Source organism: Paraburkholderia sp. SEWSISQ10-3 4, from assembly GCF_030464785.1.
Classification (GTDB): domain Bacteria; phylum Pseudomonadota; class Gammaproteobacteria; order Burkholderiales; family Burkholderiaceae; genus Paraburkholderia; species Paraburkholderia aspalathi.
Genome location: NZ_JALPRI010000001.1, coordinates 630,705 through 745,640 on the forward strand (window position 1 = coordinate 630,705; position 114,936 = coordinate 745,640).

Here is a 114,936-nt window from a genome sequence, read left to right on the forward strand (position 1 = left end):
GCATGCCGAATTGATCGTCCGTGCGGGCGCGTATCGCCGCCTGATGGGACCGCAGGTCGCCGCGGCAGGCGAACGCCCGGCGGTAATCGAACCGGCGCGCACCGCGGCGGTGTCGTCGGGACCGCAAGTGCGGCCGCTCTCCGAAGACGCCGCCGCGATCGGCTGGGGCGATACATTGCGCACCTTGTTGCGCTTCGTCAGGCCATGGCGAATGAAGCTGACGCTGACCGTGCTGTGCGGCATCGGCCGGGTGCTGAGCTTCATCGGAGTCGGCGTGCTGGGCGCGCTCATCGTTGCCGGCGTCGCCTCGGGACGGCCGGTCCTGGGGTTGATCGTCGGGCTGTTGTGCGCGGCCCCGGTCGCGGCAACGCTGCACTGGCTGGAATGCTGGCTCGCCCATGACATGGCTTACCGCCTGCTGGCGGAAATGCGCATCGCCCTGTTCGCCAAGCTCGAGCGTCTCGCGCCTGCCTATCTGCTGCGCCGCCGTTCCGGCGACCTGGTGGCGCTGGCCACCCAGGACGTGGAGACGGTCGAGTATTTCTACGCGCATACCGTGGCCCCGGCTTTCGTCGCGGTGCTGATTCCCGCCAGCGTGCTGGCGCTGCTGGCATGGGCGGCCTGGCCGCTCGCGCTGGTGCTGCTGCCCTTCCTCGCCTGGGCCGGTCTGACGCCGGTGTTCGCACGCAGCAAGATCGACCGTCTCGGCGGCCTCGCACGCGCTGCATTGGGGCAGCTTGGCGCGCATCTCACGGAGACGATCCAGGGCCTCGCCGAACTCGCCGCCTTCCAGGCAACGGGGCGACGCCGCGCCGTATTCCTCGCCGATATAGCGGCTTACCAGAAGCAGCGCTCGGCGCTGCTGGACGACCTGTCGCGGCAGAGCGCCGCCCTCGAGGTGGCGACCGGCCTGGGGGGGCTTGCGGTCGCCTTACTGGGCGCGGTGCTCGCCTCGCGCGGCTGGTTTGCCCACGAATGGCTGCCGTTGCTGGTGCTGGTCGCCGTCGCCGCCTTCATGCCCGTTGCGGAGATTGGCCAGGTGGCGCGCCAGTTGGCCGATACGATCGCCTCCACGCGCCGGTTGCATGTCGTCGAAGCGGAGGCCGAGCCGGTGACCGATGGCGACCTGCCGGTGCCCGCGAATCCGCAAGTGCAGCTCCATTCGGTGAGCTTCGCCTACCCGGGCCGCAGCGCCCCGGCGTTGGACCGGGTGAGCTTTGCCGTGCGTCCCGGCAGCACCGTGGCGCTGGTCGGCGCCTCGGGCGCGGGCAAGTCGACGGTCGCCAATCTGCTGCTGCGCTTCTGGGATCCGCAGCAAGGCGCGATCAAGCTGGGCGGCATCGATTTGCGCAGACTGCGCCTCGCCGACCTGCGCAACCATATCGCGCTGGTCGCGCAGGATACCTACCTATTCAACGACACGCTGGAGGCAAACATCCGCCTCGCCGGGCGCGACGTGTCCGATGCAGATGTCCGCCGCGCCCTGGACCGGGCCGCGCTGAGCGAGTTCGTCGACCGTTTGCCGGACGGCCTCGCCACTCGGGTGGGCGAGCGTGGCGTGCAGTTGTCAGGCGGGCAGCGTCAGCGGGTGGCGATTGCACGCGCTTTCCTCAAGGATGCGCCGATCCTGATCATGGATGAAGCGACCTCGCATCTCGACACGATCAGCGAGCAACAGATCCGCTCTGCCCTCGACGAATTGATGGCGGAGCGCACCTCGATCATCATCGCGCACCGTCTTTCAACGATTCAGAACGCCGACACGATTCTGGTCATGGATGCCGGGCGAGTCATCGAGGCGGGCTCGCATGACGCGTTGCTGAGTGCCGGAGGAGTCTATGCGCGCCTCATTGCGCATCAGTCCGGCGTGGTTGCCGCGTAGCGGATCTCATGCTCCCTTCTTATAGAGGGCTTTCAACTGCGACAACTCTTCCATAAATCTATTCTTAAGTTCCTGCGGCCCTACGATTTTCAAATTTGAACCGTATTCCAGCAGCTTCCGCGCGCCGTGCTCGATGGATTCGATGGGCATTAAAAACTCTTTCCATCCTGATGGCACCTCCGCACTACCTGCACCCTGCAAAACTGGAGCGGTTTTAATACGTGCGTTGACCAACCAGTTCTCGCCGCGCGGCGACACGGCGATATGTGCCGTCAGCCGATAAAGATCAGTCTCGTACCGGTTCATGGCGTCACGCCAGTGCTTCGCCAGATCAAATCGCGCAGGACGCTTGAAACGACGGCGGGAGGTCTTGAGTTCACTAATATTCGCTAGCCGAAAAGTCAGTGCGCCGGGCCTGCCTACCATCTTGGCTATCAGATACCAAGCACCTCCCTTGACAACCAAACCAAGCGGTTCAAGTTCGCGGCTGGATAAACCTTGCCAACTCTCGTACTTCACTTCGATACGGTACGAGCCCCAAACGGCATCGGCGACTTCACGCAGAAATAACGGCGTTTCTTGCGCACGGTACCAATCCACCGTGTCAATGTGCAGTCGGCTGGCGACACGATCAGCCTGCTCGCGCGAGTCTGGAGACAGGCTGGCAATCATCTTTAGCCGCGCCGAGCTTGCCATGCCGTCCAAGCCCAGTTCTGTCGCAGGCCCAGGCAAACCTGCCAGAAACAGCGCGTGCGCTTCGTGCTCCGTGAGCCCTGTGAGATCGGTACTCCAACCCTCGCGCAATTGAAATCCTCCATTGCGACCTCGATCCCCCCAAATGGGCACGCCAGCAGTGGAGAGCTGATCGATATCGCGCAAGATCGTGCGCTCGGAAACCTCCAGTGCTTCAGCCAAAGCCGGTGCGGTCATACGCCCGCGCGCTTGCAGCATCATCATGATCGACAAAAGGCGGCTGGCTTTCATAAACGACACCTACCTAAAAATACATGACATAAGATGTCATGTTATCGGACTTATTATCTGCCACACCCCTAATCTGCTCGATCATCAAATCAATTGAAGAGAGACAAATGAAAATAATTTCCGGACCCCTGAGCATGTTCGGCGCCAAGGCCGAGATCGCGGCGCATGAGAAGGGCATCGACTTCGAGCTGGTGATGGCGCCGTTTGACCAGCTGCGAGGTTACAACCCCAAACACCCAGATGTATTGCGCGTCAATCCGAAGCATCAGGTGCCGGTACTGATAGACGGCAACCTGGAGATTTTCGATTCCACGCAAATATTTGAATATCTTGAGGACCTGAAGCCCAATCCCGCCTTATGGCCGGCGCATCTAAAGGCGCGCGCCATCGCGCGTCAGCTCGAACACTGCAGCGATGAAATCTATTTCCCTCACATTGTCCGACTGATGGGTCTTGAAGATGCGCCGGATGATCCTGCGGCGCAGACCGCGCGCAACGAAGCGTTGCAATATTATCGACGCATGGAACGAGTTCTCGCGAATCGAGAATTTCTGGCCGAGACCTATTCCTATGCCGACATTGCGTTTTACATGGCGCAGTTGTTCGGCGCGCGCAAGGGCGCGCCGATAACAGGAGAAACGCCCAACCTGCTGGCTTGGCGTGAACGGATGACCGCACGTCCTGCCGTGCGAAAAGTTGCCGGTGCTATGGCGGGATATCTTGCCTCGATTGAAAACGCGGTCCCCGATTTCCTTCAAGGACTTAACTAGCAGCCTGTTGAAAAACCTCGTGCTATTCAGGGCGTCCACCTATAAACAGTAATACTGGACCCCTTAACGTTGTTCTTCGTCACCACGTACTCACCCGTCGATCGAAGGTATGCCCTGACGCCGTACATCGAGTCGATAGCACTGCTGGCGTCGACTTTAGCGGTATTGGTGTTGACCAACGTAGTGTCGAGGTTACCCGTAGCGAGATTGAACGTGTCAATGTTCGGCAAGGCTTGCCCAGTACCGAACCAGTAGCCGACGAAGAGATAGCTGCCGGCCGCGTCAATCGACTTGGCGCCGACATGGGGGAGCTTGATCACCGGATTAGGCGTCGTGGTGTTGCCCGCGCTCCAGCCGTGATACACCTCGATCCGCGTGCCTATCGCCGTCCAGTCCGTCCCCCCAACAACGCCCTGTCCGAGAATCATCGTGTCGCTGTCCGCGAGGTAGACGATTCGCGTCAACGGCTTGATGCTATCGGGAATGCGAATAGGGACACCGGGTCCCCATGTTGGCTTGCCGCTAGCGTCGAAGCCGATCAACGGGTAGTGGTAGATGTAACCAGTCTTGTCGAGGCCAGCCCACGCGCCTCCTTTGCTGTCGATGCAGAATCCGTCCCTGACCGATGCAGTCGTCTTGAACGCCGAACCGGGAAGCGTGGCGTCCGGTATTGCAATGTAGCCATTCGCAGCATTGAAGTGGAAGAAGTAGTAGGTATCGGGATTCTGGCCGGACGCTACAAGGATACGGTTGGCTCCGACGGAGGCAAGTTGACCGAAGTGCTCATCCCGTGAGCGATCGTTGATGTTGATACGTGGATCGGATGGATAGGCGATCGGATCGACCGTGTTCGCTACGAAGGTTCCCCCGGCAGTGCCGGTGTAGATGTTAGTGCCGCCATAAAAGTAGACACCGTCGGTACCCGGGTCCGGAGCGGCGATCCCCTCAAAGTTGAGAGACTGAAGCTTCCACTGCAGACGACCAGAACCGTTGTAGGAGTGAATGTCGGTGCCGCCGTCGCGGCCGAGGTCCCAGCTTCCGCCCCACGGGTTGTTGAGCACATAGAGGTTGCCTGCTGTGTCCTTGCCGATGCCAACGACACGCGTGAAGCGCTTGTCGCCAACCTGCCCTTTGATTCCCGTCGTGGTGTCGAGATAACCGCCCTGAATGCCGAATGTGCCGGCCAGCGTCGGCGTGCCCGAGACCTTGTAGCGCTTGATGTTCATGTCGGGACCTTCGTCTCCGACCATGAGCTGCCCCGACGACGCATCGAAATAGAGCGCCGATGGCAGCGACCCACTTGGCATCCGGATGGTGTTCAACAGGGCACCGGTCGGACTGAACCCGACAATCGAGCCCTCACTTTTCTGCGCAACCCAAACATTGCCTGCGCCATCCAGTGCGAGAGCACCCGGGCCCGTGATGTTGATGTCCCGCTGCCAGACACCGCCGGTAGTGAAGATCCGGACGCGGTTGCCATAGAAGTCGCTCGCATAGAGGAGCGAGCCCGCCGTGGCGAGTCCAGTGACGACGTCGACCCGAGGCTGATTGTTCGACGCGCTGATCTGAATCAATAGATCACGAGCCTTGGTGGTGCGGTTGTATCGTCCCACCGCACCGCTTCCGTACGTCCCGCCGGGCTGCAGCGCCACAAAGATCGACGTCGCGTTGCCCGTGATCGCGCTGCCCTGAAACTCGCCATGCGCGCCCATCGAGCCGAGGCTCTTGCCAGCCTGGTAGATAGCGACGCCACCCTCGTACTCATCCCACATGGAGGCCGTATAGATCACGCCTTCCGGCGCGACCCACATGGAACGCGCCGTGTTACCCACGTGGGCTGCGAGGGTGCCATAGGTGTTCGCCAGCCAGTCGGTGGTGTTTTCCGCCTGACACGCCGGCGCAATCGTCGCAATCGTGGTGATCGCTGCGGCGAGTAGCACAGCATGAATTCGTTTTTTCTCAATCATGACTGATGCTCTCCAGAACGTAGTGATCATTCACGTGAATAGTCGGCCAGTCGGATTTCAAATTCGTGATCGGTGACCCACGTATGACCATACGCAACGCATTGCGCCTTTACAAGCCGCACTGCGACTTTGCATGCGGACGTGAATTGATCTCCCCTCTCCTTCTCGCGCAACAGGTAATATTTCGCCTTGTCCTGGCGTATCGCTATGCATAGCGAATGAATCAGGGCGTTTTGACCGTTACCAAAAAACATAGGGGTGGAGTCAATGAATCGAAAAGAAATCAAAGCTCAGGTCGTGCAGCTTCTATCGAATGGGGTTGCGAAATCCGAAGTGTTCACCAGGTTGACGGGACAAGGCGTCAAGGATCGTCTGCTTGCCTATTTCATCGCAGCGCACGCAGATCCTGAACGATGCCGTGCAAACCGCGGCCATCTGATTGCCGTTCGGGTCATCGCGTGGTTGCAGGTCATTGTTGGCTTGTTGGCGGGATACGCCGTTGGCAGCGAGATATCTGCCGTGGCGGGGTTGATCGTCGCGGCGGTGGCTGTGGCGATTTCCCTGTTGTTCGTCTGGGGTTTTACGAAGAACAATGTCGGCGCCTACAACGCCTATCTGATTTTGGCGATTACGCAATTGCCAAGGCAGTTCACGGACTTTGCGGAACATCCCATGTCAACCTTGATTGGTTGTCTGATCGGGGTGGGGTTGTTCGCCTACATCTGGTACGTCAGAACCCGGATCTTTCCTGATTTCAATTTCATTGCACCTAAAAAATTGAATGGGAAGTACGTCTTCTCGGAGTAACCCATCGGGTAGTGACAGTAACCGCGAGACGCCGTCTTTTTGGACGGCGAAATTTCTACCGATATGTGACGCGTTTCATTCGTCTCGGAACGGTCGATTTTGCAAATGGTCGAATTCGATTCGCGCCTGTTCAACCCGAATCCGTCAACATGAGGGGTAGACATGAAAGCAATCGAAAGCAAGCGCTCTTCCATGCGTATTGGCTCGCGGGCGGTCGCGTGCCTGCTGGCGGCGGGGTTTGCCGCTTCAACCACTTCGGCGGCCAGCGCGGCCGATTCCGTCCTTCTGCCTCAGGATGCGCCGCACTACAGGACCGGAGACAACTGGACCTATGTGTGGTCCGACTTGCTGTCAGGAAAGAGTAGGACCATCACGCAAACCGTGACGTCCGTCAATGCGGATGGGAGTGCATCTCTTCAGATAGGGTCCGGAAGCGGGCATGTAGAGCTGACCTCTGAAGCAAACGTGATTCCCAACGCGGCCGCCCAGCACGCCTGCGGTATCGCGCTTCATTTTCCGCTGCGGGCCGGAACGCGCTACGAAGCGGACTGCCAGGCCGCCGGCGAAGCGAGCACGACTGTGCTGCGGCGCGCCCAGTGCGAAGTGCAAGGTGTGGAAGAGATCAAGACAAGGGCCGGCTCGTTCTCCGCGATCAAGATCAGGATGACGGGAGTCTGGACGCCGCAATCTGGCTTTGGGGGTGGACCGATGGAGGAGACACTGTGGTATGCCCCAACCGTCAAGCGCATTGTCCGTGAGGAGTTTCAAAGCCGCATGGCGGGAAAGGGCGTACCCGCGACGACCTCAACTGAGTTGGTGCGTTACGCGGTGAGACAGTAGCGCGTCGTCGGCTGTGTCAACCATCGAAATTGGAGCGTCAGCGCGCGGGTGAACGGACTTTGCCGTCCACCACTAATGTGCGTTTGTCTGGTGTGACGTCGTATTCGACCGTTTGCGCCGGTGTAACGGCACCATAGGAAACACCGTTCACATAGACGATCCCGCCCTTCAGTTCAATCGTGTCGCCGCCGACCCGCGCGGTGCCCTGTTCGCCCTGTAAAACCGCGCCGGCGCAACCCTGACTTGTAAAACTGCGGACTGACGTAGTCGGCTTCACAGGATTCCCTTGCTGGTCCGGAGAGAAAAAATGCGGGACAAAAGGACCATGTAGCGCAGCATTTGCCGCGCTGCATGGCGGTGCATCCTTGCTGTCGGCGCCGTGGACAGTTCCGAAACTGATCATGCACCCGGCAAGCGTGGCAATCGTCGGGGGCAACAGTTTGTTCATGCTGATATCCGTTATGTCGTGAGTCCCTTAGACCGGAAATCGATTTCCGAATAGCGCGGTGTCCGCGTCTGGCTGAAGCATGACGCCTCAGCATGGGGCGCGCCGCTAGTCATCGGCCGCCTCGTCTTCCTCCATTGTGTCGATCGTGTCGTCATCCTCGGAACGCGTCAGGACAAACTCAGCAATCGCATCCCAGTGCCGCAACGCCTTGACGCGATCACCGTCCATTACAAACTCGAACGTCGTCTCCGGGCTCAGGTAACTGCGGAACTGCAGGTCTTTGAACGGCACCAGAACTTCAGTAGGCCCGTTTGGAAAGCGCAGAGTGAGCTTCTGTTCACGGTTCAGTCGCACCGCGGCTTTGATCCCAATCGCCGTTACGTAGGTGCCCGTGATTTTGTCGATGACGGACTGGGGCACCGTATCGGGTGTCCGCTTGAATATCGCCTCGGCCTGATCAAGCCACAGCACCGCCCGGTCGATGTCACCCAGCGAACTCGTCTGGAACAGGACGGACCATGCGCCGTCGACTTCGTCATCGGGGGTGTCGAAACGGTCGTAATGGAAATGGTTCAGCGGAAGACAGGTCTGGCGGAATGCCAACTGCAACTGATTATTCTCGAGCGAGATCGTCAATGGCCCATACGCCGGGTGTTCGTATCGACCGACATAGCCGGCCAGATCATGCGACGGGCATGTATTCGGTACGGGGTTCGGCACAACCCTTTGGCGAGCTTCCCTAAGGCTGTTCCTCGCCCGCCTGGTGAAATCGAAAAGCCGCTGAGTCCAGTCCGTTGGCGGCAGACCCAGCAGACGGTCATAGATTTCGTAGCCCACGGCGTTGCGCAGGATCGCGCAATGGTCGCCGATAACAAAGACGTTTACGCCGATCTTCTCGTTCGGCAAATACGAAACTTGCGAATGGAACGCGCGAAGATCTCCACCGTGACTTGCCAACAGGTGCCCTCTGTACGACGCCGTTTGTCGACCCATGCCATAGATGCCATTCAGTTCCGGCGTGAATCCCAGAACTTCATTCATCACGTCAGGAAGTGCAACGCCTGGTGCCAGCGTTGCCTTGAGAATACGCTCGGGAATCACCTGCTTGCCGGCCACCCGGCCTTTATTCATCAGCATCAGTAACCAGCGGGACATGTCATCCATTGTGGCGACAATGCTGCCGGCGGGGCTCGACTCGTCGGCGTCCATGTACGGCGGCTGCCACAGTTCATCGCTGTCGCGCTTCTCCAGAAACGGCACCGCAGGTTCTGCTCGCGTGAGCATGTCGGCTATGGTGAATGCCGTGTCAGTCATGCCAAGCGGCGTAAGTATCTCGTCCCGCACGAAGTGGTCCCAGCGCTTCCCGCTCAACAATTCTATGATGTGGCCAACCGCCTCATACATCATGTTGTTGTAGATGAATTTCGAGCGCAGCGGCGCAGTCGGCTTCATGAAACGAATTCGCTCGAACAATTCCGCCAGCGAGAGGCGTGCCTCGTACCAGATCATGTCGTGCCGCGGTACGCCCGTCCGATGACTCAGCATATCGCGCAGCGTGACGGCCTCGTCGAGCGCCTTGTCATAAAAGCGCAGGCTGGGGACGAATTCGCGGATCGGCCGATCAAAACTGAGCAGGCCGCGATCGACGAGGAGGCCCGCCGCCACAGCCGTAAACAACTTCGTATTCGATGCAATTGGGAACCACGTTGCCGCGGTGTACGGCAGCTTGCTGGCATGGTCGCGATACCCATAGCCCTTCGAGAGCACGACCTCGTCGTCCTTGGCAATGCTTACGCCGATGCCCGGCACGTTCCAGTCGCTTATCAATTTCTCCATGAAACCGTCAAAATCACCCAGTTCTCTCAGCATCGAATTTGTCCTTTAACGGCAAGTTGATCGTCGGAAAACGTTTATTGCGGCTTTCTAAGGCATTCGGGATGAAACCGATGGAGATCGTAAAGCAGAAAGGGGAAGTAAAGCAGAGTTGCCTGACACATGACTTTCATATGTCAAAGCAGGCGGGCAGTCACTCAAATTGTTGAACTGGTAGGTCGTTCGGAGGATGACGCGCCGTTCATTTCAGAGTTTTTTAGCGCTTTAGATGCGTTCGGCATAACCCCGATGCCGCTCGGCAGGTGGTTTCGTCAAGCCCTTTCACATCCTGTGAGCTGATGAAGTCTGAGCGGTTGATTTCTTTCAGCGCGGCCACCGTTTGCGAGAGACGATGGCGAAGCTCACGGCGATCGCGCCCGTCTGGACCTGGCGATCGTCTGCCGAAGATACCCCGGCGAAGCGAGGGCGACGCGGGCCGCGCTTCCTACCAATCAAAGGATCCTGCGCAGGTTCAGGATCGCTGGCGTGCTCGTCAACCGATACCGCTATGCGTCCCAGCTGGTGTGGATGACACTTGGGGCTCGTTGAGGCCATGGGTAATCTCGTGTGAAAGGACATACCCGTATTGAACAACTCGATCATCGATTAGTAAAATGAATGATTTGATCGATACGATAACGAACCAGAATGGAACTCAAACTGCTGAGGACGTTTTTGTCGGTCGTCGAACTGCGTCATTTCGGGCGGGCGGCGGACGCTCTGCACATGAGTCAGCCGGCGTTGAGCAAACAGGTCGGCGCGCTAGAGGCTAGCCTAGGCGCGAAGCTGTTCGAGCGGGGTCGACATGGCGCGGAGCTGACGCGGTTCGGGGAAATTTTCCTGCCCGATGCGCAAGCGCTCGTCCACGATGCGGACGAGATTCTCGCGCGTGCGCGGGAGGCCGGCAGCGGCAGGCGTGGGCATTTGCGGATCGGCATTTGTTTGTCCGTGCTGACGATCGCGCCGCAAATCATTGCCGACTTCCGTCAGCAGTATCCGGGCATTGCCGTCGCGTTGAGCGACCTGTCTTCCGCTGAGCAGACGCGCCGCCTTCTGGCGGGGAAGCTGGATGTGGGCTTTATGCGGGCACCCTCGGTCGACGGCCTCTCATCGCTTCGTGTGATGGAGGAGACACTGGCGCTGGCGTTGCCCCCACGTCTTGAGCACGTGCGTATTCCGTCCGATTTTGGCAAGCTAAATGAAATAGGTTTTCTGGCCTTGCGGCGTGCGCGCGGACCTGGCCTCGCTGCTCAAGTCGAAAGCTGGTGTCGCGAACAGGGCTTCGTACCAAACGTGACGCAACAGGCTGATGATGTGCAGTCTGTCCTGGCATCTGTCGCTGCTGGAGTCGGCGTCGCGTTCGTTCCCTCGCGTGCGCAACATCTTCTTCGGGACGCTACCGTCCTGCCACTTCGCGGAAAACACGCGAAGTGGCGTGTAGGACTTGTGTGGGCGGATGCGCAGAAAAATCCGGTTACGTCACGGTTTGTCTCGTTTGTGCGCGCTGCGCTGAAAGGCGTCTGATTCTTCTTTTCGGCGACAACTTACCTGAGGGACGAGTCGTAGTCGGCGTGCCAACGATTCGGACGCACCACGCTACTACTCGCCCGCCCTTCTTGATCGCCTAGTGTTGCGCGACGACCGGTTGCTGATCCGTGTCGGTTCTTAACGCTGCGGCAGTTTTCTCTGCCGGGCTTTGGCGTTGCGGCTCATTTGCGGTGGCCATCGGTTCGCCTGCTCGCTGCGCCACCTCTTCCGCAAGCAGGTTCGCTGCGTGGCGTGCTGTGATGCGACTTTGCGGAACGCCCTTCGCATCGAGCGCAATCACCTTGTACAACTCGCGGTCGCATTCGAGTTCCTGCTGATATTGCTCAGCCTTGTCCACCAGCAATTCAAGAAGCGTCTGACGACGCCTTCTTTCCTCCAGCGTGATGGAAGGATTCCTACATATCTAGGACGCAAGTGTGATCAAGGTATCGAGTTGAGCCAGGTGCCGGTCGCATAAATCGAAGGCCGACAGGGCAAGCTTTTCGTATTGGATTGCGTCGACAGCCGGACGTGATGCGGGTTGATTTTTGCTGGGCTTGCTCATGGTGACGATCTCCCTGTTACTTCTTGGATCGCCCGACACTCGCTTGGGAAGGGGGTGAGCGGGCACGTAGCAGGTTAGCAGACCGGGTCGAAAACAAACCGGCGAGCCTTGCGGCTCCCCACCACGGCCCGCCCATAGAAATATAGACGTGCAGAGGTAGACGCACGACCCGCCTGAGCGGGTGTGCGGTTTTCGACTACAGGCTGCTAAACCCGGCCGCCGGGTGTTTCCCAACGACCTGGCAATTATAAATCAGGTGGCGTGGAATGCCTTCAACCTTGTAGGCCAAATGTTTGATTTTGGCCAAACGGATAAGGGATGCTAGGACGAAGGGGCGTGTGTTTGGCCGGTGCTTCGATTCGCCGCACGAATACCCGATCCCAACTTCAGCGAATGCGCATTTTCGATCCGCTTGAGTCACTCAGAATTCGCTTCCCGCTGTCCGTTTTCGCAGCGGCATGAGACTTCCGCCGAAGACTCATCGGCTCCGCGCAGCGTCACAGGGACTTTGGGAACAACGTCCACCGCATGGGAGGTGAGTTCTGCTTCGACAGGTTCGATGATCGCAACGAGACCAGTCTCCAATCTGACATGGCGTTCGAACAAGGCGAGAAGTTCAGGGCGCAGTCCGTCGCCGCGTTGTGCTGCAAGAGCGTGAAGCGAGAGAAAGGGCAACATGGTCAAACTCCAGTCGATGAAAGACAGGCGAGCGCGATGACGATGAAAGAATTGACATGTCGGACGCCTGCGAGATCAGTGTGGTTCGGACGCGCCGCGCGTCGTCCGCCGACCTCGGCAATGCGGGATCGAATGCTCAAACTAGCGCAGCAGACCGGTACGGGCACTCCGTTTCTTGCTGTTCAATTGAGATGAAGGTCTTCGAGTATTGCAGCAAGAAACGGGGGGCCGCTGACCGCTCGCGCCAATATTGTTCAGGCAGAGAGGAGCGATCGTGCATCTCTCTTTCAACCGCAGTCAATGAGGAATTCACCATGTCCAAGGAAGATGACAACAAGGCCATCGTAGGCCGCTGGTTCACCGATTTCTGGGGCAAGACCTGCAACCTCGAAGTCGTCGACGAGCTTGCCGCTCCCGACATGCTTCTGCGCTACTCGCTGCACGAGCCGCGCCGTGGACGCGAGGACATCAAGGCATTCATGAGCGATTTCCGCGAAGCATTCCCGGATCTCAACTTCTGGGGTGCCGCCGATCTCATCGCCGAGGGGGACTACGTAGTCGGTCGTTGGGAAGGTGGCGGCACACATACCGGTCCGGCATTCAGCGATTTCCTCGTTGGATCGTTGCCGGCTGCGACCGGACGGAAAATGCGCTTCACTGGCACGACTGTGCTCCAGCTAAAAGACGGCAGGATCATTGAAGAAATCGGCCTGGACGACGGCGTGACCGCTCTGCAGCAACTCGGACTCATCAAAACAGCGTGATCGAAGGCACGATGCGTCCGATATGTTTGCGTGACGCCATGTGCATCTAACGCTACAACGGGTCGGGTGTACCCCTGCTCGTTGTAGCCCGTGACGCCAACCGTGAAGGTCAAGCCTGTGGCCAGCAACAGTTATTCGAAGCGGCAGCGTCGGCCGTCGTTTCCTGGCCGGTTGCTGCCTGACGCGGTCGGCTCACTTCGACCCAAAACGGCCGGTCAACTCTATCGACAGCGGACACTCATTGGATGGCTGCACACGCACGTTCGGCGGCACTGACGGTTTGGGCGATAAGCGTTGAAATTGTCATCGGCCCCACACCTCCCGGAACCGGCGTCACCGCTGCGCATCGGCCCATCAGATCATCGGGATGGATGTCGCCTATGCCGCCGGGATGGTAGCCGGCATCGATAACAATTGCTCCGTCGCTGATCCAGTTGCTACGAATGAAGTTCGGCTTTCCTACTGCGCCGACGATGATTTCGGCACGTCGAATTTCCGCTTCAAGATTTGATGTCTTCGAATGGCATAGAGTGACCGTCGCGTTCGCATTCGATAGCATAAGCGCCATCGGTTTTCCAAGAATGGGACTGCGCCCCACGACCACGGCCCGCTTGCCAGAGACATCGATCTTGTAATGAGCCAGCAAGCGCATGATTCCGGCGGGCGTTGCGGACCCGAAGGCGGGTTCGCCTAACGCCATCAAACCAAAGCCGTGGCTGGTGACGCCATCAACATCCTTGGAGATGGATATTCTGTCGAAGCACCGGCGTTCGTTCACATGTGCCGGCACCGGGTGCTGAAGCAGAATGCCATGCACCGTCTTGTCAGCGTTGAGCTTGTCAATCGCGGAAAGCACGTCATCCGTCGCCGCGCTCGCAGGCAACTTGATCACAATCGAGTCCATACCAACTCTCCGGCATGCACTGCCCTTCATGCTGACGTACGTCGCTGACGAAGGATCATTTCCTACAAGGATCGTAGCCAGTATGGGTGTCTGGCCGCCATTTCTTGCCTTGAGGGCCGCAACGTGTTCGGATAGTTTCCGCTCGTGCAACGCCGCTACTGCTTTACCGTCGAGAAGTGTGCTCATGCGTTTCCCCCTTGCATGACCAATCTGGAACCGGCATGGCTCAAATACTGAACAGGGCAAAGCGGGAGTGAATGGGAGCGCGATTGATTAAGCGCGAGCCGCGTGGACAGAGAAGGGATTTTGGCAATGATCATGGGCAGTCTCAAAGAGATTAATCAAGATGCCCAGGCGAACGGCGTTCGACCGTCTACGCTTCCCGATGGTGACCCATCTATTGCTCGCCAGTTAGGTAGACACGTTATTTTAGTCGGCTTTTTTGTGGCTACGCAAGGTCAGTCGCAGAAAGCAAAGACATGGATTGCCAACGATTCAGGTGTCTGCGTCGCTTGGCCGTTTCTGGCCGACCGTCGCCCAACGCGACAGGCTGCGCCTGCGCCTGAGCTTGGGCGGCCCTTTGGTGTCCTCTGAGTGGAATCTACACTGTAGGCGTTACACGCTAATTTGTTTGGCCGATAACGCCGTCTCTATGACCGTGCCGCCTTTGCAATAGGTTTGATACGCGGTCGATCCCGTTCGCCACGAAACCACGGTGTTGATCGATGTGCCCACGTACATAACGGCCGCAAAGTCATCGATGGCAATCGAAGATGGGATCGACCGGGTTTGTTGTGCTGCATGTAACGTCTCGCGTCTCTTCGAATCGCTGCTGTAATGAACGGCACAGCCACCAGGCAGTAATCCCAGACAGTCGAGCGGACGATACGCTGAGCCCCAGAACGAATCGGTGAGCCCGGCCTCGAACCAGCACATTGCGCCTGCACTCATGCCCGCGAGCAGCACACCGCTCCCCCACGCCTCTTTCAAAACCGTATCAAGCCCCCACTCGCGCCAGACGGCAAGTGCAGACTTGGTGTTACCGCCACCGACAAAAATGGCGTCCTGCTCAAGTAGCCTTGCACGGAAGTCGGAGACAAGAATCGACCTCGCGTCGGGTTGCCGAAAGAATGCAAGATGAGACGTTTCACAACCCAAATCACCGTACGCGGCGTGGAACTTGTCGAGATGCGCGGGCAAGTCACCGCTGGGCGTGGCCAGATAGCAGATACGCGGTCGCGCCTTTCCTGTGAGACCAGTGATATGCCTGTCGATGGGCGATGGCGTGTCCTCCATCATGAAGCCTCCGCCGCCTACTGCAAGGATACGTTGCATGGATGCCCCCGGCGTTGATCGTGGGTTGTCGCGCGAACTGGAAGCCGCTTGGTTTCGCGATTGTCGACGATTTGGGGGGCCGAGTCGACCGTCTGAAAGTGGCCGGACTGAGCCCTCCGGCACCCGACTCAGATCGACCCGTACCGGTCTCTCGACATACCCAAAAGCGGCCATTGGTCCGTACATCACCAATTACTCGCCCTATGCATTCGACCGTTTCGTTTGGATCCGCGATTGTGGCCTCGCAGTCGCGTGCATCGCATCCTCACGCGCGTTGTGGGCCTTGGCAATCCACTGTCCGCGCTGCTTTAGATGGAATTGGCGGCTAGCGAGCACGTCGATTGCAGCCACTCATGCAGGAACCCGAAGATCCCAAGAGAGGGCGACACGCTTGGTAACGCGTCTGTGGACACCCGCTCAGAGCGGATCATCTCTTCCGCTGCGGGCCGTTCGAAACACGTCTGCGCTTGCGTGCGCAGCGGCCCCGAATCATCTTCGACAGCGTCAATCAATCCGTGAGGGCGAGTAGCAGCTTGAACCACAGGATCATATTCCAAGCCCAAAAAAGCAGCGACTGACGGGTTTGCTATTGCTCCCGAAGTGGTTACCGCCAAAGCAATAAGTACGCATACTTTCCGCATTGGAGCCTTATGGTTGCCGTATGGCTAGATCCTTCAAACTTCCCCGTCGTCGTCGACGTATCGCCGTAGATTGCTGACGATTTAGCTATGCGCGCCGACGGTCCCTTCATGGCCGCAAGCTGACAGCTAGGCTATGGAGGCTACCGCCCGTCGTGTTCGTCTGCCTCGCCGTCGCGGAGTATCCGCAGCATGGCGTTTGCTGATTGTTGCCCTTCACGACAATCACTTAACGAAGGAAGCAATTCGGGTGAGGTCGAAGAAGCGGCCGCGCCCGCCGCCGTATTGGCAGGCTGATCGCCGTTACTCAGCGATTGAAAAGCGCGCCGGGCGGCGTTGCGGCGATTTGGTGGTCCGCTCAACGCGCGGGCTGGCGCCACGGATGAAGAGGATCGCGCAGATTGCTACCATCGTCCAGATGCTGAGAATTACGGTCAAGGCACTCATTTCAGTCTTCGGAAGTTCGACACTGCGATTAGTTCTGTCTGGCCTGACGGCCAATCAATGTGTCGTAGGTTAGTCGGTACCTTTGAGCAATAGCTCATCGATCAGGCACGTGGTCAGTGCCAGCTGCTTTTCGAGCGATACGCGCGCTACTTCCGCACCCACCGTGTCGCCACGTGCGACGGCGTTGTGAGTCTGCGTCGCTAGGCGCAACACGGACTCCGACGCGAGGTGCAGGCCGCGCATCATGCCCGCGTCGGAGTAGGCGAAGGACCGTTCCAATCGGACATAGATACGTCCGGCAGGCCAACTTCGAACTGGTAACTTTTGTCGTGGCGGAAAGACATCTCAGGCTCCCTGCGCGATTGGCACGATGTCAGTGTGCGCCGACGATGGGGAGTCCAATCCGTTAAAAAGAAGCCAATTTTGGAGTTAATCCGTCGCCCCGCATAGGGAGCCAGGAGTTCGGCCTTATGGAAAGCTTCGCATAAGACCGATGAAGGGGCGTTGAAGCAGGCAAGCGCGATCGTCAGTCCCAATACATCCACGTCGTCCACCGCCCTCTTACGCCCGCCTGCCGTGCTGGGTTCCCCGACGCACCACAACCAGGGCAATACCTCCGAGGATTGCTGCCGAGGCCAACACGATTCGGATGGTCACGCTCTCTCCAAGAAATACGACTGCGCCAAGCGTCGCGATGACCGGCACGCTCAACTGCACCGTGGCCGCATTGCCGGCTTTCAGACCGGGCAACGCCGTGTACCAGATGGCGTAGCCAATGCCGGAGGCCACCGCGCCGGAACCCGTTGCGTACCAGAAACCGGCGCAATCAATCGAAGCGTGGGCGGACATGGCGGCGCTGAGCGCAGCGGCGAGTGGAACTGCTCGCAGGAAGTTGCCGGCCGTCACCGCGGTGGGATTTCCTGCGCCCTTGCCGCGCAGCGAATAGATGCCCCAAGCGACGCCGGCGCCGAGCATAAGGACAGCGCCTCCGAGCGGTGGCGCCGAGAGGCCGGGAAGCAGCAGCCCGGCAAGGCCTGCCAACGCGCATGTCAATCCGATCCATTGCTGACTTTCGAAGCGTTCACCCTTTCGGATGCCGTAGCCGATCATGGTCGTTTGCACAGCGCCGAACAGAAGTAGGGCTCCAGTGGACGCCGGCAGGCTCAGGTATGCGAACGAGAAGGCGGCAGCATAGGCGAACAGCGCCAGCGCCGACAGCCAGTTTCCGGCGCCGCTCACCCTGCAGCCCCGGAGCCGCACTATCAGCGAGAGCGAGAGGGCGCCCGACGCGATACGGATCGACGTAAAGGTCGCTGCATCGATCCCGGTGCCTTTGAGGGCTAGCCGGCATAGCAATGAATTCGCTGCAAACGCGACCATTGCAAGCAGCGTCAGCACAGTGACACGCACGGGTGACACGGAAATCCCCCAAAAAACCTGAATCTTCCGCCAGTATCCGGCCATTGCGCTGCCAGTACGAGCGATGATGGTGGCGGAGCGATCCACATCGACGGTTGGAGCGACTGATTGTGTTTAGAAAGGCGGCACTAAATGCGCGTTGATCGACCAGCGGTCATTGATGGGCGTCAGTGACCAGTCGTCTCTGGCCCGAACGCGGCCTTTTGCAATCGGCTCATGCCGACCCAAAGGAACGCAATCCACCCGAAGCCGTACATCTGTTTAAAACGCGCTGGTCCCCGGGGCGACAGAAATCCGCTTTTGACCAATACATCAGGGGGTGGATTTCGCCCTGTACGTTAGCTATGCTGAACAACACCAGCTCACCCACCGTGGCACCTGGCCCTTCACCACACGTCCGCTCTGGGAGTAGTTTATGCAAAGCACACCAAACGCGGGTCGGCAGGAATCAGGCGCTAACGGCGCGTCCCAGCCCGAACTCACGCCTGAGCGATTACTCCAACTGGGCATGGGATTCTGGGCGTCCAAGACATTGCTTTCCGCTGTCGAACTCGGCGTGTTCACGCGCCTGGCGAGCGGTCCTCACAACGCGGCGGAACTCACTGAAGCGCTCGGACTGCATCCGAGATCGGTTCTCGATTTCCTCGACGCGCTGGTCGCATTGAATTTGCTGGAACGTGAAAACGGGACCTACCGCAATACGCCGGACTCTGACCTGTTTCTCGACATGGCCAAGCCAAGCTATGTGGGTGGACTACTGGAAATGGCCAACGCCCGGCTATATCCATTCTGGGGCTCGCTGACCGAAGCGCTTCGCACCGGACAGCCACAGAACGAGGCGAAACAGGGTGGTAACCTCTTCGACTCGATTTATCACGACGAACACACGCTGCGAAGTTTCCTGCGAGCGATGAGCGGGGTCAGTCTGGGTGCAGCCAAGGCGATTGCGCAAAAATTCCCCTGGCAGAATTACGGCACCTTCATCGACATCGGCACGGCACAAGGTGCCTTACCCGTGCAGGTCGCGCTCGCCCATCCCCACCTACGCGGCGGTGGCTTCGATCTGCCGGTGGTGGGCCCCGTGTTTGACGAGTACGTGACGTCGCACGGCCTGCAGGAGCGACTCCTTTTTCATCCGGGCGACTTTTTCAAGGATTCCTGCCCCTCGGCCGACGTGCTCGTTATGGGACACATCCTCCATGACTGGGACCTTGAACAGAAGCTAGTACTCCTGGCGAAGTGCTACGCGGCACTGCCTCCTGGAGGTTGCCTGATCGTCTACGATGCGGTGATTGACGATGACCGCAGGCGGAATGCCTTCGGCCTTCTGATGAGCCTGAACATGCTTATTGAGACGTCCGGTGGCTTCGACTATACCGGCGCGCAGTGCTGCACATGGATGAAGGAAGTCGGCTTCACGCAGATACGTGTCGAGCCTCTTGCCGGCCCGGACTCGATGGTGATAGGAATCAGATAGAAGCGGGGCGGCAGCCCCTCAGCATCCTCCGCTGCGGACGTCGACGCCACGCTGTCAACGAGCCATTGCGCGCATTCCGTGACCGTCCGCAACGGCCGGCGAGTGTAGTTGTCGAACGAAGGTCGGCTTGCCGGACGGGAAGCCGACGTTTGAATGTCCATCCGAGAGCGCCGGCCAGCGGCCGTAGATGGCCGAACTCAGCCGGATGATGAGAGACTCAGTTCGACCCCGAGCAACTCTCTCCGAGCGACTCGAACATGCCCGCTTCAGTGGCGATAACAGCCCCATGTTCACCGCAAGGCCAATGTTGCCAACCGATAAAGCAGCCCGCCAAACCACACGCCATATCGTCGCGGTTACCTGCAACTTCTCGTTGACTATGTCGACGCCCAAGGATGCGATGGATCAATCAGCCACGAAGTGCACGTGGACTGAAGCGGACCTGCTGGCCGGCGCGGCGTGCAGCATCTATCAGGGCCATGCTGGCGGGCGAGTCTGAGCGAGGAAACGCGTAGAAACGTGCAACCGGCAACTTGGGTAATCCTTGTTCGCGACCCAATACGCACAGGCCTTCCACTCGCTGACTTTCGGCGATGACCGTAACAGCAAAACCCGAGCGCGCCGCCGACAGGCAGCCCGCCATGCTGCTGCTCTCGAACACCAACCGCCACGCCCGGCCCGCCTTGTTCAGTGCTGTAATCGCAGACTCCCGATAGATGCATGGATCGGGAAAGACGGCCAGCGGCAGCGGCTGGTCAGGATCCAGTGGTTGATCCTCCGAGAACACCCAGATTAGCGGCTCTTCCCACAGCAGTTCGCCGCCTTTTTCGACGCGGTTGCATTGCTTGCCGAACACAAGATCCAGACGACCGCGCTCTTGCTGGCGCAATAGATCGGCCGTGACGCCGACTTTCAGATCGATCGTCGCCTCAGGGTGCCATTGGCGAAAACGCTGCAATACTTTGGGCAGCCACGTTCCCGCAAAGTCTTCCGATGCACCGACCCGCAGCAGCCCGCGCAACGGCGCGCCGCGCAGTTTCGCGCGGACCTCGCGCTCCAGATCCAGGATATTGCGGCCGTAGGCGTACAAGGTGTCGCCGCCCTGCGTCAACTCAAGGCGGCGAGTCGTGCGTGTCAGCAGGCCAACCCCGACGATCAGCTCCAGACGCTTGATATGTCCGCTTACGGCCGACGGCGTCAGCGCCAGACGCTCGGCGGCCATGGCAAAGCTGCCGCTGTCCACGACTTCGAGAAAGGTGCGCAGCAACACGGTATCGAGCGGAACACCGTCGGCGGCAGTCAGAATGTCCATCAAATCATTCGACACGAAAAATTATCAATGGTGAATGATTATTCAGCAATCGACACGATAAGTCGAGCTATCGTGGCACATCCCTGATTGCACGAGGAACACCATGCACACCTATCGCCACGCCGCTACTGAGCGGCTCGACATCGCTTATCTCGAATGGAACCCACAGGGGCCGCGCACAGCAGTGTTGGTGCATGGCTGGCCGGACAGCCCGCAGTGCTGGAAGAGCGTAGCGCCGATACTGGCCAGCTCGGGTTACCGTGTGCTCGCGCCGGCGCTGCGAGGCTTCGCGCCCACCCGGTTCCTCGATACGGCCACGCCTCGAAGCGGCCAGTTGTCCGCGCTGGGCCGCGATCTGCTGGATTTCCTGGACGTGCTGGGTGTGGAGCGGCCGGTTTTAGTCGGTCATGATTGGGGCGCACGCGCGGTCGCAAATGCTTGCGGCTTGCGAGACGGCGTGGCTTCACATCTGGCGATGCTATCTGTGGGATACGGTACCAACGCCCCGGACCAGTTGTTGACCCTGCAGCAGGCGCGCAATTACTGGTACCACTGGTTTATGGCCACGCCGCGCGGCGCGCGTGTAGTGCGGGACGAACGTAAGGCCTTCGCCCGACAGATGTGGGACACCTGGGCACCGGCCGGCTGGTATGCGGAGGCCGACTTCGACGAGGCAGCGCAGGCATTCGAGGGCGACGATTGGGCCGAGATCGTGCTCCATTCTTACCGTCACCGTTGGGGTTTTGTCGACGGCGATCCGGCCTATGCCGAGGACGAGACACGTCTGAATCCCGCGCCGGGGCTATCGGTTGCAACGCTCGTGCTGCACGGAGGGGCGGACACCTGCAACCATCCCGATAGTTCCAAGGGACGGGAGGCTTTCTTCCTCGGGCGCTATGAGCGAAAGGTGCTCGATGGAGTGGGACACTTCCCGCAGCGCGAAGCGCCGCAGGAAGTTGCCGATGCCATTCTGCAGTTCTGTCGATAGGAGACGGCGAACGTCCGCATGCAATCTGCTGAGAGGACATTCGCGGCGATTGCGGCACTCGAGGTCTGGATTCAGGACGCGACCTATCACGCGAAAAGTCTCACGAAATCAGCCGGGTAAGTTCGTCGTGGAGTTCCTTTGAGAGCGACACGCCGTGCTCGATGCTACGCTGTCGCGCATCGAATCGTCGCTGGGAGGGCAGACGTGCGCCCTGACCCACGATTCCTTCAAACAGAGTTTCAGCGCGCTGCAGGTTGTCTGTAGGAGCAGCGCCAGCGAAGACCGCAGGGTCGAACGCGATGACAATTTCACCATGACAAGGGGCCGCTCCTACGCCTTCGTCAAAAGCCAGCGACTCCGGGCTGAGCATATCGCTGATCAACGGCCCAGCCAGCAATTCAACCATCGCTGAAAGCGCGGAACCCTTATAGCCTCCGAATGTAAGCATGGCCCCCCTCAATGCTTTATCGGGGTCGTCGGTAGCTTGACCGTTTTCGTCGATCGCCCAATCGCTCGGAATCCTGGAGCCGGACCGCTTGTGCAGTTCGATGTCGCCACGGGCGATTCTGCTTGTAGCCATGTCGAACACAAACGGAAAGGCGCCTGGGCGTGGCCAGGCAAACGCGATCGGGTTGGTTCCAAAGAGCGGCTTGTTTCCGCCAGCAGGTGCTACACAGCTATGGGTAGGCGTCATGGCCAGTGCGGCTACGCCTTCAGCAGCGATAGCCTCGACCTCCGGCCACAAAGCGCTGAAGTGAAAGCAGTTGTTGATTGCCAGAGCGGCGATACCCGATTTTTTCGCCTTTTCAACGAGTACCCGACTCCCCAATTCAAACGCAAGCGGAGAGAATCCGAACCGCGCGTCGACCTTAACAAGCGAAGGCGAGACATCGTTTATCTGCGGTTCAGCATCAGCATTGATTTTGCCCAACTTCAGTGTTTTTACGCACCCAATAAGGCGCCATACACCGTGTGAGTGGCAATCGTCCCGCTGGCCCGCAACGAGCACCTTCGCCATCGCGTCCGACTGACGGGCACTTAGACCATTGGATGCCAATACGTCAAAGGCCAACTTGTGCAAGTGATCAAGTGAAAGAACTATTTCTGCCATATCTTCTGAAGTCCGTCTCTCAATAGTAGCCGCGCGGCCATGCGCGTTCGATTTGTATCCAGAGTCTGGTGATGATCGGCGGGGACATCGCCGCGGCGATCGCTTTGTCGACGATGGTGGAGTGTTCGCGGCCAGCTAATTGATCAAGCCGGCTCTACTTGGGCGCAATATCTCGCCGCACCCGCTTGATATGCTGCTCCACGTAGAACCCTGCTGCGTCAGCATCACCGCTCACGATCGACTCGTAAATAAGCCGATGCTCGGACGCATACAGACGTATCCGTAAGGGATCGAAGATTCCGTCGTCTTTGAGCCTTTTCCACAACGGTTGATCCATTGTTTTCGCTACTTCGTCTGCGATCTTGACGAGCAAAGCGTCACCGGTCATTACCGCTAGTTGGCGGTGGAACATTCTGTCGCTGTTGTTCCAAAGTGCGCGCTGCTCAGGATTGTCAATGTCCTGGATCGTCTCCATCTCCGCAAGGTATTGCTCAGCGAGGCGGTCGCGCTTGCCTCGTGCGGCGGCTCGTCGTGCGATTGCCGGTTCGAGGATGAATCGCGTTTCGAGCGTTCCCGTTGGACTAAAATCTGGTTCCGCGTTCTGAGCGCCATGATTGCCGTCGTCATTAAGTAAACGCTCAGAGGCCGCAGAGGACACGTAGGTACCAGAATTCCGTTTCGTCACAACGAGGCCTTCATTCTGAAGAGCCCCTATTGCCTCTCGAACAGCAGGTCGGCCGACACCATAGAGCGCCGCAAGTTCGCGTTCCGATGGCAGGCGGGACTCGGCCGCGAACCGTCCCGTGCGGATTTCCTCCTTGATCTTCTCTTCGACCTGCTCATAAATCTGCAGTGGTCTGAAATTCGATTCGAGATCCTGCCGTGTCGTACCCATCTCACTTCCTTTCATTTCCTGACGCCCGATGCGAGGGAGTTCACCTGTCATTGACGGATAATTATCATACGTCGTGGCGACATGATGCCACCTCCTGATGCGGCCACGCGCGAAGTGTTCCCCGTGGCTCACACAAGGCAAAAAGCGCGGCGGCATCCCATTTCAGAATGCGCCGCGAAGGCACCAAGGAGATGGGCCAAAGGATGTCACGTCAGTGCGGCAGTTGCCGTCGAAGTGAGCCTGGAATCTGCCCTCTCTACCGCACCAGGAACCCGTAGGTCAAAGGATCGCGCTCGTCGATCAACCACGTCCCGTAGCCACAGATAAACGCATTCCCTTCGATCTCTGGAATCACTGCGTCGAATTCACCGCATTTCGTCTCACCAAGCACGCGGCCCCTGAAGATCGTTCCGATGATCGACTCGTTCACGAGCGTTCCATCCGAGGGTAGCTTGCCACGCTGGTAGAGCTGAGCGACGCGTCCTGCCGTGCCGGACCCTGTTGGCGATCGGTCAACCTCGCGATCGGCGAAGATACAGCAGTTCGCCTGAGTCGATCCCGGATGACGGGGCGTATTCGAAATGATCGTGCCGTAGAGCCCTCTGATTTCCGGAATCTCTGGATGAACGATGTCAAACGCTGCGTTGGTTGCCTGTGTGATCTCGTCGCCGAACTGCTTCAGTCGATCAACGTTGCTTTCGCCTACCGCCATATCGTACTGCGCGCCGTCGACGTAGAAATAGAACGCGCCTCCGTAAGCGATGTCTCCGGACACGGGGCCGAACGTTGGCGTATTGACGGTGACGTCCTTTTTCCAGACGAACGACGGCACGTTCACAAAACGCACATTCCCTGCATTTTCGCCGTCCCACTGGACGAAAGCTTCGAGGAATCCGCAAGGCGCGTCGATGCCGACGCGCGTTTCCGGCGACGTGCGCTCAATCCACCCCAATTCAACCGCTGCGGTGGCCAGCGCAATCGTCCCGTGGCCGCAATGGGGACTGTAGTCTTTATTCTGCGTAAAGATGATGCCGAAGTCCGCGCCTTCGGTTACCGGCTCAGTGAGGAAGCCTCCGTACATATCGGCATGGCCCCGAGGCTCCAGCATCATGGCGCTCCGCAACTCATCCGCATGCTTCTGGATCCACTCCCGCCGCTCCACGATGGTTTTCCCCGCGAGACGCGGGAAACCATTAGTGATGATGCGAAACGGCTCTCCACCGGTGTGCATTTCGATCGTGTTAAGTGTCCTGGTAATTCGCATAGATACTCCGTCTTGCTTACTATTTTCGTTGAGACCTTAGTTGCCGTAAGTTACGACAGCGCCGTCCTTGAATGTGTACACGGTCGTCGCCGAGCTTTTCAGATCATGATGTACGTCGAACGAGTACTCGCCGGCCACGCCGGTGTAAGTGGACTTGGCGAGTTGCGCACCAATTTTGGCGCGGTCGGATGTCGTGCCAGCCTTCACCATCGCGTCGGCCAACAGCTTCATGCCGTCGTAATAGCTCACGCCGTACACCTGCGTATCGACGTTGAAGGTTGTCTTGTACTTTTTCAGGAACGCGCTACCTGCCGGCGTCTTGTCCAGCGAGACCCCACCTTGTGAACAATACGCATTCGTCGCTGCGGGACCTGCGATTTTGGCCATATCAGACGTACAGATTCCGTCGCCGCCCAGCAGCTTCGCCCGCAATCCGAGCTGACGCATCTGTTTGACTAGCGGGCCGCTTTGCGACGCGTAACCACCATAGAAGATGACGTCGGGATTCGTCGCCTTGATCTGGGAGAGGACGCCCTTGAAATCGACGGCCTGACCATTCGTGTATTGCTGGTCGATAATCTTCAGCCCGCGTGCCTTGGCCACGCTCATGAACTCCTCAGCCACGCCCTGTCCGTAGGCCGACCGGTCGTCCATGACTGCCGCTGTTTTCGCTTTAAGCTTATCGATGGCGAAATTAGCCATCGCTCCGCCGAGTTGCCCGTCACTAGCGCCGATACGAAATACCTCGTTGAAACCTTGAAGAGTCAGCGCCGGGTTCGACGCAACCGAAAGCATCGGGATGCCGGCGTTCTGGTAGAGCCGCGAGGCTGGGATTGCGACTCCAGAATTGTATGGACCAAGAACGGCAGCCACCTTGGCGTCGACCAGTTTTTGCGCGACCTGCACGCCAATCCGGGGATCCGCCTGGTCATCTTGCGATACCAATTTGAATGTTATGTTTTTACCGGCGATCGTCGTCCCGGCGCTATTTAGCTCGTCAACCGCCATGCGTGCACCATTTTCGTTGTCTTTCCCTTCTGACGCTTGGGGACCGGTCAACGGCCCAGAAACCCCAACAAGAACAACCTCTTGAGCGCTCGCACTACCTAAGGCGAGAAGTGCAGCAACCGCCATTACCGAAGAGACAAATTTTTTCATCGCACACCCCAGTGGTTAAAGTACACTGGATTCGATAGTGACCACTTTTGGTTCTATTTGCAACCATTGCAAAATAAAATCTCACAGGGGGTTTCCCTGGGCGTAGGTGGTCGCAGAACAGCGTCTGGGATCACCACCAAGAATGATTGATCATTTGACTATGACTACTTCAGACTCCCAAATTCCCGCGATCATCGGCTATGTAACCCCGTGGAGCGCACACGCTGGTCAGGAACTGGCGTTCAAAATCAGTTCGCGCGGCGATCGCGCTTTTACGGCAACGGTTGAGCGCATAGATTGTTGTGACCCAAACCCTGACGGGCCCGGGATGAAACTGGTCCCGATTGATGTCCAGTTGGAAAGCACCTACCCAGGAGAGGAGCAGCCAGTGTTTCCCGGCTCCTGCGCCTACGGCCCAATGCCGGTTCTGGAGGGCATTCAGCACGTCAAGCTTGACCTGACGGTTCAGCCCACACTTGAGGACGCCACCCTTCAGACATTGGTCGCTCTCCAGAACCATGATGGGACGCATGGTGTAGCGATTGCTCTCAATCGCGGCGAACTCGTTTTCCAGAGCCTCGCAGCAGGGGAACAGATCACAACTGGCTTAGCCGTCGCCGCCGATTTATGGACAAACTTGCAGATATCCATCGACCGTGACGGGCATGTTCAAGCAATCAGCTCAGGCACGAACGCGCGCGAAGAGGTGTTCAGGAACGTGGCAGACTTTGAAGTACCGTTCTCTGCTGCCGCGTTCGAAGGTTCGACGGTGTGCTTTGCGGCGATCTGGAGAGGACACCCGGAGCATGCCTTCAACGGCTTCATCGAAAGCCCGGCATTGCGTGCGCCCGGCAGCGATGCACGCGGCGATCAGCGCGAGGACAACGTGTTGGCACATTGGGACTTCACGCCAACGCTCGTCCACACGAATGTACCGAACAGGCTTGATAGCGACGCCCCGTTGACGCTTGTGAACGCTCCAATGAGGGCAGTTCGGTCGTCAGGGTGGACCGGACATGAGCTGGACTGGAAGCATGCGCCAGAGGAATACGCCGCGATTCGATTCCACGCCGACGACCTGTCGGACTGTGGCTGGCAAACGTCCATACATCTAAAAATTCCGGCCGACATGGCATCGGGTGTCTATGGACTGCGCGTGGACAATGGCGAAGGCGTCGATACGATCCCGTTTTACGTCACGGTTGCGTCGGGAGGGGAGCACGCGCGCATTGCGTACCTTGCGCCCACACTGACTTACCTGGCCTACGCCAACAACGCCCGTGGAAATTTTTCGGGGGCGCTTGCTGCTCGCGTTGAAGCATGGGGGGCGTATCCGCACAATTCGGACGTCGTCACTTCATTCGGCACATCAACGTACAACTATCACAGCGATGGTTCGGGCATAAGCCTCTCCTCCCGCTTGCGCCCGGTTCTCACCATGCGTCCAGGCTATCTGACGTTCATTGACGAGCATGGCTCGGGTCTGCGCCACTTTTCCGCGGACTCTCATCTGACCAACTGGTTAAGGGAAAAGGGATTTGAATTTGACGTCGTTACCGACGAGGATCTTGATGAGCAAGGCGTCGACGCGTTGAAGCACTACGACGTTGTCCTGACCGGATCGCACCCGGAATACCATACACGCCGAATGCTGGACGCGCTTCTGGCCTATCGGTCTGCGGGCGGAAGCCTGATGTATCTTGGTGGAAACGGTTTCTACTGGAAAATCGGGCGCACCGTATCAGCGCCACATCTGCTTGAGATTCGTCGAGCCGAGGCGGGCATGCGGGTATGGGAAAGTCAGCCCGGTGAGTACTACAACCAGTTGGATGGCGAGTATGGGGGGATGTGGCGTCGAAACGGGTTGCCGCCGCAAAAAGTTGCGGGAATCGGGTTTACAGCGGAGGGAGACTTTCGGGGCACATTCTATCGGCGCACGCCGGCCTCGTTTACCACCGAACATGCCTGGCTGTTCGCGGGGGTTAAAGCAGGAGCAGGAGAGCCACTTGGAAACTTCGGGTTGTCGGGCGGCGGCGCTGCAGGCTTCGAAATTGACCAAACTGCTGCCGATCTCGGCACGCCCGCCTACGTGACAGTGGTCGCGTACTCCGACAATCACGACGCCAGTTTCGTGACCGTTCCCGAGGAGCTACTCTTCAATCGAATGGTCGGCAAACCGAGAGTGCATAGCGGCATTCGAGCCCACATGATCTGCGGCTTCAGCCCGAGCGGTGGCGGACTATTCGCAGTCGGCTCAATCTCCTTTCTCGGAAGTCTTTACTACGCCGGTTATGACAACGACATTTCAAAAATTGTCGAAAACTGTTTGCGCCGCTTTCTAGCCGTCTCCCTCACCTCCAACTCGAGCAAGTTGCCCGTATAGGAAGTGTGCTCGGAGGCGAGATCATCAATGAAGGTCATTCCGTAACGCGGGCGTGCACAAGGTCTGGGGATCATCGATTCATAGACAGCGCGCAATCGGAAATAGGCATTACACGCCCGCAACGGCTGTTGCGCGCCGAGCGCCAGACATCCTGGCGTCGGTCACGAAGGTCACTAAATGGCCGACGGCCGTCTTATGCCCGACGGACGAGAGCAGGATCAATTGAGATCCGGCGCTGCTTGAATCAGAGTCCTTGCCACGTAAAGGACTCTCCCGATTGAACGTCGACGCCTATCGGGCCGGCCTGGGAGTGGTGACTGAACACGATCGCGCGTGAGTGTGCCCCAGACAACCTTAAGAACGTAAGAATTGCATCGCGCTGCTGCTTGCCACGATAAGGAGAAATCTTCATCTTCTGTTCGTCTGATCGCACGATTACCACGTCGTTATGCTTAACAAGTCTCTCGATTTCATCGAATCTGAACGATGCCACGTTGACCCTCCATTAGCTGCAATCAGCCACATGAATGATCGCTATATCGGTCACCGCTCCAATCAGCTTGAGCAGCCGAAAGTTGCCGTAATGATGTTCTCCGGAGGAATATTCGGACGATCGCGATGGCTTTCTCGCGTCCGCGATACCGGGACGCGGGTGATCCGCAGACCGAGGTTGAAATCCTGATCAAGGTTGCAAGCTACGGCAGCCATACTAGATCGAATTATTCTCGGGGTCGTCGCTCCCCAACTTCCCGATTCTCCGTCACGACTCGGCGAACGGCTTCCAAAAAGTCGGGGCGCGCCTCGGGGTCAGGGACTTCGATCAGCTTACGCGGAGCCTTGGCTTGGGGCTTCAGTGTCACACCGTAAAGTTTTTGCGGCGCAGTCATAGTTCGTCTCCGGCTTCGATCACAGCTAATTCGGACGGCAGGCTCGATCTTGCTTCTGGTTTCCGAAAATCAGGCTTTCGGAACTTTACTGAGTTGGGAACTGTGGACTCCGTGCGTCGTACGTCTCCAGGCTTCGTCGGCACGTTGCTGGGCTGATTTGACGGTATATGCGACCCCTTGCTTGCCCTTCGGACCTGGCGAAAACGCCGAAGTCAGACCGGAAAATGTCCGGCGGACGGTCTTGGTGACCATGGCGCACTCCGCGTTTGTGTCGGAGTTACAAGTCTAGGTCTTTACGTGCAACCCGCGATACTGTACGTTTACACAGTACTTTGGCGAGCCCACCATCGGCGCGAGACGACGTCTCGAGCGAAACGGCGCCCGTACGATCACTCCGCGCCAGGTGACTCAGCGCCAATCCACTACGCCCTTAAGAGAGTGCTAATGGAAATCAGAGAAGCGCGCCGGATTATCCGCAGCCTTTGGCATCGGCAACGAGTGCCAAGGCGCACCGGAGTCGCTGGAGCGAGTCCAGTACGAACAGGATGCGTTCGTCCGTCAGGAGGATTGAAATGACAGATGACCTGCGGCGACAACTCTGCGAAGTTGAGCAAGCCTTGGTGGCACTTGAGGGCGTGATTGCAGTGCGACGGGAGTACATCTCGCTGCTTCAGCGTTTGGGAACTCGTGACAAGGAGCTAGCGTCTCTCGACGCGCTTATAACTGCCTGGTCACGTCTGCAGTCGCAGCGAGACCGCCTCGCCGCGGCTATCGCCAACGGGGCGCAATGATAGCGGTGGAGAATGAGGCGATCTACCGACGTTTGTGGAAGAGTTCGCGCCCCGCGTAGACGGCAGAAAACAGGCCGACGATGACGGCTGCTACGGCCAACGATTCATCTTGTCGTCCAGAGGGGGCCGACAACGTCGCATGAAACCAGAGGCCCATTCCGATTGCCGTCATGAACATGCCAAAGACAAGCCCCCACACCGGCCCCGCCGTATCGGGGCTTCCTAATCTATGAGACATTTTCATCGCTATACTCCCCGTCCCGCACCGACATTTGCTGATTGCCGCAGCCTGCGAGTTCCGCATTGGCAAGATTTTACGGTAGCGTACGCGATCAAAAAGACGTCATCAACAAGCTAAATAATGATTGAGGTCTTTCAAAGTCTTGCGATCAAACGGACAGACATCCATATTAGCCGCCGCCCAAGGCCTCGGATTGGAGTCGACCGTTATCGTTCGGATACCTACTGATTAAATTCGCAAGCCACATTACGCTGGGCTTTGACCGGTTCAGGTGAAATGCGAATGAAGACCATGGCGCTTCGACCGCCGCTCCGTCGTGCTACTCGATGTATTGGTGCCGGATGACGCGCAGGCAAAGCATCTGGAGGCGTATAGCGCGGTGCCGCTATTCAGCAGTGGCATAAATCAGATGTTTGTAGCGATCGGCAAATCAGCGAAAAGAGGCCAGAAAAAAGGCCTGTTCGCGATGCGGACCCACGCATATGACCGATAGAATTTCATCCTATACACACGTGACGCAATGTCGCGCGTTCGAGATCTGTCGGATCGCTTTCTCACATCGGATTTCCGGTAATTCAGCATGGCACGGCTTGCACGGCATTACGTCCCAGAACAACCTCAGCACGTTATCTTGCAGGGGCTCACGGGGCCCGCATTCCTGGACGAAGGAGACTACCTGTACTTCCTCGCCTGCCTGGCAGACGCAGCGCGCGTCGCCGATCTGGCAGTCCACGCATGGGTGCTCATGCCTGACGCGATACAGTTCCTCGTCACGCCTTCATACGAGTCGAGCGTGCCCGTGGCGATGCAGGCGGTCGGCCGTCGCTATGTCGAGACCTTCAACCGCCGCCATGGACGCCGCGGCGCGGTGTGGCGTGGCGAGTACCGGGCAACAGTGATTGAGCCCGATCGATATTTCCTGCTCGCGAGCCAGGTCATCGATCATGCGCCGGTGCGCAACCGCCTTGTAGCCGAGGCTGGAAACTATCAATGGTCTAGCTACACGCACCACATCGGGCTGCGTGTCGATAACTTCATCAAGGACCATCCACTCTACCGAGCGCTCGGCAATACGCCGTTCGAGCGCCAGCAGGCTTACCGCGATTTGGGCGCACAGCTTCTTGATGAACGCGAGGTCAATGACCTGATGCAGTCGACGCTCAAGGGCTGGGTGCTCGGCAGCGCCGCGTATTGCGAGTGGGCGGCCCAGACAGCCAACCGGCGTTTGATGCCCCTGCTGCTGCGCGACCGGCCGCCCCAAGGTTTGCACGACACGCCCCCTCGCACACGTGGGCTAACCAAAAGATAAACAAGCAAGGGAACCTTGCTCGGATGCCAGATCGCAGCATTGGGAAGAAGTGGACATTCGGATGGGCTACAAGATCGTCGCATTCTCGTCGCCCCGGCGACGTTGAGTCGGTGGTCGGCTAAGCGCTTGGACAGATTTTCTCGCCCAGCAAAGCTCGTGGCGCCAGAGTGAGTTAGCCGGGACGCTTCTCAAGCACATCCCTCACAACTGGAAGCGCCGTAAAAACATTCGGCCAACCCGCATAGAACGCCAGTTGCGTCATGACTTCGGACGCCTGTGCCTTGGACAGTCCGTTATCCATTGCCCGGTTCAGGTGATAGGTCAGTTGCGCGACCTGTCCAGTGGCGACCAACGCGCTGACCGTGACGAGACTACGATCGCGAGGCGCAAGACCAGGCCGCAGCCACAGGTCGTTGAACAGCGCATCTCGGGTGAATTGAACAACCCCGGGCGAAACGGCGCCGAAGTTTTGCTGAACTGTGCTTTCGCGCTGGGCTTCGGCCGCCTTGTCGAGCGGCAAAAGGTCAACTGCTGCTGGCGGGAGTTGCGTCGCCATAATCCCATGTCTCTCGAAAACGGCATTCGTCACCTTCACAGCCGCGGTCGCGTTGGCCCAACCGGAGTAGAAAGCCAGATGCGTGATGATTTCCGAAATCTCGCCGGGCTTGAGGCCACTCTTGAGCGCGAGATCGAGATAGAACGGCAACTCCGTGCTCTGATTGCGCGCAATCAATACTGAGAGCGTGACCACGCTGCGATCCCGTGCGGACAACTGCGGACGTTTCCACAGGTCGCCCAGCACCACATCGTTCGTATAGCGCTCAAGCGCTGGTGAAACGGTGTCCATTCCGGTGAGCAAGTTGCTGGAGGACGCGCGATCCAGGCTTTCCATATCAGTTTTCCTTTTGAACTGCGAACAGGCCGCGGTACCGAGCGCAAGCGACATCATCGCGACAATGAATATCCTCATCGGCAGTTTCCTCGATAGCGCCTGACCGCATTGAAATGAGTCGATATCTGAAATTTAACGTGCGCACTCATGCGCGACTAGGCGCTAGAATCGGCAAACACCTATGAAATGAGTTCATCAATGCGTCGCGAGAGCTACAACGACCTGCTTGCACTGATCGCCGTCGCGCGCGAGCGCAGCTTCACCCGCGCCGCCGCGCAACTCGGCGTATCGCAATCAGCCTTGAGCCATACCATCCGGGCACTCGAAACCCGGCTCGGAATGCGACTCCTGACCCGAACCACGCGCAGCGTCGCGCCGACGGAGGCTGGCGAGCGCCTCATTCGGACCATCACACCCCGTTTTGAAGAGATCGATTCCGAACTGGCGGCCGTGACGGAGTTTCGGGACAAACCTGCGGGCACGATCCGCATCACAGCGACCGATTACGCGACCGAAACGGTTCTGTGGCCCAGGTTATCGCCGGTTCTGCATCAATATCCGGACCTCAAGGTGGAGATCATCACCGACTACGGTCTCTCAGATATCGTGGCAGATCGGTACGATATCGGCGTTCGCCACGGCGATCAGGTAGCCAGGGACATGATTGCGGTCCGCCTCGCGCCCGAAATGCGCATGGCGATCGTTGGGACACCGGAGTACCTGAAGACGCGTGCGTTGCCAAGGAAGCCCCAGGATCTGACCGCGCACAACTGCATCAATCTTCGTTTGCCGACGTTGGGCGGCTTTTATCCATGGGAGTTAAAGAAGGGCAGTCGGGAGGTGCAGGTCCGTGTCGACGGACAACTCGCTTTCAACGGGACCTACCCGATGCTGGCTGCCGCGTTGTCGGGATACGGCCTGGCTTACATTCCGGCTGACCTCGCCCAGTCTCATGTCGAGGCGGGTCGCCTCGTGAAGGTATTGGAAGAATGGTGCCCCACCTTTCCAGGGCTGCACGCCTGCTATGCGACTCGACGTGAGTTCTCGCGGGCGATGACCGTGGTGATCGATGCAATCCGTTATCGCAAGGAATAGCCCCGGAACTGGAATGAGATTCATGAATACAGTTCATGAGGGTTTGCCGTTTTACTGGCTTTATCACTAGATACCATCAACCTATCATCCTCCATACAGACGGCGATCAAAGCGCCCGCTGATGCGCCTTTCCGGCGTGCACGTTCTGTTAACCGCAGGCGCGGCCTGCATGGAGATGATGAGAGTGGACTATGGATATCTGGGGCGCAGCGCCCTCAAGGTTTCGCCCCTGTGCCTGGGTGCAATGATGTTTGGCGGCGAAACGGATGAAGCGACCTCGCGCCGGATTATCGACAAGGCTTTCGACCAGGGCATCAATTTCCTCGACACTGCCGATGTGTACCACGCTGGCCGATCTGAAGAAATCGTCGGCCGGGCAATTGCGGATCGACGGGATGACTGGGTCGTGGCAACCAAGTTCGGCTATCCGGCTTCAGTTAGCGCCCGCCCGAACGAACAGGGCCAGTCACGCAAATGGATCTACCAGACGGTCGACGCCAGCCTGAAGCGCCTCGGCACCGACTACATCGACATTCTCTACTTCCACCGGTCGCTTGTTGACGCGCCGCTCGAGGAAGGGGTTCGCGCCATCGGCGACCTCATTCGCCAGGGTAAGGTGCGCTACTTCGGTCTGTCCAACTTCCGCGCCTGGCGTATTGCGGAGATCGTGCGCCTTGCCGATCAGTTGGGCATCGATCGTCCCATTGCAATCGAACCGGTCTACAACATGGTCGACCGTACCGCCGAGGTCGAGCTGATGCCCGCGGCGGGGCACTACGGCATTGGCGTCGTGCCGTACAGCCCGCTCGCCAGAGGTGTATTGACCGGCAAATATGCACCCAATGGTGCGCCTCCTGCCGACTCCCGTGTTGCGCGCGGTGACAAGCGCATCCAGCAGACCGAGTGGCGTCCGGAATCTCTCGCCATCGCACAGAAGGTCGCGGCATACGCCACTGAACGCGGCACCACCTCGGTAGCGTTCGCCATTGCGTGGGTGCTCAGGAACAAGCTTGTGAGTTCCGCTATCGCTGGGCCACGCACGGAAGCGCACTGGGACAGCTACATCGACGCATTGACGCTGCAACTGGGACCGGACGACGAAAAGTTTGTCGACAGTCTCGTGCCTGCCGGGCATGCATCGACGGCCGGCTATACGGACCCGAACTATCCGATTGAAGGCCGCCGCGTGACCGGTTGATCCGGCGGCAGAGAGCACTGCTGAATACCTTACCTGTACGAATTGAGGGAATTGATTGTGAATATAACTTTTGAGAACAAGGTTGCACTCGTCACGGGTGCGGGCTCCGGCCTTGGTTTGGCGACGGCGAAAGCATTTGCCTTGTCAGGGGCTTCCGTCGTGCTGGCAGACTGGGATAGAGAGAGCGTGGAGTCGGCAGCCGACGAACTGAAGGACCAAGGTTGTGCGGTCCTCGCTGTGCAGTGCGACGTGGCCGACGATGCACAGGTAGAGGCAATGGTCGCGCAAACCGTGTCGACCTTTGGAAGATTGGATATCGCCTACAACAACGCTGGCGTCCAGAATGTCCTTGCTGAAACAGCCGATTCGACTCGAGACGACTACGACCGCGTGATGTCGGTCAATCTGGACGGTGTCTGGAGTTGCATGAAATTCGAACTGCAACAGATGCGCCGGCAGGGCAACGGCGCGATCGTCAACTGCTCGTCTTTGGGCGGCCTCGTCGGCGGCGCGGAGCGTGGCACCTATCACGCTGCGAAGCATGGTGTACTGGGGCTGACCAAGAGTGCTGCCCTTGAGTATGCGGCACGAGGTATCCGGATCAACGCGATCTGCCCGGGTCTGTTCTGGACGCCGATGTCTGAGCAGATGGCGGCCTCCGGCCAGAGCGAAGCGCTTGATGCACTGCTGAAGGCGGTTCCAATGGGCAGATATGGGAAACCGGAAGAGATCGCCGACGTCGTTCTCTGGCTTTGCAGCGATGCTTCGAGCTATGTCACCGGTCAGTCCATTTCCGTCGACGGTGGCTTCATCATGCGATGAGCGAGGGGCAGCGCTTCAAAGCGCGTACCTTGAAGGTGATCGGCAGCACGCGTCCCTGAGGAGATGGCCGTGCTGCCAGGGAAGTCGGTTACTTTACTTCGGCGGCGGCAGCGAAGGATCGAGCTTCGCCGATTCCTTGACGAGCTGTTCCGTCATCGCGGCCGCAACCGGATTCGAGCCCTTGCCAGGCTTCGTGCTACTTTGGTCCGTGGCGACGCGAGCGGCCGACATATTCGGCGGAGGCAACGATGGATCGAGCTTCGCCGATTCCCTGACCAGTTCGTCCGTTTCCGGTGTCGCGCCTCGAGTCGTTATCGCGCGATGGTCCACACTGTCTTGCCCACGCAGGGTGCGCTGCGCCGGAGTCACCTTCGGCGCACCCGAGTCCTGTACGTTCACCGACGCGACTGCCGTCGATGGCGCCTGCTTCGGTTGTGCCTCAGGTTTCGGTTGCGCGGTGACTTGTGCGGCGGCCGGGCCGGATGCGGGTGCTACTGCCAAAGCAGAAGCAGGAGCGGGAACCACCGGCTCCTGCGCATTGGCAGTGCTTTTTGTGATCGAACCGGACGGCTGCGATTGGTCGATGCTGCCGGCCGTCACATGATCGCCTGGGCGCGAATCGACGACGGCAGGGGGTGCGGACTCATGCATGGCGCCCGTGAGTTCTGCCATTGAGCGGCGGTCCGCCTGAAGGAGCATCAGGTACGTGACCCCTACTGCTACGAGCAGGAGCCCTCCAACGATCATCAAAATCTTTCGGGTATTCATCATACTTACTGACCGAGCCTGCAAACGACGTGAGATGGTCATGGTAAACCATTGATCGCGGCATTTGTCAGACGAATCAACGTACGAGGAATCCATACTTGAGCGGATCGCGCTCGTCGATGATCCAGTTGGCGAATCCACAAACGTAGGCTGAGCCTTCGATCTCGGGGATCACGGCGGGGAATTCACCGAGCTGCGTTTCGCCGACAACACGCGCACGAAACACCGTGCCGATGATCGATTCATTCACGAGTACGTCGTCTCGCCCAATCTCGCCACGCAGATACAGTTGCGCCACGCGGCCTGCGCTGCCCGAACCCGTAGGAGAACGGTCCACTTCCCGGTCCGCGAAAATGCAACAGTTCGCCTGAGTGGACTCGGGAAATCTCGGCGCGCCGTGAATGATGGTGCCGTAGATATGATTGATTTCCGGAATCTGCGGATGCACAAGTGGAAACGCGCGATTAGCGGCGATCTTCACTTCCGCACCGAATTGCTTGAGCGCTTCGACCGACGACTCACGAATCGCGAGGCCGTGCGGTGTGCCGTCCGTGTAGAAATAGAATGCCCCACCGAACGCGATGTCGCCTGTCACCGTCCCGTAGGTCGGCGTCTCGACGCTCACGTCGCGCTTGTAAATGAACGATGGCACGTTAATGAATCGCACGCCGTTGGCGTGCATGCCGTCCCACTTGACGAATGCTTCGATAAAACCACACGGTGCGTCGATGCCGACGCGCGTCTCGGGTGATTCGCGCTGCACCCAGCCGAGCTCCACCGCAGCCGTTGCCAGTGCCATCACACCATGTCCGCAGTGGTCGCTATATCCTTCGTTGTGCAGGAAGATGACGCCGAAATCAGCTGTGGGTGAAACGGGCGGCGTCAGATAGCCCCCGTACATATCCGCGTGTCCGCGGGGTTCGAACATAAGGGCCTGGCGAATATTGTCCGCATGTTCGCGTACCCAGGCACGGCGCTCCACGATCGAGTTGCCCTGCAGGCGGGGAAGACCCGAGGTGACGATCCGGAACGGCTCTCCGCCGGTATGGACTTCGACGGTACTAATTGTGCGAGTGACCTGCATATCCTTTATCCTCCACGTGATGTCTGCGCGCCGCTACGAACGCCATGCGGCGTACGTTATGCTGCCACGGGCTCAAGCAGTTGTCCTGCCTGTTTGACGCAGACTCCGGCCTTGATCACCATCGGGAATCCCAGTGGTGGCGGCGAGGTTAGTGCCATGAGTCGTGGTCCTCGGCCGGGCGGATGGTAGCGGGAGTATGCACTTCCTGATCCACGAAGCTGGAACCGCATGGAATCTGCAGAAAGTGTTCGTTTCGTGGTCGCGTGTCGAAGATCGCAACGCTGCACGTAATAGCGAGGTGAACGTGCAGGAACTAAAGGTCGATTACCAGTTCGTCAGATTTTGCGCGCGACACGCAGATCATCAGCGATTTGCTGGACCTCTGCTCGTGTTCACTCAACACGTAGTCGCGATGCTCGACTTCGCCCGACAACACCCCCACCTCGCAACTACGGCACAGTCCTTCCCGGCAGGAAAACGGCGGGCAGACGCTGTGACGTTCAAGGCTCTCCAGAATCGACTCGCTGGGTTCGACCGCGCATCGCATTCCGAGTCTTGCAAGCACGATCGTGAATGCCCGCTCGCTCCCATCGGCGACTTGCACAGGCGATGCGGTAAACCGCTCGAAATGCAGATTCTCGCGCGGTATACCGGACTGCTGGCCGTGATGCGATACGGCGTCCATCAGTCCACCCGGTCCGCAACAATAGACGTGCTCGCCATGTTTTATGTCACCGATCAAGGTCTGAATGTCAGGCGTCCCACTGGCCGATTCGTCGTTGGCGTGCACATGAACCTTGCCACCGAAAGCGCGCAATTCGTCGAGGTACGCCGCACACATCCGCGACCGCACGCAATAGTGCAAGTGCCAGGGTACGGCTTGGCGCACGCACCATCGGATCATGCTGAGGATAGGCGTGATGCCTATACCGCCTGCAATGAAACGATGAGATGTCGCCTCGCGCGACAGACCGAACAACGTGCGAGGCTCACTGATCGTGAGCAAGTCGCCTTCGCGAAGCGATGTGTGCAGATAACTCGACCCACCGCGCGATGTCGCGGAAAGCCCGACGCCCAGACGATAACGATCTGTTTCTGACGCATCGTTGCAGAGCGAATATTGCCGCGTGAGGCCACTAGCCAAATGGACATCGATATGTGCGCCGGGCTCAAAAGGAACAAGCGCCGTGCCGTCTTCTGCCCGCAGCTCGATGCCTAGTATTCCTTCTGCTTCGCGCGTCAGCTGCGTTACTTTCACCTGAATCATCTCAGGCTCCTCGCACTGCTTCCGGCATCTGCCGTTTCTCTTCTTCAAGCCGTTGATTGACTGTCCAGCGGAACTGGGACAGTGCAGCGTCGATGCCAAACGGCATCATCCTGAAGCCAGGATCCAGTGCAAGATTCTTCTGCTGCGCAGTGATGATGTCGCGGTCCTCGTCGAATGCATCGACAACCGCCTGATGGATCGCTCGCGTGACCTCGGGCTGATCAATTGCAAAGTTGTGTGGATGGCCGAAGAAGTAGTGTGTGGAGTCTTCCGTTTCGGGCGTGAGTGCCTGGCAACCACGGAATTCTGCCGCGTCGACACGTGCACCTTCTTGCGCGCCGGTACCGACCGGCGCCATGCCGGAATCCATTCGCAGAATCGCTGGAATCGTGAAGTCGTAGAAATTCCAACGGTCGACCTTGCCAGGCCAGTTCTTGACGGCCGCGGCGAACGGAGGCGCATCCGTATTCAACGTCCAGCGCGTGATGCGAACGCCGCCGTCGATGCGCTCAACTTTGGGCTGTACCTTGGCATAGTCTTCGGGGCCGCCTAGCGTGGTTGGATGCACGAACGGCAAATGCGAGAAGTCCAGCAGGTTGTCGCAGATCAGCAGGTAGTTCACGTTGTAGTGAATGTAGCCGGGCAAGCTGCGCCACTGCGGATCGTCGAGCCAATGGGTGTCGGGAATGGTCTCTGGGTCGGCAAGCAAAGGATCGCCCATCCAGATCCAGATCCAGCGGTGCCGCTCGACAACCGGAAATGTTCGAACCTTCGCCTGCGGCGGAATGCGCTGTTGGGCAGGCGCTTCAACACAGGTTCCAGTGCTGTCGAACTTCAGACCGTGATACATGCAGCGGACGCAATCGCCTTCGCGCCGGCCAACCGACAGCGGCGCGCCGCGATGGCAGCAACGATCCTCGAGCGCAACGACACCGCCGCCTTCCTCGCGATACAGCAGAACCGGGACACCGGTAATGACGCGAGCGAACAGCGCTTCGCTTTCCACCTCATGCGACCAGGCGGCTACGTACCACGTGTTTCTGATAAACATCCTTGTCTCCATCATGTGGGTGCGGCCTATCGTTGGCACGCTTGACCTCAAGATAGATTCGCCACCATCATGCGTCAAGCCAATGGGACTAATGCAAGGAATGCACACCGTGCATATACGTGATCTCGACCTGAATCTGCTCGTGGTGTTCGACGCGCTGCTTCGCGAACGCAGCGTGACTCGAGCGGCATCCGAAGTGGGGCTGTCACAGGGCGCTATGAGCCATGCGTTGAATCGCTTGCGAGCGTTTTTTTGAGGACCCTCTGTTCGTCAAGACGCCATCGGGCATGGAGCCGACGCCGAAAGCAACCATGCTTGGCGTTTCGATCGTTGAAGTCATGACGACCTTGCGTCAGGACGTCGTCTCGCAAGCACGCTTTGATCCTTCGACGGCGCGGCGCACCTTCGTTCTTTGCATGACGGACATGGGCGAACTGGTATTTCTGCCACCGCTCATCCGAAGGTTGCGAGAGGAGGCGCCAAACTGCACGCTGCGATCCGTGCAAGTCCCGATCGAACAGATCGAGGGGCTGCTTGCGTCTGGAGAAGTGGATCTCGCGCTGGGGTCGATCCGTGCCGCGCCTGATAATCTCTACCAGCAACAACTCTTCCTGCACTCTTTCGTGACGATGGTAAGCGTGCGAAACAAGCTAATCGGCGAATCGATTACGCGTGAACAGTTCGAAACGATGCCGCAGATTGTCGTTTCCCTGACTGGGCGCGCGGGTGCGGCTTATGACAGCGCGTTCGACGAGTACGGCATCCATCGAAATGTTTATCTGACCACACCGCACTTCCTGGTCGTGCCACTACTGATCGACGAACATCCCGAACTGATCGCCACGGTGCCGCTGGAGCTTGGAAATGTCTTCGCCAAACTCGGGACCGTCAAGATTGTTCCGCCGCCGGTGCCGCTTCCACCGTTTGCGCTTCGCCAGCTCTGGCATCCTCGATTTCACGACGAACCAGCGAACATCTGGCTTCGACAACTTATCAAGCGCACGTTTGAGCACTATCCGGACTTACCGGCGAGATAGTGACTGGCTGGGGACGCGGGTATTCATGGTTATTGTTGATACCGGATTGCATGGACGGAACGCTCTTGGTCCATCGACGCGATGTCAGCGGCTGTCAACAGTTCACGCGGGTTATTCATCGTCTTTTCACGCCGCCTTCATACTTTTTCCAGTATTGAAACTCTTCTTCGTGCACCTCAAAATCCAGCTCCGAGACGCGCTGAAGGAGCCGCTCCTGCGCGTCAGCCACGGCGTTGTTGTAGATACTCGGGCCAATTTCTTCCAGGAAGAAACCGAGAAGCGCGCCAGCAGCGATGTTGCCGATAGGCTCCTCCATATTCTTCTCGAAGTACCGTTGAATGGATGCAATCGCATCGGCTCGAACTTCCTTGGTCAATTCAATTGTCATGGAGGTTATGTCCGGTGAAATTTCAGTGAAAAAGGCGTGCCAAGCACCGCGATACGCGCTGAGTCTTCCGGCCTAGCTGTACTTATCGAACGCGTAGTTTCCATCTTGTTCTTATTTCAGATCCCGTTGGAAAAGGCGGGTTTAACGTGCCGACAAGCGCCGATTGTCGGCGATGTAGGCCACATGGTCGAGCCTCCCTTCATGGCCGCGCACTGCCCTGCAAACCGCTCTGCGGCGCGATCTCCCTCGGTCCCGATCGACAACACATACGCGCCCCCCGCTCTAGTCACGCGACAATCTACGTGATTTGTCTCGATTCGGGCACTCTAGGTGCTTCGAATGCATGGGGATATTCGTGACGAAACCAGTCTTTCACCTGATCGTGATTGAGCGCAAAGAATTCGCGCGATCGCGGTATCAAAACGAAACCGAAAGCGAGCAGACAGGTAGCGAGACCGAAGCATGTATAAACCTGGCCCACCGCCCAGTGCGTGAGTGCCGTACCTGCGATCATCGGTCCAAGAATGCCGGCGATCTGCGTAGTCATCATGCTGGCAGCGAGAATGCGTACGCGGAAATTCTGCGGGATGGCCAATGAACGATGAGTCGCGCCAACGAGCCCCATCGATGCATTGGCGAAACCCACACAGGTAAGCGTCAACACGAGAACGATAGGTGAATGGGCCCAGCCGGAAGCAGCAAGTGCCAGCCCTTCACACATCGCAGCCCCCACCCGGACATTGAACCGGCCGAACCGGCTTACCAATGCGTCAGAACCGCGAAAGCTGCCGAGTAGTAAACCCGTAGATAAGGCCGCTTCGCAACCACCGAGCCAGAGCCCCGACAGCCCCAGTGATTGAACTTTGAGCGGAATCAGCATGCCGACTGCAGGACCCTGGAATATCCACACGAGGAAATTGACAAGTGTCCAGCCGCGCTCCAACGGGACGATCCATTTAGCATGCAGTCCGGCGCGCAGGTCTTCCCACCAACGGGCCAAACCGCGAGGATGTTCACGATGCTGAGACCGGGATGGAAGCTGCAAGGTCACGTACGCAGCAACGCCAAGCAGAATGCCGTTCATCCAGAAGGTTGCAGGAATACCGCCCAAAGCCAATGCCGCACCAGCCAGTGCCGGCCCCAAGGCACGTCCAGCCGCTTGCGTCGATTTACGAAGACGAAGCGCTTCGGCCAAACAATTCGCAGGAACAAGTTCGGCCGAAATGGTGGAACTGGCCGGATCGATGAAAGCTTTCGCAATAACAGTGACTACGCCTATGCAGATGATGAGCGTAAGCCGGTAGTCGGACAGCGAGGCGAGCGTAGCGAGGGTAAAGGCGACGACCATTAAGGCGCAGATACCCCATACAATCTGCGGTCTCTTTGCGTACCGATCCCCGAGTGGCGAAAGCAGCGGCATTGCGAAGATCGTGGTGACGGCAATGCTTACGCCGTAGATCGCAAGGTGATGTGCGCCGCCCTGATGAACGATCCACCAAGGGAGCGTGATATAGCCAACCATGTCTGCCAGGATCGTAAAAAGATCGCTGAGAAGCAGACAGGCAAGAGAGGGGGCGATTGCGTTTATGCGAGATTTGATTCCCCAAAGCACCGGTTTCCCCCTGTTGAGTTCGATGATGCTACCTCAACATTTCTCCCACAACTTAGGTGAATGTTTCCAGACATCGTCGTTTTATTAATGGGGCGATGAACGGCGCGATTCACAAGAGGATCCCGACTGAACGAAAGTAGCCGATCAGTGACGGTCGTCGCTCCGATTCCGTTGGGCCCCACAAGAAGCAGGCGCGAGCACTCAGGGTGCCTTGGATTCGGCGCGCAGCTTGACCGCAGTATTCATCGCCTGAAAACTTTGCCGAGTGTCTTCGACTACGTCTTTCGTCAACCGCCCGACAAGTAATCCAGAGAAACGCTCAGTTTGCTCAAGATGGGTGCCACCGGGCACAGCCGTCAGGTGAATGCAATGTTTGCCGTCGAAGACGCCGCGAATCCACACGCTGCCACGCCAGCAAAGGTCCTGCCCTGGACGAACGAGTAGGACGGTCGGCTTGAATACCATCGAATCCGATCCGCTGCCTAGCACAATGCGAACTGTCGCGCCCTCCCTGAAGTCGCCGTCAACTCGAGTAATGAAGGGATTCCAATCGGGATACGCGGCACTATCCGATATAACGTTCCAGACATCGGAAGGCGGCCGAGCGATGAGAACATCCGCACGCACACTACTATCTTCGTGCATGATGAAAAGGACTCCAACTATGCCGACCACACTGGCGATGACGCTTTTCAACCACCACTTCGGCAAGCTCATATTCGCCCCGTAATCCGTTGCAGTTCTTTTTCTGCTGCCGGCCATGCACCGACTTATCAATCAATCGCATCGACGAATCGACGCAACAACCTTCGTCATGTGATCAGTTTCCGCAGCCTCGCAAGCGGCAATTTCCATCGGCAAGATGGAGCCCCCTCCGTATTTTGCCTCAGCGGACTTCTTGCAACTCGCATCGCGTCGCTTCTTCCACCCCGCGATTTTCTTCTCCAAGCGCGCTTTGCAGCTAGGGAATTTTGCGGACTTATCTTCGACGACATTCTGCAGCTTCTGTTCGGCAACCACCCTGTCGCGCCATGCACAGAAGTTCAGGCTCATCTGGTTCGCATCGCAGTTCGCGAGCATGCCTTGCACCTCGCTCGCAGGCAGTCCGCTCTGCTGCGAGATGACGTCAGCGGGATCCGGGGCGCCAGCAAATGCGGGCGAGCACGCGAGTGCAAGAAGTACGAGGAGAGCGCGGTGGATGAAGTGCACCCGGCAAATTGGTTTGAATGCAGATCGCATAGTGATCCCCTTTCGCGGGAGCAAGGCAACGTACCGGCTCCACTTTCATGCGAGCGCGCCACGGTTCGACCGCCGCCCGCAAGCGCGTCACCACGCGCAGTCTAACTCCGTCGGCGCACCAATCCGTAAATGATCAACAGAACGATAGCGCCAATCACCGACGCAATCCAACCTGCCGCCTGGCCTGGTTGATACCAGCCCAGCGCACGCCCCACATAGCCCGCAATCAGCGAGCCGGCAACGCCGAGGACGATGGTCATAATGAGCCCCATGCTGTCGTCCCCGGGCTTCACCGCCCGCGCAATCAATCCGATGACCAGCCCTACAACTACCGTACCGATGAATGAAAGCATGCTGACCTCCCGAGAGTGTGAGTGCTACGGTTTTCTTTTTCTGCTGGCTACTGCTCTACTGCGACGCTTTTCGAAGCATACGCGCTAAATGTGGCAGTCGGCCAGTCCCGCACTAGCTGCGCCAGATATCCAGATGCGCATGAATATAGACTTGTTGCAGTACTTCTTTCGTGGCCAGATAGTCCTGCAAAGCCCAATCTGAATAGAGCGCTGCCGCAATACTCGATCTGCCTGGATGCTTCGATACCTCTGCGGCAAGTGTCCCCGCACGTATGCCGGATTCGATCGCGAACCGAAGGCCATCGCCTGAGGCGGGATCGAGATATCCCGCAGCATCACCGCATACGAAATAGCCGGGACCGGCGGCCTGATGAAGATGCCGCCAGCGCCGGCATTGTTGCCACACAGTTCCAATGACAGATATGCCTGAACGCAAGCCGATATGCGTGTTCCGTTGCACGGACAACGAAGTCCACATGTATTGCGCTGATGTCGGCCGTAGCCAGAGCCAGCCGTCCCGCGCGATCTGCCAATAGGTGTCGCTCTGCGACGAACATCCGCTCGCGAAACCGCGACGAAGCCAGATGGGTGACGAGTCGACGGTTTCGTCGAGTGAAAGTGCGCGACGCAGACAGCCGGCGATTCCCGTCGCGTCTATGACGATGCTCGCCCTGCACTCATCGCTTCCGCACGTCACACCGACGACATGTCCGCTTTCAATGCGAGGCAAAAGCGGATACAGACACTTGCGCGTATAGGCTACCCCAGCCGCGGACGCATCGACGCGCAAACAATCGTCGAGTCGATTGCGCACAACCGCGCGGCCCGGACTAGATTCGGAATCGACATCGAGCCATACATCCGACTGCGCGATCACTGCGGGAGCCAACAACGCGAGTAACTTCAATGCGTTGTTCGATACACACTCCGGCGCCGCATGCGACAGGCCGCGACCCAACATCGTGACATCGCATCCTGCGTTGGCGGCGACAATTGCCGCCGCGCACCCGGCAGGACCATCGCCAATAACCAGAACGTCACACGGACTCATGCCTTGAGTAAAGCCGAAGTGCCTCAGGTCCGGGTGGGCATCGTTGAACGGGCCCTTTCAGCATCGAATCGGTCACGTCACAACTGATGGCCTCGCCATATCGAATGCGCAAGCGTCCAGGCACATGCTGCACCGGTTTCGCACCGTCTTCGGGAAGAACGAACAGGAAGTGATAGGCCTTGGTCGCGCCTGCCGGTTGATCGAGTTCCGTTGCCGATACAAGCCACAATTGGGTCTTTGCGGGAGTCTGCGTTGGATCGCACGCTGCCACGGCGAGGCGCAACGCCTTGATCCTGCGAATGAGTTCGGCTGCGTCGACATGTTCGAAGGCGCCATACAGCATATTGCCGCCCAGCGCGTTCGCGACGTAATCCGATCGCTCGATATCCGCGTAATCAACCGTGCCCGCGGCCGTAAGAAAAGGACCGTACTCGCCGTCCCATCCGGCGCGCGTGTTATGTACAAGGCCGCCTTGCACCAAAGGATGTTGCGGGTGAAATCCAAGTTCGCTGTCCAGCATTGGAATGGCCGTTGGCGCATCGCTCCGGTTGAAGGTTCGCGATGCATCCGGACTGACGGCAGGCCAGAAACTGTTTGACGCTGCGCACAACTTGATGTCTTCCGCGAATGGACTGCCCAGGCCAAACGTTGCGAGATAGATCCCTTTACGATGTCCCCCCGCATAGGTCACGTCCCAGCCCGGCGCAAAAACACTCGATGATGCATCGGATAGAAACGACACCATGCGAGGCAAATGCGCCTTCTCGTGAGACTCTTTTGATGCGCGTGGTGCAAGACTGAATGAAACGGAAATCGTATCTTCGCTGGTCGAAAACGCCTCTTTCTCGCTGAACGAATCGACGTGATGCGGATTGACGGGAAGCCGCTCAGCGCTGAGCGATATAGGTGAGCCGTTTCTAAACTGAGTCTTGGGATCGATGTGATCTTCTTTGAACCAGCGCTGCAATTCGGACTGGTCCGCATAAGGGAAAAAATCCGGCGCCGCCACGATCGAATAAGCGGGCAACACGCGTCGATTCACCAGCTCCTTGATTCTGATCGTGACTGCGCCTTCGACACAGTGATCAAGAAACAGTTGTGCATCGTAACCGCCTTTGATCACCTTCTCGACGAATGCCGATTGGCGGATCGGATGCGTACGCATGTCCGCATACGTACCGTTCTTGTCCCTCATATGGCGGATATTCATGTATTCCGGCGAGTTGCGCGGTTCCGGAAAACGCAGCCAGAACCAGTTCTTTGCGATCGTTGGGAAAAACATTTCATGTATCTGCGCAACGAACGCAAGAAACAACCTGTATAGATCAGTGAACAGACGCATAGTCGTATAGCGCCGATTGACGATGTGTATGAGGCGCCATCGCGCCGGCACTGAGAACCCGCCAACGTTATAGTTCGCCGACGTCACGGGTTCAATCAGAGGCCGCGCCGCCGGCATCAACAGTACGCTTCCGCCACAATGCTTGAGCACGATTGATGGAACGCCCGTCGCGGCCGGCTGCGCCAAGTCCGGATACCGGCATACGATCGAATACGGTGGACGGTCGAGATCTCCCAATGGGACCGGAGAAATGCCCCATCGTGCCTTGACGGCGCGCTTCAGTTTTTCGCCGATATGCCAATGGCCGTAGTCCAGATTCAACGTCATGTTTGGCAGGCATTCGGCGGAAAACAGCTTGCGCACCGGCTGAATGAATGCACGATGTCCGTCGTCGCGTTGTTTTCCCTCGATCAACGCAAGTCCGTCTGGTCCGGATACACGCCGCACAAGAAACGCTCCATACCGCGCCGGCAACACCCGCACATGCTCGATTTCGTTCTCGACGTGCGGAACGTAGCTCCGTGTCCGCGCGTCGTAGAGTGCTTCCGTGTCGCCATTTCGCGCGATGCCGAGCCGCGAGAAAACCATGTCCGCGTGCTGCTGATGTCCGGTACGACGCACGGGACGATACTGGTAGGCCAGCACGGCAATATCGAGTGTCGACCAGTCGGAAGGCAAAGCTGCAAGCGAGTAGATATAGTTTTCGAGTAGATCTATATCTTCCAGGCTTATTCCGCCATCGGGCGATGGACACTCGGATAGCGCAAGCATGTGATAAAGCAGGCTCCGCGCGGGGTCGCCCGGTTCTATCGCGCGTTCGGTGCTTCGGCAAAGATCTTGAACGCGCCGATCTTGCCAGTCTATTTTCAGTCCTTCACTCAGCAAAACTGCAGTACGTTGCGGCGAATCCGAAGACGAGAGATCGAGACCATGTCGGTTCAGCACGTCCTTCCACGGCGTCGACAATTTGCCAACCAACGTGTGGATTTCATCGATCAGCATCTACCACCTCCCAATGAGTGGCTCACCCAAGGCTGCGCGGAAATGACTTGTCTGCTGCTTGCGTGCTTTCCCTGGGTCTACTGGCGATTGCTGTGTTTTCAGCGATCGCTCCACTTGCCTGTTGCATTTCGGGTTCGCAATCGCCAAATCCAGTGACTAATATAGGTGATTCGAGAAGAAGAAAAGCGTTCGTTTTGTTTGAAGCAACTCACATCTCTATCGTGAGCAACACAAGATCCCGGCTTCGGCCTTCGCCGACCTCAATACGCTGTAAGAACATACGGTGGACGATGTCATGCTGGCGCGGCGAACCTTTCTTCTGGGTGGTGCCAGTGTGGCGGGCTTGGGTGTGCTCGCGATCGGATGGTCAGTATCTCCGTCAGACGACAGGCTCGTCCCCAAGACTCCACTCGATGCGCCTGGCAGCAATGCAGCGCTCAACGGCTGGCTGATGATCGATACCGGCAACAACGTCACGATCGTCATGAGCAAAGCTGAAATGGGCCAGGGCATCCACACCGGCGCTGCGATGTTGCTGGCGGAGGAACTCGGCGCGGACTGGTCGCAAGTCCGCATCGTCGATTCCCCTATCGATGCGATCTACACAAACCGCGAAAATCTGCCGCGCTCGCTTGCTATCCGTCCTGACGATCACAGCTGGGAAGCGACGACTAAAGAAGATTTCGCGCGGTTGATTGCCCGCCTGCTAGGCACCATGGTGACAGGCGGATCGACAAGCATCGTCGATCTCTGGAAGCCGATGCGCGAAGCCGGCGCATCGGCGCGCATGATGCTATGCAGCGCGGCGGCAAAGCAGTGGAAAGTATCGGTCAGTCAATGCAAAGCACGCTCGGGCCGCATTATTTGTGGTCCCGAACAGTCGGTGACGTTCGGCGAACTTGTCGATGCGGCGAAGCTCGAACCGCGCCCCACCCATGTCACGCTCAAAGACAAATCCAGCTTCACCATTATTGGTCAGCGATTCAAGCGCATCGAGGCACAATCGAAGATCAATGGGAAAGCGATGTTCGGAATCGATGCACAGCCGCGCGACCTGCTATATGCGAGCGTCACGATGTGCCCGACGCTCGGAGGCACCGCGACCGGCTACGATTCTTCGAACGTGAAGAATAAAGAAGGCGTGCACGCTATTTTCAAAGTCGATCCATACAACGGCGGTACCGGCGGAGTCGCAGTCATTGCAGAGAACCCCTTCATCGCAATGCGCACGCTCTGCCAGTTGTCGTACACATGGGACCACGGGCCGGCGGCGAAAGTAAGCGATGCAGACATTAGCGCCACCTTGATCAAAGCGCTCGATGACAACACCCACCCCCGGTCTTTCTACAAGACAGGTAGCGTCGATGAGGTTTTGAAGAAATCGAAACCTCTAGAAAGGCAGTACAAGGTGCCATATCTCGCGCACGGGACGCTCGAACCCGTCAACTGCACGGCTCAGGTCAGGGATGGCGAAGCGACGATCTGGGTATCCACACAAATTCCAATGGCCGCCCGCAAGGCGGTGGCCAAGTTCCTGAATCTGAACGAGGACAAAGTACAGGTGCATCAGTACCTGTTAGGCGGCGGCTTCGGCCGACGGCTTGAAGTCGACTATATCGTGCAGGCGGTTGCGATCGCTGGTCATGCAAAAGGACATCCTGTGCAGAACATCTGGTCACGCGCACAGGATATGACACACGACTTCTACCGCCCCGCGTGTGTGTCGCGATTCAAAGGTGCGCTCGATTCCGACGGCAACCTGATCGCCTGGAAGAACGAGTCGGCCAGCCAGTCGATCAACGTGGAAGCGCTGCCCCGTGCATTCGGCTCCCCAAAGATTGTCTTCGAGGTTCTCAAGGACATCACGACCGCGGAGGGTGCGTTCGATCAGCCATACGAATGCAAAAATATTTCCGTCACGCACAATACGGTCTCACTACCTATCCCGGTTGGTAACTGGCGCTCGGTTGGGCATTCCTACCATGCGTTTTTTGTCGAAAGCTTTATCGACGAAATGGCGACGGCCGCTCACAAAGACCCCTTCCAGTTCCGGCTCGACATGCTGAAGAAGCCGGAACATCAACGGCATGCCGAAGTACTCCGGCAACTCATCGATTTTTCCGGCTGGCATACGCCACTGAAGCGAGACGGGAAGACCGCGAGAGGCGTAGCGATGCACGAATCATTCGGCAGCATCGTCGCGCAGGTTGCGGAAGTGCAGAAGCATGGTGACAGTTTCCGCGTCACGCGCGTGTTCTGCGTGATTGATTGTGGCATTGCAATCAATCCAAATCTCGTAGAACAGCAGATGGAAAGCGGCATTATTTTCGGCCTCTCGGCCGCATTGCAGCAACAGATCACGATCGTGCAAGGTCAGGTTCAGCAGAAGTACTTCTCTGACTTCCCTCTCGTCGATATGTCGACCTGTCCTGAGATTTTCACACGAGTGATCCAGAGCGGCACTGAACCTCAAGGTGTCGGCGAAGCCGGTACGCCGCCCATTGCGCCTGCTCTGGCGAATGCGCTTTTCGCGCTCACGGGAACCCGGTTTCGCAGCCTTCCACTCATGCAGCCGCCTGTGCCTTGCGGAGGTGACATATGGTGTCAATCAGTGTTAACGGGAAAACCGTCGTCATGCATTCCGCCCCCGACACGCCCCTGCTCTGGGTACTCCGGTGCGAACACCAACTGACGGGTACCAAATTCGGTTGCGGTATCGGCGTTTGCGGCGCCTGCACTGTCCTGCTCGATAACACCGCCAGGCCGGCTTGCCAGATACCGATATCCACGATTCTCAAATCGCGTGTCGTCACCATCGAGGGACTGGACAGCACAGAGGCTCGCGCGTTGAAAAAGGCCTGGATCGAATGCGATGTCGTGCAGTGCGGCTACTGTCAAAGCGCTCAACTGATCGCGGCAACAGCGTTGCTTTATTGCCATCGTCATCCAACCGATTCCGATATCGACGAGGCCATGAGGGACATCGCATGCCGCTGCGGCACTTTTCCCCGCATCCGCAAAGCCATTCACCAGGCGGCCCGGTCGCTGCGCCCATAAACAAAGGCTGAGCAGCACGCCCAGCGATTGATCCGCACGCTCGCGGACTCGCAGGCTCTCGGGCAGGAAAAACCGGAAAAAACAATTTTCTCGGATTAAACAAAACTCATCGCTTATAAAAGCAAACTAAAAAAGCGAGGTAAAAAATCCGGCTTTAGTAAAACTAAACCCGGAACTCAAATCAAATCGTTTGTGCGTCACCCCCGTCGCCGCTACTCTGCCCAGCAATGATCTCAGGCAAACATCGCGCTTTGAAGCGGATTTTGCCTCCCACTTCATTTCATGCATTCGACAGAGGACATTCAGAATGAGTCTGGCGCACACCGAATCTCGACCCAGCAAGATATCCGACGTTCAGCTCGGGGAATCCGATATTTCAATCGAGCAATTCATTGCCGTAGCCCGACATGGCGCACAGATAAAGTTTTCTTCCGTGTATCGCGAGCGCGTGTTGAATTCGCGCCGCCTGGTCGACCTGTTTCTGAGCCAGAACCGGCTCGTCTATGGGGTGACGTCTGGCTTCGGCGCTAATTCGACACGCGTTATCAGCCCGGACGACGCCGAGCAGCTTCAGCGAAATATCGTGCGCTCACATGCTGTCTCGGTCGGCGAACCGCTACCGCGTGAAGTGGTTCGAGCCACGCTGCTAATGATGCTGATCAGCCTCGGCAAAGGTTATTCCGGCGTCAGCCTCGAATTGCTGCAGCAAATCGCCGGGCTACTGAACAACGACATCACGCCGTTCGCGCCGGGCGATGGCTCGGTCGGTTATCTCGCGCCCGAGGCACATATGGCGCTCGTGCTGATCGGCGAGGGAGAAGCGTTCTACCAAGGTGAACGCATGCGCGGCGCCGAAGCATTGGAGCGAGCAGGGCTGAAGCCACACTCGCTGCGCTGCAAGGAGGGGCTTTCGCTCACCAACGGCACCACCTCGGTAACCGCGATCGGGATGTTGGCGCTTTACAACGCGCTCGAGCTTTCGAAGGTTGCCGACATTGCCGCATCGATGTCTCTACAGCCGCTTAAGGCCACCACGCGCTCACTGGACGCCCGGTATCACTCCGTCAAGAAACATGTCGATCAGAGGAACACGGCCGATAACCTGCGGCGGCTGCTGGCCGGCAGTGCGCTATGCGAGCGCTTTGTCGATTACAGACTGCAGGACGCTTACAGCCTTCGCGGCATTGCCCAGGTACATGGGGCATCCAAGCGGGCGATCAAGAACGCGTACGACTCGATTCTCGATGAAGTGGGATCGTCCGGCGACAACCCCATCATCCATCCCGAAGGCGAGGACGGTATCGCGATATCCGGTGCCAACTTCGACGGTACGTTCGTCGGCATCGGGTGCGATCTCCTCTGCATCGCCATGACCACGCTCGCGAAAATCTCGGAGCGCCGGACAGACCGCCTCGTCAACCCGTACCTCAGCGAACTGCCCGCGTTCCTCGCAAAGGATCCCGGGCTGAACAGCGGTTACATGATCATTCAGTACACGGCGGCCGGATTGCTGGGCGAGATGCGCACCCTTGCTCAACCCGCGAGCGTCGATAGCGTGCCGACGAGCGGCAACCAGGAAGACCCCGTGAGCTTCGCCTATCACGCAGCGCGAAAAGCCTACACAACTTCACAGAAGTTGCAGCACGTGCTGGCGATCGAGCTGCTCACCGCCGCTCAGGCGCTGGACTTCTTCGATCCCGCCGACGCATCACCCGCAACCGCTGCGGTGTATGCGCGGATTCGGCAGGTTGCCCCGACAGCAGAAGGCGATCGGTTCTTCTATCCGGACATGATGGGTGTCCACCGCCTCGTCGAACAGGGCGACCTGCTGAGCATCGTAGAGAACATCGCCGGCACATTGCACAGCTGAAGCAGTAGCGCCAGCAATGCAGCGAACTGTGGCAATCCGAGTATTTCCAATCCAAGCACAACCTTGCTTCGACACTTTAGAGGTGTAATGTGAATGCGATTTCAACAAGAGTCCTGAAGACTTCTCTCGTCACTTTTCTCGGCATGCTGGCACTGGCGGGAACCGGAGCTCAAGCAAAGGAATGGAAGACCGTAAAGGTCGCCCTGGAAGGCAGTTACGCGCCATGGAATCTGACCTTGCCGAGCGGCAAAATCTCGGGATTCGAACCGGAATTACTCGACAATCTGTGCAAGCGAGTCAACCTGCAATGCGAGCCAGTCGCACAGGACTTTGACGGCCTCATTACCGGCCTGCAGGCCGGCAAATTCGATGCTGTGATGGATGCCCTTGCAATCACACCCGAACGTCAACAGGCCATTGCGTTCTCCAAGCCCTATGCTGCAACGCCGGCCGCGTTCGCGACGGTAGATGGGCATGGACTGGCGAACACGACAGGAAAACCCTCTTCCCTCAAGCTGACTGGCGACCCGAAAACCGACGGCCCTTTGATCGCCCCGCTGCGCGATCAACTGAAAGGGAAATCGATCGGCATTCAATCCGGCACGGTGTACACCAAGTTCATCAACGACAACTTCAAGGACATCACGTCCGTACGCCTCTACAAGACCTCGGCCGAACGTGACCTCGACCTGGTCAACGGACGCGTCGACATCGCCTTCGACGACGTCACCTACTACGCTGGAATCGCCGACAACAAAGACACCGCCCGAATCCGGGTCGCCGGACCCACCATCGGCGGCGCAGTTTGGGGGCCGGGAGAAGGTCTTGGCTTTCGCAAACAGGATGCGGATCTGAAAGCAAAATTTGACGCCGCTATCACGGCAGCACTCGCGGACGGTACCGTGACGCGCTTGTCGGAAAAGTGGTTCAAGACCGACGTGAAGCCGTAAGCGTGCGGCATTGCATGACGCCGTTGCGCGTCGAGGCGGAGATCAGTCTTTGCTAGACTGGCTTCACGATGGCATTTGCCAGGTCAACGACATGAACCGCCTTCCTCCTCTTCGAGCCTTGCAGATATTCGACGCCGTCATTCGTTACGGGGGCGTCGTAGCCGCTGCCGAGGCGCTTTACGTAACGCCCGGTGCGATTAGTCAGCAGATTCGCGTCCTTGAGGAGTTTCTCGGGGTCACGCTTTTCGAGCGGGAGAACACGGGCCTGCGACCGACCCCGCTTTGCGAGTTGTACCACTCGCACATCTCCCGGGGGTTCGAGTGCTTTCATAGCGCTCAGGCGGCGCTCAAGGCGCAGACGGGCCCCCGGCTCACGTTGATGACGTTCCCGTCAGTCGCGACTCATTGGCTCGCCGCAAGATTGGACAAGTGGCACACCATCTGCCCTCACGTGCAGGTCCATGTCGAAGTCGTCGATCACGAAACCAGCATCGCCGCGCGAAGTGCCGACGTCCGCCTAACGTATGGGGCACTACCGAGTGACGGAACGCCCTATCACGTCGTCTTTACGGACAAGGTTGCGCCCGTGTTCGCACCCTCGCTGTTGCAGGCGGAGAAGCCGATCTCGCAACCGGCGGATATCTTGCGGTACCCGCTGATTCACGTCGAATGGGGATGGGCAAACTTGTCACCGCCGACGTGGGGACACTGGTTGCATGCGGTTGGCGTGCCTCTGCCCGAAGGCCTGGCGCCACTCACCTACTCCGTTTCCGGCATGGCAATCGACGCGGCAATTCGGGGAAGAGGCATTTCGTTGGGACAGGGCTTTTTTGCCATCGATAGCATCAAGCGACACGAACTCATCGCGCCGTTCAAGGTCGCCCTACCCATGCCGTTCCCCTACTTCATTTGCTGGAAGCGAACGGCGGCAGACTCCCCTGCCACCAGGCAATTTCTCGATTGGCTAATTGAGGAAGCCGAGCAGACGGGACGCGACATTAAAGCCATGTTTGGTGAGTGAGGTGTCGGTCCTCACTGGGGCAACGCCAGCACCGCTCAGCTAACCGGCGATGAGTCGCGACTCATAACCAGAGCGAGCGATTCGGAGAGAATCGATTTCGCCAGTTTGTCGTCGTCAACGGCGCGCGCAAGCGTAATGGCCCCCACGATGGTCGCGACGATACCCAAGCCAGCCTCTTTGCTATCACTGGATATAGCGTGCGCTATTCGTGACGCCAGTTTGCGCACGTAATCCGTGAGCTGTTCCCTGACATCCGGATTTGCATGCCGCGCCTCCCCGGCGAGCGCACACAGAGCACATCCATTGCCGGGATTCTTCACGTGACGCTCATTGAGGAAAGCTTCGGCAATAGCCTGTAGAGGCGTTTCCCCACGCTTTGCCGCACCGCTTGCGATAGAAGCCATGCGCTTCTCGCTCTGACTCACCGCGTGCTCGAGCGCCTCCAGGATCAACGCATCACGCGACGAAAAATGGCCATAAAACGCACCGTGCGTCAGCCCCGCGCTGCGCATGCACTCGGCGACGCCGAGCGCCTCGATGCCGTTTTCGCGAATCTGCCGTGACGCGTTCTCCAGAACCCGCTGCCTGCTCTCAGCCTTTTGTGCCTGCGAATAACCCATTTTTCCGCCTCATCACGCTTGACAAACTGCATGATGAGCATAATACTGAATTTCTGCATGATGATCAACATACAGAATGAGATGTTGAGGACGTTCATGCCAGCTTGGATGCAGCGGCAATCCTGCGCTGCTTAACAGAGATTTTGCGAAGTTTTTGCTCCGCCAGCACGTGCGACTTGGAACGTGATCTCGCGGCGCAATACATAGGAGAAGGAAATGCGTTTTACTGGAAAGACAGCGCTCGTCACTGGCGGCAATAGCGGCATTGGCTTTACGACAGCGAAGCTTTTGATCGCCGAAGGCGCCCGCGTTGCCATCACCGGCCGCGATCGCGCCAAACTGGATCAGGCAGTATCCGAGCTCGGCGAAAACGCGCTTGGCATTCAGGCCAATCTCGACGATGAAAGCGCGATCGAGTCGACCTTCAAGCAGATCCAGGCAGCCTTCGGGTCGCTCGACATCGTGTTCGCCAACGCTGGCATCTCCGGTCCGACACCGCTCGGCGGCACGACCGCTGCTGCATTCGAGGCGATTCTTCGTACCAATCTCACCGGTGTTTTTCTCACGGTTCAAGCGGCCCTGCCGTTGATGAGCGCCGGAGGCTCGATCGTATTGAACGGCTCCGTGATGCGCGAACTGGGCTCGCCCGGGTCGGCCGCTTATTCCGCAACGAAGGCGGGCGTCACCGGCATGGCGAAGGTGTTTGCGTCCGAACTCGTGCGGCGTGGCATTCGCGTCAACACCGTGATTCCCGGCGGCACACGCACACCGATCTGGACGCGCGGCGCACGGGCCGGCGCAACGCTCGACGCGACCGAAGAAGCGTTGGCACCGGGCATTCCGATGGCTCGCCTCGCGGAACCTGAAGAAGTTGCCAAGGCCGTGTTGTTCCTCGCGTCCGATGACGCTTCGGGAATCACGGCGGCTGAGATCGTTGTCGACGGCGGCACGATCGGTGCGCCGTGGGGAGCGCCGATATTCCGCAAGGGGTGAAGGCACTCGAGTTTCCGGTAGCGGGTCGACCAGCTTAGGGCCGCAACGCGCAGTCCTAAGCTGCCGGCAAGTTCGCTACTGCCAGATCGAAGGCTCGTTCCGGCGGACCTCCTTTGGGCGCCCCTTTCCAAAGGCTACACGGACGGACGAGCGCCCTCCCAGGCACGCTGTAGCAGTGCTCTAAGCGGCTCCTCCTCAATCGGCCGCGGATTCCAGTATGGATTCGACAATGCCACCTTGCATGCGTGATCAAGGTCGGCTTCGCCCAACCCAATCTCGCGAAGCCCTCGCGGAACGCCAAGTTCCTCGTTGAGCTGGTAAAGACCATCTGGCGCTGAGTCAACGTTCAACGCCCTGGCGATTCGGCCCATCGCCTCATCCGCAACGGTACTGTTATAAGCGAGAGAATGCGGCAGAACGATTGCGTGCGTCTCAGCATGAGGGAGATTAAATGTTCCACCCAAGGTGTGGCACAGCTTGTGATGAAGCGCCATGCCAACATTGCCGAGCACCATTCCGCACAGCCACGCACCATAGAGGCACTCGCTGCGCGCCGCTTTGTCCTTGCTGTTCTTCTTCACGCCACGCAGGCCGTTGGCAAGTGAGCGAATACCCTCCTCCGCCATGAGCGACATGACGGGGTTTCCGTCCTGTGCGTACAGCCCCTCGGCAGCATGAGCGATAGCGTTGAGGCCGCTGACAATCGAGAGACGGACCGGGAGCCCGATGGTCAACTCCGGGTCGTACAGGACCGTCTTGGGGATGACTTTGACATCGCGACCGGTTTTCTTCAGGCCGTTTTCAGTTATGCCGTAGATGGGAGTCATCTCCGACCCGGCATACGTCGTAGGTATTGCGATAATCGGCAACGAAGATTCGAGCGCAATCGCCTTGCCGAGTCCAATCGTCGAACCGCCGCCAATAGCCACTGCGCAGTCTGCGTCGACTGACTTCGCGTGTTCGCGCGCGCGGCGAGCGTTCTCGATAGGAACATGCATCTGGGCGCCGTCGAACACGCCTGCGCTCGCAGGTCCAAGAAGCGACGAAACCACTTCAGCCTGGGCCTTTTGCTCGGGCGTGCAAAGAACAAGCGCCCGGCGAGCACCCAACGTCTCCACTTCCTGTTGAATCAGCTTCATGCTTCCAGCGCCGAATACGACTCTCGACGCCTGCGTGGTATAGGTAAACTCATACATGAGATTAGCTCCCTGTGTCGTCAAACGGTACAGCTCGCTTAGATGTAGTCGACCTGGTGGCGAGCGATACGAATGTCACCCACGATCTGCTTCACTCGCAGATGCTCAGGATGCGACGCATACGCATCGAGCGACTCCTGGCTTTCGAACTCTGTGTACAAGACCACATCGCAGGCATAATCCACGGCGCTTACATCCAGCCCGACCTCCAGCCTGGTAAGTCCGGGAATCTTTCCGCTCAGACTCTCGAACGCAGTCTTTACGAGCACAGCGGATTCCTTCTTTTGCTCGGGAGTCTCACCGCGAACGTTCCACATCACGATATGCTTGACCATATTCGATTCCATTAGTGTTGCTTATTACCAGGCCAAATGTTCGAGATGCAATCTCATGACTCAAGTATGCATGTCAGTGGGGCCTCGCCACGCACCAGGCCCCGCTGAGTTCTAAATCCGGTCTGCCATAGGAAAGTAGTTACGCTTTGTTCTTGTTGTACACGTCGACGAACACGGCCGCGAGCAGAACGATGCCTTTGATAACCTGCTGATAATCCACGCCGATGCCCATAATGGACATGCCGTTGTTCATCACGCCCATGATGAAGGCGCCCACAACCGCTCCGACCACCTTTCCGACACCGCCGGAGGCGGAAGCGCCGCCGATGAAACACGCTGCGATGACGTCGAGCTCGAATCCCGTGCCGGCCTTCGGCGTTCCACTATTCAGACGTGCGGCGAAAATCAGACCTGCCAGCGCAGCAAGGACACCCATGTTCACAAAGGTCAGGAAGCTCACTGCAGGAACGCTGACACCCGACAATCTCGCTGCCTTTGCATTGCCGCCAACCGCATAGATACGTCGACCGATCGTGGTGCGATTCATGATGAACGTGTACACACCAATCAGCACAGCCATGATGACGAGCACGGTAGGCAGGCCACGATAGGATGCAAGCAGGTAGCAGAAGAACACAATTAGTGCCGTCAGGACGAGATTCTTCGCCACGAACATCGAGAACGAGCCACTCTCGACACCATGTTTCGCCGCGCCGGCGCGATGCCGAAGCTCAATCGCGAAGAAAAGCGCACCGACAAACGCGCCGAGGACAATCGAAGTGATGTGAAGTGTCTGTCCGTGAAAAAGGTCAGGGATAAAACCCGAGCTCACGGCGCCGAATGCATCAGGGAACGGGCCGATGGACTGGCCTTGCAGAACGAGGTTTGTCATGCCACGGAAAACCAGCATGCCGGCCAGCGTCACGATGAACGAAGGCATCCGCCAGAACGCAATCCAGTAGCCTTGCAAGGCGCCAATCAGCGCGCCGGCCAGGATACAGATGATGGTTGCCCAGATGTAGTTGACCTCGAACTGCACCATCAAAACTGCTGCCAACGCGCCCACCAAACCGGCCGTTGAACCGACAGACAAGTCGATGTGGCCTGAAACAATCACCATCAGCATGCCAAGGGCCATGATGACAATGTAGCTGTTCTGAAGCACCAGATTGGTCAGATTGAGCGGTTGCATCAGTACGCCGCTCGTCGAGACCTGGAAGAAGGCCATGATGATGACGAGCGAAATGAGCAGTCCGTACTCGCTGCCAATACGCTTCACCACACCCAAAACTTCGCTTTTCTTAACCTCGGCGCCTTCGGCGACCACTGGAGAGAGTGCCTTACGCATTTTCGATGCCTCCATTTCGCATAATCGCCCGCATAATCTTTTCCTGCGAGACTTCTTCTGCGGTGAATTCGCCGACAAACCGGCCTTCGTTCATGACGTACACGCGGTCGCACATACCAAGCAGTTCGGGCATTTCCGAGGAAATCATGACCACACACTTACCTGCCGCAACCACCTGATTGATGATGTTGTAAATCTCGTACTTCGCTCCCACATCGATACCTCGCGTGGGCTCGTCGAGAATCAGTACCTCGGGTTCAGAAAACAGCCACTTGCTCAGCACCACCTTCTGCTGGTTGCCACCCGACAGGTTGCCAACGACGTGGGTAACGCCTTGAGCACGGATCCGGAGCTTCTTTAGAAAATCGGTCGCAACCTTTATCTCCTCGTGCTCGTCGACGACGCCAAATCTGGAGACCCCAATCAGGTTCGCCAGCGTGATGTTTCGCTTGATGTTGTCGTCCAGGAGCAGACCGTTGCCTTTCCGGTCTTCTGTCACATAGGCGATGCCCGCCTTGATGGCCTTCTGTACCGATGAAACGTCGACCTGCTTTCCGTGCATCAGCACCTGGCCCGTGATGTCCTGACCATAGGTGCCGCCGAAGACGCTCATGGCGAGCTCCGTACGCCCAGAACCCATCAGCCCTGCGATGCCAACGATTTCGCCCTTGCGCGCTTCCAGATTGACGCCTTTGATGACGGCACGGTCCCTCTGCGTGGGATGCTGGACACGCCAATCCCTCACTTCAAAAATGACTTCGCCGATGTCCGGCGTACGTGGCGGGTACCGGTCGGACATCTCCCGGCCGACCATCGCCTTGATGATGCGGTCTTCGCTCACGCTCTCGGCTTTGCAGTCGAGGGAATCGACCGTCGAGCCGTCACGGATCACGGTGATTCCATCCGCGACACGTGAAATCTCATTCAGCTTGTGCGAAATGATGATTGACGTCACACCGCGCGACTTGAGTTCGAGCAGAAGACTAAGCAGTGTGTCGCTGTCTTTTTCATTCAGGCTTGCGGTAGGCTCGTCGAGAATCAACAGGCGAACCTCTTTAGACAATGCCTTTGCAATCTCGATGAGTTGCTGCTTGCCGATCCCAAGCGTGCCGACCGGTGAATCTGGCGAGTCAGAGAGGCCGACTTTCGCCAGCAACGCCTTTGCCTTCGCACGCGACACTTGCCAATCGATGACGCCGCGCTTCGACTGCTCGTTACCCAGATAGATGTTCTCGGTAATCGAGAGCATCGGTACGAGGGCTAGCTCCTGGTGGATGATGATGATTCCGACTGCCTCGCTATCGGAAATATCGGAGAATGCCCGCTCCTGACCGTCGTAAAGGACGTCGCCAGAATAAGAGCCGTGCGGATAGACGCCACTGAGGATCTTCATCAGGGTCGATTTTCCCGCGCCGTTTTCTCCACAAATGGCGTGAATCTCGCCCTGACGGACCTTCAGATTGACATTATTCAGAGCCTTGACAGCGCCAAAGCTTTTCTGAATTCCGCGCATCTCCAGAATGGTATCCATGGTCAAATTCCTCTGATTGGTCACGCTCGCGAGCGTGTCTGCGTGAAGCGAGGCGCTGGTGGGCGCCCCGCCACGCGGACGTTCAGATGCCTTACTTGATTTGGGCCTGCGTGTAGTAACCGCTGGTCACCAACTCCGACTGGTAATTGGCCTTGTCGACGAGGATTGGCTTCACGAGATAAGTCGGAACGATCTTCGTTCCGTTGTTATAGCTCTTCGTGTCGTTGACAGGCACCTGCTTGCCGCTCAGCGCGTTGTCGACCATTTCGGCGGTCACGCCGGCAAGCTTGCGAGTGTCCTTGAACACGGTCGAGGTCTGGTCGCCGCGAACAATGTTCTTGACGTTCTGGATGTCCGCGTCCTGTCCCGTGACAATGGGCATGGTTTGCTGGGCCGAACCGTATCCAATGCCCTTAAGCGATGAGATAACGCCAACTGCGATTGCGTCATTGGGCGTCCAGACCGCGTCGAGGTGGTCCTTGCCGTAGAAAGCGCTCAGCAGGTTGTCCATCCGGGCCTGAGCCGTCGCGCCATCCCAATTGCGCGTCGCGACTTTATCGAAGGCAATCTGTTTGCTCCGAACCACGAATTTACCGCTGTCAATGTACGGTTTGATAACTGACATGCCGCCCGCGTAGACCATATGGGCGTTGTTATCGTCCGATGAACCACCGAACACTTCGATGTTGAACGGGGTTTTGCTGCCGGCCTTCTGCCAAGCGCTGACGATGCTCTGCCCTTGAAGAACGCCCACGCCATAGTTGTCGAAGGTTGCGTAGTAGTCGACATCCTTGGTCTGGCTAATCAGACGGTCGTATGAAATGACCTTGATGCCTTTCTTCTGCGCGAGCGCCAGAGCGTCAGAAAAGGTCTTGCCGTCGATCGGTGCGATGACCAGTGCTTTGACACCCTTCGCAAGCATGTTCTCGACCTGGTTCACCTGCGTCGGAACGTCGTAGTTTGCGTACTGCAGGTCGGCCGAATAGCCTTTCGCCTTCAGTGCATCGACCATGCTTTTACCGTCGGTAATCCAGCGGGATTCCGTCTTGTCGGGCAGCGAAATGCCAATAACACCCTTATCCTGGGCGAAAGCAGCGCCAGACATGGCCGAGAAAGCTACCGAAGCAGCCAGGATGACCGCGACACTCTTCAGAATTTTCATGACTTCGTCTCCTATTTAGGAATGCGTATTTGTGTTGCCGGTTTATGAAGTACGGAATCCCAGGCCGACGCCCGAAGACGTCAGCCATTCAAACGCTTAACCGATAAAGACCTCTGCACCCGCTTCTTTGGACGAAGCGAACATGGCCTCGATGACACGGCTAATGTTGTACGCCTGCGTAGCCGGCACAACCGACTGCGTGCCGTTGCGCAACGCGTCGAAGAACGCGTTCGACTCCCGGTCGAAGTACACCGGGTTGCCGATTTCGGCGATATCGGGCGAATACTCCGTCTTTTTTGTTGCCCAGATTTCCGGGAAGCTGGTCTCTTGCCACTCGGTCCAGCCCTCCGGATGGTCACCCTTGCCCGCGTCATAAATCTTGTAACTCGCGGGCAGCGAGCGGGAAGACATAATGCCTTCCGTTCCGTAGGCGGTGATGTCCCAGCTCTCGGTCCACGGCAGGACGTCCCACGACATGAAGTCGACCGTGACAATCTTGTCTTCGTAGTTCAGCACCGCGCCTGCTGCGTCTTCACGCGATTCGTCACCATGGAAGTTCGGAAACTTCGTGATACGCGCGTTGACCGAGCGGGGCAAGCCGAAGTGCAGAAGGATGCGATCCACCAGGTGACATCCAATAACGAATACGGCGCCGCCAATATCGCCTGGCTGGGTCATGTGCGGCGTTCCGGCCTCATCGTGCGAGCAGCCGCCGTGGGCGCGCACCTGAACGACTTTGCCGAGGCGTCCGCTCTTGAGTGCCGCCTGCATGGCATCGACCGATGGTGCGAAGCGCCAGCAATAGCCGACTTGCACGAGTCCGCCGGTGCGCTCCACAGCCTCGACGATGCGCTTGGCGTCGACGGAACTGCGGCCAGCAGGTTTCTCGCACAACACTGCCTTGCCCGCCTCGAGCGCTTCAATGGTCAGATCGGCCATCTTCTCGCTCTTGGAGTGGACGAGCACGACATGAACATTCTCGTCCGCCAGGATGTCTTCCTTCGAGCGCGCCTCGAGACCGAGCGCGTCGACGAACGGTGTGAGCAGCGGGCTTTTGTCCCACGCGCCGAGCATCTTTGCGTCGGTGCGACGCTGGATTGCCTTGACCCGCCCCGACGTATGGGGGTGAGTGATGCCAAGACATGCTACGCCGAGCGTTTCGTTGGGACCGATCTTTCGCGTCATGACTTATCTCCTCCAGATTTCCCGTTACACCTTGACGGCTTTGCCCGACAACGCCGACTCGAGCGCGCAGTCCGCCAGACGCAGCGCCTTCAGCCCATCCTGAACGGAGGTCGGCAAAGGCGAGTTCGCGTTCAGTGCGTCGACGAAGGCTTCGAGTTCGGCCTTGTATGCAGCCTCGTAGCGCTCCAGGAAGAAGTTGAGCAGCGGCTCGCGGACATCAGTCGCGTCCTTGGACCAGCGTCGAATCGTCGAAGGACGCAGGTTTTCTTGCAGGAGCATTCCCTTCGAACCCGACACTTCCATGCGCTGGTCGTAGCCGTACACCGCTTCGCGACAGCAGTTGATGTGGCATTGCTTGCCCGAAGCTGTTCGCAACTGCACCATCACCGTATCGAAGTCAGTCAGCTTCTCAAGCGACTCGTCGACGAGACGGCTGGCCATGGCCATTACCTCGACCGGTTCTTCGCCGAGCAGCCAGCGAGCCATGTCCAGGTCGTGGATCACCATGTCGCGGAAGATGCCGCCCGAGTGTTCGACATAGTCACGCGGAGGCATGCCCGGGTCACGGCTCGAAATGATGACCTGGCGCACTTCGCCGACGTCGCCTGCGTCGATCGCTTTGCGGAAGGCTTGCGATGTCGGGTCGAAACGTCGATTGAACGCGAGCATGACGCGACCGCCCAGTCGCTCGACTTCGTTTGCCGCGGCTAGCGACTTCTCCATGTCGAGATCGATGGGCTTCTCGCACAGAACAGCCTTGCCGCGCTTGACGGCTTCGAGCATGAACGTGATGTGCGTATCCGTCGGCGTACCGATGACCACTGCGTCGATGTCGTTGCGCTCGAGGACTGCTGCAGCGTCCGTCGAGGCCTCGCAGCCCAAACGGCTAGCCAGCGACTTAGCCGCACTTTCAACAGGGTCTGCCACCACGACCAGCTTTGCGTTCGGGCTCGCGGCGACGTTGCCGGCGTGAATGCGACCAATGCGGCCGGCGCCGAGTACGGCGATTCGAATCATGTGAGTCTCCAGAAATACGTTGTCGGTTAAGGTCGAAAGCTTCAGGCAGAAGTCGCGGCTTTTGCCGAGAACTGGGCGATGGTGGTGTCGTAAGCGCGCTTTGCCATCTCGTCGAGCGGAAATTTCCGGTGCACCTCAGAGATGAGCTCCACGCCGTAGTACGGCAGCGTGCAACCTGCTTGCTCAAGGGCGTCGACGAAGGCCGGGCAGTCACCTGCACCTTCGCCACAAAGCTGGCGATTAAAGGTCGAGTCGTCGAACAACGATCCCTTGACCTGCGCGCCGACGTCATCCATCTCCACGCCCTTGATGAAGCGCGCGGGGATCTGGGCGACTTCGCTATAGGGGCTACCACCGCGTGCGACGTGCCAGTGGTCAACCATCAGGCCGCCATTGGGTTGGTTGGCGCCTTGAGCAACCTGCAGCGCTTCCGCGATGTTTCGAATGGGAGAGAAAGGCATGAACTCGATTGCAACCGTGGCGTCAACCATCGCCACGTCCTGGCAAAGCTTCCCGAATTCGTCGGTCATGCGGGGGAAGTCGGCCGGATTCTTGTCGAACGGACTCGCGCCGATTTTCAGATTGCGCATGCCCAGTTCGCCACCCAGTTCGATGAAACGGCGACGGCAATCGTCCGACTTGGCACGCGCCTCGCCGTCGAAGTACCAGTCCATGAGGATCTCGAGCTCGAAGTACTTCATGCCCGTGTCGTCCAGAATCTTCTTGACGCCGGACACGCCGTACTTCCCGATGCTGTACTCGAGGTCATCGAGAATGAGGCCGATACCGCTCCAGCCGGCACGCGAAGCTGCTTCGCAGCGATCGCGCAGCGGGAACGGGCTGATTTCGTTCGGTGCACACGGATAGACGTCGCCAGCGAGTGTCCAGTACGCAGCCAGCAGTTCTTTCTTCGCACTCATAGGTAGTACTCCTGTATCTCTCAATGTCATCAGTTTTTCGACGGCACGCTCCCGCGCACCAAACGATTACGGGATTGCCCGCGTGGGCTTCGTGGACGTCGCGAGGGTGAAGTCCCACGAAACAGACCAAAACGGTGATAAGACCCCGACGCGCTTAGCAGCTTCCGCGTCGTCAATCTTGTTGAATTCAGCGATGAGCTCACGCTTCACGCCGAAGACCGCGTCTTCGGGGAGGTACGGACTGTCGGGCGTAAAAATGTGAGTGATGACCGGGTCAAAGCCAGGCGCGGTGACGATGAAGTGCAGATGAGCCGCTCGGTTCGGATGTCGGCCTATTGCGGCGAGGAGCTTGCCAACCGGACCGTCCGAAGGAATCGGATAGTGACGCGGCTTGACAGACTTGAACCAGTAGCGGCCTTCAGCATCCGACGTAAAAACGCCGCGAAGATTTGAGTCAGGCTGAATGCCTTTCTGCTGCACGTCATAGAAGCCGTCGTCGTTCGTCTGCCAGACCTCGAGCTTCGCGTCAGGAATCGGGTTTCCCTTGATATCGGCAACCCGGCCTTCAACAACCATGGGCTCGCCCTTTCCATCCAGGCAGATGTTCGCGCCGTTCGGATATTCAGGTGCATTGGCGACGTAGAAGGGACCCAGAATCGTGTTCGGCGTAGCACCGCTCGGACGACGATGATTGATTGCATCAACGAGCATCGAGACGCCCAGGACGTCGGAGAGCAGGATGTACTCTTGCCGCCAGTCCGTGCACATTTGCCCCGTCTCGGTCAGGAAGCGAATGGCGGTGAACCACTCTTCATGCGTCGGCTCAATTTCCTTGACCGCAGCATGAAGATGCTTGACCAGAACCGACATCACCTGGCGCGGGCGAGCGTCGGCATCTTCGCTCATACGGGCGTTGACGACTTCGGCCGAGCGAGCCTCATCGAAATAAGGCGATGCGGGCGGAACTGCAGAGGTTGCGCTTTGCATTGCGTGTCTCCATCAATCTCTTCTGTAGCTTTGAGACGAGTCTATATTCGTCGTGACTGGCAAAACAGAGCTAGAAAGGGAAAGTCTTTCGCGCTGGGCGGGAAGAAACCCCGAATGCGATGAGCGCAAGCTCACGCTGTCCAATGACGTTCGTATTCGTTCTGGTGGAACCGCGCCACAAGCGCGTCAATGAACAGTCGCACCTTTACAGGTAGGTGAGAGCGAGTCTGAAACGCGATGTTCATCGTCAGGCGGGGAAGGTCCCAGTCGTCGAGCACCGGGACAAGACGGCCTGCCTTGAGGTCGTCGTAGATGATGTATTTGGGCTGCACCAGAATGCCCATGCCGTCTAGCGCGGCGATACGCAATATCTGGCCGTCATTCGATTCCACTAACGGCTTCACTCTGACAACGACGTTCTCACCACCCCGTGTGAATGAAAGCTCGCGTGGATTGTCGGCGAGTTGATAGTTCAGCAGCCTGTGCTTCGCGAGCTCCGCCGGGAAGCGAGGGCGTCCGTTCGCCTCGATGTAGCCGGGCGATGCGGCCAATATGCGGCGTGTCGACGCCAATCTTCTAATGGTTATGTTGCTATCTGGCTCGAGGACTTTCGTACGAATTGCTACGTCGATGCCGTTCTCGATGATGTCGCAGTAACGGTTAGCCGCTACCACGTCCACTGTAATGTCGGGGTAGCGCGCCGTGAAATCAGGAAGCATCGGCGCGATGTGAAGCATGCAGAACGATAACGAGGCGGTGACGCGAAGGACACCGCTTGGACGCACAACCGCTTCCTTGGTGACAGCCTCTGCTTCGCCAAGATCGGCGAGGATGGATTTGCAGCGTCGGTGAAACTCAGCGCCAGCCTCAGTCAGGTAAAGGTTGCGAGTCGTCCTGCGCACCAGTTGGACGCCAAGTCTCGCCTCCAACGAAATCAAATACCGACTTGCTGCCGAGATTGACAGCTCGACAGCCTCCGCAGCACGGCTGATGCTGCCCGTCTCGGCCACTTCGACGAATAGTTGTAGTTCCTTGAACTGATCCATGCCCTTGCACCATTACGCCTCGTTCGCCCACATCCGAGCCGGATACGGGAGCACGCGCGACTTCGCTGAGTCATTTCGTGTGTCGCGTCGGCATCATGATAGTGCTGTAGCTCTATCTTTTAGTCACAAAAACACATCAATAATCTATCAGTTCAGTGGATTCGCCATGCCCTTGACGCCAGGCATGCTTCGCGAGGGCTCGCGCAAACTCGGCCGGCTCCCAGTCCTCCCGAAGCGCTCTGAGCATCATCTGGCCTTGGCTCTCTGGCGCGAGCCCCCCGGCGGGCGGATCCCTGTCAAGGTTTGTCGGGAACGCATAGCCTTCGGCGCACGAGGCAATCACCGACAGCGCCTCGAGCCCGCTTATCTTGCCGGTCTTAAATCCGTCCCGAAGGACTGGGTAGAGAGTCTCGGACATGCGCGTTCGATCCACGGCTTCCATCGCCCGACCATAAGCCGACGAGATTTGAAGCAGGTTTGCCATGCGCTGAACGTGGCTCGTTCGATTCGACCCGGCTGCGTGAAATAGCGCCGGATTGAAGAAGATGGCATCGCCCTTGGCAAGCGGCACCTGAACGAAGTTGTTCTCGAAATACTCGCGGAAATCAGATCTACGCCAAGCCACATAGCCTTGAGCGTATCGCTGCGAGTAAGGCAGGAGTTTGGTCGGACCGCTCTCGACTGGCATGTCGCTGTGCGCAACAGCCCCTTGCAGCGTGAGAAAAGGCGACATCCTATGCACGTGCGCTGGAAAAGACGACGCCATCTCAGCCGTCTGGAAGCCCAGATGGTAGTCACGATGGGCTTGCTGTGCCTCGCCGCCGGGTCTGACAACATTGACCTGCGACGTAACCTGAAAGCACGGGCCAAGCCATGCCTCGGCGGCCGCCGGCAGCCAAGGGTTCGAAAAGTATCTGGCGAAGACATCAGGTGCCGCAAGGCAGAGTTTTTCCTGCGCGTTCCAGATACGATCGTTTGCGCCTGCTTTCGCGAAATGGTCAGCCTTCGAGCCCGATTTCTTCTCGGCTTCAATAATCGATTCGAAGATGGCCGTCGCCTCATCCACGCACCCGGTGTCGGCAAAAGCGCGCTTGAGCACAAAGACGCCCGCTCCATCTCGCAGGACTTCGGCCCACTCCGACAGTAGCTGAAGCCTTTCCGTTTCAGACGAGCGCACTTCTTCCAGCTCGCGGCATTCGTATACAGGAATCGCTTGAACCGACGTTGTCGCGTAGCGTAGCCCGCGCTCCCCTGTCGCGTTGAGCGCTCTCACGAAATCGCTCAAGCTGCAGTCGCTTTCGCGATACCAGTTGGTTCGCTCAGCGAGATAGTCTCCGCGTCGGTCGTCCATACGTGCCTCCTATATTCGATGTAGGATAGCTCGCAAAGCACAGATCGAATTATCAGAAACACATCAAAAAACTATCAAAGATGGAGGGTCGGATTGGCTCACCGCTTCTTGATCAAGGAAATTGCCCTTCAGGCAGGGCTTGGAGTGGCAACTGTTGATAGGGTGCTGAACGGACGCGCGAACGTCCGGGAGCACACTCGCAATCGGGTTGAGCAGGCGATAAAAGAACTTGAGAAACAGGAGCTAAACCTGGCGACCACGGGGCGCAAGCTCATGGTCGACGTGGTAGTGGAAGCACCGGCGCGGTTCAGCGACGAGATAAAGAATGCGCTCGAAGCGGAACTCGCGTTGATGCACCCGGCGGTTGTTCGTCCGCGCTTCCTGTTGCGGGAGACGATGACGACGCCCGAAGTCGTGGATGCTCTTCGATCTATCGCCCGAAGAGGCAGCCATGGTGTTTTTCTGAAAGCCCGCGACGTTCCCGAGATTGCCGAGGTGGTCCGCGAACTCCAGCATCACGGTATTCCCGTCGTCACCGTCTTCACCGACATACCGCTGTCGGGACGCATCGCCTACGCCGGGCTCGACAATCGCGTCGCTGGGGCCACGGCGGCCTACCTTCTGGGCCTTTTGCTGGGCCCCCAGGCGGCTAATGTGTTGATAACGATGAGCGACGAGCATTTTCGGGGCGAGGAGGAGCGCGAGATAAGCTTTCGTCGAGCATTGCGCAAGCACCACCCCCAACTCAGGCTGATCGATGCAAGCGGCGGACATGGTCTTGATTTACCGACTGAAGAGCGAGTCCGAAGCGTTCTCAACGATGGTACTTGTATCGCTGCCGTGTACTCCATGGGCGGGGGTAATGTCGCGATTCTTCGCGCGCTGGAAGCGCAGCAGCAAGCTCCGGTCTGTTTCATCGGTCACGATCTGGACAAGGATAATGTGCAGCTTCTACGCACTGGAAGGATTCAGGCAATCCTGCATCATGATCTCCGACAGGACATGCGCTCCGCGTGTCATCACGTCATGCACTTCCACAAGCTCCTGCCAGCATCCTCTGTCGCGTCATCTTCTTCGGTCGTGGTCGTGACGCCAGAAAACATTCCGGACCACATCGCCAGTCGTTTCCGCGATTGAATCGACCACTCGTGTTCCTGAGAGGTCCGGGAATCAATCGTCACCCGGACCTCTCGACAGCATCAGAACTTCGTCGCCAACCCTGCAATAACGCCAAACTGGCTTTTGCCATAGTTGGGGTTGGTGCTCGAGGTGCTCCCGTTGACGGGGTCGTTGTTGATATTCGCGCCATACAGACCACTGTCGAGGCCGATGTTAGACGACGAGCTGTTTCTCACATACGCCAGTTCCGTGTACAGGAGCGTCCGTTTGGATAGCGAATAGTTCGCCCCCAACGTGTAGAGGGTTGCGTTCCCGTTCCCATTGTTTGCATTCGCGTGATAGACGGCGCCGGTGATAGCAAGTGCGGGCGTCGTCTGCCAGATCGCGCCAATCCACTCATGATTAACGGCTGTCGGGAGGCTCGTTCCTGCCGGCAACGCTGACGGGGTCGCCGTGCCGAAATAGCCCGCATTCGATGCGTTCGGAGCGCTCAGATGCTGGTAGCCAATGTATCCAGTCACAGGACCGAATGCGTACGTCAAGCCCGTGAGAATCGAGCGGGAAGCAAGGTACACGTTGCTGAATTGGCCGTTTCCGTCGCGAACCTCGTCATAGGTCGCCTGCCAGAAAAGGCCCTTGTTCGCGTAAGAGAGTTTGATACCATCCGAGCGCCCCTGCGAGCTTCCGAGTCCGCTAGAAGTACCGAGTTGACCAGGTGCGCTTCCAGGATTTCCCGCGTTCCACGTCGACGAATTCGTCAAATCATACTGGCCTTGCAGGGTAAAGCCGCCAATCGTCGGCGACAGGTACTCCGCGCCGTTCGCCGCCTGCGAAAAGATGCGGCCGCGTACCAGCGTTCCAATCGCATACTTCTTCGTTTGCTGGGGGTCGACGTCGCCCGAGTATTGACTTATCTCAGCCGAACCCATGTTGCCGAACTTGATTTGCCCCCAGGTGTCATTCTGCAGGCCTACGGTCGCCTGCCCCTCGAAGAAACTTCCGTTCGCGAAAGCCCCGGTCATGGTATTCAGTCGGGACTCGAGCGTGAAAATTGCATGGGTGCCGCCGCCGAGGTCCTCACTGCCTTTGAGACCAAATCTCGATTGCGCCCAGCCTCCACTTTGCGCACCGAATACATGCCCCTTCGGTTGATTGGTCTCGTATGCGATACCGTTGTCCACGATGCCGTATAACGTGACGCTGCTCTGAGCCATCGCGGTTGCCGTCGCAGACAATGCGAACATGCCGAACAGAAGTTTCTTCATCGCTATCTCCGTTAATATAGTTGTACTACGTACGTCTCCTGATACAGCAGGAGCTCACATCTTTCCCGGCGCCCGTCAATCGTTGATCAAATGCGACACGCTTGAAGGACGTGGAGTCTCAGAGACGCTCGCAAGGAAGGAAATGAGAAGAAAAAACAAGCACTGGAGTAAGGCTTAGGCGGAGGGTAATAACTTCCGTGGGGCACGTCTCCTGAACTGCGCTTGTATTTTTGCCCGAGTGTATATTCCCCATCCACTCGAACAAAGAGCAGAAAGGGGAATCTCTTTCGTGAAATCAGGGAAAATCCGCGTTAGAGCAAGTGCGCAAAAGCCTTTCAGCGTTATGCCTCCTCGCCTCCTCGCGGTTAACCCCTGTATCCCTGTCGACGTCTCATCGATTACGGTTCGAGCGTTGCCCATGCGAAGAGACACGTTCTTCTCAGGAACCAACCCAAATGGACCGTGAGCAGTCTCACGCCGCCTAACGCACCCATACGGAGATACGTATGAAGTTCAAGCAACTGTCTGTTTTTGTTGTTTCAGCAGGTATGGCTTTGAGTCTCCTCTCACTTCCGACGTTGCGAGCTCATGCAGCGACAAGCGATGCCGGCGCCTCCGATAGTGCTATGTCGAAGCAGGAGATGAAGGCGCAAAAGAAGGCCGACCGCAAGGCGCGCCGCGCGAAGAAAAATGCCGAGCTCAGTAAGCTGGAAAAGAACGGGTATAACCCGGCGGGAGATCAAACGAACTATCCGCAGAATCTGCAGAATGCCCAGCAGAAGGCGAATGGTCAAAAGCCTACCAACGCTCCTGCGGTCGCACCTTGACGCTTTACGCGTACTGAATCGCACGCGTGGTCAAGCTGATGATGGCTCGAGTCGCGCGGGCGATCGAACACGATCGTGGGTAGCCTGCCGTCGTGTGACAGCCGCCACCTCTGCCCACAAAAAGAAGGCTACGTAAGCGCCATCCCTCCTTCGGCCTCACTCCACTTCGCAACCCATCCTGGCAACTCTGGCGACGGCTGCGTAATCTCCGACAGTTCCAGCAACTCGGCAGTCGTCACAACACCACCACTTCGCTTCAGGAACCGTGCTCGCACAACGGCCAATGCGACCCGCACGTCATCACGCACGAACCCTTGCTCGATGAAAATGTGCTTCTCATCCCAACCGATAACGCGAGTCTGGACGTTATAGCGGTCGCCAAGCTCGAGCGACCGATGAAAACGCATCGTTTCCAGCGTGACGACCGGGTACCAGCCTTGTGCCTTCAATTGCCGCCACAGACCACTACGCATCATCAGATCGACGCGCGCCAGATCGAGGATCGTAAAGTAGCGGCCGTTGTTCATATGGAGCAAGACGTCGAGGTCATTGAGCCACACTCGAAATGGCGTGACACACGTGTCGAGCACGTGCAGCCGGCTCCGGCCACGACTGGTGATTAACAAAAGCAGCAAACGAATTAGTAGGCTCATGCGAAAACCCGGTGATAGGAACGCGCCGCGCGCGGCACAAAAGCGTGAATGGTAGTCGCGCAGATAAAATCCGGGATGCAGAGGGCGAGGCAAATCTGTAGAACATTCCCTCGAAAAGATGCGGCATGCAGTGGTGAATCACGACGTAGGGATATGTTGCCGGCGCACGCGCTTCGCCAAATGCCCGGATAATATCGCTCTGGCACGCTAATCAAGGGCACCCCAAGATGACAAAGCCTTCAATCGCAAAACGCCGTAGCGGCATGGTCAAAACATTGGCGGCCTTAATGGCGTCAAGTGCGGTCTTGTCCGTACCCGTTCCCACGCCAGCGGTCGCGCAAACGAAAGACGCGGGCGCATCGATGGCAAGCGTGTTCGCGCCGAGCGGCACGCTGCGCGCGTCGATCAATCTCGGCAATCCGATTCTGGCAAATCTTGATCCGGCAACGGGCAAACCGGTCGGCGTGTCTGTCGATCTCGCTACCGAGCTCGCCAAACGACTGGGCGTACCGCTGCAACTGATCGCGGTCAAGTCGGCGGGTGAATCGGTTGACAACGTGAATCAGGACAAGGCAGACATCGGGTTCTTCGCCGTCGATCCGAAGCGCGGACAGGAAATCGCCTTCACCAAACCGTACGTGCTGATCGAGGGCTTTTATCTCGTGCGCGACACCTCGCCGATCACGACTAACGAGGGTGTCGATCAACCCGGCGTGACCGTCGCAGTTGGCAAGGGTAGCGCCTACGATCTGTTTCTGACGCGCGAACTCCATCACGCGACAATCGTCCGGATTCCAACTTCACCGGCGGTTGTGCAGGGATTTCTGGATCAGCATCTGGACGTGGCTGCAGGCGTCAAGCAACAGCTCGAAAAAGACGCCGCCAAAGCGGGCGGATTGCGGTTACTGGACCAGCGCTTCATGGTGATCCGTCAGGCGTTGGGTGTGCCAAAAGCCAAGGGCGATGAAGCGGCCATGTATCTGTCGAAGTTCGTTGAAGATATGAAGACGTCGGGCTTCGTCGCGGCGTCATTGGCGCGGCATCACATCGCCGGTGCGGAAGTCGCAGGCAACGACGAGTAGCGCCCCCCATCCTATTCGTTCGCGACGTCCGGCATGACCTGTCCCATCTCCATCGCCTGACTGGCCGGTACGTCCTGAATGCCGATGACAATCTGGTCATCGGGCGCTCCCGTCGCGGTCTGAAACAGTTTCCAAAGACGCTGTATCAACTCGCGCTTGTACTCAGGTGGCCGCCCGGCCCGCATCAAAAGCGTGAGCGCGGCGGTTGCCGCCGGTTCTCCGGCGGTGAACCCGCTGCCCGGCGCATAGTCCTGAAACACAATATGCACCCAGTTTTTTGGCACGCCCGCGAATTCGGAATGCAGGTTAGTCAGCTCCATCGCGAGCTTGGCCTTGGCGTCACTGCTTAGTGCGCCGTTCTGAGTAGTCAAGGTGTAGAGCGGCATGAGAGCGACTCCTGGACTGATGTTTCACGGGCGCTCGCATCGAAGAAAGCGCCTCTCGTAACCGGACCCTCTGCCAACGCATAGGGGCACCCAGACGATCACTCGACGTAGTTCTTCAGAATGCGCAGGTCAGTCACGGAGTACGCCATACCGAGCCGATAGCCCCGGCCGACGCGCACGGGCGCAATCAGGTTCATGTCCTCACCGGCGACTTCGGGAATCTTCAGTTCCGCCGACCCGGCCCAGACATCCACGATCGCAAGATTATCCGTGAGCGACATAGTCAATTCGTCGACCGGCGGCTTCTCCTGAAGTCCCGCGGCGAGTTGAGGAAAGTAACGGCGCATTGTTGTTGGCCGGTTGAACACGGTCGTCGGGTCAGCAACAGGTTCCTCGAGCTGGATGCGGGCGGTCGCCAGCCGCTCTCCATGCGCGGACACACTCGCGCCGAAGCGGCTTCCTTTTGCAAGCGGCGCCGCTGCCAGACTGGGCGCGGAGAAACTGCGAGTCTGGTAGACGCTGGCGAGCTTCTTTGGAAAGCCCTGCGCCCATCCGCGGGCGATGGCGGCGTCGTTATCGACGAAGATGTAGGGGCAGTAGTTGACCGGAACACCGTCGAAGACCGCCTCGACCAGAACGAAAGCCTCGCGGTATTGATAGCGGGCCGGGTCCGTCACCTCGTCATTGGAACCCGTGAACTGCCAATCCAGAAACCAGAAGAAGGCCCGGCCGCCGGATTTCTCGTCCACCGTGACGCCCGGCGGGAGGAGCGCCGCGATCGCTTTCTGATCGGCCCAGTATTCGATGGCGAGACAGTCGCTGGAATAGTGCCACGGCGGCAGCGTCGCCAGTGCGGACTTTCCTTGCGGAGTGATAGGGACCGAAAACGCTTTATGCATCTCGCTTCTCCTTGATCGGCGCGACGAAAGTCGCTATACGTGGAATCCATGCGTGTCCTCCGGACACCGCGTAGCAGTGGACGCAGACCGTTCGAGGACACAACGCGCGGCCAGAATGCGATCCGCCGTAGCGGTCGATCCGGCGCGCCGCGCGAGAGCTAATAGTGCCGTGTCCCGCCTGCTACCGCTTTCGAAATCGCACGGCCGCGCAGCAGTTGTGCCCGCTCTCAGGATCAGTTCACGTCGTGCTCGACAAGGAATATCGACATTGCCTCACGCAAAGTCCGCGCTTTCTCCCGCAAACTGGCCGACGCCGAAGCGACGCCCTTCACGTGTTCGACATCGCGCACCAGCATCGCGTCCATTTCGCCCATGCCTTGACTGAACCGATCGACATCGTGGCTCTGGGCATCACTCGACGCGCTGATGTGCTCGATCAACTTGGCCACGTCTCCTACATTGCCGACAACGTGTTGCATGGCCGTGCCGGCGCGTGTCGCGAGCGTCGAGCCGTGCTCGACACGCTGTAAAGAATCGCCAATCAGGCCTTTGATTTCACGCGCAGCGCTCGCGCTCCGATGCGCAAGCGTACGAACCTCCTCGGCCACCACCGAGAAACCCCGCCCGTGGCTGCCCGCACGGGCCGCTTCGACCGACGCATTGAGCGCGAGAAGATTCGTCTGAAACGCGATGCTCTCGATCATCGTGATCATGTCGCCCATTCGATGCACGGCGTCATTAATCTCAGTCATCTTATCGACGACTTCGCTGACAACCTGTTCGCTTTGCTGTGCCGCGGCTGAAGTTTGCCGCGCGAGGCTGTTTGCCGATGCCGCATGTTCCGCGCTTTCCCTCACCCGTTGCGCGATCTGCTCCATCGCCGTGTTGGTCGCGTTGAGCGTTTCAGCTTGCGTGCTGAATTACTGCGACAAGGTGTGGTTTTCGGAAGCGATGTCGTCCGATGAAACAGCCATCTGGTCGATCGTCGTGGTGATGCCTCGCATCGCGTCGTGGATGGCGTTGAGTGTGTCCTTGAAGGTGCGGCTGCTGGCGCCGTTGAGCTTCATCGGCGGAAGACGCAGGTCGAATTTGCCCTCTTGCTGTGAAAGGTTTTCGCCAAGAACGGCCAGCTCCCGGCCCGTCTGTGCATCGGCTTTCATATGCCATGCAATGAAAATCAGCAACCCGGCCTGGACGACTACATAGGCTGCATGCGTCAGCACGGTCGACCACGCGGGCTCGGTGAAGCAATAGACGTCCAATCCGGCAAGCTGGAGATAGTTGAACGAGAAGTGGTGCACCGCGATGACGCCGGCGGCGCAGAGAATCGGTCGCCAGTCCCGATAGGCCAGCAGGAACGACATCAGCACAAAGACGCCAAAGTGCAATTCAGTCAGACCGTGCACCTGATGAATCTGCAACGCAGCGAATGTCATCAGACTGGCCGCGAGGAAGAGACGCGTCACGAGTGCGCCTGCGCGCCAGTAAGTTAGCGTCGAGGCGATCACGACGGTAGGCAATCCGACCCACAGTACGGCGCGCAAGTTGTAGTCGCGTATCGCCAACAAGCAGGAGATCGCGAACAGGGCCCATACGACAACGAGCATGAGCCTGTCGGCCTTCACGTAAACCGTGTGCAACAACTCGTCTGGCTGTTTCATGCGGGTCTCTCAGTATCTATTTTTATTGGCCTGGTGCGGCCGCGCGCTCGCCGAATATTCTGCGGACAACGGCTTGAGCGCGCGATTGTTGACGTGGGGCCTCGTCCACGCACAATGCACCTGCATAACGGCATGCGTGACCGATTCTTTAGATCAATGGAAACCGTACTCTGGGTTACGTCGGTCGAAAATCGAATCGCTCCAGTGGTGAGGGACGACGTCTTCGAAACGGATCATCTCCACCTGGTCGCCGCGTTCGTTCCATGCAGCTTCACCACTGGGCCAGGAGTGCTGCAGATCGAATAGCAGTCTCACGCGCTGCGCATAATGCGCTGGCGGCCCCGACGGTGCCGTCCATGTCCATGCAAGCAAGCGCGCGCCGTGCACGTTCATGAGTTCGATACGGGTCGGTTTTTCAGTCAGGCCTTCTTCATGAAAGCTATGGGCATCGTGCTCGATGGTGCGCGCAATGTACTGCAGGCCGAGATCGCGGACACTATGGCGGGACTGGGTGTGCGCGAACGCGCCGTCGACGGCGACCTTGCCCGAGACGATACGCAGCGCGCCGCCTAGATGGGCGACGATGCTATCAGGATCGCTTGTTTCGTCGTAGAGAATCTCCTGTCCTGCATGGGCGCCGTCGGGTAGCCATTTTGCGTAGACTTTTCGAGGGGTGTCCTGGTAGCGGACAACCATGTGATCGGGCCGATCGGACCATCTTCCGGATATCCGCTCCTGGCGGAACATCCTGTATTCGCAGGCGTCGCCGGGAACCATGTCGGACCTCGCGTACTCGACGAAGGCATCCGGCTTCATTGCATCCATCAGCGAAAGGATCTGAGCGTCGGTGAGGGGCAGAAGCGAGCGGCTTTCAATCCACGTTCGCAACGAAGCCGCCTGATCGCGAGCTGCGAGACACCGGAACCGGTTGACGTCCATACTCACGGTATCCGGCGTGGCAACATCGGCGCATCCCGCCGACGCGCGGGATGAAGCCAGTGAAATCGGGCTATTAGATTGGGCGTGAATGTCCGTTGAGACAAACAGGCATGTCAACGCGAACGCGCACAGCAAGGTCCGCACGGTTGCCTGCCAACCTGCGGCAAGCACCGAGCTTCGGCTTGCTGGGTGGTCTGAAATACGCGCTCCGCAAAACATCATGGGTTCAAACCGCCGCTGGTTTCCCGGCTTCTGAACGCCCGCCCGAGCATGCTGCATGCGTCGACCGCCATGGATCGCAATTGCACCTCTGAGACGAGGCCAGTCAGCGCGCATCCCGTCCCCTGACTCTCCCAGTAGAACGTGCTGCGATTACCGTCACGAAACAGGCGGAACGCCGTCGCGTCCTTTGGAACCCCTGCAACGTACATCGTGAGCCGGGCGCCTGCCGTGTTCTGATACATGAACTGCGCGGCAGGGCCGGATTCGCCGGGCAGCAAACGGCCGCCAATCAGCGAAAAGCCATATTCCCGAAGCGAAGGCACCGACAAGCGCTGACCGAGGCGCCGTGACAGCCAGTCGACCAGTTGATCGCGTTGCGGCGCCGCTACTTCTACGGGGTGGCGTTGCTCAGGCGCGTACACCGCGAAAGCGATGTCGGCGCGCTTCGCGAACACGGGTGAATCAGCCGCGATATTCGTCGACATCCAGCCTGGTACTGAGCCGAGCGCCACGCCCATCGCCACGCACGATGCCGCCACGCCGGCCTGCTGCCACCATGACGTACGGTGGCGCACGACGATACAGCGCGCATCGTCGTGCGGTTCTCCGAACAGTGCTGTCAGCGCGGCTTTTTGCGCGCGGTAGTTCGCCACGCGCTCGGCCGCCCGAGGGTTGGTCGTCAGTCGAACGAGCGTGGTCTCGTGCTCCCTGGCGGACAGTTCATCGTCGGCAAACGCCGATAGCGGCCGCAAATCCGGGTCGCCCAGGCCTCGCCTCGTTCGGTCTCCATGGTCGTTCATGGTTCGTTTCAAACTTCCCCCAAGCGGATGCCGCGTGATGATGGAATGTCGCGCAGAGCGCCATGCATCATTTCTAGCGTCGACACCCCGAATAAACGTACGGCGGGGCCGCTATATTCCATCAGGAACTGCGCGCAAGGTGGAATAGACGCCCCTGCAAAATCGTTTAGACGACATACGAACCACCGGCAGACTTCGATGAGCACTCGACAACAGCACGTCATCCGTTCTGTCAGCGCAGGGCTGCTAATTGCATCCGTTGCGTTGTTCGCTGGCTGCGGCGGCGGAGGCGGTGGAAGTAGCGCAAGCAGCGTGTCGATGGTTTCGATCGCCGGTACGGCGGCAACCGGCAAGGCGCTCGCGAACGCGACGATCAGCATCAACTGCGCGCGGGGCTCGATGTCGGTCACAGCAGATGCGAGCGGAAACTACCATGCGGCATTCAGCGCAGCGATGCCGTGCATGATCGCTGCGACTTCGGGCGGGACGACGCTGCACTCCGCAACGTTCGCCGGCGGCACGTTCAACGTCACGCCGGAGACGGATCTGATGTTGTCGTATCTGGCGGCGCAACTCGGTACGAATGAAAGCGGGCTGATCGCCGGCTTCGCGACTAACACGCAATTTCAGCAGACGCTGCAGAATCAGACGAACGTTCTGACTGCGCAGGCCGCTGTCGTCCAGAACCTGCAGCAAAAGTACAGTGTTACGCTTTCCACCGCCAATTTTCTGACCACCGCATTCACTGTCGGTCAGCCAGGCGAGGACAGCGATCTCGAAGCGCTCCTCTCTCTTGGCGCAATCGACGCCAACGGAGAACCGGACGCAGCCGCCGTCTCACTTATCGCGACGGCGGGGGCCGCACATCCGATTGCCACATCGCCAAATACCGGCACAAACGGGACCGGTGGAACCGGGGTAGGCGGCACGGGAAGCATGGGCGGCATGATGTGAGGCAACACGACACACGCTCAACCGACACCACTCACGCATAGGTCAGGTCAATTCCACGGTGAAGTCACCCGCAGAATGGCTGCGGCTGGAACCGGGCGAACTCGAGCGAAACAGCGCGGTGAACTCCTCCGCAGGCAGAGGTCGTGAGAAAAGATAGCCCTGTCCCGCCTGGCACGACCATTCCCGAAGCAGTCTTGCCTGCTCACTCGTTTCAATCCCCTCGGCCGTGACGGACAGTCCAAGAGACTGCGCCATGGAAATCACAGCACGAACGATCGCATCGTCTTCCGCACTCGTGCCAATGCCCTGAACAAAGGATCGATCGATTTTCAGCACATCCAGCGGCAGCCTGCGAAGATAACTGAGCGATGAATAGCCCGTACCAAAGTCGTCGATTGCGATTGTGACGCCAAAGTCTTTCAGCTTCTGGAGCGTCTCGATACTCTTTTCGGTATCCCGCATGATCAGACCCTCCGTGACCTCCAGTTTCAGCGAGGCTGCCTCGATGTGAGCGTTGGAGAGCGCCGCAGCCACGTCGGCAACGAGGTGGGGATCATCGAACTGCCGAGGCGAGAGATTGACGCTAATCTGCAGCGGCGGTTCTGTTGGGAACTCCCGTTGCCAGCGGGCGACTTGCAGGCACGCCTCTTCCAGTACGTATCGTCCGAGCGGAATAATCAGGCCGCTCTCTTCTGCAATCGCAATGAACTCGGACGGCGGCAACAAACCTCGCGTGGGGTGCTGCCACCGCACGAGCGCTTCCATTTCCCGGAACCCTGCCTCCTGAAGCTGCATGATGGGCTGGAAATACACGCGTAGATCGCGATGCTCGATCGCGTAACGCAGGTCCGTTTCAATCTCCAGCTTCTTGACTGCTTCAGCGTGCATGTTCTCTTCGAAAACGACATAACGGCCCTTTCCGCCGTTCTTGGCCCGGTACATGGCAACGTCGGCGTCCCGCAACAATGTGTCGGCATCGCCGCGGCCGCGACCCGCGTGCGCGAATGCCAAGCCGACGCTCGCGCTGACGATGTACTGCTTGTTGTCGAGATCGAACGGCTGACTGAATTGCGCAAGAATGTTGTCCGCGACCAGGGTGCCTTCGCTCGTCGCTTCGCTGCCCAAGTGTTCCAGCAGGATGACGAACTCGTCTCCGCCCAGTCGCGCGACTGTGTCAGTCGGACGAACACATCCTTCGAGACGCTTGGCCGCTGCGATCAGCAGCCGGTCTCCCACGTGATGTCCGAGACTGTCGTTCACCCGCTTGAAGTTGTCCAGGTCGATGAAAACGACGCCGATCATCGCGTTACGCTCACGCGCGCGAGCTTCGGCCTGGCTAATACGATCCAGCAGCAGTGCGCGGTTCGGTAACGAGGTGAGCGTGTCGTAGAACGCCCGTCGCGCGAGCTGCTCCTCGAAGTTCTTTCTTTCGGTGGTGTCGCTCGCGGTCGCCACGATTGCGCCGACGGCCGGTTCGTCCAAAAGGTTCGTCAAGGTAAGCTGAATATAGCGCCACGCGTCGCCTTCGCCTCGAGTACGGATCTCGATGGATTTCGTGGATCGAGCCGTCGACGATACGGTCTCCAACAGGCCCTGCAGCGTGGGACGGTCGATGGGATGAATCGGATCGAGCAGACTGGTGCCGACGAGCTGGCCCATGTTCTTCAAGGGGTCCGGTCGTCGCGTCGGCGCCTCGTAAGTCACAGTCCCGTTGACGTCGGAAACGAGTATCGCATCCGACGTGTTGGCGACAAGTGCCTGCAACCTCTGTTCGCTCGTGCGCAGCGCGTTCTGAGCCGCCGCGTCCACGTTCTTGCGAATGCGCCGCAGCATCTGAAGAAACAGCAGCGCGAGCCCCACGCCGATCGCCAGCACTACAGGGGTCGATATCAGGACGACCCGTTGTACGGCAACGAGCCGTTCGAGTTGCTTCGTCGCATCGTCGCGGTGCTGTGCTGCTGCTGCGAGAACCTTTTGCTCGATATCGTCGAAGAGCGGATCGGCCGAGTCCTCGTCGATCTCGTTGGCTCTGGCGATATCGTGATCGTCGACGGCCTTGAACATCGGCTTGGCGAACGATCGATACTTCGCGTGCTTCTCCAGCAGGCCGCGCAGCATCGCGCTGCTGTCAGGCTCAAGGGTCATTGCCTTCTTTAGCGCCGCGTCGAGTGCTTCACCGGCCTCGCGGTGCTCGCGAAGAACCTCCGGGCGTGGGTCCTGGAAGTACTTGCGCTCGGCCGATTCCTCCCATGCAACGCTATAGCGGGCTTCCTCGAAAGCGTTATCCGCCTCGTTGGCGGCTTGCGCGGCGAAACCGGCACTCAAACTTTCATACGCGCCCCAGAAGGCCAGGAGCGGCACACTCAACAGAACGAGGACGAGACCAAATACTGCCGTGCGGCGCGCGGGGGGCACGTTCGACGACGTCTGCTCAACTTGGTCTTCTGCTGCGTTGCGTCGCCACAGATATCGACGCCTTTGGGTGCCCTTCTGTCTGATCACGATTGCTCCGATGTGGAACGGCACGTCGACCAGGTGACCTGTTCGAGCAGGTTGGGCGGAAGGAAACTGAAAGTGTCAGTCCGCCCGTAGACGACGTGCGCATCCGGAAGTCGTGATCCGACGCATCGCTCGGTTCGTTCGTTGACTCCGAACCGAGCAAATGACGGACGACTCCGATCCCGGTCCACGTTATGTCGGACCACCGCTTATTAACGGCACGCTCCGGTTTTTTCTAAAGGTCTCGCGTGGGTGGACTGCAGTGCAGTGCGCGCGTCAGCCGCGAACTAGAACAGCGGATGCGCTTGCGGATACAGCGCGGTCCTGAGGGCGAGGCCACCGAGCACAACGAAGATGATCGCGGCCAGAATGTGGACCGCCTTTGTTGGCAGGCGATCCGCAAATTTGTGTCCCAGGTAGATGACGGGCACATTGGCCAACATCATGCCGAGCGTCGTACCAGCAACCACACCGAAAAACTCGTGAAAGCGCGCCGCCAAGGCAATCGTGACGATTTGGGTTTTATCGCCCATCTCGGCGAGAAAGAATGTGAGTGCGGTTGTGCCGAACACGCCCATCGAGTTTTTCGTCAGAACCGCGTCGGCGTCGTCCAGCTTGTCCGGAACGAGAATCCACACCGCCATCACGGCGAACGACGCGACAACCGCCCAATTCAGAATGCCTGGACTCAGAACGCTCGCAAGCCACGCGCCGAGTGCGCCAGATGCACCATGGTTGATGAGCGTAGCGGCAAAAACACCAAGGATGATGGGGATGGGCTTGCGATATCGCGCTGCCAGAACCAGGGACAGAAGCTGAGTCTTGTCGCCGATTTCAGCAAGGCCGACCACACTGGTCGAAATGAGGAAGGATTGCATGGGGGTTGTTGTATCCGGGCCGCGCAGAAAAAACGCGATGACGCGCATTCCGGCGACCCGGTTAGGTCGGAATGCGAGTCATCGGTCTTGCCAGGCATTTAGCTGCGCACGCCATAGCGGGTCTTTCGACTCGCCAAGTATGTTGACGTGCGCCCTCGAACATGGCGTTCGAGGCGGCTACTCCCCAATGAGCAGGCGCGATTCTATCGCGCCATGTGTCGCAGAAGCAAGTCGCCACAATAGCGCTTTTCGCAGTCGAGCATTGCTGCGTGCGCCAATTATTACGAATGCCTTTCGCGCGCGATATGTTCGCCTCTTTCTTTGGGGAGTCGTCCGCTCCTACCCAGAAGCGCCCGCGTCCACATCGAAGCGCGTGGCCGCTGTCACGTCGTCGTGAGGCGCCGCTATTTGAACTTGACGAGGTCCTTGAAGATCAGTTGACCCCAGGTATTCCCTCTGCCTTGGACAAGCAAGCCGCCATCCTTGAGCGGTCCTAGCGCAATCGGCGCGAAACCGAGTTGTTCGGCCAAAGCAGCGACCGGTGCCACCGCATTTTCGTCATCGCTCGACAAAAACACGACGCGGCTGCCGCCATTCACGCTCGGATCAGCGGCCAGAACGGCAGCGGGCAGGTGGTTAAAGCCCTTTACGAACCTGGCACCGGTAAACGCTTTGGCGACAACCGCGGCCGACGGCTGACCTTCCAGATCTTCAACGGGAACACCGAAACCATTTGTCGTGTCGATGATCGTCTTGCCCTGCCAGGTTGGGATCTGCTTCGCGACTTCGCGATGTTCCCAAAACGGAACCGCGAGGAAGATCGTGTCGGACGCGATTGCATCCTGCAGCGTCGCGGGGACAACGGTGGGGCCGATCGCTCGTGCCTGTTGCATCAACGCCTCGGGAGGGCGCCGGCTGGCGACGGTCACATCGATGTTCTTTCTTGCAAACGCTCGGGCGAGTGCCTGGCCTATCGCGCCAAAGCCAATAATCGAATAGTTCATGCGGACTCTCCATTCAGTACTGTAAGGAATCCAAATTTATCGACACAAATCAGATCATCTTTGTCGAGTTGAAAGGTCCTTCTACGCGCCTTTCGGCGCGATTTCAGATGGCCGAGAAGCCGCCGTCGACAGACAACTCCGCCCCATTCACGAAGCTCGAATCGTCTGACGCAAGAAACAGCGCGACCGTCGCAATTTCCTCAGGACGCCCCATCTTTCCCCGCGGGATCAGGGATTCGAACATGCGCTTCGCCTCCTCGGTGAGAACCTGGTCCTGCATCGGTGTGGCGATCGGCCCCGGGCTCAGCACGTTCACCCGGATATTCCTGGCCCTCAGTTCGTTAAGCCAAGTGCGTGCGAATGAGCGCAACGCCGCCTTGCTCGCCGCATACACGCCATAACCAGGGAAACCTTTCACCGAAGCAACTGACCCGGTCATGAAGATCGACCCGCCATCGTTGAACAGCGGCAACGCCTTCTGAACCGCAAACAGCGTTCCGCGCGTATTCAGACCGAAGGTCGCATCGAAGTGCTGCTCGGTAATCTCGCCCAGTGGGACGGCTTCTCCCGTGCCTGCGCTCGCGAACAGGATGTCGATCTTGCCCTTTTCCCGCTTGACTGTATCGAACAGGCGATCGAGGTCGTCCAGATTGGCCCCGTCGCCGCGCACGCCGGTCACGTTCCGGCCAATCAGTTTGACGGCCTCGTCGAGCGCCTCCTGCCTCCGGCCCGTGATGAAGACATAGGCGCCTTCTTCAACGAACCGCTTGGCGCTCGCCAGCGCCATGCCGCTTGATCCACCCGTGATGACTGCAACCTTACCCTCGAGCTTTCCCATGACATCTCCTTTCGTGGTGTCGTACTGCGCGTCTGTTCCCATCTGCACGAATGTGCTGTATCTTGTGGATCACTGATCCGGATACAGGTTCATTATATTCGGATCACTGATCCGTTTGTCAAGGCAATTTATGCGAGCTGACGCCAGAAAGAATTACGACCATCTCATTGCAGTCGCGCGTGACGTCGTCACCGAGCATGGTGCCGATGCATCCATGCGAGATATCGCCCGCCGGGCCGACGTCGGGTTGGCGACACTATTTCGCCATTTCCCGACACGAGAAGCCTTGTTCGAAGCGTTGCTGCGCATGAAAGTGGACGAACTGATACAGCAGGCAGCCGAACTCGAAACGTCGAATCCACCTGACGAAGCGCTGGTGTCCTGGTTTCGCGAAGGGGTTGCATTCGTTCGTACCTATAACGGTATCTGCGCCTTGTTTGCGACCGCGCACGCGGACCCGGACTCCGCGCTTCATGCTTCGAGCACAGCGCTGCGTTCAGCGGGCGCGCGACTACTGGTCCGCGCTCAAGCCGAGGGAACGGCGCGCGCCGATATCGATGGAGTCGACCTGTTCGCCCTGATGTCGGCGTTCGGCTGGCTCGTCGGCCAGCCTGGATTCGCGCCACGGGGGGATCATCTCTTTCACGTTATTACGGGCGCCATCCTGGCAAATCGGCCTGGCAACGATATCAAGAAGGCAGCGTTCTAGCGGCCCTCCTGTCACGCTGGTGACTTAAGGTCCGCTTACATTCGTGGCTCACATTTAATCCCAAAGAGGACACAATCCGTGAACCACTCCTACCGCACTACGGCGGTAGGCTGCTGTCTGGCCGTCTGCGCCAGCCTGTCTGCCTACGCACATGCCGACGAATCACCCGCCATTTCCGGCTCGTCTGTCACGCTCTACGGTATCGTCGATACCGGTCTTGAATATCTCACCAGCGCATCGTCGTCGAAAGGCGAGACGCATAGCGTCACCCGTCTGACGTCCGGCGATATGTCCGGCTCGCGCTGGGGCATCACCGGCACCGAGGATCTCGGCGGCGGCTCACGCACCTTCTTCCTGCTCGAAAGCGGCATCAACGTCGATAGCGGCGCCCTGCTGCAAGGCGGCCGCGAGTTCGGCCGGCTCGCCTATGTAGGCATCGCGAACGACACCTGGGGTTCGTTCTCGCTGGGCCGCCAGGGCGGCCTGTTCCTCGACTGGGTCAGCGAATACAACCCGCTGAAGAACGCGGTCTATGCCATCAAGATGCAAGACCCGGCATTCTCGGACCGGCTCGACAACACCGTTCGCTATGAAAAACGCTTCGGCGAACTGACTGCGATCGTGCAATACAGCTTCGGCTACGACGCGGTCACGTATGGCCCGCAGCCGGCCGGCGACACGCGTTTTGCCCGGGTGATCGAAGGCGGCCTGCGTTATAAGCACGGCCCGTTCAGCGCGACGCTCGTGTACGACCAGAAAAATGGCGGCAGCACGAGTCCCACAGCCGCGCATACCTCGAAGGTCGGCGGCTACGAAGGCGATACGGATCGCCGCGTATCGTTCGCAGCAAGCTACAAAATTTCCACGGTCACGACTTACGCCGGCTACCGATACCTCGATTCGCATGCGGTGCACCTGAGCACGCTGAGCACATCGCCCGTTGAAGCAACCAGCCTCTACTGGCTCGGTGCGACCTGGCTCGCGCAGCCGAACCTCGCGCTCTCCAGCACGGCGATGTACCAGAACTTCTATGGCACGTCGCGCGACCCGTGGTCGTTCCAGGTTGATGCGGACTACTTCCTGTCCAAGCGCACCGATCTGTATCTGAACCTCGCGTACGCGCTGAACCGCAACGGCTCGAACCTGGGTCTGAACGGCTTCGGCACGGACGTCGTGGCCGGCAAGAACCAGTTCGGTCTGATGGCCGGCATCCGCCACAAGTTCTAAGCATGCAAATGAACGACGCGAGCGTATCGATCCACTTGCGCGGACTTCGTCAGCGTTTCGGTGAGCAGACCGTGCTCGACGGCATCGATCTCGACGTGCCGGCGGGCACGACGCTCGCGCTGCTTGGGCCGTCCGGCTGCGGCAAGAGCACCCTGCTCAAGCTGTTGGCCGGGCTGCTGCGTCCGGACGAGGGCTGTGTGATGTTCGGCGGCGAGACCGTGGCCGATCCATCGCACTGTGTGCCGCCGGAAGCACGCGACCTCGGCATGGTGTTCCAGGACTACGCGCTCTGGCCGCACATGACGGTAGCGGGCAACGTGTCGTTTCCGCTGGAAATGCGTGGCGTGCCGCGCGCCGAGCGGATTGCTGCGGTCGCACAAGCGCTGGCGCGCGTCGGTCTCGAACAGATGGCCGCGCGCCGCCCGTCGGCGCTCTCCGGTGGCCAGCAGCAGCGCGTCGCGCTGGCACGCGCGATCGTCGCGCGTCCACGCGTGCTGCTGTTCGACGAACCGCTCTCGAATCTCGACACGCAATTACGCGCCACCCTCTGCGACGACATTCGCACCGTCCTCGCGCAACTCGGCACGACCGCCGTGTACGTGACCCACGATCGCAGCGAAGCCGATGCGCTCGCGCACACGATCGTGACGCTTGCGCAAGGACGTGTAGCGCAGACTGTCCATCGATAACGGAATCGCTACAATGTATAAGCTACTTTCTTCTATCGTTTGTTCCCTTTCCCTTGCCTTCGGGCCGATTACTTCCGTGCAAGCGCTTACTGTCTACACTGCCGGTCCCGGCAATCTCAGCAAAAAACTCGTGCAAGGTTTCGAGCGCAAAACCGGCGTCAAAGTCGACCTGTTTCAGGCCACGACCGGCAAGGTGATGGCGCGCATCGAGGCGGAATCGAGCAACCCGCACGCTGACGTCCTGATTTCCGCATCTTGGGATACGGCCCAGGATCTCGAGCGGCGCGGCTGGCTCGCCCCCTACACGAGCCCGAATGCGGCACACGTGCCGCCCATGTTCAAGGCGCCGTCTTACGTCGCGCAAGGTATCTCGGCGCTTGGCATCGTCTGGAATACACGCGCGGGCAAGCCCGAGCCGCACGACTGGCGCGATCTCGCCGCGCCCGAATATCGCAATCAGGTGACCACGCCGAATCCTGCGCTGTCAGGTGCCTCGCTCGATCTGCTATTGGGCCTGCAGGACCGGCTCGGCGAAGCCGCATGGACACTATTCGACAGCCTGCACAAGAACGGCATGCTCGTGCTCGGGCCGAATGCGCAGGCGATCAATCCGGTGCTTCAAGGGGCAAAATCAGCCGTGTTCGGCGCGGTCGATTACGTCGCGTACGGCGCGGCGGCCAGCGGCGAATCGGTCAAGGTGATTTTCCCGAGCAGCGGCACGGTGATCGCGCCGCGGCCGATGATGATCCTCAAATCGTCGCATGCTCAGGCGGACGCCCGGGCATTTGTCGACTACGTGCTGTCCGACGAGGGTCAGCAACTGGTCGCCGCCGCCTACCTGATTCCCGCGCGCGAAGACATCGATTCGCCGCGGCCGCGCCTGAAAGACCTGAAGCTGCTGCCGCAGGACGATGGCAGCAATACGAAGTCGCGAGCCGAGGTTCTGTCACGCTTTAACGCGCTGTTCGGCGAACACTGATGGCCAGCGTGATCGCGCAACGCGGCCTCACGCGACGCGGGTGGCGGTTGGGGCGCGTCGGGCGCACCACCGCGCTTGGCACGCTGTTCGTCACATTGGGGCTGCTGGTTGCGTTGCCCATCGCATTCGTAGCGTTGCAGGCGATCTTTCCGCAGTTGAATCACGGCTCCTTTGCGCATCCCTTTGCGGCGATCCGTTCGACGCTTACGCAATCCGACACGTGGCCGCTGCTCGGCAACACATTGCGTTTCGGCGTCGCTGTCGCGCTGGCGAGCATCGCTTTAGGCGTGCCGCTCGGCGCGCTGCGTGGCTTGACGCGATTGCCGGCCGCGCGACTATGGGATTTGCTGTTTCTCGCGCCGTTTCTGATTCCGCCGTATCTCGCGGCACTGGGCTGGATGTTGCTTCTGCAGCCGCACGGGTATCTCCAGCAACTGGCCGGCTTCGATCTCGGCGGTTATCTGTTTTCGTTCGCAGGCATTGCGCTCACGATGACACTGAGCGTGTTTCCAGTGGTGTATTTCGCGGTCTCGCGCGCGTTGATGTCGACCGGCGGCCGGCTCGCACAGGTCGCTCGGGTGTGCGGCGCCACGCCACGGCGTGCGTTCGTGCGCATCACGCTGCCGCTCGCCGCGCCGGCGATTGCCGCCAGCACCTTACTCGCCTTCACCATGGCGATCGAAGAATTCGGCATTCCGTCCGCACTTGGCGCGCGTGCCGGCTTCAGTTTGCTCGTGACATCGATTGAAGCGCGTTTCTCCGATTGGCCGATCGATCTGTCCGGCGCAGCGGTGCTCTCTGCGTTGCTCGCGCTCACCGCGCTTGCGGCCTTCATGGCGCAACGGCGTCTGCTCGCCGGCCGCGACTTCGATACGCAAACGGGCAAGCCGGTTGCCAGCGATCCGTTCGAGCTCGGTCGCTGGCGGTGGCCGGTTTTGTTGCTGTTCGGCGCGGCGGCGTTCTGTACGACGATTGCGCCGCTCGGCGCGATCGTGGCGACGTCTTTCGTGCGTACGTTGTCGGGCGGCTTGAGCGTGTCCAACCTGACGCTCGCGCATTTCGCAGCGATCGCCTCGATGGGCGAAGGCGCCGGCGCCTTGTTCACGAGTCTTGGTCTGGCCGCAGCGACCGCCGTGTTGACGGGGACAATGGGGTTTCTGGCTGCGTGGATCATCATCAAAACACGCACGCCTGGACGCGCTGCGCTCGACGGTCTCACCTTGCTGCCCCATGCAATGCCCGGCATCGTGATCGGCGTCGGTTTGATCCTCGCGTGGAATCTGCCGTTCTGGCCCATCACGCCGTACAACACGTGGGCCATTCTTCTGCTGTCGTATAGCTGCCTGCTGCTGCCCTATCCGGTGCGTTATGCGAGTGCGGCGCTGCGGCAGATCGGCGGCAGCCTCGAGGCCGCGGCACGCGTGCATGGCGCAACTGAAGCCCGCGTGCTGTGGCGCATCGTCTTGCCGCTGGTGGCCCCGCCGCTCGCGGCGTCGATGATGATCGTCTTCGCGGTGGCATCGCGCGAACTCGTGACATCGCTGCTGCTCTCGCCAAGCGGCGTGCAAACCGCGTCCGTATTCATCTGGCAGCAGTTCGAGCAGGGTTCGATCGGGGACGGTATGGCGATGGGCACGTTGATGCTGGTGATCAGCGGCGCCGTGCTTGCGCTGGCGTCGTTTTGGACACGGCGTCTAGACGTGCTGCCTTGAATCGCGCCGCGCCGACGACCGAGGTTCGTCGGCGCGGCAGAACTGCGATTGTTACTGGCTACAGAAAGTCGGCTGATACTTGTAGACCCACGCGGTCTTCGTCGAACTCGGCGATTGCACCCAGTTCGTCATGCCCTGGATCGTATTGAAGATCAGTTGCGAGCGCGAAGTGACCTTGTCGGTGAAAACGCCGTTGTCGTTAACGTCGACTTCGAAGGAGATTTCCGCGAGCGCCGGCGTGCTCGAACCGTTGGCGTACCAGACGGTCATCGTGAAGTCAGCGTCTTCCTGACCGAGATCGCTGGTCGGGCCGTCAAAGGTCAGCTCATGAATCGACAGACCGCTCACCGGCGCGAGCGACTGGCTGCTGATGCTGTCGAATACGTGGGTGGTAGGGAACAGGTCGTTGATGTCGCTCAGGTGGTTGATGTTCTTGGAGTTGGAGAGCGGTTCGTTCGTCGAATGCGAGTACGTTTGATTCGAGGGCGGTGTGATGTCGTCTTCGAGCTTGCTGCTGGCCTTGGACGAACTGCCGCTGACATCCGTATTCGCCGAGGTGGTTTCGTTTGCTGAGCCGAACTTCAACTCGATATTGCGACCGCTGCTGTCATCGCGTTCGCGCATCGAGTAGCCGGCCTGCTTAACGGCGCAGGTTCCCGGCGAGTCGTAGTACAGCACGGTGCGATCGTTGTCGGCGCTAAAAGTCTTCTTGACCGTGCTATCGAAGCCATTTGCCGCGAGACTCGCCTGAAGATCCGTCAAAAAACGATTGGCTGTATCGACGGGCGAACTGTCGAACGCAACGGGATTGAGCAACACTTTGTATTCGCGGCTGCCTACGCTCGGCGTGCCAGCGTGAGCCACTTGGGACGCCGCGAAAAACGCGAGCGCTGCTGCATGATTCCATTTGATCTTTGTCATTTCGGTTCTCATGGTTGAAGGGGTACTGCAACCGTGACATTAGTTATCCGAAGTGACGTTGATGTGAAGTTTCTGAAAAATAGCGGCAGTGAGCGCGACGTCACAGACTCGTCGCGCAATCACGCCTTATTCAAGTTGCTAATCGGCGACCGCTCCTTTGAAACAGCGGAGCGGAACCGGTCAGTGATTGTTCACGCAGCGACTTTCCGTTCCGCTCCGAGGGGCAGTTCTGGCATGTCACGATCGGACTGCGGCACAGCGCCAGGCCGGCGATGCACGTCATGCGTCACGAAACCCTGTTCGCGGCTCGGCACATCGAACCACTCCCGATGCGCAAACGAATCGCGAATGTCTTCAAGGCCACTTTCCCAATGCTCGTGCATTGTGTCGACGCTGAACTCGTAGTCCTTGTAATGCCCTTCATACGGCTTGTTCTTGTAGATCAGGTGGACCACATTGATCGCGCTCCCATCGGCTGCTTCTTCAGCGAGACGGAATAGCGGATCGGTCCTGCGCAGATCCGGTGGAACATGCGCGAGCAACTCCTTGATGAAACGTGCATGCTTCTGACGATCTGCCAGCATGCTGGTTACCGCTCGCGTGCGGCTGGAGTACTGGATATCTTTGGCGCGCTCGGACACGTCGAGAAAATCTCCCGGCGCATTACCTCGCGCGCTCCACAGATCGACCTGGAAAACCAACGTATCTTTGTGGTCCGCATCGCGAAGCACTTCGGTCAGCGGCGTGTTGGAAACCAGCCCGCCGTCCCAGTAGTACTCGCCGTCGATCTCCACCGCCGGAAAGCCTGGCGGCAACGCCCCTGACGCCATGAAATGCTCCGGCTCCAGACGCATTTTCGTGTTGTCGAAGTACACCAGGTTGCCGGTCCGCACGTTCACCGCCCCCACTGAAACGCGAATGTCGCCATCGTTGATTCGATCGAAATCGGCGAACTTCAACAACGTTTCCCTCAAGGCGGCCGTGTCGTAATAGCTGACCGCGTTGGGGTTTTGCTTGCCGAAACCTGCCATTGGCAACGGGTTGCGCGGCGAGAAGAAACCTGGCTGCCCCTCTGTCAACGCGCGGCTGGCTGCCCACAAACTCGCCCACTTGCGCGACAGGTCCTGCGCGCCGAAGCCGGGCAGCATCCATGCACCCAGACCGCCAACCCAGTCGAGCGGATGGCAGATCGAATCCCAGAAACCTCGTAACGCTTCCACGCGGTTTTCCGGCGCATTGCCGGCAATGATGGCGGTGTTAAGCGCGCCGATCGAGACACCGGCAATCCAGTTCGGTTGCACACCGGTCTCGGCCAGGCCTTCGTAGACGCCGGCCTGGTAAGACCCCAGCGCGCCGCCACCTTGAAGCACCAGGGCGATCTCGTCATAGCGCGGCAGCACAAACGCATCCGGCTGCCCGTTGATTTTTTTTGTGCTGCTGCGCATACGCGACCCCTTATTGCATTGACCAGCCGTGGCTAACGATCACCGACTGCCCGGTGAGCGCAGACGATTCGAAGCCTGCAAGGAACGCGACCGTATTGGCGACGTCCTCAACGGTGGTGAATTCACCGTCGACGGTTTCCTTGAGCATCACGTTCTTCACCACTTCGGCCTCGGAGATACCGAGCGCCTTGGCCTGCTCGGGAATCTGCTTGTCGACGAGCGGAGTACGCACAAAACCCGGACACACGACATTCGCCCGCACGCCGCGCGGTCCACCTTCCTTCGCAACCACTCGGGCCAGACCCAGCAAGCCGTGCTTGGCGGTCACATAGGCGGACTTCAGCTTCGACGCCTCGTGTGAATGCACCGAACCCATGTAGACGATCGAGCCGCCTTTGCCGCCCGCGTACATGTGCTTGATTGCCGCCTTAGTGGTGAGGAAGGCGCCGTCCAGATGGATGGCCAGCATTTTCTTCCAGTCGGAAAACGCATACTCCTCGATTGGAGCGACGATCTGGATACCCGCGTTCGACACGAGCACATCAATGCTGCCGAGCTCCTGCACCGCACGTTCGATGCCGCTATTGACTGCTTCTTCATTCGTCACATCCATTGCGACCGCCAGCGCCTTGCCGCCCGCGGCGACGATGCTGTTGGCCACTTTCTGCGCGTTCTCGAGATTCAGGTCGGCAATCACCACTGCAGCACCGAGGCTAGCGAGTTTGCGTGCGCACTGCTCACCAATACCGCTTGCTGCACCCGTCACAAGCGCGACTTTATTGTTCAACGACATGTTGCGTTCCTTATCGGTTCACGGACCGTTATTGATTGACTGCGAGCTTCACGCTCTCGGTTGTGGCGAGATAATCGAGCGCAACCTCGCCGATATCCAGTGTGAGATTGGCGATCACATGCCGCGCGCCGACCACCCGCTTCACCGGCAGATCGGCGACGGGCGCCAATGCGTGCGGATGCAGTTCGAGCGCGGCGGGACCGGACCACGCACCCAGCACGCTCACGTCACGCAGATAGAAACGCACGAGCTCGCACACGCGGGCCGAACCGTCAACGTGCGGGATCACTTTCAGCAGGTAATTCGGTGTGTCCGCAAGCTTCTTGCGTTCAACCTCGATGTCGAGCGGCACATGCTTGAAGCCCATCGTGCCGGTTGCGATACGTTGTGTGCCGTAGTCGAGTGTGCCGAGCAGTGTGTCGTTGCCGTCTACGCTCAAGGTCGGCTTAGCCAGCTTCTTCGGAAAGCCCCAGATCTCGCGGCCGCCGGCGATCGGGCCTTCGTCGTCGAGGTACATCGAATGGGTGTAGTTGCCGAGGCGACCTTGCTGGTCTCGCACCGAGATGACCTGGCCGCTTTCGGTGTAGTCACCGAAGCCCGACGAATCCGGCATGCGAATGAATTCGTAATGCACGAGGTCGTTTTCCGGATGCAACGGCTCCGGCACGATGGCGCGCAGCGCATCGAAATCGGTCTCATACGAAATGATGAAGTATTCCCGATTGATGAAGCGGTACGGCGGCCGGGGGTAGGCTGGATTGTGAACGGGCATCGCAAAGGCGTCTTTGCGGATCGAAGCGAGGTTCATGAGACTCCTTTATGACTGGCACATGCAGCACCGGTGCAATGGTAGAGGCAAACTTCACGCGATAAGACCCATCATTCGTCAATAGACCGTTTACCACACTGCAACACTGCCGCTGGAACTTTGGCCGCGTCATGCAAATCAGTGCATGTCTAAACACGCCAGAAAGGAGCGAAGCACACCGGCCCCAAAAAAATCGCGCGAGCGCGATCCGATGCATAGCACCGGGCGCCCACCTCATTTTGAGGTCAGTGAGAAGCAGAGAACGCGTCGAACGTCGCAGCCGGAGATAGCGCGAACGATGCCCGCATATCTCGAGCCTCATCGACCGGTGAGCGTCCGAAGAAACGCTTGAACTCGCGACTGAACTGCGAGGGACTTTCATAACCGACACGTGCCGATGCAGAGGCTGCCGTCAAACCGTCGCGAATCATCAGCAGCCTCGCCTGATGCAAACGCGTCGACTTGATGTATTGGATCGGCGAGGTGAGCGTGACGGTTTTGAAGTTGACATGAAACGCGGGAACGCTCATCCCCGCTTCTTCCGCGAGACGACTGACATCCAACGGCTGCGCGTAGTCAGTGTGAATTCGCCGCAGCGCTTTCGCGACCCTGCCGAAGCGGCCCTGATGCGCGAGCGCAGCCCTCATCGCTGCGCCTCGCTCCCCGATCAATACCCGGTAGCAGATTTCCCGCACGATTGCGGGCCCCAGTACCTCCGCGTCCAGAGGTGACGTCAGGGCTTGCAGCAGGCGCAGGGCCGCTTCGGCGAGATCTCCCTCGAGCGGTGTCGATACGATCCCTAGCGGCGTGCCTTCCTGATGGCTTCCGCTGCGATCGATCGCAAGTATCAGATCCGTCAATTCGATCAGATCGAGGCGCAGCGTCACAGCCAGCATTGGCTCGGCCTCGCTCGCTTCGGTTTCAGTCGAGAACGGTAGCGGCACGGACAGGATCAGATAGTGCTGGGCGTCGTAGACATACACCTCCTCGCCCAGAAACCCCAGCTTGCGCCCCTGGCACACGATCACGATGCTGGGCTCGTACAGCACGGGCGTGCGCCCCAGCGGCCGGTCCGACCGCATGAACCGCACGCCCTCCAGCGCGGACTGCGTGTACCCCTCATTCGGAGCCAGACGCTCGAGCAGGCTCACCATCTTTGCGGAAACCGGGTTGTCGGCAACTGTCACGAAGACTCCTCTTTCGCCAGATCGGGTGAATAAATTCTACCGGATACGCTCGGCGGCCCGCATCCACTTCAATAGGAATAGGCAATACCGCGATTGTCACGTGTATTCGCGTGCGGGTGCTCGGCTCATAAGATGGGTCATCGGCTGCACGGTGTGGCCGAAGCGCCCGGGAGACCGCGCCGCGATTGCCTTGCCGCCTCGTGCGCAGACTTCGTAGCCTCTCCCTCTGACAAACCTGCACAGCTTATTGGCACGGAGAACGCAACATGACAACGCAAACCCATCAACCCAAAGTCATCCTCATCACCGGGGCAAGCAGCGGTATCGGTGAAGCAACAGTTCGGCTGCTCGCCGCCCAAGGTCACCAGCTCGTGATCGGCGCGCGGCGCACGGAACGACTCGCGGCGCTGGCCGAAGAAATTCAAGCAAGCGGCGGCTCGGTTCGTTACAAGGCACTCGACGTCACGTCCGCCGACGACGTCAACGCATTCGCCCAGTCCGCACTGGACGCCTTCGGCCGCATCGACGTGATCGTCAACAACGCCGGCGTGATGCCTTTGTCGCCCTTGAGCGCGACAAAGGTGGACGAATGGAATCGCATGATCGACGTGAATATTCGCGGCGTGCTGCACGGCATCGCTGCGGTCCTGCCGACCATGGAGCGCCAGGGGTTTGGCCAGGTCATCAATATCTCCTCGATCGGCGGCCTCTCTGTCTCGCCGACGGCCGCCGTGTATTGCGCCACCAAGTTCGCCGTGCGCGCTATCTCGGACGGTCTGCGTCAGGAAACCGACAAGATTCGCGTGACCGTGATCTGCCCGGGCGTCGTGGAATCGGAGTTGGCCGATTCGATCTCCGACGACACCGCGCGTGCAGCGATGCGTGACTTCCGCCGCGTGGCGCTGACGTCGGACGCCATTGCGCGTTCGATCGCCTACGCAGTCGAGCAGCCGGCGGACGTGGATGTCAGCGAAATCGTTGTGCGCCCGACGGCGAGCCCTTTCTAACAAGTCTCATCTCTTGATCCTCATTTCTTTGGAGCAATTCATCATGACTTCACAAGCATCCACCCACCAACCGTTCGCCGGCAAGGTTGCCATCGTCACGGGTGCGGCAAGCGGCATCGGACTCGCCACCACCGAACTGTTGCACTCGCAGGGCGCCAACGTGATCGCCGTTGGACGCGGCAGCAACGTCGAAGCATTGGCCCGGCCCGGGATCGTTCCGCTCATCGCCGACGTCGCGCATGAGGAAAGTGCAGTGCGCGCGGTGGCCGCTGCGATGGAACACTTCGGCAAGCTGGACATTCTGGTCAACAACGCCGCGATCATCATCAACAAGCCGGTCATCGAGATGACGCTCGACGACTGGAACGGTATCCAGGCGGTCAACTCCACCGGCGCATTCCTGTTCTCGCGTGAAGCCATGCGCGCGATGATGCCGGCGAAGACCGGCGCAATCGTCAACGTGGGTTCATACGCGTGCTATCAGGCGTTTCCGCTGATCGCCGCCTATGCGGCCTCGAAAGGCGCACTCGCTCAGTTGACGCGCGCCATGTCGCTCGAGGCGATCGATCACGGCATTCGCGTCAATGCGGTGGGATCCGGCGATGCCGTGACGAACATCACAAACCATCTTCACGACGACGGCCCGGCCTTCCTCGCCGAGCACGGCAAGAACGCGCCGATCAAGCGTGCGGCCGATCCGCGTGAAATTGCTGAAGTGATCGCCTTTCTGGCTTCTGAGAAAGCGAGCTACATCGTCGGCGCAGTCGTAATGGCTGACGGTGGAATGAGCGTGGCACTCAAGTAAGACTCTGACCACATTCTTTTGAAACGTCGCTGAAATTTTATTTCGTATTCCATATCTCTCAAGGAAATTATCATGAACAAGTCTGCAAAAATCTGGTTTGTCACTGGCGCATCGAAAGGCGTCGGCCAACGGCTCGTACGGCAACTCCTCGCGCGTGGCGATTACGTCGCCGCGACTTCGCGAACCGTGGCGTCGCTGACGGAAGCGATCGGCCCCGCTTCGGAGCAGTTTCTTCCTCTCCAAGTGGATCTGACCAACGATCAGAGCGTGCGCTCCGCCATCGCGCAAACGGTCAAGACGTTCGGCAAGGTCGACGTGATCGTCAATAACGCCGGCTACGCACAACAGGGCACCGTCGAGGCGCTTTCGGACGAGGAGCTTCGGCAGAATTTCGAAGTCAACCTGTTCGCACCGCTGTTGGTACTCCGGCACGCGCTCCCGCATTTGCGCGAGCAGCGGGGTGGGCATGTTATCAACCTCTCCTCGATTGTCGGCTATCAAGGAGGCTACGCTGGTTGGGGCAGCTATGTGGCGAGCAAGTTCGCGCTTGCGGGCCTGACTGAGTCGCTCGCGGCCGAGGTAGCCGAGTTCGGCATCAAGGCGACTGTGGTCTACCCTGGACCGGTGCGCACGGAGTTTTTGTCGAGTGGCGCGCTAGCGGTGGCCAAACGACAGATCGATGAATACACCGAAGCCAAGGCATCGCTCGATCTGCACCTGGGCACGCTGCATGGGCATCAGGCCGGTGATCCGGACAAGTTGGCCATGCTGATCATGCAGGCTGTTGATGTCGCCGAACCGCCATTGCACCTGTTCGCCGGCAAGATCGCCAATGAACTGGCGGCGCAAAAGGCGGCGGCGGTTCAACGCGATCTTGAAGCGTGGAAGGGCTCATCCGAAGCGACGGATTTTGTTGAGTAACTTTGGAATCAGGCAGCGTCCAATGATGGGCGCTGCCTGGCGGGAATTCCAATGTTGGCGATCGGTTGAATCACTTCTTCCCGTCTGATCGCCCCCCACCCAGCGCCTCAAGCAGCGGCCGCAGCGCATCCAGTTCCACACCAAACCCACTCCAGTCCCCCGCCTTCAATCGCTCAATCGCACGGTCATAGTGCGCCAGCGCCTCACGAGCACGCGCATCCGCTGTCCCCTGAGGCTGCGACGCGAGCGGACCACTTTCCTTGAAAAGTGCCGCCAACGCTTCACCCAACGTTTCCCTCATCACCACCCGACCCCCATACGCGGCAATCACCCGCTTCAACTCAGGTAACTGCCCCGACTCAGCCCGCAAGTACAGCGGCGAAATGTAGAGGATCGAGTTCTCAATCGGCACAACAAGAAGATGGCCACGAATAACACGCGAGCCCATCTGATTCCACAGCGAAATTTGCTGCGAAATCTCAGTGTTCTGCTGGATGCGCGCCTCAATCTGGAACGGCCCATAGACGAGCTTATCCTTCGGGAACGAGTAGACGACAAGCTTGCCGTAGTTAGGCGGATCGCAACGCGCGGCGAGCCACGCGATCATATTGTCGCGCTGGCTGGGCACCATCGGCAGCATCAGGACGAACTCCTCGCGCGGTTCCCCCGGCAGCCGCATGATCATGTAGTAAGGCGCCATCGGCGTGCCGGGACTATTCCCGCCATCAACGCCGATCAATTCCCGTGGGAACTGCCAAAGATCCTCGCGATTGTAGAAAACCTCCGGCGCATCCATGTGGTAAGCCCGATAGAGTTGCGCCTGGATCTGAAACAGCTCTTCCGGATAGCGGATATGTTGCTGCAGATCTTGCGGCATCGTCGCGAGCGGCTTGAACAGACTCGGAAAAATGCGCTGATAAGTCCGCATGATCGGATCACCAGGATCGCTGACATAGAAATCGACCGTGCCGTTATATGCGTCGACTACAACCTTGACTGCGTTACGGATGTAGTTCGCACCATCGTCGAAGCCAGGCTGCGCATAGGGGAACCAACTGCTCGTCGTATACGCGTCTTGCATCCAGAAAAGGCGCCCGTTGCTTGTGACGAGGTACGGATCGTGATCGAGCCTGAGGAACGGTGCAATCGTGCGCACGCGATCCTGAATGTTACGGTGCAGCAGAATGCGGCTACCGCTCGTGATGTAGTCGGTTAGCAGAATGTTCGGATCGTTGAACTGCCACGCGAAGAGGCTGCGACGCGCGCTGCTGCCGATGCCAATACCGTCGCTCCCGCTGTAAGCGGTGTAGACGTTGTCCTTACCCTTGGGATAGTCGAACTCGGGGATGCTGCCTTTCACAATGACGTAACCCTCACCCCCTTCACCAAAATACAGACGCGGCTCGCGAATAGCCGGCCCGCCGTGCGCGACAGGCGGAATATCCTGCAGATAGAAGGACGGCAAACCTTCCGTCGATTTTTCAGTGACGGGCGACATCACGACGCCGTTGCCATGCGTGAACAGGAGGTGCAGGTTCACCCAGGTCTGTGCGTTGGCGGGGAGCATCGAAGGCTCCAGTTCGCGGGCCGACAACATCACCTGCCGATAACCGGTGTCGAGCCGGTAGCGATCGATGTCAACAGAGAAAAATTTGTAGTACGTCCTGATCTCCTGCAACTGCGCATAGGTATCCATCAGCGGCTGCACATCCCACAGCCGAATGTTATCGATGGTCGCGCGATTGGCCTCGAGCGAGGCCAGATTCAATTCCTGATCAGCCGGAAACGGTTTTACCGCGATCTGTGTGAGGCCGTAAGCCATTCGCGTTAGCGCGATATTGTGTTTGATATAGGGCATCTCCAGTTGCAGTTCACTCGGCTTGACATAGAGGCGCTGGAACAGCGCCGGGTAGATCAAGGCGAACACGAACGAGGTGCCGAACACCAACAACACCGAGGCGACAGGAATTCGATATCCCTGCCGGCGCATATTGACCCAGCACGCGACAGCTGCAACAACAGCAAGGCCAACGAGCACCCACAAGACCGGAAGCTCGACGTGGATGTCGGTATAGCCGGCGCCGACCACGACGCCGTTATCGCCGTAGAGCAGCAGAAAGCGGTCGAGTATGTAGGACCAGGCCTTCAGGAGAAAGAACGCACCGAGCAGCGCCGAAGCGTGAGCAATGGCAGCGGGAGAGAGTACACGCGGTGCCCGATCAAACGTGACGTCGCCGCGAACTCCATACACCGCGGCCGCAACGAGCGCACTGCAGAAGATCAACTGCAGCAGCCAGTTCTTGAACGCAAGATAGGCGGGCAACGAGAACAGATAGAAGCTGATGTCCTGCCCGAAAACAGGATCGCGGTCGCCATAGGGCACCTGATGCAGGAAACGCAACACCAGATCCCAGTTGGAGATTGCGCCGCCAGCGATGATCAGCGCCAGGACAATCGCGCAGCCCGCAATGCTGGTGCGCCAGGGAATGCGCGGTGCGAGCTGGTCTGCCAATTCACTGATGAACTCCGGCGTACCTGACAGACGGGCCGTTTCGACTTGCCAGCTACCGGGACGCCGCGCATAGCGATGCGCAAGGAACCCCGATGCAGCAATGACGCTCGCCGACACTACGAATACGGCGGCAAAGAGGAGTGCCTTGGCGGAGAGAGTCGTCCAGAAAACGTCGACGTAACCGATTGAAGCAAACCACAGCCAGTCGACCACGACGCCCGTGAGTCGCCCGGCGACGATCAGAGCGCCCACAACGACCGCAACCATCATTGCGATGCGTCTAACGTTCATGCCGGAGCTTGGTTGCCAATGCATCGCCCCTCCTTTGCCGGGACGCCACTTGTGGCTGACTGCGATCAGGTCTGCTTAAGCCGCTACTCTGCTGCGAACCTGGCTGACCGGTTTGAAGTCGGCGCGCAGTCAATGAATGATTAGGGTCACATAACTGATTGTAGTCCGGCGAGGCAACGCGCGTACGCTCACCCAGTCCGCGCACGGATGAACGGACAACCCCCACAGCGCAACGTTAGAAACGCTCGATCATGCCGAACTGCACGCCCCGCACAGAAGCCCCTGGCCACGACGGCGTGAGCCCCGTCACATTCACCCCGCGCAGCGTGAACTCACCCTGCCCGCGATTGCGCAACCAGCCGGCGCTCGCATAGAGCAGAGATCGCTTGGAGAGGTCGTACTCGCATGCCGCGCTGAACTGATCGGCGTTGTTGTCACCACCTGAGCGATCACGCAGATAGGTGTAGCCGAGTGAGGCACGAAAGTGCGAATTCACGGCATAGCGCGCGGAGACGGCTACACCGTCGTTGTGATATCGCGGCGTACCGCCATCGCCGTTGAAGAACGATAGAAAGCCCGTGACAGGGCCATAGACGTACGAGACACCACCCAGGTTAGCGCGCAGCGCGCCGTCGCCGTGCGTCTGTTGATGCGCGTACGAGATGCGGAACGGTCCCTCGCGCCATGCGAAGGTTTCGATGTGACCGGCCAGCCCGTTGCCATCATTGCTGGCATCACCGTCACGCAGCGCTGCCATGATGGTCGTGGAAAATCCGTGGAATTCCGGCGAAAGATAGGTGATCGCATTGCTCTCGTAGGGCGTGATCTTGGAGAGGTTGTCGAGACCGGAAGCGATCGTGCCTGCGTCGAAAGCATCGAGCCCGCCCTTGAACGGAATATAGATAGGCGAGTATTGACGGCCGACGCGCACGGTGCCGTAAAGCGTATCCACTCCGACCCAGGCCTGCCGGTTGAAGATCGTGTTCGCAACGGCAAAGGTGCCATCAGCGGAACCGAATCCGTTCTCCAGAGTGAACAGAATCTTGACGCCGTCGCCGATATCCTCGACGCCGCGCAAGCCGACGCGCGATCCCCGATAAGCGCCGGAATCCATACGAGCAACGTAGCCCGCGCCCGGATTGGTGATTTCAATGCTCGTATCGAGTGCGCCGTAGAGCGTGACCGAACTTTGCGCATGCGCAAGCGTGGCGTGCATCGCGATCGAGGTCAGCACGACACAGGCTCGCGACGCAAAGCGTGAATGGTTCATTCGACAATATAAAAAGCGGCGCATTCAATGCGCCGCGTAAGGGACGAGAAAAACCGCATGCGCGGCGCGTGCCGCTTACCGCGCTGGTAACGCGTAGGCAATCACATAGTCGCCGAGCTTGGTGCCGAACGAGCCATGGCCGCCCGCCGCGATCACAACGTACTGACGGCCATCGATCGAATAGCTCATCGGCGTAGCCTGACCGCCTGCGGGCAAACGTTCCTCCCAGATCTGCTCGCCGTTATTCACGTTGAACGCGCGGATGTAGTTGTCCGCCGTGGCACCAATGAACGCGACACCGCCCGCCGTGACAATCGGACCACCCAGCATCGGCATGCCCATCTTGAACGGCAGAGGAATCGGCGAACTATCGCGCACGGTGCCAATGCGCTTCTTCCACACGATCTCATTGGTCTTGAGATCGATCGCCGAGATGTAGCCCCATGCCGGTTGCTTGCACGGCAAGCCCAGCGGCGAGAGGAACGGATTGATCGTCACGCCGTACGGCACACCGTACTGCGGCTGGACGCCTGATTCCGTGCCGCTGCCCTTAGCGCCCTCCACCGGTTCCAGCGGATTGCCCGGTCCGCGCGGAATCAGACGCGAGACGAACGGCAAGCCGATCGGGTTCGCGACGGCAATCTGGCGGTCGGTGTCGATGGCAAGACCGCCCCACTCAAACACGCCCAGGTTGCCCGGGAACACGAGCGTGCCCTGTAGCGACGGCGGCGTGAACGTGCCCTCGTAGCGCAGCTGGTGGAACATCACACGGCATATAAGCTGGTCGAACATCGTGGCGCCCCACATGTCGGCGTCGGTCAGGTTCTTCGACGGACGATACGTGAGCTGTGAGAACGGCTGTGTCGGCTCAACGTGGTCGCCGGGCGCCGCGCCCTGCGGCACCGGCGTTTCGGGTGCCGGCACGACCGGCACGCCGGTGCGGCGGTCGAGCACGAACAGGTTGCCGGTCTTGGCCGGCGCGTACACGATCGGCACGGTCTTACCATCCTTGCCGGTGATGTCCGCGATGGTGGGCTGCGACGGCTGGTCCATGTCCCACAGATCGTGGTGCACGCTCTGGTAGAACCAGGCGAGCTTGCCGGTCGAGGCGTTGAGTGCGAGCAGCCCGGTGGCGTATTTCTCCAGCTCCGGCGTGCGGTCGCCGCCCCAGATATCCGGCGTCTTCACGCCCATCGGCAGATAGACAATGTCGAGCTTCGCGTCGTAGGCGGCAGGCGCCCACGAGTTGGGCGAATTCCACGAGTAGTGTTCGCCTGGGCCCGGAATGTGATTCGGGTCCTTCGCGCCCGGATCGAACGCCCAGAGCAATTCGCCCGTGCGCACATCGAAGCCGCGGATCACGCCCGACGGCTCACGGTTCGAGAAGTTGTCCTCCACCGCACCCGCCACGACGATCACCTTGCTGGTGATGATCGACGGCGAGGTGGGCTCGTACATGCCCGGCGTTGTGACCGGTTGAGCGTGTTGAAGGTCGAGGTCGCCGTTGTTGCCGAAGCCCGCGCAACGTTCACCCGTCAGCGCGTCGAGGGCGTAGAGGTGGCCGTCGTTGACCGGCAGGAAGATGCGGCGCGTACAGGCGGCCGTAGCGGGCCCTGAGGCGTCTGCGACTGCAGCGCCCGAGGCAGGCGTGGCAGCAGCGCCTGAGGCGTCCGCGGGGGCTGCTGCGGCATCGCTCGCCGGCGTCGCAGCGGGTGCGGCCGCCGGGGCACTGGTCGACAGATCGACATACGACACGCCGCGGCACGTCACGTGCTGGAACGACGGATCGTTCTTCAGTCGCGGATCGAACTTCCACTTGAGCGTACCCGTCTTCGCGTCGAGCGCGAACAGGATCTGATGCGGCGAGCATAGGTAAAGCAGATCGCCGATCTTGATCGGCGTGACTTCGTTGGTAATCTCGACAGGATCGTTGGGCCCCTTCATGTCACCGGTGCGGAAGGTCCAGGCCACCTGGAGATTCTTCACATTGTCAGGTGTGATCTGCTGCAACGGCGAGTAGCGCGTGCCTTCCTGGGTGCGCCCATAGGCGGGCCAGTCGGAGGGGTCGATCCCGGTGCTGGCGACGTTCGCGGGCGCGGAAGCGTTCAGTGTGCCGTTGACCTGTTGCGGATCGTTGAAGGTGGCGTACACGAGTATGCCCGCCCATGCCACGAGCGCGACGACGAGCGACGCGACACCCAGCTTGCGCTCGCCCTCCAGCCGCCAGCTCACGAGCAGCAGCAACCATACGCCGAAGATAACGAGTACACCGGAGCGCGGCGCGAGTGCCCAGAAGTCGGGACCCGACTCGAAGAGTGCCCAGATCGCCGTGCCGATCAGCACGAGCGCATAAAGCAGGAGTGCGGCGGGACTGCCTCGCCAAAGCAGCCAGGCCACGCCCAACAGCACGATGCCTGTGATGACGTAGTAGGCCGAGCCGCCGACCGCCAGCAGCCATACGCCACCGATCAACAGATAGAGCGCGGTCAGCACCGTAAAGAGCAAGGTGATGCCGCCGATCACGCCCCGCGAATTCGATTGACTGGTCATGATGAGATCTACCCTCTTGAGTGGATACCGCCTGCCAGTGGTACCGACATCGAATTCGCATGCCGGCGCACGGTAAAAAGCATATCAGAACGCTAACTACACATATTAGGAGACGTAGCGGCCATCTGAAATGACATATTCGTCGTAAAGCCGCCTACTGCGCTTCGTGTCGCCCGATCAGATGCGCAGCCAGCTGGATGGCATAAACAGCCGAACCCGTTACAACGCCTGTTATCAACACGCCGAGCAGTCCAAGCAGAACCGCGATGATGAGGCCCGGTGTGGTGGTCGGCACCACGTCGCCGTAGCCGATGGTCAGCGCCGTGACCGCGCAAAAATAGAAGGTGTGGCCTAGCGATGAGGGCGTGCGTGTGGCTACATCGACGGCCCCGCCAACGTAATACATGGCGACCGTCAAAATGAAGAAAAGGATAAGCAGCATCGCCAGAATGGCGCGCAGATGCCAGAGGACCCTGGCAAACTCGGCAATTGCCCGTTGCGGCTGGATTCGGGTGCGAGCAGCGTTTTCGGCGGCATTGTCCATGTCATGAACCTCAGAGATGCGCGCCGCTTTGCGCGACACGGCATCCGCTGCTTGCACTCGAAATAGCGCGTGATGACGCGCGGCTTAGACCAGCGTCAGCTTGACGTCGATGTTGTTGCGTGTGGCGTTCGAATAAGGACAGACGATGTGCGCCTTGGCGATCAGCGCTTCCGCCTCTGCGCGGTCCATGCCCGGCAGCGAGATTTTCAGTTCGACTTCGATGCCGAAGCCATTGGGGATCTGTCCGATGCCGACATTGCCATCAATGGCGACGTCTTTGGGCAGCGCGATCTTGTCACGCGCGCTAACGAACTTCATTGCCCCGATGAAGCATGCGCTATATCCCGCCGCGAAGAGTTGCTCGGGGTTCGTTCCGTCGCCGCCTCCGCCGCCGAGCTCCTTCGGCGTGGTCAGCTTGAGATCGAGGTTGCTGTCGGGAATGGTCGCGCGTCCGTCGCGACCGCCGGTGACGTGTGCGTGAGCACGATACAAGACTTGTTCAATCGACATTCAAGACTCCTTTGTGTGCCAGGATGATCGACGCCTTACGCCGCCCTTTCTGTTCACGTTCTGCGACATGAAGGTCTCGAGAAGTTGATGCCAAAGCTAACACGCATAGTAGTCGGGTCAACTCAGACCGGCAACCGGGACGGAGGTGCTTTCGCCTACTTTAAGCGGTCTGTTGGCGGATTGATATGACATATTCCAGGTAGGTGTGGTGGTATGCGGGTGGGGTTGTGCCGTGTGTGGCATGGGTTGCCGATGGTATGGGTTATGTGACAGCACTGAGACGGGCGATGGCCATCTCAGTGCGGGTGGTTTCCGAACGATTCTTCGGCTGGACCGCCTTGTCAGCCGATGGCCTTTCTTGATCGGCTAGTGTTGCGCGACGATCGGTTGTTGGGCTGCGTCGGTTCTTAACGTTGCGGCAGTTTTCTCTTCCGTGCTTTGGCGTTGCGGCGCGTTTGCGGTGGCTGTCGGTTCGCCTGCTCGTTGCGCCACCTCTTCTGCCAGCAGGGTCGCCGCGTGGCGTGCCGTGATGCGGCTTTGCGGAACACCCTTCGCATCGAGTGCAATCACCTTGTACAACTCGCGGTCGCATTCGAGTTCCTGCTGATATTGCTCAGCCGTGTCCACCAGCAATTCAAGAAGCGTCTGGCGACGTCGTCTTTCCTCTAGCGTGACGGAAGGATTCCTACATATCGAGGACGCAAGTGTGATCAAGGTATCCAGATGAGCCAGATGCCGGTCGCATAAATCGAAGGCCGAGAGGGCAAGCTTTTCGTACTGGATTGCGTCGACTGGCGGACGTGAAGCGGGTTGGTTTTTGTTGGACTTGCTCATGGTGACGATCTCCCTGTTACTTCTTGGATCGCCCGACACTCGCTTGGAAAGGGGGTGAGCGGGCACGTAGAAGGGTTGGAAGACCGGGGCAATAACAAACCGGCGAGCCTTGCGGCTCCCCTACCACAGCCCGCCCATTGAAATATAGACGTGCAGAGGTAGACGCACGACCCGCGCGAGCGGGTGTGCGGTTATTGCCTCAGGCTTCCAAACCTGGTCATTGGGTGTTTCCCGACGACTTGGTAATTATAAGGGAGACCACCGAGGTTGACTTCAATCTTGTAGGCAAAATGTTTGATTTGGCCGAACGGATAAGGAGAGATAGGACGAGGGTGAGGAGTCTTCCGCCGAGGCCATCATTCGCGCGCCGGTAGCCTCGACGCTTCCATCGATCTCGCAGACGAAGAGTCGCGTACGTGCATCTTTAGAGGTCGACCGAATCTGAGACTCTGCAACCTGGGCGTTTTCGTCATCCACTAGCTGGCGATACAGAAAGTGAAGAACAGCAGCGTCTGTTTGTTGTGCTACTCGGACGACAGGATAGCCACTCATGATGTACCGGGACGCGTTGAGGATGACAGGCATTCTAAACCGGCCCCACAGTCGACCGTCATCCGTGCATCGGACTTCCATATTCGCCTAAGAACGGTCAATCAAATTTCCCGAAAACTGTCGTTCAACGAGCGGCTGAGGAACTACCAGCGGCTAGTCATCGTCCGTTACGACAATCCGAACATCGGCGCTGCCATACCCACACACCGCTACAGACCTAGAGGTTCGCGGCTCTGGTCCGGTCTCCGCAGTGGTTAGTCTCTGCTTAGGTATTCGTTTATGATGTTCGGCAGCCTAATTTCCTGTCACCGCTTATATCTATGATTGGTCCAATTTCGTTGAAGGCATCCTTTCAAAACGCCATCGATTGCGGAGACATCAAGAGCTACGAGGAATTATTGGCCATGGTCAACGCCGAATCTTTGGAGGTGACGCGCGACGGCTCGACAAAGGAAGGAATCAGATATATAGGACTTCGTCAACCGAGCGGCAAGCGATTTCGTGTTTACTTCAATTTCGGCGAGCCAAGCGAATGCACTTTCGACAGTAAGTGCGAGGCCGAATCAAGATGCAAGATGGCGGAAGGTCAGTTGGTTGGCCGTCCAATCTGGATTTACGCGTTGCACGCACGTTGCGCGTTCGAAGAAAAAAAAGCTTGTTACATCGGCCAAACGGTCGATTTGACACGTCGGTTGCGTGAACACTATCTGCACCGACGGCCGGAGCGCTCCTCGTTCGCCTTCTTTGAATGGGCAAAAGAGAACAAGGAGGAAGTTATGGTCACGCTTCTTGAGCGGACGGATAAAGGGCAAAGTTACGCTACTCGATGCGAGGGACACTGGATTCACCTTGCACGGACCGCCGGTTACGAACTTCCCAATGTAGAAAAGTGGGGAGCACTTCCCACTTGGAAGCATGTCCAGTTCAAGTCACATAACGAATCGCGTGCTCGGACATGGTCTGAAACTTTGGTGCGTGAATTATCGAGTCCGATATCCGAACTTGGCTTGGGCGACCGAGTTGTTACCCCTAGATTATTCAGATTGCGAGATTCGGCGTCGTTACATTGGATCATTTAGCAACGCATTTAACTTCGTTAACGTAAATGTGAGCTATGCCTAGTTCGCCTATCGCAGCAGAGGTCGTCGCGCTGCACGGGCACGGGCAGCGACATCCCGCCGATGTGGAATCCTCTGTGGTACCTGTAGCGCCCAGACCAGCGAAGTGGACTTAACGGATCGAACAGAAAAAACACGCAGCGACTTTTTCAACTGTATCGGGCGAACTGAGCCAGTCGTCGCTGGACCGAGTTCGGCCACAAACCATCGCTCATGGGATTTGGGACACCTGCCACTGGATCGGCCGCCTCATCTGAGGCCTAACGGACGAACTGCTCTCACATTTCGACGAAAGCCGCCGTTTGCGCGTTTCGTTTGCTGTCATCCCGCAATGACCTGTTGGACACCCGCCAAACAGACGCTTAGGCGCTCCGTCAATCTTCGCTCGGACTCCAACGCAGCGCAGCTTCTAAACGTCGACGGAAGGGGGTATCAATTTGGCGGGGCGCGTTGCGCACATACTGCTCGGCCACTTCGCGCGTTCGGCCATTTAGGCCGGCAAGGTACGCGATCACTTCGTCAGCGCTCGCGCGATACCCGTCCTGCCCACCGAACTTCGGCAGGAGTGCCGTCCAGACAACACCGTCTAGCCCGCACGACTGCGCCCACTGATTGAGCGTCGGCATCGCGGCGGGTGGTGCACCGTCCGAGCGTTGCCATGCCCCAACATGCCTTGACCAGCTCTTCTCCGGAATCCCTTCGCGTGCGCCAAGCGCGCGTCGCGCGTCTTCAACGGTCGTTGCATCCATGAGCGCCCACAGCAAGCGCACAGGTTGACCGCCTTCGTCGATCACCAGCGTTATCCGCCCGTCCTTCGACTGTCGCAGGAATTCGACCGGCGCGAGCGGACCATCGTTAAACCATCCTCTTCGAATGGGGAGTTCCCGCGCATCCCAAACGAGAGAACCCCAGCCAAGGCACGCTATTGTCTGCATTCTTTTTCCTTGCGTTGGTTTCGTGACTACCTTTGCGTGTCGCGATAGCTTGCGCCGTAGTGCCGTTCCCGATGACAGTTCGGACATAGTGCGATCGCGTTTTCAACCGTGTCCACGCCGCCGTCAGCAAGCGGTTGACGATGATGCACTTCGAGATATGGGCGACCGTCCGCGCGCAGGAATGGCGCGACCTGATCGCAGCCTTGGCACACGCCGTTCGCCAGCAACAGAACTTCCGCGATTACGTCGGGGTTGCGCCTGAAGACTCGCGTCAACACGATTTGCTGTTCCGGCACGGTCGGCGCTTGCCGGAGTCGCTGCGCGCGCGCTTCGGGCGTATCTGCCAGCGCCTTTGTCACCTGATCGTCAAGCGAAAGGGACGCTTCATCGAACGCTGCCATTTCGCGAAGCCTGCCGACGAATTCCGAATGAACGCGGCGAAGTCCCGGTTCGTTGCCCGTTATGTCGTGCAGATACGTAATGTGACTCATGACCGATTGGAGCGCGATCATCAGGTTGCCGGGTCCACCTTCGGCAATCCGGCCAAGCATGAACCGAAGCCCGCCTGCGCTAACGATGGTTTTGAATGTCCTGCCCCGGCGCATGGCCAGAAAACACCCGATGTATCCGCTCGCGGTACGTTCCGCAATGCCGTATTCTGCCGCAAGGGTCTTTTGTGCATCGGTCAGCTTTGCCTTTCCTTCAAGCACCTGCTTCGCTGCCTCATACGCTGCGGCAAACACTTCTGGCGTAACCGTGGCACGTGCCATGCTTGCTGATCCTTTTTTCGACTGTTGGCGGGCAATCATAAACCGTTCGTCATTGAACTGGCGCGCTCAAGCCTTCTCGATCAGTTCACGTGCAAGTCACAACATCGTCATCTGCGCGAACCGCGCACAGCTTGTCCGCCTGTCCTTGAATGGCCGCTTCAAATCCGGTTGCGGCCACCGGCCGGCGCAAGCTGTGGACGACTGAGTTGGGTCAAGCCTAACCCACCGAGTCAGGCAAAGCCCGACCAACGGCCATCGTTCATCAAGACCGAAAAGTCATATTAGGGCGTCGCGTCCGGCTCGCCGCCGGCTACTGGACTGCAGGCGTGAGACGAGCGTAGTTGTCAAAACAAAGCCGTATCGATGCCCGTCAATCCAGCGAAGGTACCCTGATCCGTCGTAGTCAAGAATCCTCTGTGCGATCAAGCTCATGGGATTGATTCACTTTGTCCTGGGTTGGCCTTGAATCCGTCCAGAGGTCTTCGCCGCCACCTGATTTTTTCGTAGCAAAAGTTCGATGTTTCTGCAACGCTCTCATACCCGGCATAACGGCTATATTGTCGCCGTTCTTCGGATTGCACGGTGATAATTGATGAAGGACCGCAGTACCAGAGTGCTTATAATGCGGGCAATCCACTTAGATTTATTTCTTCAATGCCTGATCTTTCAGCCTATACGGGCAAACCGCCCAATGATTTTGCGGTGAGTGTCATCGGTGCGCTGGAAGCCGAAGGCTTTGCCGTCGCTACCACATCGCAGGGACCTCAGCCAGATCAACGAAAAACGTTGCGCATCACTTGGCGCGGCATTTACATTGGCCTGACAAGCAAGGCCATCTGGGGGGCGAAGATCCCATATGCCTGTTTGTACCGATTCCCCAAGGACGGGCCGCCTTACTCGATCTCCAGGGCCCCCGACGGCTTCGACAAGAATGCGTTCGCCAGCGAGCATGGTTGTAACCCCGAGCTGCTGCATGTCCATAGTGACTCCGGCGAGTCGTATCTGTATGTCAAAGACGTGGCGACGACTCTGCTTTTGATGCAAGGGTGGGCTAGGAGGATCGACGAAATCCTCTTCGGGGCAACGGGCAGCGAGGAACCAGACCAGATCTTGAATGACGTGCGCGACATTCTGGAGGACACGTCCAAACCTGAGACAGCGCGCTTAGCCGAGGTGGCAATTCGTCTGGGACAGGGGAAATTTCGAGCTGATTTGCAGCAGGAGTTCGGAAACGCGTGCGCGGCCACGCGGCTGGCCGTGCTGCCGGCGCTGCGAGCTTCGCATATCGTGCCGTGGAAGCAGTCAGATAGCTCGCAAAGACTCGATCCAAAAAACGGCTTGCTACTGTCGGCCAACCTAGACGCACTATTCGACCGTTATATGATCACCTTCCGGCCGAATGGCAAGCTAGAAGTGTCCAAGTCAGTGATGCAACGTGATCTGGATAGGCTCGGCCCCATCCAGGATCTTCAAAGCAAACCATGTGACCGGCGAGCCGCTTACTTAAGGCAACACAATGCGGAGTTCGAGCGGCGCGAGCGGGAACGTGAAAATTACGTGATGAAGTCAGCCCGGTAGCTAGTACTGTGCCTTAAAGGATGGTGATACCGAAAACTTTGGAAAATAAGGTTTTCTAATAAGATGGTTCATCAAGTCCCAGTACATACCACGCGCGATCGGTTGCACACAACTAGAAGGATACGAGTAGCTATAGCGAGGGTCACCCCCGCTTGGCGGAACGTAGGATCGAGCGAATTCGGGTTGAAGATAGCTGTAGATAGCCCATCTAATATTGTTGAGGTACTCGGCGATCGTGCTTGAGTGGTAGATGAAAAAATCTCGGTGGAACCACTCGTAGAAGGTTGGCAGCATGAGGATGACCTGCTGCTCATTGAGTTCGACCGCATTTCGCTGGAAGATTCGACGAATTTCAATCACATTGCGCTCCAGTCGCGAAAAGTTATGTTTCGCAATGTTTCCGCAGATCTTGAGCAGCGAGAAACGAGTAGCCTGCACGTCCACCTTCACGTCGACTTCTCCGAACCAGACATCCTTAACGATGCATTCAGCATCTAGCCACTGTTTAAACGAATCTACGGTATCACGAAGTAGCGCGACATTTCCTTTGAAATTCGGTGCTTGCGCAACTCCATTCAAGTAGAAGAGGAAACTTCTCTCTGAGCCTTTCGCCCCTTGGGGAGCGTTCGGGAGCCCGAAGGGCAGCGGGCCGCCTCTGTAGATCGGGCTTGGCGCCGAAAGGAAGTCAGTCAAAAGAACATTGAACAGTTGCGCGTGCTTGGACGTGGTGAACATAACGTTCGTATCTACCGTTCCGTGCAGCTTTTCAAACATCGAAAAATTGACCATCTCATCGATCATGTCCCATATGGCGTACAAGACGATGATTTCGTGCTCAACGTCGGAAAATTGTTCTTCGCCCACTGTCTTTCCTCCCGTGCCAAATGATTCGCCTCTTTCGTCAGCGTGCGTTAGATCAGGCGGATGTAAGTTGTCGATCAATCCGCACGACACGCCAAAGAGGGTGGTGGGCAATTGTGTGGAGATTTCTTTCCGATCACTCGCCTAGGTGCAACAGCAACATGCATGGCACCTCCGTGGCACCGTCATGCCCTGGCGGGACGATGACCCGTCAGCGACACTCGGCCAACATCGCTCTACTGACCTTGAGCGGACAGCGCAAATCTCAGTGCGAAGTCGAAACAGAACTTCGCGCCCTCCTCGGACGTATTCGCGCTCGGGGAAAAGTGGTATTCGAGCCTGCCGCCTCCGTACTGGAGCACCATGGGCGACAGGTTCCGAAAGCGCACAAAGTCCTTGGGATCAAGTCGGAACAAATTGCATAGCGAAACGGTTCGCAATCCGTCCAGATAGGCACTGACATACCTAAGGGTACGGTCGACAGCGTTTCTTGCATTCGAGTCGGGTACAAGTCGAGCGACATCGCTGAAATGGGGGGCGGGCTTAGTGAGTACCTGGTCCCATGAATTCGATGCCCAATGCACGGCCTCAGCGGCAGCACATTGCACCTCTTTGAATTCTCCCTGTTCGATCGCTTGCTCCGCGCGCTTAAGGGCGTTGCGAATCACGTCGTTTTGCACCTCATCAGCGAGCGACAGTGCGTCGAAATCAAACCCAAAAAATCTCGGGCATGCCTCGGCGAAGAAGTCGCTTGCATATGCTACCAGTCGGCGAGACGCTGCAAGTTCAGGTGCTAGGCCATAGTGTTTGAACGCAACACGGGCCTTGTTTAATTCGAGTACTTTGGCCTTGATGGGGACTTTCATTTGCTCGCTGGTTGCACCTTTGTCAATCGCATCTATGAGCGTCGTAAAACTATCTTGGTCTCGAACGGGAATGTCGTGTTCCTTGATTGCAGAGCGTAGGAACAACTCAACCGCATCCTGTGCGATGCATACAGCCAAGCCAATCATTGCGACAGATGAGCGCTCAATGAGTCGCTCGGACTCTTGAAATATTTACTTCGCAAGAAACACTTGGCGGATGTCTTTCATAGAACACTTTTAAAGTTGTCGCCAGCTGAACGTCGTCAAGTCTCGGCACCTTGGGAGTTATGCCCTCCTTGACTTCAGTCATTCTCGATCCAGCCTCCTTGGGCATCGCAATTCTGCGACCCAACATACCCAAAATGCGTTCCCCATCACCTCGAACGCAAGCCATAACAACTGGCAGGCCCGTAGCGAGTAAGTCTACTTCAACGCTTGAGCTGGGTTCGTCGGCAGATCACGCGGCATGCCGTGCGAGCGCCGCTCGCCGACAACTTCGCGAGCCTCACTAGGCAACGCCAACGGCCATCCATTCGATTGAAAAGTAACATGAATGCGCAAATACAACAAATTTTTGTTGTATTCTTCGCTTGGTTACGAGGAGATACCCGTGATTCACTCGCTGGAAATACAAAACTTTATGTCGGTTCGCGACTGTCAGCTTATTGATTTGGGGGTCGGTTCGGCTGTATCCGACTTTCCAGAGCGGTACGCTGAGACTTGGACTGGGTCAGGTCAACGCGTTCCCAAAGTCGTTGCCTTCTTCGGAGCCAACGCGGCCGGTAAGTCAACGGTGCTTCGCGCCCTGCAGTACCTGTCATGGTTCGTAAAGGACAGCTTTCAATTTGGCGCGGGAAACTCGCTTCCGTTCGAGCCGTTCTGGGACAATTCCTCGGAAGGCATGCCAGTGAGGCTTGCGGTGGAATTCGCGGGGCCGGAGAAGTTTTTCCCCGGGACTCAGCCGGGGATAAGCTTCATGAGCGATGCCCGCTGCCGGTACATGTACGAGCTAAACTTGCAACTCGTTGACGGCCGTCGGACTGTCCTTAGAGAGGGATTGTATTTCTGGCCCAGTCGGGCTAAACGTCGTGTTCGCCTCTTCGAACGCAACGCAACTGGCGACGTAGACGCTGCTAAGGAGTTCGCACTAGGAAGCCATCGCGCTGTCCTCAAAAAGATTCTTCGCGACAACGCCAGTGTTATCGCTACGCTAGCGCAACTGGACCATCTACCCTCGCTTGCACTACGGGAAGCTGCCGGAAAGTTTTCGTCCAACATATTCTTGGAGAAATTGGCCGTGAATGAAACCGCGATGCTCCAGTACTACCAAGCAAATCCGACAATGTTGGCCTCGGTCAATAATGACTTAGCCAGCATCGATTTAGGCATCCGTTCGATGTCAATCGTGCAAGGCAGTAACGGCCCCGTCGCCACGTTTCGGCATGAAGGTCTCTCACGAGATGTGCCGTTGATGCTTGAAAGTCACGGCACGCGTCAATTCTTACAGATCTATCCATATTTGGCCCACGTGCTTCAGTTTGGTGGGATAGCGGTCATAGACGAACTTGACCTGGCGATTCACCCCCGTGTTCTCCCGGAGATCTTGCGCTGGTTCTATTCGAAAGAGCGAAATCCGCACGGTGCACAGCTCTGGATGACTTGCCAAAACGCTTCCCTGCTCGAGAATCTTACCAAGGAGGAGATCTACTTTTGCGAGAAAGATTCAACCGGCGGCACATCCATCTATTCTCTGAAAGACATTCAAGGGGTCCGACGAGTCGACAATTTCTATCGTAAGTACATGGGGGGCACTTATGGCGCAGTGCCGACGATTGGATGAGTCGGACAAGACATCACAGGATCCCGCAGAGAAAGCGCATTTTCATCGGTTGCGAAGGCGAGAGCGAGCGCAGTTATGCCGCGCTTCTTCAGCAACTGCTCGGGAATCGTGCCGAGTTCCACCTTGTAGCCGAGGTCTTGAACGGAGGCGACCCATATGCGCTTCTCGAATCTGCGGAAAAGGCCTTGCGCCGAGAGCATACGCTCGCACGGGATCCCTTCGT

101 protein-coding genes, 3 pseudogenes and 2 riboswitches (2 of these 106 running past the window's edge) are annotated in these 114,936 nt (G+C 58.6%); of the genes and pseudogenes, 38 read left to right on the forward strand and 66 right to left on the reverse strand.

Translation table 11 applies throughout. The features are described 5' to 3' along the window. A protein-coding gene (locus tag M0D68_RS02865) for an ABC transporter ATP-binding protein (RefSeq protein WP_266223722.1) crosses the window boundary here: on the forward strand, positions 1-1,882 show its 3' portion. It extends 1,655 nt beyond the left edge of the window; 1,882 of the gene's 3,537 nt are visible here — the last part of the coding sequence; its start codon lies off the left edge, out of view; it ends in the stop codon at positions 1,880-1,882. Positions 1,883-1,888: 6 nt separating this feature from the next. Here the strand turns inward: M0D68_RS02865 and M0D68_RS02870 are convergent, their stop codons facing one another. Further along, positions 1,889-2,866 (reverse strand): YafY family protein, encoded by a 978-nt coding sequence (locus M0D68_RS02870; protein ID WP_266223723.1) that lies wholly within the window; start codon positions 2,864-2,866, stop codon positions 1,889-1,891. A 107-nt stretch (positions 2,867-2,973) separates the two neighbouring features. On the opposite strand from M0D68_RS02870, the gene M0D68_RS02875 reads away from it, so the two are divergent. Beyond that, the gene (locus M0D68_RS02875) at positions 2,974-3,636 is read left to right on the forward strand and encodes a glutathione S-transferase family protein (RefSeq protein ID WP_266223724.1); all 663 of its coding nucleotides are present in this window, start codon (positions 2,974-2,976) and stop codon (positions 3,634-3,636) included. Positions 3,637-3,662: 26 nt separating this feature from the next. Here M0D68_RS02875 and M0D68_RS02880 read toward each other — a convergent pair whose 3' ends face one another. Then, the gene (locus tag M0D68_RS02880) at positions 3,663-5,603 is read right to left on the reverse strand and encodes an SMP-30/gluconolaconase/LRE-like region family protein (RefSeq protein WP_266223725.1); all 1,941 of its coding nucleotides are present in this window, start codon (positions 5,601-5,603) and stop codon (positions 3,663-3,665) included. Between the two features lie 267 nt (positions 5,604-5,870). Here M0D68_RS02880 and M0D68_RS02885 point away from each other — a divergent pair, with 267 nt between their 5' ends. Further along, positions 5,871-6,410: a hypothetical protein gene (locus M0D68_RS02885; RefSeq protein ID WP_093636658.1), complete on the forward strand. Its 540-nt coding sequence runs from the start codon at positions 5,871-5,873 to the stop codon at positions 6,408-6,410. A gap of 162 nt (positions 6,411-6,572) precedes the next feature. Beyond that, a complete protein-coding gene (locus tag M0D68_RS02890) occupies positions 6,573-7,250 on the forward strand; it encodes a hypothetical protein (protein WP_266208932.1) in 678 nt (225 codons plus the stop codon). A 37-nt stretch (positions 7,251-7,287) separates the two neighbouring features. On the opposite strand, the gene M0D68_RS02895 is transcribed toward M0D68_RS02890, so the two are convergent. After that, on the reverse strand, positions 7,288-7,698 hold the full coding sequence (locus M0D68_RS02895) for a sugar ABC transporter ATPase (protein WP_266223726.1): 411 nt from the start codon (positions 7,696-7,698) through the stop codon (positions 7,288-7,290). Positions 7,699-7,803: 105 nt separating this feature from the next. Beyond that, positions 7,804-9,567: a serine hydrolase gene (locus tag M0D68_RS02900; protein WP_266223727.1), complete on the reverse strand. Its 1,764-nt coding sequence runs from the start codon at positions 9,565-9,567 to the stop codon at positions 7,804-7,806. Between the two features lie 651 nt (positions 9,568-10,218). Between M0D68_RS02900 and M0D68_RS02905 the strand changes: the two genes are divergently transcribed. Then, positions 10,219-11,094, forward strand: coding sequence for a LysR family transcriptional regulator (locus M0D68_RS02905; RefSeq protein WP_266223728.1), 876 nt, complete (start codon positions 10,219-10,221; stop codon positions 11,092-11,094). Between the two features lie 100 nt (positions 11,095-11,194). Here the strand turns inward: M0D68_RS02905 and M0D68_RS02910 are convergent. Both M0D68_RS02910 and M0D68_RS02915 read right to left on the reverse strand, forming a co-directional pair. Beyond that, positions 11,195-11,662: pseudogene (locus M0D68_RS02910) on the reverse strand (hypothetical protein). 417 nt (positions 11,663-12,079) lie between these two features. Continuing rightward, complete coding sequence (locus M0D68_RS02915) at positions 12,080-12,340, reverse strand: hypothetical protein (RefSeq protein WP_266223729.1); 261 nt, start codon at positions 12,338-12,340, stop codon at positions 12,080-12,082. Between the two features lie 314 nt (positions 12,341-12,654). Between M0D68_RS02915 and M0D68_RS02920 the strand changes: the two genes are divergently transcribed. Next, positions 12,655-13,104 (forward strand): ester cyclase, encoded by a 450-nt coding sequence (locus M0D68_RS02920; protein ID WP_200621746.1) that lies wholly within the window; start codon positions 12,655-12,657, stop codon positions 13,102-13,104. A gap of 238 nt (positions 13,105-13,342) precedes the next feature. On the opposite strand, the gene M0D68_RS02925 is transcribed toward M0D68_RS02920, so the two are convergent. From M0D68_RS02925 to M0D68_RS02940, 4 genes and pseudogenes are all read right to left on the reverse strand, one after another. Continuing rightward, positions 13,343-14,194, reverse strand: coding sequence for a tetrahydrofolate dehydrogenase/cyclohydrolase catalytic domain-containing protein (locus M0D68_RS02925; protein ID WP_093636635.1), 852 nt, complete (start codon positions 14,192-14,194; stop codon positions 13,343-13,345). A gap of 155 nt (positions 14,195-14,349) precedes the next feature. Further along, positions 14,350-14,433: riboswitch (ZMP/ZTP riboswitch) on the reverse strand. Positions 14,434-14,623: 190 nt separating this feature from the next. Further along, a complete protein-coding gene (locus M0D68_RS02930; protein WP_093636632.1) occupies positions 14,624-15,343 on the reverse strand; it encodes a peptidase E in 720 nt (239 codons plus the stop codon). 1,154 nt (positions 15,344-16,497) lie between these two features. Beyond that, positions 16,498-16,772, reverse strand: a pseudogene (locus M0D68_RS02935) (hypothetical protein). A gap of 217 nt (positions 16,773-16,989) precedes the next feature. Further along, complete coding sequence (locus M0D68_RS02940; protein ID WP_266223730.1) at positions 16,990-17,847, reverse strand: DMT family transporter; 858 nt, start codon at positions 17,845-17,847, stop codon at positions 16,990-16,992. A gap of 415 nt (positions 17,848-18,262) precedes the next feature. On the opposite strand from M0D68_RS02940, the gene M0D68_RS02945 reads away from it, so the two are divergent. Then, complete coding sequence (locus tag M0D68_RS02945) at positions 18,263-19,324, forward strand: methyltransferase (protein WP_093634088.1); 1,062 nt, start codon at positions 18,263-18,265, stop codon at positions 19,322-19,324. 409 nt (positions 19,325-19,733) lie between these two features. On the opposite strand, the gene M0D68_RS02950 is transcribed toward M0D68_RS02945, so the two are convergent. Then, complete coding sequence (locus tag M0D68_RS02950) at positions 19,734-20,636, reverse strand: LysR substrate-binding domain-containing protein (RefSeq protein WP_200652924.1); 903 nt, start codon at positions 20,634-20,636, stop codon at positions 19,734-19,736. A 103-nt stretch (positions 20,637-20,739) separates the two neighbouring features. Between M0D68_RS02950 and M0D68_RS02955 the strand changes: the two genes are divergently transcribed. Further along, positions 20,740-21,624, forward strand: coding sequence for an alpha/beta fold hydrolase (locus tag M0D68_RS02955; RefSeq protein ID WP_200652925.1), 885 nt, complete (start codon positions 20,740-20,742; stop codon positions 21,622-21,624). A 100-nt stretch (positions 21,625-21,724) separates the two neighbouring features. On the opposite strand, the gene M0D68_RS02960 is transcribed toward M0D68_RS02955, so the two are convergent. The 4 genes from M0D68_RS02960 to M0D68_RS02975 form a co-directional block, all read right to left on the reverse strand. Then, positions 21,725-22,735: an Ldh family oxidoreductase gene (locus M0D68_RS02960; protein ID WP_266223731.1), complete on the reverse strand. Its 1,011-nt coding sequence runs from the start codon at positions 22,733-22,735 to the stop codon at positions 21,725-21,727. A 154-nt stretch (positions 22,736-22,889) separates the two neighbouring features. Further along, positions 22,890-23,630, reverse strand: a complete 741-nt coding sequence (locus M0D68_RS02965; RefSeq protein WP_093634092.1) for a FadR/GntR family transcriptional regulator — start codon at positions 23,628-23,630, stop codon at positions 22,890-22,892. A 256-nt stretch (positions 23,631-23,886) separates the two neighbouring features. Continuing rightward, positions 23,887-24,894 (reverse strand): trans-3-hydroxy-L-proline dehydratase, encoded by a 1,008-nt coding sequence (lhpH, locus tag M0D68_RS02970; RefSeq protein ID WP_200621739.1) that lies wholly within the window; start codon positions 24,892-24,894, stop codon positions 23,887-23,889. Positions 24,895-24,930: 36 nt separating this feature from the next. Continuing rightward, positions 24,931-26,052 (reverse strand): branched-chain amino acid ABC transporter substrate-binding protein, encoded by a 1,122-nt coding sequence (locus tag M0D68_RS02975; RefSeq protein WP_093634094.1) that lies wholly within the window; start codon positions 26,050-26,052, stop codon positions 24,931-24,933. A gap of 160 nt (positions 26,053-26,212) precedes the next feature. Here M0D68_RS02975 and M0D68_RS02980 point away from each other — a divergent pair, with 160 nt between their 5' ends. The 3 genes and pseudogenes from M0D68_RS02980 (at position 26,213) to M0D68_RS02990 (ending at position 31,652) form a co-directional block, all read left to right on the forward strand. Next, a complete protein-coding gene (locus tag M0D68_RS02980; RefSeq protein ID WP_266223732.1) occupies positions 26,213-28,435 on the forward strand; it encodes a N,N-dimethylformamidase beta subunit family domain-containing protein in 2,223 nt (740 codons plus the stop codon). 1,459 nt (positions 28,436-29,894) lie between these two features. After that, complete coding sequence (locus M0D68_RS02985) at positions 29,895-30,113, forward strand: hypothetical protein (protein ID WP_200652976.1); 219 nt, start codon at positions 29,895-29,897, stop codon at positions 30,111-30,113. Between the two features lie 821 nt (positions 30,114-30,934). Beyond that, a pseudogene (locus M0D68_RS02990) lies at positions 30,935-31,652 on the forward strand (transposase). Positions 31,653-31,835: 183 nt separating this feature from the next. Here M0D68_RS02990 and M0D68_RS02995 read toward each other — a convergent pair. Beyond that, entirely contained in the window at positions 31,836-32,555 is a 720-nt protein-coding gene (locus M0D68_RS02995; protein WP_266209133.1) for a carboxymuconolactone decarboxylase family protein, read from the reverse strand. Positions 32,556-32,753: 198 nt separating this feature from the next. Here M0D68_RS02995 and M0D68_RS03000 point away from each other — a divergent pair, with 198 nt between their 5' ends. From M0D68_RS03000 to M0D68_RS03010, 3 genes are all read left to right on the forward strand, one after another. Beyond that, the gene (locus M0D68_RS03000; protein ID WP_266223733.1) at positions 32,754-33,650 is read left to right on the forward strand and encodes a LysR family transcriptional regulator; all 897 of its coding nucleotides are present in this window, start codon (positions 32,754-32,756) and stop codon (positions 33,648-33,650) included. 184 nt (positions 33,651-33,834) lie between these two features. After that, positions 33,835-34,848 carry an aldo/keto reductase gene (locus M0D68_RS03005; protein ID WP_266223959.1) on the forward strand — a complete coding sequence of 338 codons (1,014 nt, stop codon included), beginning with the start codon at positions 33,835-33,837 and terminating at the stop codon, positions 34,846-34,848. 57 nt (positions 34,849-34,905) lie between these two features. Continuing rightward, positions 34,906-35,670 carry an SDR family NAD(P)-dependent oxidoreductase gene (locus tag M0D68_RS03010; RefSeq protein ID WP_266223734.1) on the forward strand — a complete coding sequence of 255 codons (765 nt, stop codon included), beginning with the start codon at positions 34,906-34,908 and terminating at the stop codon, positions 35,668-35,670. Positions 35,671-35,763: 93 nt separating this feature from the next. Here the strand turns inward: M0D68_RS03010 and M0D68_RS03015 are convergent, their stop codons facing one another. The 4 genes from M0D68_RS03015 to M0D68_RS03030 form a co-directional block, all read right to left on the reverse strand. Next, positions 35,764-36,342, reverse strand: coding sequence for a hypothetical protein (locus tag M0D68_RS03015; protein WP_256457107.1), 579 nt, complete (start codon positions 36,340-36,342; stop codon positions 35,764-35,766). 172 nt (positions 36,343-36,514) lie between these two features. Then, positions 36,515-37,522: a trans-3-hydroxy-L-proline dehydratase gene (lhpH, locus tag M0D68_RS03020; protein ID WP_266223735.1), complete on the reverse strand. Its 1,008-nt coding sequence runs from the start codon at positions 37,520-37,522 to the stop codon at positions 36,515-36,517. Between the two features lie 313 nt (positions 37,523-37,835). Then, positions 37,836-38,888 (reverse strand): PDR/VanB family oxidoreductase, encoded by a 1,053-nt coding sequence (locus M0D68_RS03025; RefSeq protein WP_308187554.1) that lies wholly within the window; start codon positions 38,886-38,888, stop codon positions 37,836-37,838. Beyond that, on the reverse strand, positions 38,791-39,840 hold the full coding sequence (locus M0D68_RS03030; protein WP_266223736.1) for an aromatic ring-hydroxylating dioxygenase subunit alpha: 1,050 nt from the start codon (positions 39,838-39,840) through the stop codon (positions 38,791-38,793). The genes M0D68_RS03025 and M0D68_RS03030 overlap by 98 nt, the downstream gene beginning before the upstream one ends. A 109-nt stretch (positions 39,841-39,949) precedes the next feature. Here M0D68_RS03030 and M0D68_RS36585 point away from each other — a divergent pair, with 109 nt between their 5' ends. Together M0D68_RS36585 and M0D68_RS03035 are read left to right on the forward strand one after the other, a co-directional pair. After that, a complete protein-coding gene (locus M0D68_RS36585) occupies positions 39,950-40,096 on the forward strand; it encodes a LysR family transcriptional regulator (RefSeq protein ID WP_308187555.1) in 147 nt (48 codons plus the stop codon). Between the two features lie 31 nt (positions 40,097-40,127). Continuing rightward, entirely contained in the window at positions 40,128-40,877 is a 750-nt protein-coding gene (locus M0D68_RS03035) for a LysR substrate-binding domain-containing protein (protein WP_308187556.1), read from the forward strand. 115 nt (positions 40,878-40,992) lie between these two features. On the opposite strand, the gene M0D68_RS03040 is transcribed toward M0D68_RS03035, so the two are convergent. The 7 genes from M0D68_RS03040 to M0D68_RS03070 all read right to left on the reverse strand — a co-directional run bounded on the left by M0D68_RS03040 (position 40,993) and on the right by M0D68_RS03070 (position 47,864). Beyond that, positions 40,993-41,265 carry a DUF2164 domain-containing protein gene (locus tag M0D68_RS03040; protein ID WP_200622357.1) on the reverse strand — a complete coding sequence of 91 codons (273 nt, stop codon included), beginning with the start codon at positions 41,263-41,265 and terminating at the stop codon, positions 40,993-40,995. A 298-nt stretch (positions 41,266-41,563) separates the two neighbouring features. Further along, positions 41,564-42,853: an MFS transporter gene (locus tag M0D68_RS03045; RefSeq protein WP_323137210.1), complete on the reverse strand. Its 1,290-nt coding sequence runs from the start codon at positions 42,851-42,853 to the stop codon at positions 41,564-41,566. A gap of 225 nt (positions 42,854-43,078) precedes the next feature. Continuing rightward, on the reverse strand, positions 43,079-43,594 hold the full coding sequence (locus tag M0D68_RS03050; protein WP_266223738.1) for an SRPBCC domain-containing protein: 516 nt from the start codon (positions 43,592-43,594) through the stop codon (positions 43,079-43,081). Positions 43,595-43,654: 60 nt separating this feature from the next. Then, positions 43,655-44,116: a lysozyme inhibitor LprI family protein gene (locus M0D68_RS03055; protein WP_266223739.1), complete on the reverse strand. Its 462-nt coding sequence runs from the start codon at positions 44,114-44,116 to the stop codon at positions 43,655-43,657. Positions 44,117-44,217: 101 nt separating this feature from the next. Next, positions 44,218-44,469, reverse strand: coding sequence for a GlsB/YeaQ/YmgE family stress response membrane protein (locus M0D68_RS03060; RefSeq protein ID WP_266223741.1), 252 nt, complete (start codon positions 44,467-44,469; stop codon positions 44,218-44,220). Positions 44,470-44,581: 112 nt separating this feature from the next. Next, positions 44,582-45,520, reverse strand: a complete 939-nt coding sequence (locus M0D68_RS03065; RefSeq protein ID WP_266223742.1) for an NAD(P)/FAD-dependent oxidoreductase — start codon at positions 45,518-45,520, stop codon at positions 44,582-44,584. Beyond that, positions 45,507-47,864 carry a hypothetical protein gene (locus M0D68_RS03070; RefSeq protein ID WP_266223743.1) on the reverse strand — a complete coding sequence of 786 codons (2,358 nt, stop codon included), beginning with the start codon at positions 47,862-47,864 and terminating at the stop codon, positions 45,507-45,509. Before M0D68_RS03070 ends, M0D68_RS03065 begins: the two co-directional genes overlap by 14 nt. Positions 47,865-48,159: 295 nt before the next feature. Here M0D68_RS03070 and M0D68_RS03075 point away from each other — a divergent pair, with 295 nt between their 5' ends. The 5 genes from M0D68_RS03075 to M0D68_RS03095 all read left to right on the forward strand — a co-directional run bounded on the left by M0D68_RS03075 (position 48,160) and on the right by M0D68_RS03095 (position 54,762). After that, positions 48,160-50,556, forward strand: coding sequence for a molybdopterin cofactor-binding domain-containing protein (locus tag M0D68_RS03075; protein WP_266223961.1), 2,397 nt, complete (start codon positions 48,160-48,162; stop codon positions 50,554-50,556). Next, entirely contained in the window at positions 50,463-50,921 is a 459-nt protein-coding gene (locus M0D68_RS03080) for a (2Fe-2S)-binding protein (RefSeq protein WP_093634426.1), read from the forward strand. Before M0D68_RS03075 ends, M0D68_RS03080 begins: the two co-directional genes overlap by 94 nt. A gap of 190 nt (positions 50,922-51,111) precedes the next feature. After that, the gene (hutH, locus tag M0D68_RS03085; protein WP_266208953.1) at positions 51,112-52,791 is read left to right on the forward strand and encodes a histidine ammonia-lyase; all 1,680 of its coding nucleotides are present in this window, start codon (positions 51,112-51,114) and stop codon (positions 52,789-52,791) included. A 143-nt stretch (positions 52,792-52,934) separates the two neighbouring features. Beyond that, positions 52,935-53,741, forward strand: coding sequence for a transporter substrate-binding domain-containing protein (locus M0D68_RS03090; RefSeq protein ID WP_211707743.1), 807 nt, complete (start codon positions 52,935-52,937; stop codon positions 53,739-53,741). Positions 53,742-53,832: 91 nt separating this feature from the next. Next, entirely contained in the window at positions 53,833-54,762 is a 930-nt protein-coding gene (locus M0D68_RS03095; protein ID WP_200620991.1) for a LysR substrate-binding domain-containing protein, read from the forward strand. A gap of 35 nt (positions 54,763-54,797) precedes the next feature. Here M0D68_RS03095 and M0D68_RS03100 read toward each other — a convergent pair whose 3' ends face one another. Then, on the reverse strand, positions 54,798-55,382 hold the full coding sequence (locus M0D68_RS03100; RefSeq protein ID WP_200620992.1) for a TetR/AcrR family transcriptional regulator: 585 nt from the start codon (positions 55,380-55,382) through the stop codon (positions 54,798-54,800). Positions 55,383-55,598: 216 nt separating this feature from the next. Here M0D68_RS03100 and M0D68_RS03105 point away from each other — a divergent pair, with 216 nt between their 5' ends. Then, positions 55,599-56,375: an SDR family NAD(P)-dependent oxidoreductase gene (locus M0D68_RS03105; protein ID WP_200620993.1), complete on the forward strand. Its 777-nt coding sequence runs from the start codon at positions 55,599-55,601 to the stop codon at positions 56,373-56,375. 134 nt (positions 56,376-56,509) lie between these two features. Here M0D68_RS03105 and M0D68_RS03110 read toward each other — a convergent pair whose 3' ends face one another. The 11 genes from M0D68_RS03110 to M0D68_RS03160 all read right to left on the reverse strand — a co-directional run bounded on the left by M0D68_RS03110 (position 56,510) and on the right by M0D68_RS03160 (position 68,453). Further along, entirely contained in the window at positions 56,510-57,571 is a 1,062-nt protein-coding gene (locus tag M0D68_RS03110; protein ID WP_054033903.1) for a maleylacetate reductase, read from the reverse strand. Between the two features lie 38 nt (positions 57,572-57,609). Further along, complete coding sequence (locus M0D68_RS03115) at positions 57,610-57,906, reverse strand: Dabb family protein (RefSeq protein WP_266223744.1); 297 nt, start codon at positions 57,904-57,906, stop codon at positions 57,610-57,612. 139 nt (positions 57,907-58,045) lie between these two features. Then, positions 58,046-59,269 (reverse strand): multiple monosaccharide ABC transporter permease, encoded by a 1,224-nt coding sequence (mmsB, locus tag M0D68_RS03120; protein ID WP_266223962.1) that lies wholly within the window; start codon positions 59,267-59,269, stop codon positions 58,046-58,048. Then, positions 59,247-60,785 carry a multiple monosaccharide ABC transporter ATP-binding protein gene (gene mmsA, locus M0D68_RS03125; protein ID WP_266223745.1) on the reverse strand — a complete coding sequence of 513 codons (1,539 nt, stop codon included), beginning with the start codon at positions 60,783-60,785 and terminating at the stop codon, positions 59,247-59,249. Before mmsA ends, mmsB begins: the two co-directional genes overlap by 23 nt. Before the next feature lie 91 nt (positions 60,786-60,876). Further along, positions 60,877-61,947: a multiple monosaccharide ABC transporter substrate-binding protein gene (gene chvE, locus M0D68_RS03130; RefSeq protein WP_301711704.1), complete on the reverse strand. Its 1,071-nt coding sequence runs from the start codon at positions 61,945-61,947 to the stop codon at positions 60,877-60,879. Between the two features lie 96 nt (positions 61,948-62,043). Further along, positions 62,044-63,132, reverse strand: a complete 1,089-nt coding sequence (locus tag M0D68_RS03135; RefSeq protein ID WP_093634128.1) for a Gfo/Idh/MocA family protein — start codon at positions 63,130-63,132, stop codon at positions 62,044-62,046. 24 nt (positions 63,133-63,156) lie between these two features. Beyond that, positions 63,157-64,149: an inositol 2-dehydrogenase gene (gene iolG / locus M0D68_RS03140; RefSeq protein ID WP_201123422.1), complete on the reverse strand. Its 993-nt coding sequence runs from the start codon at positions 64,147-64,149 to the stop codon at positions 63,157-63,159. Positions 64,150-64,190: 41 nt separating this feature from the next. Beyond that, positions 64,191-65,069 (reverse strand): sugar phosphate isomerase/epimerase, encoded by an 879-nt coding sequence (locus tag M0D68_RS03145; protein ID WP_200652990.1) that lies wholly within the window; start codon positions 65,067-65,069, stop codon positions 64,191-64,193. A gap of 66 nt (positions 65,070-65,135) precedes the next feature. Beyond that, positions 65,136-66,056, reverse strand: a complete 921-nt coding sequence (locus M0D68_RS03150) for an intradiol ring-cleavage dioxygenase (RefSeq protein WP_266223746.1) — start codon at positions 66,054-66,056, stop codon at positions 65,136-65,138. A gap of 131 nt (positions 66,057-66,187) precedes the next feature. After that, a complete protein-coding gene (locus tag M0D68_RS03155; RefSeq protein ID WP_266223747.1) occupies positions 66,188-67,102 on the reverse strand; it encodes a LysR family transcriptional regulator in 915 nt (304 codons plus the stop codon). Positions 67,103-67,238: 136 nt separating this feature from the next. Next, a complete protein-coding gene (locus M0D68_RS03160; RefSeq protein WP_266223748.1) occupies positions 67,239-68,453 on the reverse strand; it encodes a phytanoyl-CoA dioxygenase family protein in 1,215 nt (404 codons plus the stop codon). A 93-nt stretch (positions 68,454-68,546) separates the two neighbouring features. Here M0D68_RS03160 and M0D68_RS03165 point away from each other — a divergent pair, with 93 nt between their 5' ends. Then, complete coding sequence (locus M0D68_RS03165) at positions 68,547-69,590, forward strand: LacI family DNA-binding transcriptional regulator (RefSeq protein WP_054033920.1); 1,044 nt, start codon at positions 68,547-68,549, stop codon at positions 69,588-69,590. 62 nt (positions 69,591-69,652) lie between these two features. On the opposite strand, the gene M0D68_RS03170 is transcribed toward M0D68_RS03165, so the two are convergent. Next, complete coding sequence (locus tag M0D68_RS03170; RefSeq protein ID WP_093634134.1) at positions 69,653-70,837, reverse strand: porin; 1,185 nt, start codon at positions 70,835-70,837, stop codon at positions 69,653-69,655. A gap of 506 nt (positions 70,838-71,343) precedes the next feature. Between M0D68_RS03170 and M0D68_RS03175 the strand changes: the two genes are divergently transcribed. Continuing rightward, positions 71,344-71,664, forward strand: a complete 321-nt coding sequence (locus M0D68_RS03175) for a DUF4148 domain-containing protein (RefSeq protein WP_266223749.1) — start codon at positions 71,344-71,346, stop codon at positions 71,662-71,664. Between the two features lie 128 nt (positions 71,665-71,792). On the opposite strand, the gene M0D68_RS03180 is transcribed toward M0D68_RS03175, so the two are convergent. Further along, entirely contained in the window at positions 71,793-72,317 is a 525-nt protein-coding gene (locus tag M0D68_RS03180) for a thioesterase family protein (protein ID WP_266223750.1), read from the reverse strand. Positions 72,318-72,679: 362 nt separating this feature from the next. Between M0D68_RS03180 and M0D68_RS03185 the strand changes: the two genes are divergently transcribed. Further along, positions 72,680-73,399 (forward strand): ABC transporter substrate-binding protein, encoded by a 720-nt coding sequence (locus M0D68_RS03185; protein WP_266223964.1) that lies wholly within the window; start codon positions 72,680-72,682, stop codon positions 73,397-73,399. Positions 73,400-73,410: 11 nt separating this feature from the next. On the opposite strand, the gene M0D68_RS03190 is transcribed toward M0D68_RS03185, so the two are convergent. From M0D68_RS03190 to M0D68_RS03215, 6 genes are all read right to left on the reverse strand, one after another. After that, positions 73,411-73,785, reverse strand: a complete 375-nt coding sequence (locus tag M0D68_RS03190) for a tautomerase family protein (protein ID WP_093634138.1) — start codon at positions 73,783-73,785, stop codon at positions 73,411-73,413. A 98-nt stretch (positions 73,786-73,883) separates the two neighbouring features. Then, positions 73,884-74,684: an acetoacetate decarboxylase family protein gene (locus tag M0D68_RS03195; protein WP_266223751.1), complete on the reverse strand. Its 801-nt coding sequence runs from the start codon at positions 74,682-74,684 to the stop codon at positions 73,884-73,886. 233 nt (positions 74,685-74,917) lie between these two features. Next, positions 74,918-75,562 carry a methyl-accepting chemotaxis protein gene (locus M0D68_RS03200; RefSeq protein WP_266223752.1) on the reverse strand — a complete coding sequence of 215 codons (645 nt, stop codon included), beginning with the start codon at positions 75,560-75,562 and terminating at the stop codon, positions 74,918-74,920. 42 nt (positions 75,563-75,604) lie between these two features. Beyond that, positions 75,605-76,345, reverse strand: a complete 741-nt coding sequence (locus tag M0D68_RS03205) for a hypothetical protein (RefSeq protein WP_266223753.1) — start codon at positions 76,343-76,345, stop codon at positions 75,605-75,607. Between the two features lie 153 nt (positions 76,346-76,498). Then, positions 76,499-77,563 carry a DUF1571 domain-containing protein gene (locus tag M0D68_RS03210; RefSeq protein WP_266223754.1) on the reverse strand — a complete coding sequence of 355 codons (1,065 nt, stop codon included), beginning with the start codon at positions 77,561-77,563 and terminating at the stop codon, positions 76,499-76,501. Continuing rightward, positions 77,503-78,306: an anti-sigma factor gene (locus M0D68_RS03215; protein ID WP_093634142.1), complete on the reverse strand. Its 804-nt coding sequence runs from the start codon at positions 78,304-78,306 to the stop codon at positions 77,503-77,505. The genes M0D68_RS03210 and M0D68_RS03215 overlap by 61 nt, the downstream gene beginning before the upstream one ends. A 198-nt stretch (positions 78,307-78,504) precedes the next feature. On the opposite strand from M0D68_RS03215, the gene M0D68_RS03220 reads away from it, so the two are divergent. Continuing rightward, positions 78,505-79,260, forward strand: a complete 756-nt coding sequence (locus tag M0D68_RS03220; protein WP_266223755.1) for a hypothetical protein — start codon at positions 78,505-78,507, stop codon at positions 79,258-79,260. A gap of 42 nt (positions 79,261-79,302) precedes the next feature. On the opposite strand, the gene M0D68_RS03225 is transcribed toward M0D68_RS03220, so the two are convergent. The 4 genes from M0D68_RS03225 to M0D68_RS03240 form a co-directional block, all read right to left on the reverse strand. Further along, the gene (locus M0D68_RS03225) at positions 79,303-81,762 is read right to left on the reverse strand and encodes a bifunctional diguanylate cyclase/phosphodiesterase (protein ID WP_211707723.1); all 2,460 of its coding nucleotides are present in this window, start codon (positions 81,760-81,762) and stop codon (positions 79,303-79,305) included. Positions 81,763-82,046: 284 nt separating this feature from the next. Further along, positions 82,047-82,637: a TMEM165/GDT1 family protein gene (locus M0D68_RS03230; RefSeq protein WP_093634427.1), complete on the reverse strand. Its 591-nt coding sequence runs from the start codon at positions 82,635-82,637 to the stop codon at positions 82,047-82,049. Between the two features lie 11 nt (positions 82,638-82,648). Next, a riboswitch (yybP-ykoY riboswitch) is annotated at positions 82,649-82,835 on the reverse strand. Between the two features lie 206 nt (positions 82,836-83,041). Next, positions 83,042-83,641, reverse strand: a complete 600-nt coding sequence (locus M0D68_RS03235; RefSeq protein ID WP_266223756.1) for an NADPH-dependent F420 reductase — start codon at positions 83,639-83,641, stop codon at positions 83,042-83,044. A 103-nt stretch (positions 83,642-83,744) separates the two neighbouring features. After that, positions 83,745-84,479 (reverse strand): SDR family NAD(P)-dependent oxidoreductase, encoded by a 735-nt coding sequence (locus M0D68_RS03240; protein WP_266223757.1) that lies wholly within the window; start codon positions 84,477-84,479, stop codon positions 83,745-83,747. Positions 84,480-84,609: 130 nt separating this feature from the next. Between M0D68_RS03240 and M0D68_RS03245 the strand changes: the two genes are divergently transcribed. From M0D68_RS03245 to M0D68_RS03265, 5 genes are all read left to right on the forward strand, one after another. Beyond that, positions 84,610-85,188 (forward strand): TetR/AcrR family transcriptional regulator, encoded by a 579-nt coding sequence (locus M0D68_RS03245; protein ID WP_200621006.1) that lies wholly within the window; start codon positions 84,610-84,612, stop codon positions 85,186-85,188. A 78-nt stretch (positions 85,189-85,266) separates the two neighbouring features. After that, positions 85,267-86,415, forward strand: a complete 1,149-nt coding sequence (locus tag M0D68_RS03250; RefSeq protein WP_211707726.1) for a porin — start codon at positions 85,267-85,269, stop codon at positions 86,413-86,415. Positions 86,416-86,417: 2 nt separating this feature from the next. Further along, the gene (locus M0D68_RS03255) at positions 86,418-87,104 is read left to right on the forward strand and encodes an ABC transporter ATP-binding protein (protein WP_236079117.1); all 687 of its coding nucleotides are present in this window, start codon (positions 86,418-86,420) and stop codon (positions 87,102-87,104) included. 13 nt (positions 87,105-87,117) lie between these two features. Further along, entirely contained in the window at positions 87,118-88,083 is a 966-nt protein-coding gene (locus tag M0D68_RS03260; RefSeq protein WP_200621008.1) for an ABC transporter substrate-binding protein, read from the forward strand. Beyond that, positions 88,083-89,795 carry an iron ABC transporter permease gene (locus M0D68_RS03265; protein WP_266223758.1) on the forward strand — a complete coding sequence of 571 codons (1,713 nt, stop codon included), beginning with the start codon at positions 88,083-88,085 and terminating at the stop codon, positions 89,793-89,795. The genes M0D68_RS03260 and M0D68_RS03265 overlap by 1 nt, the downstream gene beginning before the upstream one ends. Positions 89,796-89,846: 51 nt before the next feature. Here the strand turns inward: M0D68_RS03265 and M0D68_RS03270 are convergent, their stop codons facing one another. The 5 genes from M0D68_RS03270 to M0D68_RS03290 form a co-directional block, all read right to left on the reverse strand. Continuing rightward, positions 89,847-90,716: a hypothetical protein gene (locus M0D68_RS03270; protein WP_200622516.1), complete on the reverse strand. Its 870-nt coding sequence runs from the start codon at positions 90,714-90,716 to the stop codon at positions 89,847-89,849. A 191-nt stretch (positions 90,717-90,907) separates the two neighbouring features. Beyond that, positions 90,908-92,161, reverse strand: coding sequence for a patatin-like phospholipase family protein (locus M0D68_RS03275; protein WP_266208977.1), 1,254 nt, complete (start codon positions 92,159-92,161; stop codon positions 90,908-90,910). A gap of 10 nt (positions 92,162-92,171) precedes the next feature. Beyond that, positions 92,172-92,954, reverse strand: coding sequence for a 3-hydroxybutyrate dehydrogenase (locus tag M0D68_RS03280; protein ID WP_200560971.1), 783 nt, complete (start codon positions 92,952-92,954; stop codon positions 92,172-92,174). 28 nt (positions 92,955-92,982) lie between these two features. Further along, complete coding sequence (locus M0D68_RS03285; protein ID WP_054033950.1) at positions 92,983-93,762, reverse strand: acetoacetate decarboxylase; 780 nt, start codon at positions 93,760-93,762, stop codon at positions 92,983-92,985. Positions 93,763-94,007: 245 nt separating this feature from the next. Continuing rightward, complete coding sequence (locus M0D68_RS03290) at positions 94,008-94,916, reverse strand: AraC family transcriptional regulator (protein ID WP_200622523.1); 909 nt, start codon at positions 94,914-94,916, stop codon at positions 94,008-94,010. A 299-nt stretch (positions 94,917-95,215) separates the two neighbouring features. Here M0D68_RS03290 and M0D68_RS03295 point away from each other — a divergent pair, with 299 nt between their 5' ends. From M0D68_RS03295 to M0D68_RS03305, 3 genes are all read left to right on the forward strand, one after another. After that, complete coding sequence (locus M0D68_RS03295; RefSeq protein ID WP_266223759.1) at positions 95,216-95,956, forward strand: SDR family oxidoreductase; 741 nt, start codon at positions 95,216-95,218, stop codon at positions 95,954-95,956. 43 nt (positions 95,957-95,999) lie between these two features. Then, a complete protein-coding gene (locus M0D68_RS03300; RefSeq protein ID WP_266223760.1) occupies positions 96,000-96,761 on the forward strand; it encodes an SDR family NAD(P)-dependent oxidoreductase in 762 nt (253 codons plus the stop codon). A 72-nt stretch (positions 96,762-96,833) separates the two neighbouring features. After that, complete coding sequence (locus M0D68_RS03305) at positions 96,834-97,682, forward strand: SDR family oxidoreductase (RefSeq protein ID WP_200622520.1); 849 nt, start codon at positions 96,834-96,836, stop codon at positions 97,680-97,682. A gap of 70 nt (positions 97,683-97,752) precedes the next feature. Here the strand turns inward: M0D68_RS03305 and M0D68_RS03310 are convergent, their stop codons facing one another. From M0D68_RS03310 to M0D68_RS03335, 6 genes are all read right to left on the reverse strand, one after another. Continuing rightward, entirely contained in the window at positions 97,753-100,509 is a 2,757-nt protein-coding gene (locus tag M0D68_RS03310) for a UPF0182 family protein (RefSeq protein WP_266223761.1), read from the reverse strand. Positions 100,510-100,720: 211 nt separating this feature from the next. Continuing rightward, a complete protein-coding gene (locus tag M0D68_RS03315) occupies positions 100,721-101,719 on the reverse strand; it encodes a porin (RefSeq protein ID WP_323137203.1) in 999 nt (332 codons plus the stop codon). A gap of 111 nt (positions 101,720-101,830) precedes the next feature. Beyond that, a complete protein-coding gene (locus M0D68_RS03320; RefSeq protein WP_301711710.1) occupies positions 101,831-104,305 on the reverse strand; it encodes a glucose/quinate/shikimate family membrane-bound PQQ-dependent dehydrogenase in 2,475 nt (824 codons plus the stop codon). Positions 104,306-104,459: 154 nt separating this feature from the next. Continuing rightward, entirely contained in the window at positions 104,460-104,888 is a 429-nt protein-coding gene (locus M0D68_RS03325; protein ID WP_308187558.1) for a potassium channel family protein, read from the reverse strand. Positions 104,889-104,933: 45 nt separating this feature from the next. Beyond that, the gene (locus M0D68_RS03330; protein ID WP_200654002.1) at positions 104,934-105,359 is read right to left on the reverse strand and encodes an organic hydroperoxide resistance protein; all 426 of its coding nucleotides are present in this window, start codon (positions 105,357-105,359) and stop codon (positions 104,934-104,936) included. A gap of 366 nt (positions 105,360-105,725) precedes the next feature. Next, positions 105,726-106,193 (reverse strand): hypothetical protein, encoded by a 468-nt coding sequence (locus M0D68_RS03335; protein WP_266223762.1) that lies wholly within the window; start codon positions 106,191-106,193, stop codon positions 105,726-105,728. An 872-nt stretch (positions 106,194-107,065) separates the two neighbouring features. Between M0D68_RS03335 and M0D68_RS03340 the strand changes: the two genes are divergently transcribed. Further along, positions 107,066-107,824 carry a GIY-YIG nuclease family protein gene (locus M0D68_RS03340; RefSeq protein WP_266223763.1) on the forward strand — a complete coding sequence of 253 codons (759 nt, stop codon included), beginning with the start codon at positions 107,066-107,068 and terminating at the stop codon, positions 107,822-107,824. A gap of 413 nt (positions 107,825-108,237) precedes the next feature. Here M0D68_RS03340 and M0D68_RS03345 read toward each other — a convergent pair whose 3' ends face one another. Both M0D68_RS03345 and M0D68_RS03350 read right to left on the reverse strand, forming a co-directional pair. After that, the gene (locus M0D68_RS03345; RefSeq protein WP_266223764.1) at positions 108,238-108,798 is read right to left on the reverse strand and encodes a hypothetical protein; all 561 of its coding nucleotides are present in this window, start codon (positions 108,796-108,798) and stop codon (positions 108,238-108,240) included. A gap of 26 nt (positions 108,799-108,824) precedes the next feature. After that, positions 108,825-109,568, reverse strand: coding sequence for an HNH endonuclease signature motif containing protein (locus M0D68_RS03350; RefSeq protein ID WP_266223765.1), 744 nt, complete (start codon positions 109,566-109,568; stop codon positions 108,825-108,827). 582 nt (positions 109,569-110,150) lie between these two features. On the opposite strand from M0D68_RS03350, the gene M0D68_RS03355 reads away from it, so the two are divergent. Continuing rightward, positions 110,151-111,146: an HNH endonuclease gene (locus tag M0D68_RS03355; RefSeq protein WP_266223766.1), complete on the forward strand. Its 996-nt coding sequence runs from the start codon at positions 110,151-110,153 to the stop codon at positions 111,144-111,146. On the opposite strand, the gene M0D68_RS03360 is transcribed toward M0D68_RS03355, so the two are convergent. Continuing rightward, a complete protein-coding gene (locus M0D68_RS03360) occupies positions 111,147-112,121 on the reverse strand; it encodes a hypothetical protein (RefSeq protein ID WP_266223767.1) in 975 nt (324 codons plus the stop codon). It lies immediately after the preceding gene. A gap of 122 nt (positions 112,122-112,243) precedes the next feature. Further along, positions 112,244-112,978 (reverse strand): hypothetical protein, encoded by a 735-nt coding sequence (locus M0D68_RS03365; protein WP_266223768.1) that lies wholly within the window; start codon positions 112,976-112,978, stop codon positions 112,244-112,246. A 448-nt stretch (positions 112,979-113,426) separates the two neighbouring features. Here M0D68_RS03365 and M0D68_RS03370 point away from each other — a divergent pair, with 448 nt between their 5' ends. Both M0D68_RS03370 and M0D68_RS36590 read left to right on the forward strand, forming a co-directional pair. Further along, the gene (locus M0D68_RS03370; protein WP_266223769.1) at positions 113,427-114,713 is read left to right on the forward strand and encodes an ATP/GTP-binding protein; all 1,287 of its coding nucleotides are present in this window, start codon (positions 113,427-113,429) and stop codon (positions 114,711-114,713) included. After that, on the forward strand, positions 114,710-114,936 hold the 5' end (the start) of the coding sequence (locus tag M0D68_RS36590; protein WP_367619314.1) for an RloB domain-containing protein. The gene runs 337 nt beyond the window's last position; the window shows 227 of its 564 coding nt (coding positions 1-227); its start codon is at positions 114,710-114,712; its stop codon lies off the right edge, out of view. The genes M0D68_RS03370 and M0D68_RS36590 overlap by 4 nt, the downstream gene beginning before the upstream one ends.

What these genes read in the sequence shown, in the direction of transcription:
- M0D68_RS02885 (WP_093636658.1), top strand. Translation starts at nt 5,871, where the DNA reads ATGAATCGAAAAGAAATCAAAGCTCAGGTCGTGCAGCTTCTATCGAAT.
- M0D68_RS03155 (WP_266223747.1), bottom strand. Translation starts at nt 67,102, where the DNA reads ATGGATCAGTTCAAGGAACTACAACTATTCGTCGAAGTGGCCGAGACG.
- M0D68_RS03255 (WP_236079117.1), top strand. Translation starts at nt 86,418, where the DNA reads ATGCAAATGAACGACGCGAGCGTATCGATCCACTTGCGCGGACTTCGT.
- M0D68_RS02920 (WP_200621746.1), top strand. Translation starts at nt 12,655, where the DNA reads ATGTCCAAGGAAGATGACAACAAGGCCATCGTAGGCCGCTGGTTCACC.
- M0D68_RS03285 (WP_054033950.1), bottom strand. Translation starts at nt 93,762, where the DNA reads ATGAACCTCGCTTCGATCCGCAAAGACGCCTTTGCGATGCCCGTTCAC.
- M0D68_RS03095 (WP_200620991.1), top strand. Translation starts at nt 53,833, where the DNA reads ATGAACCGCCTTCCTCCTCTTCGAGCCTTGCAGATATTCGACGCCGTC.
- M0D68_RS03080 (WP_093634426.1), top strand. Translation starts at nt 50,463, where the DNA reads ATGGTGTCAATCAGTGTTAACGGGAAAACCGTCGTCATGCATTCCGCC.
- M0D68_RS02965 (WP_093634092.1), bottom strand. Translation starts at nt 23,630, where the DNA reads ATGGGTACGACACGGCAGGATCTCGAATCGAATTTCAGACCACTGCAG.
- M0D68_RS02870 (WP_266223723.1), bottom strand. Translation starts at nt 2,866, where the DNA reads ATGAAAGCCAGCCGCCTTTTGTCGATCATGATGATGCTGCAAGCGCGC.
- M0D68_RS03000 (WP_266223733.1), top strand. Translation starts at nt 32,754, where the DNA reads ATGCGTCGCGAGAGCTACAACGACCTGCTTGCACTGATCGCCGTCGCG.
- M0D68_RS03180 (WP_266223750.1), bottom strand. Translation starts at nt 72,317, where the DNA reads ATGAGCCTACTAATTCGTTTGCTGCTTTTGTTAATCACCAGTCGTGGC.
- M0D68_RS03145 (WP_200652990.1), bottom strand. Translation starts at nt 65,069, where the DNA reads ATGAGTGCGAAGAAAGAACTGCTGGCTGCGTACTGGACACTCGCTGGC.
- M0D68_RS03350 (WP_266223765.1), bottom strand. Translation starts at nt 109,568, where the DNA reads ATGGCACGTGCCACGGTTACGCCAGAAGTGTTTGCCGCAGCGTATGAG.
- M0D68_RS02945 (WP_093634088.1), top strand. Translation starts at nt 18,263, where the DNA reads ATGCAAAGCACACCAAACGCGGGTCGGCAGGAATCAGGCGCTAACGGC.
- lhpH (WP_200621739.1), bottom strand. Translation starts at nt 24,894, where the DNA reads ATGCGAATTACCAGGACACTTAACACGATCGAAATGCACACCGGTGGA.
- M0D68_RS02980 (WP_266223732.1), top strand. Translation starts at nt 26,213, where the DNA reads ATGACTACTTCAGACTCCCAAATTCCCGCGATCATCGGCTATGTAACC.
- M0D68_RS03235 (WP_266223756.1), bottom strand. Translation starts at nt 83,641, where the DNA reads ATGAACTATTCGATTATTGGCTTTGGCGCGATAGGCCAGGCACTCGCC.
- M0D68_RS03065 (WP_266223742.1), bottom strand. Translation starts at nt 45,520, where the DNA reads ATGAGTCCGTGTGACGTTCTGGTTATTGGCGATGGTCCTGCCGGGTGC.
- M0D68_RS02975 (WP_093634094.1), bottom strand. Translation starts at nt 26,052, where the DNA reads ATGAAAAAATTTGTCTCTTCGGTAATGGCGGTTGCTGCACTTCTCGCC.
- M0D68_RS03175 (WP_266223749.1), top strand. Translation starts at nt 71,344, where the DNA reads ATGAAGTTCAAGCAACTGTCTGTTTTTGTTGTTTCAGCAGGTATGGCT.
- M0D68_RS03290 (WP_200622523.1), bottom strand. Translation starts at nt 94,916, where the DNA reads ATGGTGAGCCTGCTCGAGCGTCTGGCTCCGAATGAGGGGTACACGCAG.
- M0D68_RS02930 (WP_093636632.1), bottom strand. Translation starts at nt 15,343, where the DNA reads ATGCAACGTATCCTTGCAGTAGGCGGCGGAGGCTTCATGATGGAGGAC.
- M0D68_RS02995 (WP_266209133.1), bottom strand. Translation starts at nt 32,555, where the DNA reads ATGGAAAGCCTGGATCGCGCGTCCTCCAGCAACTTGCTCACCGGAATG.
- M0D68_RS02905 (WP_266223728.1), top strand. Translation starts at nt 10,219, where the DNA reads ATGGAACTCAAACTGCTGAGGACGTTTTTGTCGGTCGTCGAACTGCGT.
- M0D68_RS02880 (WP_266223725.1), bottom strand. Translation starts at nt 5,603, where the DNA reads ATGATTGAGAAAAAACGAATTCATGCTGTGCTACTCGCCGCAGCGATC.
- M0D68_RS03310 (WP_266223761.1), bottom strand. Translation starts at nt 100,509, where the DNA reads ATGCATTGGCAACCAAGCTCCGGCATGAACGTTAGACGCATCGCAATG.
- M0D68_RS03230 (WP_093634427.1), bottom strand. Translation starts at nt 82,637, where the DNA reads ATGCAATCCTTCCTCATTTCGACCAGTGTGGTCGGCCTTGCTGAAATC.
- M0D68_RS02960 (WP_266223731.1), bottom strand. Translation starts at nt 22,735, where the DNA reads ATGGCAGAAATAGTTCTTTCACTTGATCACTTGCACAAGTTGGCCTTT.
- M0D68_RS03330 (WP_200654002.1), bottom strand. Translation starts at nt 105,359, where the DNA reads ATGTCGATTGAACAAGTCTTGTATCGTGCTCACGCACACGTCACCGGC.
- M0D68_RS03135 (WP_093634128.1), bottom strand. Translation starts at nt 63,132, where the DNA reads ATGACGCGAAAGATCGGTCCCAACGAAACGCTCGGCGTAGCATGTCTT.
- M0D68_RS03305 (WP_200622520.1), top strand. Translation starts at nt 96,834, where the DNA reads ATGAACAAGTCTGCAAAAATCTGGTTTGTCACTGGCGCATCGAAAGGC.
- M0D68_RS03055 (WP_266223739.1), bottom strand. Translation starts at nt 44,116, where the DNA reads ATGCGATCTGCATTCAAACCAATTTGCCGGGTGCACTTCATCCACCGC.
- M0D68_RS03210 (WP_266223754.1), bottom strand. Translation starts at nt 77,563, where the DNA reads ATGCAGCATGCTCGGGCGGGCGTTCAGAAGCCGGGAAACCAGCGGCGG.
- M0D68_RS03090 (WP_211707743.1), top strand. Translation starts at nt 52,935, where the DNA reads ATGCTGGCACTGGCGGGAACCGGAGCTCAAGCAAAGGAATGGAAGACC.
- M0D68_RS03300 (WP_266223760.1), top strand. Translation starts at nt 96,000, where the DNA reads ATGACTTCACAAGCATCCACCCACCAACCGTTCGCCGGCAAGGTTGCC.
- M0D68_RS02925 (WP_093636635.1), bottom strand. Translation starts at nt 14,194, where the DNA reads ATGAGCACACTTCTCGACGGTAAAGCAGTAGCGGCGTTGCACGAGCGG.
- M0D68_RS03205 (WP_266223753.1), bottom strand. Translation starts at nt 76,345, where the DNA reads ATGAAACAGCCAGACGAGTTGTTGCACACGGTTTACGTGAAGGCCGAC.
- M0D68_RS02900 (WP_266223727.1), bottom strand. Translation starts at nt 9,567, where the DNA reads ATGCTGAGAGAACTGGGTGATTTTGACGGTTTCATGGAGAAATTGATA.
- M0D68_RS02915 (WP_266223729.1), bottom strand. Translation starts at nt 12,340, where the DNA reads ATGTTGCCCTTTCTCTCGCTTCACGCTCTTGCAGCACAACGCGGCGAC.
- M0D68_RS02985 (WP_200652976.1), top strand. Translation starts at nt 29,895, where the DNA reads ATGACAGATGACCTGCGGCGACAACTCTGCGAAGTTGAGCAAGCCTTG.
- M0D68_RS03320 (WP_301711710.1), bottom strand. Translation starts at nt 104,305, where the DNA reads ATGACCAGTCAATCGAATTCGCGGGGCGTGATCGGCGGCATCACCTTG.
- M0D68_RS03275 (WP_266208977.1), bottom strand. Translation starts at nt 92,161, where the DNA reads ATGCGCAGCAGCACAAAAAAAATCAACGGGCAGCCGGATGCGTTTGTG.
- M0D68_RS03240 (WP_266223757.1), bottom strand. Translation starts at nt 84,479, where the DNA reads ATGGGAAAGCTCGAGGGTAAGGTTGCAGTCATCACGGGTGGATCAAGC.
- M0D68_RS03040 (WP_200622357.1), bottom strand. Translation starts at nt 41,265, where the DNA reads ATGACAATTGAATTGACCAAGGAAGTTCGAGCCGATGCGATTGCATCC.
- M0D68_RS03245 (WP_200621006.1), top strand. Translation starts at nt 84,610, where the DNA reads ATGCGAGCTGACGCCAGAAAGAATTACGACCATCTCATTGCAGTCGCG.
- M0D68_RS02895 (WP_266223726.1), bottom strand. Translation starts at nt 7,698, where the DNA reads ATGAACAAACTGTTGCCCCCGACGATTGCCACGCTTGCCGGGTGCATG.
- mmsA (WP_266223745.1), bottom strand. Translation starts at nt 60,785, where the DNA reads ATGGATACCATTCTGGAGATGCGCGGAATTCAGAAAAGCTTTGGCGCT.
- M0D68_RS03260 (WP_200621008.1), top strand. Translation starts at nt 87,118, where the DNA reads ATGTATAAGCTACTTTCTTCTATCGTTTGTTCCCTTTCCCTTGCCTTC.
- M0D68_RS03215 (WP_093634142.1), bottom strand. Translation starts at nt 78,306, where the DNA reads ATGAACGACCATGGAGACCGAACGAGGCGAGGCCTGGGCGACCCGGAT.
- lhpH (WP_266223735.1), bottom strand. Translation starts at nt 37,522, where the DNA reads ATGCAGGTCACTCGCACAATTAGTACCGTCGAAGTCCATACCGGCGGA.
- M0D68_RS03060 (WP_266223741.1), bottom strand. Translation starts at nt 44,469, where the DNA reads ATGCTTTCATTCATCGGTACGGTAGTTGTAGGGCTGGTCATCGGATTG.
- M0D68_RS03190 (WP_093634138.1), bottom strand. Translation starts at nt 73,785, where the DNA reads ATGCCGCTCTACACCTTGACTACTCAGAACGGCGCACTAAGCAGTGAC.
- M0D68_RS03050 (WP_266223738.1), bottom strand. Translation starts at nt 43,594, where the DNA reads ATGAGCTTGCCGAAGTGGTGGTTGAAAAGCGTCATCGCCAGTGTGGTC.
- M0D68_RS03100 (WP_200620992.1), bottom strand. Translation starts at nt 55,382, where the DNA reads ATGGGTTATTCGCAGGCACAAAAGGCTGAGAGCAGGCAGCGGGTTCTG.
- M0D68_RS03220 (WP_266223755.1), top strand. Translation starts at nt 78,505, where the DNA reads ATGAGCACTCGACAACAGCACGTCATCCGTTCTGTCAGCGCAGGGCTG.
- M0D68_RS03340 (WP_266223763.1), top strand. Translation starts at nt 107,066, where the DNA reads ATGATTGGTCCAATTTCGTTGAAGGCATCCTTTCAAAACGCCATCGAT.
- M0D68_RS03160 (WP_266223748.1), bottom strand. Translation starts at nt 68,453, where the DNA reads ATGGACGACCGACGCGGAGACTATCTCGCTGAGCGAACCAACTGGTAT.
- M0D68_RS03280 (WP_200560971.1), bottom strand. Translation starts at nt 92,954, where the DNA reads ATGTCGTTGAACAATAAAGTCGCGCTTGTGACGGGTGCAGCAAGCGGT.
- M0D68_RS03070 (WP_266223743.1), bottom strand. Translation starts at nt 47,864, where the DNA reads ATGCTGATCGATGAAATCCACACGTTGGTTGGCAAATTGTCGACGCCG.
- M0D68_RS03015 (WP_256457107.1), bottom strand. Translation starts at nt 36,342, where the DNA reads ATGGCAGAACTCACGGGCGCCATGCATGAGTCCGCACCCCCTGCCGTC.
- M0D68_RS03200 (WP_266223752.1), bottom strand. Translation starts at nt 75,562, where the DNA reads ATGGAGCAGATCGCGCAACGGGTGAGGGAAAGCGCGGAACATGCGGCA.
- M0D68_RS03185 (WP_266223964.1), top strand. Translation starts at nt 72,680, where the DNA reads ATGGCAAGCGTGTTCGCGCCGAGCGGCACGCTGCGCGCGTCGATCAAT.
- M0D68_RS03030 (WP_266223736.1), bottom strand. Translation starts at nt 39,840, where the DNA reads ATGTTTATCAGAAACACGTGGTACGTAGCCGCCTGGTCGCATGAGGTG.
- M0D68_RS02950 (WP_200652924.1), bottom strand. Translation starts at nt 20,636, where the DNA reads ATGGACATTCTGACTGCCGCCGACGGTGTTCCGCTCGATACCGTGTTG.
- mmsB (WP_266223962.1), bottom strand. Translation starts at nt 59,269, where the DNA reads ATGGAGGCATCGAAAATGCGTAAGGCACTCTCTCCAGTGGTCGCCGAA.
- M0D68_RS03345 (WP_266223764.1), bottom strand. Translation starts at nt 108,798, where the DNA reads ATGCAGACAATAGCGTGCCTTGGCTGGGGTTCTCTCGTTTGGGATGCG.
- M0D68_RS03370 (WP_266223769.1), top strand. Translation starts at nt 113,427, where the DNA reads ATGCGCAAATACAACAAATTTTTGTTGTATTCTTCGCTTGGTTACGAG.
- iolG (WP_201123422.1), bottom strand. Translation starts at nt 64,149, where the DNA reads ATGATTCGAATCGCCGTACTCGGCGCCGGCCGCATTGGTCGCATTCAC.
- M0D68_RS03265 (WP_266223758.1), top strand. Translation starts at nt 88,083, where the DNA reads ATGGCCAGCGTGATCGCGCAACGCGGCCTCACGCGACGCGGGTGGCGG.
- M0D68_RS03270 (WP_200622516.1), bottom strand. Translation starts at nt 90,716, where the DNA reads ATGACAAAGATCAAATGGAATCATGCAGCAGCGCTCGCGTTTTTCGCG.
- M0D68_RS02890 (WP_266208932.1), top strand. Translation starts at nt 6,573, where the DNA reads ATGAAAGCAATCGAAAGCAAGCGCTCTTCCATGCGTATTGGCTCGCGG.
- chvE (WP_301711704.1), bottom strand. Translation starts at nt 61,947, where the DNA reads ATGAAAATTCTGAAGAGTGTCGCGGTCATCCTGGCTGCTTCGGTAGCT.
- M0D68_RS02955 (WP_200652925.1), top strand. Translation starts at nt 20,740, where the DNA reads ATGCACACCTATCGCCACGCCGCTACTGAGCGGCTCGACATCGCTTAT.
- M0D68_RS03150 (WP_266223746.1), bottom strand. Translation starts at nt 66,056, where the DNA reads ATGCAAAGCGCAACCTCTGCAGTTCCGCCCGCATCGCCTTATTTCGAT.
- M0D68_RS03075 (WP_266223961.1), top strand. Translation starts at nt 48,160, where the DNA reads ATGCTGGCGCGGCGAACCTTTCTTCTGGGTGGTGCCAGTGTGGCGGGC.
- M0D68_RS03110 (WP_054033903.1), bottom strand. Translation starts at nt 57,571, where the DNA reads ATGTATGAGTTTACCTATACCACGCAGGCGTCGAGAGTCGTATTCGGC.
- M0D68_RS03295 (WP_266223759.1), top strand. Translation starts at nt 95,216, where the DNA reads ATGACAACGCAAACCCATCAACCCAAAGTCATCCTCATCACCGGGGCA.
- M0D68_RS02875 (WP_266223724.1), top strand. Translation starts at nt 2,974, where the DNA reads ATGAAAATAATTTCCGGACCCCTGAGCATGTTCGGCGCCAAGGCCGAG.
- M0D68_RS03195 (WP_266223751.1), bottom strand. Translation starts at nt 74,684, where the DNA reads ATGCATAAAGCGTTTTCGGTCCCTATCACTCCGCAAGGAAAGTCCGCA.
- M0D68_RS03335 (WP_266223762.1), bottom strand. Translation starts at nt 106,193, where the DNA reads ATGAGCAAGTCCAACAAAAACCAACCCGCTTCACGTCCGCCAGTCGAC.
- M0D68_RS03115 (WP_266223744.1), bottom strand. Translation starts at nt 57,906, where the DNA reads ATGGTCAAGCATATCGTGATGTGGAACGTTCGCGGTGAGACTCCCGAG.
- M0D68_RS03105 (WP_200620993.1), top strand. Translation starts at nt 55,599, where the DNA reads ATGCGTTTTACTGGAAAGACAGCGCTCGTCACTGGCGGCAATAGCGGC.
- M0D68_RS03170 (WP_093634134.1), bottom strand. Translation starts at nt 70,837, where the DNA reads ATGAAGAAACTTCTGTTCGGCATGTTCGCATTGTCTGCGACGGCAACC.
- M0D68_RS03035 (WP_308187556.1), top strand. Translation starts at nt 40,128, where the DNA reads ATGGAGCCGACGCCGAAAGCAACCATGCTTGGCGTTTCGATCGTTGAA.